We start from the raw sequence: 113,525 nt of genomic DNA, 5'->3' as shown, positions 1-113,525 counted from the left end.
CTCATGGGCCGCGCGGCACTCGGGCGGCTCGATGCTGATGCGCGGCAGGATGCGGCCGAGCCAGCGGGGCAGCCACCAGTTGGCGCCGCCGAGCAGGTGCATCAGGGCCGGGACCAGCAACGTACGCAGGATGAACGCGTCCACGGCGACGGCGACCGCGAGCGCGATGCCGAACATCGCGATCACCCGGTCCCCGCTGAGCACGAAGGCCAGGAAGACCGAGATCATGATCACGGCGGCCGAGTTGATCACGCGGCTGGTCTCGGCGAGCCCGACCCGCACGGCCCGCCGGTTGTCGCCGGTCTCCAGCCACTCCTCGTACATCCGGCTGACCAGGAACACCTGGTAGTCCATGGAGAGCCCGAAGAGGACGGAGACCATGATCACGGGGAGGAAGGGTTCGATGGGCCCGGACGCCCCGAGCCCCATGAGCTCGCTCCCCCAGCCCCACTGGAAGATCGCGACGACGACGCCGAAGGCCGCGGCCACCGCCGCGATGTTCATCGCGGCGGCCTTCAGCGGGATGCCGAGCGAGCGGAAGGCCAGGAGCAGCAGGAGGCAGCCGAGTCCGACGACGGCGCCCACGAACAGCGGCAGCTTGCCGACGATGACCTCGGCGAAGTCGTCGTAGCTCGCGGTGACACCGCCGACCTGGGCGTCGAGGCCGGACGCGGGGACGACGTCCGTCCGCAGCCGGTCGACGAGGTCGCTGGTCCGCTGCGACTGGGGCGCGGACGTCGGCGCGACGGAGAGGTACGCGGCCGAGTCGTCGCCGTTGTACGTGATCGGGGAGACGGCGGCGACCCCGTCGGTGGTCCGCAGGTCGCTCGCGAGGTGCTGGAGGGCGGCCTTGTCCTGGGCGCCGTCGACCTGGGTGACGAGGGTGAGCGGGCCGTTCACGCCGGGCCCGAAGCCGTCGGCGAGCAGGTCGTACGCCTGCCGGGTCGTGCTCGTCCTCGGGTTGTTGCCCTGGTCGGAGGTGCCGAGGTGGAGGGAGAGGGTGGGCAGCGCGAGGACCGTGATCACGGCGAGCGCGATGCCGCCGAGCAGCTTGGGGTGGCGCTCGACGAACGCGGCCCAGCGCGCGGCGAGCCCGGTGGGCAGCTCCGGTTCGGGCCCGTGCTCGGCGAGCCGGCGCCGCTCGCGCCGGGACAGGGCGCGCATGCCGAGGTACGAGAGCAGCGACGGCAGCAGCGTCACGGACGCGGCGACGGTGAGCAGCACGGTGACGGAGGCGGCGATGGCGACGCCGTTCAGGAAGCTCAGGTTCAGGAGCAGCATGCCGAGCAGGGCGATGCAGACGGTCGCGCCGGCGAAGACGACGGCCCGCCCGGTGGTGGCGACGGCCCGCTCGGCGGCGACCGCGACCGGAAGTCCCCGCTTCAGGCCCTTCCGGTGCCGGGTGACGATGAACAGCGCGTAGTCGATCCCGACGCCGAGCCCGACGAGCATGCCGAGCATGGGCGCGAAGTCCGCCACGGTCATCGCGTGGCCGAGCAGCACGATGCCCGCGTACGCCGTCCCGACGCTGACCAGTGCGGTGGCGATGGGCAGTGCGGCGGCCGCGAGCGACCCGAAGGCGAGGAAGAGGACCACGGCCGCGACGACGACGCCGATGACCTCCGACAGGTGTGCCGAGGTCGACTCGGTGAGCGCGACGGCGCTGCCGCCCAGCTCGACGTCGAGGCCGTTCGGCCCATGGCTCTCGGCGTCCTCGGCCGTGTCGACGACGGCCCGCGCCCGGTCGGCCGGGATGTCGTCGGCCTGCTCGTCGAAGGTGACGGTGGCGTACGCGGTGTGCCCGTCGGCGCTGATCTGGCCCGCGCCCCGGGCGTCGTACGGGGAGCCGACGGACGAGACGCCGGGCAGCGCGGCGATCTCCTCCAGCGTGTTGCTCATCGTCTTCTCGACGTCGGCGGCCCGGACGGTGGAGCCGTCGATGTGCCAGACGACGGTGTCGCTGTCGCCGCCGAGCCCGGCGAAGTTCTCGTCGAGGAGCAAGGTGGCGCGGCCCGATTCGGTGCCGGGCGCCTCGTAGTCGTTCGAGTACGCGGAACCGGCGACCGCGGCGGCCGCACTCGTCCCGCCGAGCGCGAGCAGCCACAGCAGGACGACGACGAGCCGGTGCCGGACGCACCAGCGGGCGAGGGTGGCCACAGGCGTGCTCCCTGGACGTTCATGGATCTTTGACAGGGAGCAATCGCATATAAGGGACGAGCCCGCAAAGAACACGTGAGCAGTGGCCAGTCACTCTTACAGGCAAACGTGATCGTTTGTCGCTTTCGTGTCGTTCCTCACAGCGCGTCGTCCGGCTTCACAGCCCTTTCTCAGCCGAGGAGTTGGAGCCCCGCCCACAGCGCCGCGGTCGACGCGACGAGCGTCGCGGGCACGGTCAGCAGTCCGAGCCGGGTGAAGTCGCCGAGCTCGGGTTCGGTGCCGTGCGCGTGCACGATGCGCCGCCACAGCAGGGTCGCGAGCGAGCCGACGTACGTGAGGTTCGGGCCGACGTTGACGCCGATGAGGGCGGCGAGGACCGGACCCGGACCGGCCGGGGCGACCACCGGCAGCAGGGCGAGGGTCGCGGGCAGGTTGTTGATCAGGTTCGCGAGCAGCGCCGCGACGGCGGTGACGGCGAGCAGCGCGGGCAGCGAGGAGCCGTCGGGCAGGACGTGTCCGATGACGTCGCCGAGCCCGTTGTCGACGACCGCCTTGACGACGATGCCGAGCGCGAGGACGAACAGGCAGAACGGCAGGTTCGCCGACTTCAGCAGTTCGCCCGGCGTGGACTCGCGCCGGGCGAGGGCCCGCGCGCCGAGCACGATCGCCCCGGCGAGCGCCGCCCACACCGGCTCGATCCCGGCGAACGAGGCGACGGCGAACCCGGCCAGGGTCAGGGCGAGCACGGTCAGGGTGAACACCGGGACACCGGTCGGCTCCGCCTCGTCCGGGGCGTGCGCGGGGGCGGCCAGGTCCGTGGCGAAGTACCGCCGGAACACCGCGTACTCGATGCCGATGGCCACCAGCCACGGCAGCGCCATCAGCCCCGCGAAGCGGGTGAAGCTCAGGCCGCTCGCGGCGAAGGCCAGCAGGTTGGTGAGGTTGGAGACCGGCAGCAGCAGGGACGCCGAGTTGGCCAGGTGGGCGCTCGCGTAGACGTGCGGGCGCGGCCGCGCGCCGATCCGGGCGGCCGTGGCGAAGACGACCGGGGTGAGCAGGACGACGGTGGCGTCCAGGCTCAGGACGGCGGTGATGCCCGCGGCGACCGCGAAGACCCCGCCGAGCATCCGGGTCGGGCTGCCGTGACAGGCCCGCGCCACGGCGTCGCCCGCGGCCTTGAACAGGCCCTCGTCGGCGCAGAGTTGGGCGAGCAGCAGGATCGCGGCGAGGAAGCCGACGACCGGGAGCAGCTCCTTGGTCTCGGCCCAGGCGTGGTCGGGGCTGACGGCGCCGACGGCCACCACGAGGGCGGCGGCGGGCACGGCGGCGACCGCCTCCGGCAGATTGCGGGGGCGCAGGACCGCGAAGGCGAGGGTGACCAGGAGAAGGGCCAGAGCCAGGATTTCGGCCGAGGTGGTACTCAGAGTGCTGCTCCGTTCCACGGGGCTCCGCCCCGGACCCCCGCTCCTCACACGACGGAGGGGCCGGATGTCTCCAGCCCCTCCGCACCACAACAGTGTTCAGCCTTCGCTGACGCCCAGCTTCTCCAGGATCAGTTCCTTGACGCGGGCCGCGTCGGCCTGGCCCCGGGTCGCCTTCATGACGGCGCCCACCAGGGCTCCGGCGGCGGCGACCTTGCCGGACTGGATCTTGGCGACGATCCCGGCGTTGCCGGCGATGGCCTCGTCGACGGCGGTGTTCAGCGCGCCCTCGTCCGAGACGACCTTCAGGCCGCGCTTGTCGACGACCTCGTCCGGCGTGCCCTCACCCTTGAGCACGCCGTCGATGACCTGACGGGCCAGCTTGTCGTTGAGGTCACCCTTGGCGACCAGCTCCGACACCCGCGCCACCTGCTCCGGCGTGATGGGCAGCGCACCGAGCTCGACCTGCTGCTCGTTCGCGGAGCGGGCCAGCTCGCCCATCCACCACTTGCGCGCGGAGGTCGAGTCGGCGCCGGCGTTGATCGTGGCGACGATCGGGCCGATGGCACCGGCGTTGCGGATCGACTGCATGTCGTGGGCGCTGATGTCCCACTCCTCGATCAGCCGGTTGCGCTGGGCGAGCGGCAGCTCGGGGAGTTCGGCACGCAGCGCCTCGACCCACTCGCGGGCCGGGGCGACGGGCACCAGGTCGGGCTCCGGGAAGTACCGGTAGTCCTCGGCGTTGTCCTTGATGCGGCCCGACGTGGTGGAGCCGTCCTCCTCGTGGAAGTGACGGGTCTCCTGCACGATGGTGCCGCCGGAGTTCAGGACGGCCGCGTGCCGCTGGATCTCGAAGCGGGCGGCGCGCTCGACGGAACGCAGCGAGTTCACGTTCTTCGTCTCGGAGCGCGTGCCGAACTTCTCGGTCCCGTTGGGACGCAGGGAGAGGTTCACGTCGCAGCGCATCTGGCCCTTGTCCATCCGGGCCTCGGAGACGCCCAGGGACTTGATGACCTCGCGCAGCTCGGCGACGTACGCCTTGGCGACCTCGGGAGCACGCTCCCCGGCCCCCTCGATCGGCTTGGTGACGATCTCGATGAGCGGGATGCCGGCGCGGTTGTAGTCGAGCAGCGAGTGCGAGGCGCCGTGGATGCGACCCGTGGCACCGCCGACGTGCGTCGACTTGCCGGTGTCCTCCTCCATGTGGGCGCGCTCGATCTCCACGCGGAAGACCTCGCCGTCCTCCAGCTGCACGTCGAGGTAACCGTCGAAGGCGATCGGCTCGTCGTACTGGGAGGTCTGGAAGTTCTTCGGCATGTCCGGATAGAAGTAGTTCTTCCGGGCGAAGCGGCACCACTCGGCGATCTCGCAGTGCAGCGCGAGGCCGATCTTGATGGCCGACTCGACGCCGATCTCGTTCACCACCGGCAGCGCGCCGGGCAGGCCGAGACAGGTCGGGCAGGTCTGGCTGTTGGCATCCTGCTTGAGCTCGGTGGAGCAGCCGCAGAACATCTTGGTCCTGGTGCCGAGCTCGACATGGACCTCGAGGCCCATGACGGGGTCGTACGTCGCGAGGGCTTCCTCGTACGACACCAGGTCAGTCGTGGCAGTCACGGTGAAACTTTCCCTCTCAGCCCAGCAGGACGTCGTCGTCGCCCAGGCGCTTGAGCTCCCGGTAGAGGATCGCCAGTCCGGTGACGATGGCGGCGGCGGACACGGCGGCGTCGATCAGCCGCAGGGTGTCGTTGTCGTTGCGGGCCATCTTCGCCTGCTTCGCGACACTGATCGCGCCGAAGGCGGTGCTGGCGGCCGACACGTACACGCCGGTCTTGGACTTCTTGAAGTTCTTGGCCTTCTTTGCCATGGCACTCACAGCGACGGAGCCTCCTCAAGCAGCGGGTGCCCCCACTTTTCCACGAAGGCGGCCTCGACGGCAGCGCCGACCTTGTAAAGGCGGTCGTCCTTCATGGCGGGGGCGATGATCTGCAGGCCGACGGGCAGGCCGTCCTCCGGCGCGAGGCCGCAGGGCAGCGACATGGCGGCGTTGCCGGCCAGGTTGGTCGGGATGGTGCACAGGTCCGCGAGGTACATCGCCATCGGGTCGTCGGCGCGCTCGCCGATCGGGAAGGCGGTGGTCGGCGTCGTCGGCGAGACGATCACGTCCACGCTCTCGAAGGCGGCCTCGAACTCGCGGGTGATGAGCGTGCGGACCTTCTGGGCACTGCCGTAGTACGCGTCGTAGTAGCCGGAGCTCAGCGCGTACGTGCCCAGGATGATGCGGCGCTTGACCTCGTCGCCGAAGCCCGCCTCGCGGGTCAGCGCGGTGACGTCCTCGGCGGACTTCGTGCCGTCGTCGCCGACGCGCAGGCCGTAGCGCATGGCGTCGAACCGGGCGAGGTTCGAGGAGCACTCGGACGGCGCGATCAGGTAGTACGCCGAGAGGGCCAGGTCGAAGCTCGGGCAGTCCAGCTCGACGATCTCGGCGCCCAGCGACTTCAGCAGCTCGACGGACTCGTCGAAGCGCTGCACGACGCCGGCCTGGTAGCCCTCGCCGCGGAACTGCTTGACGACGCCGACGCGCATGCCCTGCACCGAGCCGTTGCGTGCGGCCTCGACGACCGCCGGGACCGGGGCGTCGATGGACGTGGAGTCCAGCGGGTCGTGCCCGGCGATGGCCTCGTGCAGCAGGGCCGCGTCCAGGACCGTACGGGCGCAGGGCCCACCCTGGTCGAGGCTGGAGCTGAAGGCCACCATGCCGTAGCGGGAGACGCCGCCGTACGTGGGCTTGACGCCGACGGTGCCGGTGACGGCGGCGGGCTGGCGGATGGAACCGCCGGTGTCCGTGCCGATGGCGAGCGGCGCCTGGTAGGCGGCGAGCGCGGCGGACGAGCCACCGCCGGAGCCGCCGGGGATGCGGGTCAGGTCCCACGGGTTGCCCGTCGGCCCGTACGCGCTGTTCTCCGTCGACGACCCCATGGCGAACTCGTCCATGTTGGTCTTGCCGAGGATGACGACGTCGGCGGCCTTGAGGTTCTTGACCAGCGTCGCGTCGTACGGCGGGATCCAGCCCTCGAGGATCTTGGAGCCGACCGTGGTCGGGATCCCCTCGGTGGTGAAGATGTCCTTCAGCGCGAGCGGGACACCGGCCAGCGGGCCGAGCTTCTCGCCCGCGGCGCGCTTGGCGTCGACGGCGGCGGCCTGCTTCAGGGCGCCCTCGCGGTCGACGTGCAGGAAGGCGTGCACCTTCTCGTCGACGGCCTCGATACGCGCCAGGTGGGCCTCGGTGACCTCGACGGCCGTGAGCTCGCCGGACGCGATCTTCGCCGCGATCTCGGCGGCGGTGAGCTTGATGATGTTGACGTTGATGTCCGTCATGACTGTTAGTCCTCCCCCAGGATCTGCGGCACCTTGAAACGCTGCTGCTCCTGGGCCGGGGCGCCGGAGAGCGCCTGCTCGGGGGTGAGCGACGGACGGACCTCGTCCGCGCGCATGACGTTCGTCAGCGGCAGCGGGTGGGAGGTCGGCGGTACGTCTTGGTCGGCGACCTCGCTGACGCGGGCGACCGCGCCGATGATGTCGTCGAGCTGGCCTGCGAAGTGGTCGAGCTCTTCGGGCTTCAGCTCCAGACGCGCCAGCCGGGCGAGGTGGGCGACCTCCTCGCGCGTGATGCCAGGCATGCAGCGATCCTCTGGGGTGAGTGAGTGTGGTTTGGCCTCAATCCTATGGGGCGCGAGGCCGTGCCCGGTAAACGGTCAAGGGGGCGGGGTGGGAGTGCGGGTCCCCTGGGCGAGCGGAGCTCGCTCCGGGGGCGCGCGGAACTGCGCGAGAAGCCCCACCGGCCCGCAGCCGCCCACACAGCAGGAACCCGCAACGGCGATCAGGCACGACCCCGCGACATCAGGCCTCGTCGGCCGCCGGCAGCGCCGCAGGCTTCCGCTGCCACCCACGCGATCCCCGCGCCCGCAGCCACGCCGTGGCCTCGTCCGGCGGCATCGCGGCGGCGACGAGCCACCCCTGCACCGCGTCACAGCCCAGATCCCGCAGCCGCTCCCACGTCTCGTCGTCCTCCACGCCCTCGGCGACGACGAGCAGCCCGAGCGAGTGCGCGAGGTCGACCGTGCAGCGGACGATCTCCGCGTCCTCGTTGTCCACCGCGAGGCGGGCGACGAACGACCGGTCGATCTTCAGCTCGCTGACCGGGAGCCGTCGCAGGTGGACCAGCGACGAGTACCCGGTCCCGAAGTCGTCGAGCGACATCTTCACGCCGTGCCCGGTGAGCCCGGCCAGCGTGTCCGCGGCCCGCTGCGGATCCTCGAGCAGCACGTGCTCGGTGATCTCCAGTTGCAGCGACCCGGCCGGGACTCCGTGCCGCGCCAGCCGCGCCGCGACCGCGCCCGCGAATCCGGGCGTGTGCACGTCCCGCGGCGACACGTTGACCGCGACCGGTACGTACAGGCCCTGCGCACGCCACCGCGCGACCTGGGCGAGCGCCGTCTCCAGCACGTACTCGGTCAGGTGCGGCATGAGGCCGGAGGATTCGGCGATGGCGATGAACTCGTCAGGCGGAACCTTCCCTCTCTCGGGATGCACCCACCGCACGAGCGCTTCGAGACCCGCCACCTGTCCGTCGAAGCGCACCTTCGGCTGGTAGTGCAGCTCCACGTCCCCGGCGTCGAGGGCGCGTCGCAGATCACCCAACAGGCCGAGCCGGTCGGGGGTGTTGGAGTCCCGCTTGGACTCGTACACCTCCACGCCCGTACGGTCCCGCTTGGCCTGGTACATCGCGACGTCGGCCCGGCGCAGCAGGCCCTCCGCGTCGAGCGCGTGGTCGGGGAAGACCGCGAGTCCGGCGCTCGCCTCGAGCACCAGCGTCAGTCCGTCGAGGTCGAGCGGTGAGCCGAGCGCGGCCACCAGGTTCCGGGCCACCCGGCTCGCGGACGTCGTGGAGTCGGCGACCGGGAGCAGCACGGCGAACTCGTCGCCCCCGAGCCGCGCGGCCTCCGCACCGCGCGGCAGCGCGGCTCTGAGTCTGTCCGCGATCTGCAACAGGAGCCGGTCACCGGCGAGGTGGCCGAGCGTGTCGTTGACGGAACGGAACCGGTCGAGGTCGATCAGCACGAGCGCGCTGCGCGCCCCGATCCGCTCGGCGTCGTCGAGCGCGGTCCAGGTGCGCTCAAGGAGCCACTGCCGGTTGGGCAGTCCGGTCAGCGGGTCGCGCAGCTGCTCCTCGGCGCGGGCCCGCGCGATCCACAGCGTCGAGTCGAGCGCGATCAGCGGGATCGCGAACAGCGGCAGCAGGACGGGCAGGGCGATCGCGACGACACAGATCAGCGGCGCGATGCCGAGCAGCGCGACACCGACCAGGCCCTGCCGGACCAGCGCCGTGCGGGCGACGGTGGGCAGGCCGGAGCTGCGCGGCGCGTGCACGTACCAGAGGAGCATGCGGGTGACCAGCAGGTAGGCGGCCGCCACGAGGAGGACCTCGGGCGCCGTGTAGGCGTCCCAGGTCTCCGGTTTCCAGGGTGACTCGACGGACGGTACGCGGCCGAACGCGGCCAGCACGAGGGCGCCCGCCCCGATGCCGAGGATGTCGATGGCGCCGTGCAGCACGCCCTGGCGCCAGCGGTGCCTGCGGGCGGCGCCGACGAGCACGACGACGGTGAGGCTGACCATTCCGGCGGGCACCCAGCCGTACAGGAGCAGCACGGCGAGGGTGAGGGCCGCGCCGGAGCCGGTGCCGCCCCACCAGCGGTCGCGGCCGAGCGCGACGAGATGGCCGACGATGATGCCGGCCAGGACCGCGAGGGACCAGCCGACGACGCCGGACGGGAAGAGCGCGTGGTCGCCGCTGAACGCCCGCTGGAATCCGGCGCCCAGGACCACCGCGGCGAGCGCGACGACGGCGCCGGGCAGCAGCGGGAGCGCCGCGGCCCGCGTGGTGTCGGCCGCTCCGCTCTGCTCGTTGCGCGCGGGCGTCGCCACGCCGACGTGGCCGCTGCCGGGCAGGCCGTTCGGCGGGACGGCCGGGCCCGTGGTCACCCCGGTGAGGGCACCCGGGTGGAACACCGGGCCGCCGCCCGTGGCCCGGCTGCCGGCGGTGTGCCGCTCGCCGGGTGCGACGGCCGCGCCGCCCGTGGGGTCGAGGTCGGTGGGGTCGGGGTGTGCGCCGCCGCGCTCCGCGCCGCCGGGGCCCGCGGGTTCCCGTCCCGCCGCCCGGGCGCCCTGAACGTCCTGGCCGCGCCGGTCACTTCGGGCTCCTCGCGCGCGCTCCGCCGTCCCGGACGGATCGCCCGCGGGGCCCGCGGTGCCGAAGGCCCCCTGGGCCCGATCCGGGCCGATGCGGGTGAAACCCAGCCCGCTCTCGCGCCACCAATTGCGCCAGTTCACCACACCACCGCGCTCGTTCTCCCCGTGACCGCTGCCGTTGTCGCCGCTCGCGGCGCCCCCGCCGAATCGTCGGTCCCTGCCGCGCCGAAGGCGTCGACGCGGGCGCAGACGTGAGTCCGGGGCGGCGCTCTCGGTCGGTTCCATTCCCGTCCCTCTCACAGCCGGCGGTGCCCACGTCCGCTGCCCGGGCCCCTGGCTTCTGTGGAGCAGGGGTTGCCCCGTCCGCAGCAGGACACGGCAGGCGCACACCTCAACAGTAGGCCGCAGAAGGCTTCCACGGGCACCAGACGGACGCGCCCGACCACGGTTGCCCGAATGCGGCCCGGCCACCCGTATGCATCTGGTATGCGCCGAACGGGTGGCCTTCAACCGCTACTGCTCGGTCGGCTCTTCCGCGGGAAGTGCCACTTCGGCGGCGGCTTCGGGTCCTTGTTCGAGCAGAACGGCGAATCCGTCTTCGTCCAGAACCGGAACCTTCACCTGCATGGCCTTGTCGTACTTGGATCCCGGGTTCTCGCCGACGACCACGAAGGACGTCTTCTTGGAAACGGAACCGGTCACCTTGGCGCCTCTGGTCTGCAGTGCTTCTTTGGCGCCGTCCCGCGTGAAGTTCTCGAGCGTGCCGGTGACGACGACGGTGAGTCCTTCGAGCGGCCGCGGCCCCTCGTCCTCACCGGACCCTTCCTCCTCCATCCTCACACCGGCATCACGCCACTTCCGCAGGATCTCCCGATGCCAGTCCTCGGCGAACCACTGCTTCACGGAGGTGGCGATGATGCCGCCGACGCCGTCGGTGGCGGCGAGCTCCTCCTCGGTGGCCTGGTCGATGCGCTCGATGGAGCGGAACTCGCGGGCGAGCGCCTCGGCGGCGACCGGTCCCACATGACGGATGGACAGGCCGTTGATGACGCGGGCGAGCGGCCGGGTCCTGGCGGCCGCGATGTGCTCCAGCATCGCCACGGCGTTCTTCTTCGGCTCGCCCTTCTGGTTGGCGAAGACCGTGACGACCTTGTCCTCGCCGGTCTTCGGGTCCCGCTTGGGCAAGCCGCTGTCGGCGTCGAGGACGTACGCCTTGATGGGCAGGAGCTGCTCGATGGTGAGGTCGAAGAGGTCGCCCTCGTCGGTCAGCGGCGGCTCGGCGGGCTCCAGCGGCGCCGTGAGCGCGGCGGCGGCGACGGCCCCGAAGTTCTCGATGTCCAGACACTGGCGGCCACCCAGGTAGAACAGCCGCTCCCGCAACTGGGCGGGGCACGTGCGGGCGTTGGGACACCGCAGATCGATGTCGCCCTCCTTCATGGCCCGCAGCGGGGTGCCGCACTCGGGACATTCGGTGGGCATCACGAACTCGTACTCGCTGCCGTCGCGCAGGTCGACGACGGGCCCGAGGATCTCGGGAATGACGTCGCCGGCCTTGCGGATGACGACGGTGTCCCCGATGAACACGCCCTTCTTCTTGACGATCTCCTGGTTGTGCAGCGTCGCGAACTCGACCTCGGAACCCGCCACCGTCACCGGCTCCACCTGCGCGTACGGGGTGACGCGGCCCGTGCGGCCCACGCCCACGCGGATGTTGACCAGCTTGGTGTTGACCTCTTCGGGCGGGAACTTCCAGGCGATGGCCCAGCGCGGAGCGCGGGCGGTGGAGCCGAGCCGGCCCTGGAGGGGGATCTCGTCGAGCTTGATGACCGCGCCGTCGATCTCGTGCTCCACGGAGTGCCGGTTCTCTCCGTAGTAGGCGATGAACGCCCGTACGCCGTCGAGGTCCCCGACGACCTTGTTGTGCTTGGCGGTCGGCAGGCCCCACTCGCGCAGCAGCTCGTACGCCTCCGACAGGCGCGTGATGTCGAAGCCCTCGCGGGCGCCGATGCCGTGCACGACCATGTGCAGCGGGCGGGTCGCGGTGACGCGCGGGTCCTTCTGGCGGAGTGAACCCGCCGCCGCGTTGCGCGGGTTGGCGAAGGGCTTGTCGCCGGCCTCCACCAGGCGGGCGTTCAGCTCCTCGAACTTCTCCATCGGGAAGAAGACCTCGCCGCGGATCTCCACGAGCTCGGGGATGCGCTCGCCCTTGAGGCGGTCGGGGATCTCGGCGATCGTGCGGACGTTGGGCGTGATGTCCTCGCCGACGCGGCCGTCGCCACGCGTGGCCGCGCGCGTCAAACGCCCGTTCTCGTACGTCAGGTTGACCGCGAGGCCGTCGACCTTCAGCTCGCACAGGAAGTGGTACGCGGACGAGCCGACGTCCTTGTGGACGCGCTCGGCCCAGGCCGCCAACTCCAGGTCGTCGAAGGCGTTGTCGAGCGAGAGCATGCGCTCGCGGTGCTCCACGGAGGTGAACTCCGTGGCGTAGTTCCCCGCGACCTTCTGGGTCGGCGAGTCGGGGGTGCGCAGCTCGGGGTACTTCTCCTCGAGGGCTTCGAGGGAACGCAGCAGCTTGTCGAACTCGGCGTCGGAGACGACCGGCGCGTCCTTCACGTAGTACCGGAAGCGGTGCTCTTCGATCTGCTCGGCCAGCTGGGCGTGCTCGTCCCGCGCCTTCGCGGGCACGGAGGTCTGCGCCTGCGTGCTCTCCAACGGTTCTCCAGCGCTTGCGGCAGCCACCTTCTCGTCCTCCCGTTCACCTTCGTCCCCGGTCACTCAGGGTTGTCCGCGAGTGATCTCGCCGCCCGGGCGCAGTGGGCGAGTGCCGTGCGGGCGTACGCGGGTGAGGCACCCGCGAGTCCGCACGACGGCGTGATGACCACCGACTCCGCGAGAGACCCCGGATTCAGCCCCAGCCTGCGCCACAGCGTCCTGACACCCATGACGCTACCGGCAGGGTCTGACAATGGGCCGTCCACGCCGGGCACGACACCGGCGAAGAGCGTGACGCCTCCTTCGACGGCCTCACCGATCGCGTCGTCGTCACGCTCGGTGAGCAGCGAGAAGTCGAAGGAGATCGCGTCGGCACCGGCCCGGCGCAGCAGCGCGAACGGGACGTCGGGGGCGCAGGAGTGGACGACGGTGGGCCCGCCCGTCACGTCGGCGGCGACGCCGAGGACGTCGCGCAGGGCGCCCTCCACCACCTGCCGGTCGACGGAGCGGTGCGTGCGGTACTCGCTCGCGGTCTTGACCTGTCCGCGCAGGACGGCGATGAGGGAGGGCTCGTCGAGCTGGAGGACGACCTGCGCGCCGGGGACGCGGCGCCGCACGTCGGCGAGGTGCGCGCGCAGTCCCTCGGCGAGCGACCCCGCGAGATCGCGGCAGGCGCCCGGGTCGGAGAGCGCGGCCTCGCCGTTCCTCAGCTCCAGCGCGGCGGCGAGCGTCCACGGCCCGACGGCCTGCACCTTCAGCGGGCCCTCGTACCCCTGCGTGAACTCCTCGAGCGCGTCGAGGTCCTCGCCGAGCCACGACCTGGCGCGCTTGGTGTCGCGCCCCGGCCGGTCCCCGATCCGCCACCCGCTGGGCTCCACGCGCGCGTACAGGTCGACGAGCAGCCCGGCGGTCCGGCCGATCATGTCGGCGCCGGGTCCGCGCGCGGGCAGCTCGGCGAGAAACGGGATGCCCGTCTCGGGGCCCTCGAAAGACCCGACGACGGTCTTGGCGGCCTCCCGGGCGTCACCACCGGGCATCGAACCGACGCCGGTCGCCGGTCCCCATTTGAAGTCGCTCTTTTCGCTCACCCAGGAAGAGTACGTAACCCCGGTGGTGGCCCCGACGGTCAGCGTCCCGGGCGCACCGTCAGATCGTTGACCTCGGCGTCGCGCGGCAGGTCGAGGGCCATGAGGATCGACGTGGCGACCGACTCGGGGTCGATCCAGCGCGCCGCGTCGTACTCCTTGCCCTCCTGCTGGTGCACCTTGGCCTGCATGGGGCTGGCGGTGCGGCCGGGGTAGACGGAGGTGACGCGTACGCCGTTGCCGTGCTCCTCGTGGCGCAGCGAGTCGGCGAGCGCCTTCAGACCGTGCTTGGAAGCGGCGTACGCGGACCACTGGGGGCTCGCGCTCAGCCCGGCACCGGAGTTCACGAAGACGACGTGCCCCTGGGCGACGCGGAGTTGGGGCAGGAAGTGGCGGGTCAGCTCGGCCGGGGAGATGAGGTTGACGTTGAGCTGGTGCCGCCACGCCTTCGGGGTGAGCTCGCCCACCGGGCCCAGGTCGACGACGCCGGCGATGTGCAGCAGCGAGTCGATCCGGTCCGGCAGCGACTGGTGCGAGAACGCCCACGACAGCTTGTCGGGGTCGGCGAGGTCACCGACGAGCGTCCGGGCGCCCGGGAACCGGGCGGCGAGTTCCTTGGCGCGGCCGGCGTCGCGCGCGTGCAGGAAGATCTCGTCCCCGCGCGCGTGCAGACGACGGGCGACGGCCGCCCCGATGCCCGAACCGGCGCCGGTGATCACATGAGTGGCAGTGCTGGCTGTGCTGGTCATGGCGCCATGCTCGCACTACTCGATGCCGCGCGACTCCTCCAGGTAGGCGAGGGCTCCGACCGGCTCCTCGGCGAAGAACACCAGGTCGGTGAGGGGGATCGGCAAGAAGCCCTCGTCCTCCATCCGCCGGAACTGCTCCTTGAGCCCGTCGTAGAACCCGGCGGAGTTGAGCAGCACGACGGGCTTGTCGGTCTTCCCGTGCTTCTTCAGTTCGAGGATCTCGGTGGCCTCGTCCAGCGTCCCCGTGCCGCCCACCATGATCACGACGGCGTCGGCCTTCTCCATGAGCAGCCGCTTGCGCTCGGCGAGGTCGGCGGCGATGACCATCTCGTCCGGCGCGGACACGGCACGGGCCTTGGCCGCGAGGAACTCCACGGACACCCCGATCAGCCCCCCACCGGTCTCGTGCACCCCGTCGGCGACGACCTTCATCAGCCCGCTCTCGCTGCCGCCCCACACGAGCGTGTGCCCGCCCTTGCCGAGGAGCTCGGCGAATTCGCGGGCGGGGCGGGTGTAGCGGTCGTCGAGGTCGGCGGCGGAAAGGAAGACGCAGATGTTCATGAGGCCTACGGTACGGGCCACACCGGCGGCCGGGCGCGCGGCGGTCACCGGCCTCCGAGGGGCACCCGGCGCGCGCCGACCTTCCGGTGGGCGATCCGCCATCCGTCGTCCCCGCGCACCACGGTGTCCTCGTAGGTGACGCTGCCGCTGGTGCCGTCCGCGTTGATGCCGATGCCCTTGGACAAGGCGTGGACGCGGCCTTCGGCGAGTTCGGTGAGAACGACGTTCGTGATGTGGTGGGCGACCGGGTTGCCCGCGCCGAGGGCGAGAGCGGCGTCCCGGATGGCGGCCGGCCCGTGGAGGGGCGGCTGCCCGAAGTCCGTGATGTCGTAGACGACGTCCGGGGTGAAGAGCTCCCCCAATCGGTCCAGCTCACCGGCGTCGGTCAAGTGGCCGTGCAGAGCGAGCAGTTCGGTGACGGCCGTCCGGTCCTCGGGGTCGAGTGCCATGGCGCTCCTCTCGTCGGCCTTGATCCTTGCAACAGTGCGGCCGCGCCGGGAAGAACCCGCCCTCTGTGAGCGCTGACACAGTCATGGCTGAAGGACACACGATCACGATCGAGCAGGGTTCGCAGGGCGTCCGCGTCGTGCACGGCGGACAGGTGCTGGCCGAGAGCGGGCGGGCACTGGTGCTGCGGGAGACGGGTTGTCCCGTTCGGTACTACATCCCTCCGGAGGACGTTCGGACCGAGCTGCTGACGCCCTCGGACACGACGACGTACTGCCCCTTCAAGGGCGACGCGTCCTACTGGTCACTGGCCGACGCGCAGGATCTGGTGTGGGAGTACCAGGAGCCGAAGGCCGAGGTGGCCGCCATCAAGGGCCACTTCTGCTTCTACGAGACACAGGTCGACGGCGCATAGTCTGCGGAGGTACACAGCGCACGGCGGAGGGTGAGCGAGCATGTCTCACGGGCACGAACACGGGCAGCGGGACGTTCCGACGGACGGATTCGGCTCCGCCCCGCCACCGTTCGCACCGGAACCGCCCGCTCATCCCCCGGCGTTCCCGCCGCCGCCCGCTCATCCGCCGGCGTTCGCCCCGGTGGCGGGTCACGGTCCCGAGTTCGTGGCCGCCGATCAGTACAACGGCCTGGTCGTCGATGCCGAGGGCGTCCACTTCGAGCAGGGGCCGCACGCCATCGACCTCCCGTGGGCGCACGTGCGCACCGTCCATGCGCAGCCGCTGCCGGAAGGGCTGTCCGTGACCGCGGTGATGGCGGACGGCCCGGTCTACGAATGCCGGGTCAGGGCCCGGCGCCGGGCCCAGGCGACGCAGTGGAGCACCGATCTGGCGGGGGTGCTGCACCACTACCTTCAGGGGCGCGGCTAGGCCACCGCGGTGGCGCGGGCGGTGGTCGCGATCGTCGCCGAGCCCACCACCCGGGTCCCGTCGTAGAGCACGATGGCCTGCCCGGGGGCGACCCCGCGCACCGGCTCCGTGAAGGACACCCGGAGCTCGTCGTCGACGAGCTCCGCCGTCACCTCGGTCTCGCCGCCGTGGGCGCGCAGCTGGGCCGTGTACGTGCCGGGGCCCGAGGGGGCCGTGCCGCACCAGCGGGGCTTGATCGCCGTCAGGGCGGTCACGTCCAGGGCGGCCGCGGGGCCCACCGTCACCGTGTTGTCCACCGGGGAGATGTCCAGGACGTAGCGGGGCTTGCCGTCGGCGGCGGGGGTGCCGATGCGCAGGCCCTTGCGCTGGCCGATGGTGTAGCCGTAGGCGCCTTCGTGGGTGCCGAGCTTGGCGCCCGACTCGTCGACGATGTCGCCCTCGGACTTGCCGAGGCGGGCGGCCAGGAAGCCCTGGGTGTCGCCGTCGGCGATGAAGCAGATGTCGTGGGAGTCGGGCTTCTTGGCGACGGCGAGGCCGCGCCGCTCCGCCTCCGCGCGGATCTCGTCCTTCGTCGTCTCCGTGTCGCCGAGCGGGAACATCGCGTGGGCGAGCTGACGGTCGTCGAGGACGCCCAGGACGTAGCTCTGGTCCTTGGCCATGTCGGTCGCGCGGTGCAGCTCGCGGTCGCCGTTCCCGTCCACGACGACCTGCGCGTAGTGGCCCGTGCAGACGGCGTCGAAGCCGAGGGCGAGGGCCTTGTCGAGGAGCGCGGCGAACTTGATCTTCTCGTTGCAGCGCAGGCAGGGGTTGGGCGTGCGGCCGGCCTCGTACTCCGCGACGAAGTCCTCCACCACGTCCTCGCGGAAGCGGTCGGCCAGGTCCCAGACGTAGAACGGGATGCCGATGACGTCCGCCGCGCGGCGGGCGTCGCGGGAGTCCTCGATGGTGCAACAGCCGCGGGCGCCCGTGCGGAAGGATTGCGGGTTCGCCGAGAGGGCGAGGTGGACGCCCGTCACGTCGTGGCCGGCTTCCGCGGCGCGGGCCGCCGCTACGGCGGAGTCGACGCCGCCGGACATGGCGGCGAGCACGCGGAGGGGGCGGTCCTGGGTGGGGCGCTGCGCGGTCTGCGAGGTCTGCGAAGTCATAGCCCTAACAGAGTACGGGGGCGCGGGAACCGAATCTCTCCGATATGCGTTGTGGGTCTTGAACGGGGACGGGGTCGGGGCAGGCAGGCGGGGGCGTCGCGTGGGTGCGCAGGGGGCAGGCAAGGACCGGGACCGGGGCATCAGCCGGCGGACCTTGATCGTGGGCGGGGTGGTGTCGGCCGTCGGGGTCGGCCTGCTTGCGCGCGGTGATCTCGCCCGGATGTGGTGGCAGGTGCCCGGCGTCGACAAGCCGCGCACGGCCGGTGCGGTGGACTTCAAGGGCGCGGAGTGGGTGGCCGCGGCGGCGGCGAACTGGCGGCGGGCGGACCGGCCCGCCGACTACCCGATCGACCGGGTCGTCATCCATGTCACGCAGGGCAGCTACAGCACCACCTTGCGCGTGTTCAAGGACCCCTGGCACGGGGCCGCCGCGCACTATGTCGTCCGCAAGGACGGGCACATCGCGCAGATGATCCGGGAGCTGGACGTCGCCTTCCACGCGGGGAACAAGGACTACAACCAGCGCAGCATCGGCATCGAGCACGAGGGGTTCGTGGACCGGCCGCAGGATTTCACCGCGGCCATGTACGAGGCGTCGGCGAAGCTGACCGCCGGGATCTGCAGACGGTACGGGATACCTGTCGACCGGAAGCACATCATCGGGCACGTGGAGGTGCCGGGGACGGATCACACCGACCCCGGACCGCATTGGGACTGGGACCGGTACATGCGGCTCGTGCGGGCGGCCCACCGGCGGGCGGGCTCGACGAAGGCCTGACCTTCCCGGGCCCGGCCTGCGCGCGTCAGCTCAGGCCCGCCGACCGTGCCCGCTCCACCGCCGGGCCGATCGCCTGGGCCACCGCGTCCACGTCCGCCTTCGTCGACGTGTGGCCGAGGGAGAAGCGGAGCGTGCCGCGGGCCAGGGCGGGATCGGTTCCGGTGGCGAGGAGGACGTGGCTGGGCTGGGCGATGCCCGCCGTGCAGGCCGAGCCGGTGGAGCACTCGATGCCCTGGGCGTCCAGGAGGAGGAGCAGCGAGTCGCCCTCGCAGCCGGGGAAGGTGAAGTGGGCGTTGGCGGGGAGGCGTCCGTCCGGTGCCGGGTCGCCGCCCAGGATCGCCTCGGGGACGGCCGAGCGGACCGCTGTGACCAGGTCGTCCCGGAGCGCGCCGATCTCGTGGGCGAACCGGTCGCGCCGCTCGTGCGCGAGGCGGCCCGCCGTGGCGAACGAGGCGATGGCGGGGACGTCGAGGGTGCCGGAGCGGACGTGGCGTTCCTGGCCGCCGCCGTGCAGCACCGGGACCGGGGTGTACTCGCGGCCGAGCAGGAGGGCGCCGATGCCGTAGGGCCCGCCGATCTTGTGGCCGGAGACCGTCATCGCCGCGAGGCCCGAGGCGGCGAAGTCGAGCGGGATCTGGCCGTAGGCCTGAACCGCGTCGGCGTGCAGCGGGATGTCGAACTCCCCCGCCACGTCGGCCAGTTCGCGCACCGGCTGGATCGTGCCGATCTCGTTGTTGGCCCACATGACCGTGGCGAGGGCGACATCGTCGGGGTTGCGCCCGATCGCGTCGCGGAGCGCTTCGGCGTGCACGCGGCCGTGCGCGTCGACCGGCAGGTACTCGACCGTGGCACCCTCGTGCTCGGCGAGCCAGTGCACGGCGTCGAGGACCGCATGGTGCTCCACGGGGCTGGCGAGGACGCGGGTGCGGGCCGGATCCGCGGCGCGGCGGGCCCAGTACAGGCCCTTGACCGCGAGGTTGTCGGCTTCGGTGCCGCCGGAGGTGAACACGACCTCGCTGGGGCGGGCGCCGAGCGACTCGGCGAGGGTCTCGCGGGACTCCTCCACCGTGCGGCGGGCGCGGCGTCCCGCGGCGTGCAGGGACGAGGCGTTGCCGGTGACGGCGAGCTGGGCGGTCAGCACCTCGACCGCCTCCGGGAGCATCGGGGTGGTCGCGGCGTGGTCGAGGTAAGCCATGGTGGGCTCGATTCTACGAGTCCGCCGGAGCCGCTCCGCCGCCGCGTGGGGTCCCGTCCCACGCGGAGCCCGTCGGGCCTCAGCCCGTGATGCTCCAGGAGAAGGTGTTGTCGGCCGCGATGAGCGCGCCGAGCACGACGAGATCGGCGACTCCGAGGCCGAGGCCCAGCAGGGCGCGGCCGCGTCGCGCGGTGCCGCGCCACAGGGCGAGGCTCGCGAGAACGATCGCGATGGGGCCGAGGAAGACGTTCAGGACGAGCAGACCGACGAGGCCGAGGACGAACGAGGCGACGGCCATGCCGTCGGTGTCGCGCCGTCCGACCGGGCGCCGGGCCTGAGCCTGGTTCCGGGTCTCGGCCTCGACGTCGGCCTCGACCTGCGGTGCGGCCGCTTCGGTCACGATTGCCTTCTCCTGTGTCGTCTCTTGTGTCGTCGCTTCTGACGTCTCTTCTGCCTTCGTTTCGCGCTCTTCGATGAGTTGCACGGTGTTACCCCCTTGATGGCACAGCTCGGTCGGACGGGTCAGCTCTGGTGACGGCGGGCGTGGCGCTCGCGGGCCGCGAAGACGGCCAGCCAGACGCCGATGACGGCGGCCGCGACCAGGGTGAAGGTCAGCGGGGCGTGGGCCACGGTGCCGAGGGCGAAGCCCAGGAGCAGGAGGGCCGCTACGAGGAACAGCACGGGAAACCTCTCGAAGTCGAGTTCCGAAGTTGGGTTACAACTGTTCACTGACTGACGAGTCTAGACCCGGACAGCGGTTTCCCCACACGGAGAACAGTTGTTAACTGGATGACATGAGTCACACCCGGCAGGCACAGAAGCAGAAGACCCGGCAGGCGCTGCTCGACGCGGCGCTGGAGCTGCTCGAGGAGCAGAGCCTCAGCAGCCTGGGGCTGCGCGAGGTCACCCGGGCCGTAGGGGTCACGCCGACCGCGTTCTACCGGCACTTCGACTCCATCCCCGACCTCGGCGCCGCCCTGGTCGAGGAGGCGCTCGGCAGCCTGCACACGGTCGTCTCCGAACTGCTGACGGCGACCTGGAACAGTGACGAACGCATCGCGCGCACCGTGGAGTTGATCTCCGCGCACGTGCGCACCCACCCGGCCCACGTGCGGTTCATCGCGCGCGAACGGCACGGCGGGGTGCAGCGGGTGCGCGAGGCGATCGGCGCGCAGCTCGACCAGTTCGCCGAGGAGGTGCGCACCGCCCTGCGCCGCGACCCCGAGTCGGCCGGCTGGAGCGAGGAGGACCTGCTGATGCTGGCCGGGCTGTACGTCGACCACATGGTCATGACGGCGTCACTGCTGCTCACGGCCGGTCCGGGCGATCTCCCCCGGGTGACGGGCCTCGCCGAGCGGCAGCTGAGGCTGGTGAGCCTCGGGCGCAGACACTGGCTGGATGCGTCATGACCAATTAGCCTTACGGTCATGACAGTCGCCGACTGGAACCTCGACCGCAGTTACAGCAGCTCGTCCGGTGAAGTCCGCTGGGCCGGGCTCGGCCCCGCGGACGCGCCGCCCGTCGTGCTCGTCCACGGCACCCCGTTCTCGTCGTACGTCTGGCGGGCCCCCGCGCGGGCGCTCGCCTCCCGACACCGCGTGTACGTATGGGACTTGCCGGGGTACGGCGTCTCCGAGATGCGCCCGGGGCAGCCCGTCGACCTCGACAGCCAGGCCCGCGTCCTCACCGAACTCCTCGACCACTGGGGACTGGCCGGTGCGGGCACGGGGCCCGCCGTCGTCGCCCACGACTTCGGCGGCGCCGTCGCGTTGCGCGCGCGCCTGCTGCACGGCGCGGCGTACTCCCGCCTCGCGCTCGTCGACCCGGTGGCGATCGCGCCGTGGGGCTCGCCCACGTACCGGCTGCTCGCCGAACACGCCGACACCTTCGGGCAGTTGCCGAGCGAACTGCACGAGGCGCTCGTGCACCGCTACATCAGCTCGTGCAGCCACCCGGGGCTCCACCCGGACACCCACGCGCGGCTCACAGCACCCTGGCTGAGCGAGATGGGCCAGGACGCCTTCTACCGGCAGATCGAGCAGAACGACCAGCGGTTCACCGACGACATCCAGGGCCGTTACGGGGAGTTGGAGCTCCCCGTGCTCATCTGCTGGGGCGCCGAGGACACCTGGATCCCGGTCGTACGCGGCCACGAGCTCGCCCAGCTGATCCCCGGCGCCGAGCTGCGGGTCATCGAGGGTGCCGGGCACCTCGTACAGGAGGACGCGCCCGCCGAACTCACGGACGCGCTCGGGGAGTTCCTGCGTAGAGGCTGACGACCTCGGCCGCGCCGCGTGCCAGCTCCGCGCGCACCTCCGGGGGTTCGAGCACCTCCAGATGCTCGGCGAAGGGCAGGAGCATGCGCGCGGCGCCCAGGACGCCGTAACCGAGCCGGACCGTGATCCACTCACTGTCACCGTCGTCCCGCGGGTGCTCGATCAGGGAGTTTCCGCACATCCGCAGGAACAGGTCGTAGCGGCTGCGGTGGACCCGCGCGGTGACCGCGATGCCGCCCGGACGCTTCTCGACCTGCCGCTTCAACACCGCCCAGACGTCCGCGAGTTCGATGCCCGGGCGGCGCTCGACCGGCGCGTCGGTGACGACCACCGACTGGGTCCGGTCGGCGCGGAAGAGCCGGGGCACCGCCCGGCGGTCGGCGATCAGGTACCAGACGCCCGCCTTGGAGACGAGGCCGTACGGGTCGACGGTGTACGTACGGGGCTTGCCCGCGCCACTGTGGCGGTAGCGGATGCGCAGGCGGCGGTCGGTGAAGACCGCGTCCTGGAGGGCGCTGACGTCGACCTCGCGCGGCGGCGGGCCCATCCAGCGGGACGATTCGACCAGGATCCGACGGCTCGTCAACTCCGCCGCCGGGCGGTGCGGTTCGGGCAGCGCGGCCATCACCTTGCGCAGCGCGGAACCCAGGGCCTCGTCCAGGCCGAGGGCGGCGTGGGCGCCCTGGGCCGCGAGGATGAACAGGGCGCGGGACTCGTCGGCGGTCAGGCCGGTGACGTCGGTGCGGTAGCCGGGGACGAGCGCGATGCCGCCGTGCCGGCCGCGTTCGGTGTAGACGGGGACGCCGGACGCGGACAGCGCCTCGACGTCCCGGTAGATCGTGCGGACCGAGACCTCCAGGCGGGTGGCCAGTTCGTGGGCCGGGACGCGGCCGCGGGTCTGGAGGAGCAGGAGGATGGAGAGCAGGCGGTCGGACTTCACCTGCGTCAGCGTGCCGCAGTTCGGCGGGAAATGCTGACCGGGGTTGTCAGGTATGCCGGGGATATTGGCGGTGCGTTGTCGGGCGCGGGTCCGGTGAGGGCTTCTCGCGCAGTTCCCCGCACCCCTGGACCGAGCTCCGCTCGCCCAGGGAGAAGGCCCACCGAAGCCGCACCATTGCCACCGCACGACACAGGAGCCGCAATGACCGCCCCAGCCGCCCCGGATCCCCGCCCCCTCTTCGAGCGGGCCACCGCGCAAGTCGCCGGGCTCGTCGCCTCCGTGCGGCCGGAACAGTACGAACGGGCCACGCCCTGCGCCGAGTTCGACGTACGCCGACTGATCTCGCACCTGATCGGCGGAGGCCGCCGCGTCGTGGTCGTCGGCGAGGGCGGCGACGGGCTCTCCGTGGCGTCGTTCGCCGACGGCATCGCCGACGCGGCACTGACCGAGGCGTACGAGGAGGTGCGCGTCGGCGCGCTCAAGGCCTGGCAGGACGAGGCCGCGCTCGACCGGCAGGTCACCGTCCCGTGGGGCAGCGTGCCGGGGCGGGCGGCGCTGTCCGGTTTCGTGCTGGAGTCCGTGGCCCACTCCTGGGACCTGTGGGAGGCGCTGGGCCGACCGGGCACGCTCGACCCGGAGCTGGCGGGCTTCGCGCTCACCGTCGCCCGGCAGGCGCTGCCCGCCGAGCGGCGCGGCCCCGAGGTGCCGTTCGGGGAGATCGTGGCCACGCCCGAAGGGGCCGACGCCTACGGGGAGTTGGCGGCCTGGCTGGGCCGCCGCCCCCTGGGTGAAGACGGGAGTGTGAAGACAGGCCCTAGCCGAGCCTGACCCGCGCCAGCTGACGGGACTGGGCGACCATCCGGTCCTGCGCGTCCCAGACCTCGGCGTCCTCCTCCAGGAAGCCGCCCGCGAGGTTGCGCGTGGTGATGGAGACCCGCAGCGGGCCGGGGGCCGGGCGGCAGCGGACGTGGACGGTCAGCTCGACGGTCGGCACCCAGCCCTTGAGGCCCATCTCGAAGGCGGTCGGCGGCAGCGCGTCGACCGTGAGCAGGAGCGAGAGCGGGTCGGCGTCGCGGCCGTCGGCCAGGCCGAACCAGGCCCGCATCTCGCCCTTGCCGGACGGCGCGCCGAGCGCCCAGCCGAGGGTGGCCGGGTCGAGCCGGACGTCGAGCCGGTCGGTGATGGCGGAGCTGCCCGGGATGCGCGGGGCGTCCTCGGGCGCGTCACCGGCGCCGAAGCACTGCTCGACGGGCGGGATCGCGGGCGGCTTGGCGGTGGTGCGCACGTCGTCGGGGAGCGCGTCCAGGTCTCCGTACGAGGCGAGGACGCGGATCCGCTCGACCTCGGTGCCGTCCTCCGCGTACTGGAACAGGGACGCCTGGCCGGTGGAGAGGGTGCGGCCGGTGCGCACCACGTCGGTGCGGATCACGGCGGGCCCGGGCGCGGAGGCCGTCAGGTAGTGCGCCGAGATCGTGAACGGGTCGGTGTGCGGCAGGGCGTCCGCGAGGGCGCGGCCGAGCACGGCGAGGAGGTAGCCGCCGTTGACGGCGTTGATGATCGTCCACCCGGCGGAGAGGTCGATGTCGTAGACACCGGGCTCCCGGCGCGTGACCTCGGTGTCGCGGTCGAACTCGCTGTCGCCGATGCGGCCCTGCTCGCGACTCTGTACGGATGCTGCGTCTGCCATACAGGAAACGTACAACAGGAAATTACTAAGCGGTAGCTTGCGACTGTGAAGCCCTCGTCAAGCCCTGGTCGAGCCAGGGCACCTCCGGGTCACGGGGTCTCCTCCACCACCTCCACCGCCGCCGACCTCCGGTTCCACGCGCGGGGCGCCCGCCAGTGGTAGCGCATCGCGAGCAGCCGCAGCACGAAGGCGGTGACGACGGCGATCCCGCTGGTGATGCCGTCGAGGGCGTCGAAGCGGATGCAGAGCACGACGATGGCGGCGCCGACGATCGCGGGGACGGCGTACAGGTCGCGGTCCCAGCGCACCAGGGACGGCACCTCGTTGGCGATGATGTCGCGCAGCACACCGCCGCCGACGGCGGTGGCGAGGCCGAGTGCGGCGGACGCGGTGAGGCCGAGCCCGTAGTCGTACGCCTTGGTCGTGCCGGTGACGCAGAACAGGCCGAGGCCCGCCGCGTCGAAGACGTTCACCATGGTCTGGGTGCGCTCGACCTCGGGGTGCAGGAAGAAGACGAGCGCGGCGGCGACCAGCGGGGTGAGGAAGTAGCCGAGATCGGTGAAGGCGGCCGGGGGCACGGCCCCGATCACCAGGTCGCGGAACACCCCTCCGCCCAGCGCGGTGACCTCGGCGAGGGCGGCGATACCGAACACGTCCCAGTTCTTGCGGACGGCCATCAGCGCGCCGGAGATGGCGAACACGAAGATGCCGACGAGGTCGAGCCAATGCTGGACGGAGGGGGTGAACAGTTCCTGGATCACCCGATATTTTTACCTGCCGGGCGCGGGCCTACAGCGTCGGCTTGCCCGTCGTGAACAGCCACGTGTCGAAGAGGTCGTCCAACTGCTGCCCCGAGACCCGCTCGGCGAGGGCGACGAAGTCGGACGTCTCGGCGTTCCCGTACCGGTGGAGCCTGGTCCACAGCGGCAGCAGCTCGAAGAACGCCTTGTCGCCGATCCGCTCGCGCAGCACCTGCAGCGTCATCGCGCCGCGCTGGTAGACGGCGGAGGCGAACATCGTGTCGCGCTGCGGGTCGCCGGGCGCGACCTGCCAGAACGTGGAGTCGGCGGGGCGGGAGTCGTAGCCCGCCCGGAACGAGTCGTGGGCGGAGCGGATGCCCTTGTGCTCGGACCAGAGCCATTGGGCGTAGGTGGCGAAGCCCTCGTTGAGCCAGATGTTCTTCCACTGCTCGACCGAGACGGAGTCGCCGAACCACTGGTGGGCCAGCTCGTGCACGATCGTCGACTCGGAGCGGACGGCGGAGTAGATCGGCTTGGACTGGGTCTCCAGGGAGAAGCCGGCCTGCGGCATGTCGTCGACGATGGCACCCGTCTCCTCGAACGGGTACGGGCCGAAGACGGTCTCCCAGTAGTCGGTGGCCTCGGCCGTGACCGCGTACACGTCGACGCTGTTGCCGTTCGCCAGGACCGGGTCGATGGCCACGTAGATGGGAGTGCCGGCCGGGGTCCGACCGCTCTTCACGTCGAACGTGCCGATCGTCGCGGTCGCGAGGTAGGTCGCCATGGGCTTCGTCTCGCGCCAGTGGTGGACGGTCTGCCGGCCCTTGTCGGTGTCGTACGTGGCGACGAGGCGGCCGTTCGAGACGCCGGTCAGGCCCTTGGGGGCCTTGATGCGGATGTCGTAGGTGGCCTTGTCGGAGGGGTGGTCGCTGGACGGGAACCAGGTGGAGGCGGCGTTCGGCTCGCAGGCGACGAAGACGCCGTCCGCCGTCTTCATCCAGCCGTAGTCGGAGCCGAAGACGATGGGGCCCGTGAGGGGTTCGGGGACGCCGTCGTAGGTGACGGTGGTGGTGAAGGTGTCGCCCTTGTGGATCGACCGGTGGGGCGTGACGACGATCTCGTCGCCGGTGCGCGTGAACTGGGCGCGTCTGCCGTTCACTTCGACGCCGGCGACCGTCAGCTTCTGCAGGTCCAGATCGAAGGAGCTCAGGCTCTGGGTGGCGCGCGCGGTGAGGGTCGTACGGCCGTCGAGGCGGTCGGTGCCGGGATCGTACGCGACGTCGAGGGCGTAGTGGCGGGCGTCGTAGCCGCCGTTGCCCAGCTGGGGGAAGTACGGGTCGCCGACGCCGTCGGAGCCGGGGGTGGGGCCGGGGGCGGCGGCGATCAGGGTGAAGGAGGCGGCAGCGACGGTGAGCGCGGCGAGTTTTGCCGAACGGGAGAGCATGGGCGTCCCTTCGAGCGTGTTCCGTGTGATGGACACGGGAACTCTGCCGCTCGGGGATGGTCGTGTACATGCCCCTTATGGGCTATGCGCTCCCGCGCCGCAGCGGGCCCTCCATGAACGCTCACCCCGCGCCGGGGTGCCGCCTTGCCCACCCTGCCGCCCCAGGCGGCAGACTGCCCAAGGCGGCGGGCCACCGGCTACTTCTCTTCCGGGGCCTCCGGGGCTGCCTCCGGCGACGGCTCCTCGGTGACCACGTCCGCCGGCGCCGGCACCGTCACCACGTCGATCGCCTCCTTGGCCACCGAGAGGAGCTTGGTGTCCTCGGGTGCCTGGTCGGCGGCGTTCTCCGGGTGGTGGCAGGCGACCTGGTGCCCCGTGTCCAGCTGAATCAGCGGGGGCTCCTTCGTCGCGCAGAGCTCCGTCGCCTTCCAGCAGCGCGTGTGGAAGCGGCAGCCCTTGGGCGGGTCGATCGGGGACGGCACGTCGCCCCGCAGCAGGATGCGCTCGCTCTTGACGCCCCGGCGCTTGGGGTCCGGCACCGGCACGGCGGACAGCAGCGCCTTGGTGTACGGGTGCATCGGCCGCGCGTACAGGTCGTCGCGGTCGGCGAGTTCGACGATCTTGCCGAGGTACATCACCGCGATCCGGTCCGAGACGTGCCGGATGACCGAGAGGTCGTGGGCGATGATCACGTACGTGAGGCCGAGCTCGTCCTGGAGGTCGTCCAGGAGGTTCACGACCTGCGCCTGGATCGAGACGTCGAGGGCCGAGACCGGCTCGTCCGCCACCACCAGCTTCGGCTTGAGCGCCAGGGCCCGCGCGATGCCGATGCGCTGGCGCTGACCGCCGGAGAACTCGTGCGGGTAGCGGTTGTAGTGCTCGGGGTTGAGGCCGACCTTCTCCAGGAGTTCCTGGACCGCCCGCTTCACGCCGCCCTCGGGCTTGACGCCCTGCAGCCGGAACGGGGCACCGACGATGGTGCCGATGTTGTGGCGCGGGTTCAGCGACGAGTAAGGGTCCTGGAAGATCATCTGCACGTCGCGGCGCAGCGGACGCATGCCGCCGGTGCTCAGGTGCGTGATGTCCTGGCCCTCGAACTCGACCCGGCCCGCGGTCGGTTCGAGCAGCCGCGTGATGAGCCGGCCCATGGTCGACTTGCCGCAGCCGGACTCGCCGACGACGCCGAGGGTCTCGCCCGCGCGGACGTCGAAGGACAGGCCGTCGACCGCCTGCACCGCGGCGACCTGCCGCTTGAGCAGGCCCTTCTTGATCGGGAAGTGCTTGACCAGGTTCTCGACCTTGAGCAGCGGCTCGCCCTTGGCCGGGTTCGGCGAGGTGGCGGGCGAGTCGGTGGCCTGCTGGGGGATCGAAGAGGGCGTCATCTCGGTCTCGGGTCCTTTGGCGTCCGTCACAGCTTCGGCGCAATCTCTTCGGTCCAGATCCGCTCCCGCTCCTCGGCCGACATGTGGCAGGCGGAGAAGTGACCGGAGCCGACCTCGCGCAGTTCGGGGCGCTCGGTACGGGTGATGTTGTCCTTGGGGATGTCCGCGTACGGGCAGCGCGGGTTGAAGGCGCAGCCGTTCGGCAGGTTGATCAGGCTGGGCGGGGAGCCCTTGACCGGGATGAGCCGCTCGGTCTGGTCCCGGTCGATGCGCGGCATCGAACCCAGCAGGCCCCAGGTGTACGGGTGCTGGGGCTCGGTGAAGACCTCCGTGGCGGTGCCGCGCTCGACGCACCGGCCGCCGTACATGACGAGGAGTTCGTCGGCCATCTCCGCGACGACGCCCAGGTCGTGCGTGATCATGATGACGGCCGAGCCGAACTCCTTCTGGAGGTCCCGGATCAGGTCGAGGATCTGGGCCTGCACGGTCACGTCGAGGGCCGTGGTCGGCTCGTCGGCGATCAGCAGCTCGGGGTTGTTCACCAGCGCCATGGCGATCATCGCGCGCTGGCGCATACCGCCGGAGAACTCGTGCGGGTAGGCGTCGACCCGCTTGTCGGGCTGGGGGATGCCGACCCGGTCGAGCATCTCGATCGCGCGCCTGCGGGCGGTCTTCTTGTCGACGTCGTGGTGGACCCGGTAGGCCTCCACGATCTGCTTGCCGATCGAGTAGTACGGGTGCAGCGCGGACAGCGGGTCCTGGAAGATCATCGCCATGTCGCGGCCGCGGAGCTTGCGCACCTTGTCCTGGTCGCCGGAGAGCAGCTCCGTGCCCTCGAGCCAGATCTCGCCGCTGATCTGCGCCTTGCGGCGGCCGTACTGGCCCGCGGTGTGCAGGCCCATGATGCCGAGCGACGTGACGGACTTGCCCGATCCGGACTCGCCGACGATGCCGAGGGTGCGCCCCTTCTCCAGGGTGAAGGAGAGCCCGTCGACGGACTTGACCAGGCCGTCGTCGGTCGGGAAGTGCACCTTGAGGTCACGGACCTCGAGGAAGGCGCTGGGGGCGCCGGAAGCGGCGACGGGTTCGCCGACCGCCGCTCCGGTCTTGTGCAATTGGGTCATCCCAGCCTCACTCGCGGGTCGATGACGGCGTACAGAAGGTCCACGACGAGGTTGGCGACGGCGATCGCGAGAGCCGCGAAGAGCGTCACGCCGAGGATCACGGGCAGGTCCTTGTTGCTGATGGCCTGCACGGCTTCGAGGCCGAGCCCCGGCAGGTTGAACGTGGACTCGGTGAGCACGGCGCCGCCGAGCAGCACGCCGAGGTCGAGTCCGAAGACGGTGAGGATCGGTGTCATCGCGGAGCGCAGCGCGTGCCGGGTGATGACGGCGGACTCGCCGAGCCCCTTGGCGCGCGCCGTGCGGATGTAGTCCTCGCCGAGGATCTCCAGCATGGTGGCGCGGGTGAGTCTCGCGTACATCGCGGCGTTGAGGAAGGCGAGCACGATCCACGGCAGGATCAGCGTCTGCAGCCACGTACCGATCGAGTCGTCCGTGGACAGCGAGTCGGCGATGTGCACCCAGCCCAGGGTGTGCACGAAGATGCCCATCGCGACCATGCCGGTGAAGAAGACGGGGAGCGAGACGCCGCCGAGGGCGGTGGTCATCGCGGCGCGGTCCCAGAAGGTGCCGCGCTTGAGGGCGGAGGTGACGCCGGTGGCGACACCGCCGACGAGCCACAGGACGCAGGCGCCGAGCGCCAGGGCGCCGGTGATGGGCGCGTCCTGCTTGAGCGTGTTCCACACGGGCTCCTCCGTGCGGAAGGAGTACCCGAAGCAGGGGGCGGGACAGTGGGTGACATCGGCGCCGTTGGCGTAGTCGCGGCCCAGCGGGATGCCCTTGACGAAGTCCCAGAACTGCACGAGCAGCGGGTCGTTGAGGCCCAGCTTGACCCGGATGCCGTCCAGCGCCTCGGGGCTGGTGGCCTTGCCGGCGAAGAGGACGGCGACGTCCTGCCCCGCCCATTTGGGCAGCATGAAGAAGATGGTGAAGGTCGCGAACAACACGATCAGCACCATGATGACGACGGCGAACAGGCGCCGGATGAGATAAGCAAGCACTGTGCGCGGCCCGGCGGCGGGGACCCGTTCGGGGTCCCCGCCGCCGAGGCCATCACCTGCCCTTCGGACTGGCGGGGTTTCGACGGTATGAGCGGGATCGGCTCATCGACCGGAAGGACCGTGATGGACGACTACTTGTTGACACCCAGCGTCACGTAGTCGTAGCGACCGCTGTACGCCGCGGACGAGTACACGTTGGTCAGGCGGGTGCTGCGCCACGAGATGTTCTTCTCGTAGATGAAGGGCATCCAGTACGCCTGGTCCAGGATCTCGTGGTCCAGGTCGGTGTAGAGCTGCTTCGCCTTGGCCAGATCGGTGGTGCCGATCGCGTCGTCGAAGAGCTGGTCGACCTTCTTGTCCTTGATCTGCGACTCGTTGTAGTTACCGGTCGGGAAGATGAAGCGGCTGTCGAACAGCGGCTGCGCGTAACCCTGGCCGGAGTTGAAGTCGGGGCCCCAGCCGCTCATCGTCATGCCGTAGCCACGGGACTTGACGACCTTCGGCGAGCCGGTGATCGAGGACGACTGGGCGCCGTCGATCGAGTCGATCGTCAGCTTGATGCCGACCTTGCCGAGCGACGCCTGCAGCGCCTCGGCGGCGTCGACCTCACCCGGGTTGTTGCTGCGGGCCGAGATCTTGGTGGAGAAGCCGTTCGGCTTGCCGCACTTCTTCAGCGCGTCCTTGGCCTTGGCCGCGTCCGGCTTGCCCTTGCGGGCGAGGATGCCGTACGGGTCGTAGTCGCTGTAGCCCGGGATGGACGTCGGGAAGGTGGAGTTGGCGATCTCGCCACCGGCCACCTTGCCGCCGCGCGACTGCTGGAGGCTGGCGAAGTCGGTGCCGTAGAAGACGGCCTTGCGGCACTCGACGTTGTCCAGCGGCTTGGCGGCGGTGACCAGGGCCACGTAACGCACGAAGGACGTCTGGACGTTGTCGACGTTGTCCTTGTGGTCCTGGACGGCCGAGACGCGGCCCGACTGGGTCATGCCCGTGCCGTTGACGTCGACGTCGTAGTCGCCGGCCATCAGGCGCTTGTCGTTCTCCTCCAGGTTGGAGGAGATGGTGACCGTGATCTTGTTCGGCAGGGCCGGGCGGATCGGGTCGGACGACTTCTTCCAGGCCGTGTTGCGCACCAGCGTCAGGCTCTTGCCCGCGTTGTAGCTCTGGATCTTGTACGGGCCGGACGACATCGGCTTCTGCGTGTACTTCGCGGCGGTGTCGGCCTTCTGCGGCACCGGGGCGCCGGTCGGCATGGCGAGCATCTGCTCGAAGTCGCCGTTCGCCTTGGGCAGGTGGAAGACGATGGTCTGGTCGTCGGGCGTCTCGATCGCCTTCAGGCCCAGCTTGTCCTTCGACTTGTCCTTGTACGGGCCCTTGTACGCGCCCTTGGGGTCGAGGGTGGAGCGCAGGTAGCCGGGGCCGCCGGTGATGACGTCGGTGGCCCAGATGCGCTCGATGCCGTACTTGACGTCCTTGGAGGTCAGCTTGGAGCCGTCCTCCCAGGTCAGGCCGTCACGCAGCTTGTACGTGTAGGTCTTGCCGTCGTCCGAGACGGTGGCGGGCGCGGTGGCCAGGTCGCCGACCAGCTTGTTGGAGCCGTTGCCCGGCTTGGTGTCGTAGGTGACCAGGGTGCGGGTGTAGTACCGCATGAAGTCCCAGGTCATGCCGTAGTACGAGCGCTGCGGGTCCAGGGAGTCGAAGTCCTGCTTGCCGACGAACTTCAGCGTCCCGCCCTTCTTGGCGGACGCGTTGACGACCTTGGTCAGCGCGGCGTTGAAACCGGCCGCCTTGGCGCCGTCCTTGCTGTCGCTGTCGCCGCCACCGCACGCCGTAGTGGCCGCCAGCGCCCCGACGACGAGGGCCGCGCACGCGGCGAGCCGTCGCTTGGGAATACCTGTGGGCATTTTCTCGTATCCTCCGAGATCGCGGTCCGGGCAAGTCGCCGAGGAACCAGTGAGGTGCGCCGCCTGACGTTGCGACAGGGGCCTTTGGAAAAAGGGCTGTTGAGGACCTAGCGGGTGCCCTTGGGGTCGAGCGCGTCGCGCAGCCCGTCCCCGAAGAGGTTGAACGCGAGGACGGTCACGAAGATCGTGACGCCGGGGAAGACCATGAACATCGGGTCGTGCTCGTACGTCGCCAGCGCGTCGCGGAGCATGCCGCCCCAGGACGCGGTCGGCGGGCGCACACCCGCGCCGAGGAAGCTGAGGGCGGCCTCGGTGAGGATGTTGGTGGGGATCATCAGCGTCATGTAGACGACGATCGGGGCCACCAGGTTGGGCAGCAGCTCGCGCAGCAGGATGTACCGGCTGCCGCCGCCGAGCGAGCGGGCCGCCTCCACGTACTCGCGCTCGCGCAGCGAGAGGGTCTGGCCCCGGACGATACGGCCGACGTAGGGCCAGCCGAAGAAGCCGATGACCAGGACCAGGATGGCGACGCGGACGCCGGTGCCGGTCAGGCCGAGCAGGTCGTCGGGGAGGACCGAGACCAGCGAGATGATGAAGAGCAGCTGCGGGAAGGCGAGCAGCACGTCCATGACCCGGCTGATGACCGAGTCGATCCAGCCGCCGAAGTAACCCGCGACGACGCCGAAGATCGTGCCGAGCACGACGGCGACGATCGCCGCGAGGAAGGCGACGAGCAGCGAGATGCGGGCGCCGTAGACGACACGGCTGAAGACGTCGCGGCCCTTGTTCGGTTCGACGCCGAAGAGGTAGTCGCTGCTGACGCCGCCGAACGAGCCGGTGGGCAGGTTCGTCAGCGGGTCCAGCTTGTCCTGGTGGAAGTCGTTGGGCGGATGGCCCAGCAGGCCGACGATGAGCGGGGCGAAGACCGCGACCAGGATCAGCAGGACGACAACGATGCCACCGCCCAGGGCGACCTTGTCCCGCTTCAGGCGGCTCCAGGCGATCTGCTTCAGCGACCGGCCCTCGACCTTGCGGCCCGGCTCACTCGCGGCAGCTTCGACCGGAGCGGTCGGTTCCGCTTCCGTGGTCGTGTCGTGCAATGGTGCCGTCATCGTGGCAAGGACCCCTCTCAACCGGCGGTGACCGGCCCGCACTTGCCGCTGTAGCGGCGGTTCAGTCCGTCGTACACAGAGGCGATGCCCCTTGGAGCGGGAGTCTTCAACCTGCGTGTGACCAGGGGCCAGACTTGACGGCGAAAGGAAACCTAAACGTGATGCTGTCTGGGGGGTTCCGTTATCCGGACGGTCGTGAACGGGGGTCGGACAGTGGGCAGTTGGGGTCGAAGCGGCTCCGGACCGGACATTGCCGGGCACAAGCGTCTTTCCTGCCCCCAACCGGCCTCTTCCCGAAATGACCGCCGAGCAACCGGGGTTGAGGGGGATCCGAGGTTCGGCGGGCCGTCCGGCGATTCAGGACAAAGGCGGTCAGTACGACGCACCGTGGGGCGGCGGGTAGCCGTACCCGCCACCGGCCTGCCCCGCGGGAGCGACGTGCGCCTCGCGGTCGTAGAACGGCCGGGCGTTGGCCCGCAGCCACATCGCCACCGGGTCGTACTCGTCCGACATGGCGACGGTCGAGACCGGCAGGCCGTCCGGCACCGCCGCGATGGACTGCTGCATCATCGCGCGCACCGAGTCCACCGACGCGGGCGACGTGTCGTACACGTCGAGGCCGATGGCGAGGTACGGGGCGCCGAGCGCGGGCTGCACCCAGGCGCGGCGCAGCGAGCGGACCGCGGTCGTGCGGTGGGCGTTCTGCGCCAGCAACGCGTAGAACTGGGAGATCTCGATGGCCGGCTCGGAGAGGCGGAGCGGGCCCGCGGGCTGGCGGTCCAGGCCGCCCGCGATCCGGCGCAGGTCGAGCCAGGGGACGCCGACGCCGCCGCCGGGCGCGTGCGGGTTCAGCCAGAGGCCGTAGTGGTCGGGGTAGAGCGTGCGGGCCGCGTCGACACCACCGACCACCTCGTACGCGCGCGACCAGCCGGACGCGGAGAGTTCCTGGGCGGAGGTGACACAGGGGGCGTAGGAGAAACCATCCACCTCCATGTTCCCGTACTGGGCGTCCGGGGAGCCGGCCTGGCCGTGCCAGAGCAGCATCCAGACCTGGCCCGCCGCCGGGTCGGCGAGGGCCTTCAGGAGCGACTCGTACGCGTCGTAGCGCCCGGGAGTCACCTGGCGCAGCATGTGCTCGACCTGTCCGGCCGCGGCCGTGCCCGACGCGCTCACCCGTAACCGCCCCTTCGTGAACATCCGTGTCCGCCCGTGACCGGGGGCGCGACGCCGCCCGGTCAGGTCATGAAACCAGCTTAAGCGGCGTTACTGACACCGACTTGACGGACCGTGTCATCGCTCTCGCGCATAGAACGGACGTACGTGCGCCCGCAGCCAGTCGGCGACCGGGTCCTGGGTGACGTCGAGGAACACGAGGTTCACCGGCCACGCGACCGGTGCGCGGCCCAGCGCACGGCCGAGCGCGTCCAGCGGAACGTCCCGCGCCGGGCCCTCCCACGCGATCAGCTCCACGCCGATGAACAGCGACGGTGCGCCGTCCTCGACGACGGCGAGACAGCGGCGGGCGCTCAGCACGGTGCCGGCCGCGTCGAACTCCTCGCGCACCGCCGCCAGGAAGTCCACCGGGTCGTCCTGCCAGTCCGGCTCGGACAGCACGACACGGCCGCCGCCCGCCGGGCCGTCCAGCGGGGTGCGGCCGCCGCGGGCCAGCTGGGCGACGGCGGGCGGGGGCAGCGGGACGCCGATCGCGCCGTCCGGGTTCACGGCGAGGCCCACCTGCGGCGGCAGGCCGCGGGCGAACTCGACGGCCGGGGCCACCGTGCAGTCCATCCGGCCGCCCGTGACCTGCATGAACTGCTGCTCGGAGCTGAAGACGGGGACGTAGGCCTGGCCGTCGAGCTCCAGGGTCGGCAGGTCGAGGTCCCGGCTGGCGTTGCCGCCGCCCCTGGGCAGCGGGATCCAGAGGTGGCTGCGGCCCAGCACCTCGACGATGCGGCCGCCCGCCTCGGGGCGGCCGAGCGCGGCGGAGAGGACCTCCTCCAGCTCGTTCGCCGGCCAGCCGTGCTCCGGCCGCGGGTGGGCGTGCGCGCCGCCCTCGTGTCCTTGCGGGTGGTGCTCGTGTCCCTGCTCCGGGACGCCCGGCGTCTCCATGCTGCCTTCAACCTCTGCTGCTCTGCCCGTGCGCGGCCGCTGCCGGCACGCGCCCGACCCTAACCCGTACGCCCCCGCCGACGGGCCGCCTCAGCCCTCCTGGAACGTGATCCCGCCCAGCACGTCCGTCGCCGCCCGGTCGAGCAGCACCGCCGACTCGATCCCGACCGGCAGATCTCCGCGCTCCGTCGACGTGACGAGCGCGGTGACCGCTCTGCGGTGCCGCGCGAAGGCGTACCGCGAGACGCCGCGGCCCCGGTCGCGCTGGCCCTCCAGGGCCAGGTCCGGCGGCACGTCGAGCAGCAGCAGGTGGACGGCGGCGCCGCGGCGCCGGGCCGTGCGCGTCACCCAGCGGCGTACCCAGGCCTGGGTACCGCAGTCGTGCACGACGACGCTGGCGCCCGAGCGCATCGCCCGGCGCAGGCCCGCGTAGTGCGCGAGCCGGACGAGCGGGCGGTACAGCGCGTACGGCACGAGGCGCGGCATGCGCTCCGCCCAGCGCTCGCGCGTGTCCTGGGAGTCGATGCGCACGACGGTGACCGCCCGCCGCATCAGGGTCGACTTGCCGCTGCCGGGCAGGCCCGAGAGAACGACGAGGTCGCCCGCCGCGAAGCCGATCCGGCGCGGTGTGCGGCCGTCACGCCCGCGCAGGTCCCGCACCGAGCGCTGTCGGGGGAACCTCACCCCGGCCGCCCCCGCCACGGCTCCGGTTGCGTACGCCCCCGCGACTGCTTTGTGCACCGTGATCGTCCTCCCCGTTCCGGTCACGCCACTCTTGCCCGCCAAGTGTAAAGAGTAGGTAATGCCCTACAAGCTGTTTCCCCGTTCCCCGGGCATGCAATGATGTGCGCGCCAAGCGCGTCTTGGTGCGCACACAACCGCATACCGGCCGCTTGAATCCGCGCGGGAGAGTTCCGGGTACCCCGATCGGGGTCCGGACGCCGAAGGAGCAAGTCCCTCCCTTGAATCTCTCAGGCCCCGTACCGCGCGGGCGAGGCACATCTGAAAAGCGGGCTGTCCGTCTCGTACGCCAGCCCCACCCAAGGTGCAAGCCCCTCGGGGCGAACCTCTCAGGTTCCGATGACAGATGGGGAGGATCTCCGCCACGGAGAGATCCCGCCTTCGCCGTCATGCCCTGGAGCACCAGCAATGACCCGTACGCCTTCTCGTTCGACAGCCCTTGACGCCCTGCACCGCTCGCTCGGCGCCACGATGACCGACTTCGCGGGCTGGGACATGCCGCTGCGCTACGGCAGCGAGCGCGACGAGCACAACGCCGTGCGCACCGCCGCGGGCCTCTTCGACCTCTCCCACATGGGCGAGATCACCGTGTCCGGGCCGCGCGCCGTCGACCTGCTGAACTTCGCGCTCGTCGGCAACATCGGCTCCGTCGGCGTCGGCCGCGCCCGCTACACGATGATCTGCCGCGAGGACGGCGGCATCCTCGACGACCTGATCGTGTACCGGCTCGAAGAGAGCACGTACATGGTCGTCGCCAACGCCGGCAACGCCCAGATCGTCCTCGACGCCCTCACCGAGCGCGCCGCCGGCTTCGACGCCGAGGTGCGCGACGACCGGGACGCGTACGCGCTGATCGCCGTGCAGGGCCCGCACTCCCCCGCCATCGTCAAGTCCGTCACCGACGCCGACCTCGACGGGCTCAAGTACTACGCGGGCCTGCCGGGCACGGTGGCCGGCGTCGAGGCGCTCATCGCCCGCACCGGCTACACCGGCGAGGACGGCTTCGAGCTGTTCGTCGCCCCGGCCGACGCCGAGAAGCTGTGGCAGGCACTGACCGAGGCGGGCGCCGCGTACGGCCTGGTCCCCTGCGGTCTGTCCTGCCGGGACACGCTGCGCCTGGAGGCGGGCATGCCGCTGTACGGGCACGAGCTGACCACCGCGCTCACCCCCTTCGACGCCGGGCTCGGCCGGGTCGTCAAGTTCGAGAAGACGTCCCCCGACGAGCACAGTGACGACTTCGTGGGCCGCGAGGCTCTGCTGGCCGCCGCCGGGCGCGCCGAGACCGCCCCGCCCCGCAGGCTCGTCGGGCTGATCGCCGAGGGCCGCCGGGTGCCCCGCGCCGGCATGTCGGTCGTCGCCGCCGGACAGGTGATCGGCGAGGTCACCTCCGGCGCACCCTCCCCGACCCTGGGCAAGCCGCTGGCCATCGCGTACGTGGACGCCGCGCACGCCGAGCCGGGCACGGCGGGCGTGGGGGTCGACATCCGTGGTACGCACGAGCCGTACGAGGTCGTGGCCCTGCCGTTCTACAAGCGCCAGAAGTAGCCCCCGCCGTTCCCGGTCGCCCTGCCGTCACCAGCACCTTCCCCCGTACAGGAGAATTCGCATCATGAGCAACCCCCAGCACCTGCGTTACAGCAAGGAGCACGAGTGGCTGTCGGCCGTCGAGGACGGCGTGGCGACGGTCGGCATCACCGAGCACGCGGCCAACGCGCTCGGCGACATCGTGTTCGTCCAGCTTCCCGAGGTCGGCGACACCATCACGGCGGGCGAGACCTGCGGTGAGCTGGAGTCCACCAAGTCGGTCTCCGACCTGTACTCCCCCGTGACCGGCGAGGTCGTCGAGGCCAACCAGGACGTCGTCGACGACCCGGCGCTCGTCAACTCGGCCCCCTTCGAGGGCGGCTGGCTGTTCAAGGTCCGCGTCGCCGATGAGCCGCAGGACCTCCTCTCCGCCGACGAGTACACCGAGTTCTCCGGGAGCTGACCCCCCTCATGACCGACAAGTCCGTACTGAACGAGTCGCTGCACGCCCTCGACCCCGAGGTCGCCGTCGCGGTCGACGCCGAGCTCAAGCGCCAGCAGTCCACCCTGGAAATGATCGCGTCGGAGAACTTCGCCCCGGTCGCCGTCATGGAGGCACAGGGCTCGGTCCTGACCAACAAGTACGCGGAGGGCTACCCCGGCCGCCGCTACTACGGCGGCTGCGAGCACGTCGACGTCACCGAGCAGATCGCGATCGACCGCGTGAAGGCCCTGTTCGGCGCCGAGTACGCCAACGTGCAGCCGCACTCGGGCGCCTCCGCGAACCAGGCCGCCCTGTTCGCGCTCGCCAAGCCCGGCGACACGATCCTCGGCCTGGACCTGGCGCACGGCGGCCACCTCACGCACGGCATGCGCCTGAACTTCTCCGGCAAGCAGTTCGACGTGGTCCCGTACCACGTCGACGACGCCGGCCTGGTCGACATGGCCGAGGTCGAGCGCCTGGCGAAGGAGCACCGCCCGAAGGTGATCATCGCCGGCTGGTCGGCGTACCCGCGCCAGCTGGACTTCGCCGAGTTCCGTCGCATCGCCGACGAGGTCGAGGCGTACCTGTGGGTCGACATGGCGCACTTCGCCGGCCTGGTGGCCGCGGGCCTGCACCCCAACCCGGTCCCGTACGCGGACGTCGTCACGTCCACGACGCACAAGACCCTCGGCGGTCCGCGCGGCGGCATCATCCTCGCCCGCAACAAGGACTTCGCGAAGAAGCTGAACTCGGCGGTCTTCCCGGGCTTCCAGGGCGGCCCCCTGGAGCACGTGATCGCGGCCAAGGCCGTCTCCTTCAAGGTCGCCGCCTCGGAGGGCTTCAAGGAGCGCCAGCAGCGCACGATCGAGGGCGCCCAGATCCTCGCCGCGCGCCTGACCTCGGAGGACTCCCGCGCCCACGGCGTGAACGTGCTCTCCGGCGGCACGGACGTGCACCTGGTCCTCGTCGACCTGCGTGACTCCGAGCTCGACGGGCAGCAGGCCGAGGACCGCCTCCACGAGGTCGGCATCACGGTCAACCGCAACGCCGTCCCGAACGACCCGCGCCCGCCGATGGTCACCTCGGGGCTGCGCATCGGCACGCCGGCGCTCGCCACCCGCGGTTTCGACGCCGACGACTTCCGCGAGGTGTCCGACGTGATCGCCGAGGCGCTGAAGCCGTCCTACGACGCCGAGGCGCTGAAGGCCCGGGTGACCGCTCTGGCGGAGAAGCACCCGCTGTACCCCGGCCTGTAGCAATTACGTACGCTTTGCGGCGTACGAACTTTCGGGGCACCCCGCACACTGGGAAGTGAGCAGGGTGCCCCGTGCCACGCCCGCCCCCTTCTCGCCCCGCTTGTCCCGGCAGACAACGGCGTCTACCACCACCATTGGAGTCCCACCGTGGCCATCTCGGTCTTCGACCTGTTCTCGATCGGCATCGGCCCGTCCAGCTCCCACACGGTCGGCCCCATGCGCGCCGCGCGGATGTTCGCCCGGCGTCTGAAGAACGAGGGCCTGCTGGCCCACACCGCCTCCATACGCGCCGAGCTCTACGGCTCCCTGGGCGCGACCGGCCACGGGCACGGCACCCCGAAGGCGGTGCTGCTCGGCCTGGAGGGCGAGTCCCCGCGCACGGTCGACGTGGAGCACGCCGACGAGCGCGTGGAGGCCATCAAGGCCTCCGGGCGGATCAGCCTCCTCGGCATGCACGAGATCGGCTTCGCCTACGACGACGACCTGATCCTGCACCGCCGCAAGGCGCTGCCGTACCACGCGAACGGCATGAGCCTGTGGGCGTATGCCGACGAAAAGGGGGCGGGACAGGAGCTGCTCACCAAGACGTACTACTCGGTGGGCGGCGGTTTCGTCGTCGACGAGGACGCCGTGGCCGGGGAGAACCCGATCGTCCCGGACGACACGCTCCTGAAGTACCCCTTCCGCACCGGCGACGAGCTGCTCCGCCTCACCCACGAGACCGGCCTGTCCATCCCCGCGCTGATGCTGGAGAACGAGAAGGCGTGGCGCACCGAGGACGAGATCCGCTCGGGGCTCCTCGACATCTGGCGCGTCATGCAGGCGTGCACCACCCGCGGCATGTCCCGCGAGGGCATCCTGCCCGGCGGCCTCAAGGTCCGCCGCAGGGCCGCGAGCTCGGCCCGCAAGCTGCGCGCCGAGGGTGACCCGCTGGCCCACGCCATGGAGTGGATCACCCTGTACGCGATGGCGGTGAACGAGGAGAACGCGGCGGGCGGCCGCGTCGTCACGGCGCCCACGAACGGCGCCGCCGGCATCATCCCGGCCGTCCTGCACTACTACATGAACTTCGTGCCCGGCGCCGACGAGGAGGGCGTGGTCCGCTTCCTGCTCTCCGCGGGCGCCATCGGCATGCTCTTCAAGGAGAACGCCTCGATCTCCGGCGCCGAGGTCGGCTGCCAGGGCGAGGTCGGCTCGGCCTGCTCGATGGCGGCGGGCGCGCTCGCCGAGGTCCTCGGCGGCTCCCCCGAGCAGGTGGAGAACGCGGCGGAGATCGGCATGGAGCACAACCTCGGCCTGACCTGCGACCCGGTCGGCGGCCTGGTCCAGATCCCGTGCATCGAGCGCAACGGCATGGCGGCCGTGAAGGCCGTGACCGCCGCGAAGATGGCGATGCGCGGCGACGGCTCCCACAAGGTGTCCCTGGACAAGGTCATCAAGACGATGCGGGACACCGGCGCGGACATGTCGGTCAAGTACAAGGAGACGGCGCGCGGCGGGCTGGCCGTCAACATCATCGAGTGCTAGCCAGATGGGCCCTGACCAGCGCTTTTTTAATCTTTCAGCACTGTCGGGGCCTTCCCTGCTTACGCGGCGGAAAGTCCCTGGAGGCTCCCTGTGGCAGACGTGAAAGTCCCTGACAAGTCCCTGGGAAGTCCCTGAGGAAGGGGCTCTTGACCTGCAGGTTTGCGGTACGCGATCAACACCGGATGCGCCGCTCACCCACCACGGGATGTATCAAATCGATCCCTCAGGACCACATGAGGGGTACCATTTGATACATGGATGCTGCGGAAAACTCGCGCCTGGAACAGCGGCTGGCCGGCCTATCCCCCACATTCACCACGGCGCAGGCACGTCAGGCCCTGCTCTCCCCTCGCGATCTGGCGCACTTGGTCACAGAAGCGGAGATAGACGAACTGTCCCGTGGGGTGTACCGGCGTGCAGACGCCCCGGAGACCGCGCACGCGGATCTGCTGGCCGTGTGCGCACGGGCTTCTCACGCCGTCGTGTGCGGTGAATCCGCCCTGGCCCTGCATGAGCTGATCGATGACATCCCCGCAGCAGTACACATCGCCGTGCCGCGCGGTACACGCCGCCCGACGATTTCCTACCCGCCGACCGTGGTGGCGCAGTACGCCGCGAAGACCTTCGACCTCGGTATCGAACGGTTCGAAGCAGCCCCGGGAGAGGCCATCCCCATGTACAACGCGGCCCGCAGCGTCGTTGACGCTATGCGCCACCGCAGCCGCCTCGGCGAGACCCTCGCCCTGTCCGCGCTCGGCCGCTACCTGCGCCGGAGCGGGCGCGGCGGAGTCGGCGAACTTCAGAACGTCGCACGCGAGTTGGACGCTCTCTCTGTCGTCCGCCCCGCCGTAGAGGCGGTGCTCGCCTGATGGCCAACCCCACCCGCGACACCATCGCTGGCCGCGTCTACAACGACCTGCGCAACCTGGCACGCCGCAACAGCCGGTCCACGGACGAGATCATGGTCGAGTACGTCCTCGAACGGTTCCTCTACCGACTGGCCTCATCGCCCCTGGGCCGGGAGCACTTCGTTCTCAAGGGTGGCCTGCTGCTCGCCCAGTTCGGCGCGCGTCGAATGACCCGCGACATCGACATCCTCGGCCGCTCGTTTCCAGGGACAGAAACCGAGATCATCCACAGAATCGCGGCCATCGCCTCCACCGAGAGCGACGACGGAGTCGTGTTCGATCCCACGGCGCTCAAGACGGTTCCCATCCGCGAGGAGGACGAATACCACGGCCTACGCCTGTCCATGGCCGCCTCCATCGCCCGAGCGCGACTCAAACTCCAACTGGACGTCAGCTTCGGCGACCCTGTCACGCCCGGCCCCCGGCTCATCGACTACCCACAACAGCTCACGGAGGAAAGCTTCCAGATCTTCGGTTACCCACTGGCCACCGTCATCGCCGAGAAACTTTCCACCGCCGTCTCACTCGGTGACCTCAACACCCGCGACCGCGACTACGGCGACCTCTACCGCTTGCTCACCCTCAACGATCTGGACGGCCAGGAACTCACCACAGCACTGACCGCCACCGCCACACACCGCGGCATCACCCTGAAACCCCTCAGCACCACCATCACCGACCTCAGCGAGCGCCGCCAGACCTCTTACACCGCCTGGCGCCGCCGACAGGGACCTTCCTCGACCAGCTATCCGAATCTTTTCACCGACGTGGTCGACCTAGTCATCGCATTCGCAGACCCACTGCTCGCAGGCGCTGCTGCCACACGTAGTTGGAACAGCTCAGCCAGTACGTGGACGTGATCCGGCTCCCTCACAAACCGCAAGAGATGCCCCACACACCCCGAAGCGTCAGTGACATCCCGTCACTGACTTTCAGAGGTGCGCCCGACACACGGAGTGGTGGATGCCCGATCTTTCGTGACGCCAGGGAGTGCGGGAACTTCCCATACGTAGGCCCACGTTACGAGCCGGGGTTACATGGGTTTAGGGCAACGTGCCCGGCGGCCAAGGCAAGGAGGCTGCGGGCGCGAGCAGGAAGCAAGCAGTACCCCTTCAGCCCGGCGGTCAAGTCGGCCCGCCCACCCACAACTTTTCAATCAGACGCAGCAGGACATCGTATGTCTCTCCACGGCGGTATTTGATCACGGGGGAATCCCTGCCATGCCGGTCCGCCGAGTACGGAGTCAGATAGACGACCCGTTCGGTTGCGATGATCCGGCCGACGTGTGGAACGCCATAACCACGTGCTTCGAGGTGTCCCTCCACCGTGAGTGGAGCAAGGTAGTCGTAGGTCGCCGCGATCTGGCGGCGCAGCAGACCGGCGCCGAAAGCGGAGTCGAAGACCTGGATCTCCTCCTCCCGGTCGGTGATCCAGTCCGGCTCTCCTGCGCGAACATCAAGTTTCGGCAGCAGTATGCGGCAGCGGGAGCGGCGAGCCCGACAGCGAAGGAACAGATCTTCGAACAACTCGCGCTGCAGTTCAGAACCGCGGCCGGTCAGAACGGACACTTCCCTCGCCCGACCAAGTTCCCGCTTGATGTCGTGTGCCGCATCTCGACTGTTAGCGAAGACCTCTTCCACATCCAGGTGCAGTAGGTGGGCGGCAAGGCCACGTATAAGGCGGCGGGCAGTCTTGGAGAATGCCCATACCAGCACCAAGAAGAGAGCGCTGGCAAGCAGTGACGTTCCGATATCGCGTAGAAATTCCATTCCTCATCCCCGTTGCCACCATTCGTTCCACCCCGGTCGGCATTTCAAGCCGATCAGCTCTCGCGCACCGCAAGTAGATCCCTGAGGCGTTCCACAGCTTTCTCATCGGGACGGGCGTGTTCCAGTGCCGCGAGCAGGGCGAGCCGGGCCTCCTGGCCGCCCTCGCCGTAGGCATATCCGGCAATCGCTCGCAGATGATCACGCGCCATGTTGTGGTCCGCGATGGGCAGGAGTCGGTCCGCATTCATGAGCAGCTGCATGTCCCGCACGATCCCCACACGGAATTCATGGCTGCCCATGTCCTGGAAGGCTTCCAGCACTTCGACGAGTCGGGCTTCGACGAGCATGGACTCAGACGAGGCGGCGCCCCCGGCCAGGAGGGCGACGACCTCATCAAGGTCGACTGGAGTCCACGTCGCCGCAAGGCAGTTGGCCCGTGCCGACACCAGCGCGGCTCGCAGGTTCAAGCGCGCGGGAAAATCGGCTGCCAGCGCCTTCAGCTGGTCGACCGCTTCCGGAGCAGGCGAGCAGCAGCCTGAGCCCACGCACGTCTTTGTTCTTCAGGTAACGCTTCAGGTAGGAGGGAAGATGGCGACAGATCTCGCTCTCGTCGGCCTGGTCGATCACCATCGTCAGGTTCCCGCCAGGCGACGGCCCCTGGCCCACTGCCACGCTCGGTAGCCCTCTGAGGTGACTCCCCAAGACCTCGTCCCAGGTGGCGGCTGTCAGATCGGGGCCGTCGACCCACACGCAACGATCCGCCCCATCGGGGACGAAGGGGTCGTCCCACATCGGTAGCCCTTGCACCAGTAACTTGAACACCGAGGTCTTTCCGGCACCCGGCTCACCCAGCAACACGGTTGCCCCCTCACGGGCGACATCACCGGGGGCAACGAGCAGACCCGCAGCCGCCTCGGACCCAGGCGGCGCCACAATGTGCTCGCTGCCCAGGAATCCGTCGTCGTCCAACGGGAAGAAGTCCTCGTCGGGAGAGCTGTCCGCACGTACGCGGCACAAACGCGGGGCCTGTACGGTGAAAACCTCATTCATCATGACATCAACCGGCTCAGCCCTTCGAGAGCCCCGTCGTCGGGACGAGCATGCTCAAGAGCGGCGTAGAGAGCCCTGCGTGCGGCAGGAGGATCCCGGTAGGCGTTCATCCGGCGGACGATCTCCCGCACATGATCACGCGCCATCGATGATTCCGTCGCCATAAAGGCACGCGGCAGGCCGAGTATGCGCCCCATGTCGGTGAGAAGGCTATGCCGGAAATCCCCTCTGCTTATGTCGTCGAAGGCCATCAGGGCCCTCACCCACTCGACCTCCGTTGCTGACGCCTCGCCAATGGCTCCCGTGGAGCGTACGGCGAGGCTCGATCCGCCGGACCCAGCCGTCTCCGGCAGCAACTCACACGCGACGGCGGCCGCCGCGGCGGCGGCGTGTGCGGACGCCCGATGCTGCGAACCCGACGCATCGGCTTCGCTTTTGTTGGCATCGGCGTGGTCGCTGATGCCTCGAAGGGTGAGGATCCGCAGGTCCTCCGACAGGTCAGCGACACGGGCAACGCCAGCAGACTCCATCTCGATGGCCAGGGCGTCACCGTAGTGGAACGTGATCTGGTCACGCAGAGGAGTGACCGGAGAATTCAGGACGACCTCACCAGCGATGATGGGCTGGAAGTGAACGTGCGGACCGTCTTCCTGCCAGGTCGCTCGCATCTCACGAGGAACCCACTTGCGCCAGCTTTCCGAGCACAAGGCGATTCCTGCCGCCTGCTCCAACCTGTGCGCCACAGCGCCTGGCACCGGTCGGGCGTGGAAGCCTTCGGGTGCCTACTTGCCCGGATGCAGGTGGTAAACCTTCGTCGACACCACGACGTCTCCGAGTCGGGCGTCCGGCTTCAGTCCACCCGCAACTCCGACGAACAGCAACGCCTGCGGGCGCAGCCACTGGCGGACGCGCTCAGCAATGGCAGCAGACGTCAGATTGCCGGCTCCGATTCGTGCGACGGCAACGGTCCCCCCAAGTCCGGGAAGCTTCCCCTTCACGAGGCTCGTGCCTTGCGGATGAACGAGCGTCGACTGATCGTGCAACAAGTGCGACACGGCCCGGAACTCAACTGGTAGTGCGGTGAGAACTACTACGTCTGCACTCGGCTCCACGTACCCTGCCCTTGGCCTCAGCCGACAATCTCACGCAACACTAGCGCGCACGGGGCATGTGCTGTGGGCCGAACGCCCGTGAAACATAAGGGGCCGACGTGTACACCTGCCAGTGCACCACCGTTCGCGTTGGTCCTCGCATGCCGGAAGTAGCAGTACGTACTCCCATCACCGGTTCGTACCAGTAGTGGGAGACCCACCGGCGCCCCACCAACCCGCTCACCGGCACGTACTCCGGATATCGTTGTGGGCAACTGTCGGCATGAACGTCCCTGAAAAGTCCCTGCCGTGACGCCAGTCGGACCTGCCTATGCCAAACTCGCAGGTCACACCCTTAGCCAAATGCGGCCCACATGTCGGTGAAGTACAAGGAGACGGCGAGGGGCGGGCTCGCCGTCAACATCATCGAGTGCTGATCACAGGGTCGCGGTCGTCCCCTCGCCCGACCCGCTCCCCTGGAGCCACTGGTCCCAGCTCAGGTTGAAGGCCGCGTAGCCGTTGTCGGCCGGGGCCTTCGCGCGGGGCGAGCCGGTGATGGTCACCGGGTCGCCCTGCTTGACCTGCTGGTAGAACCACTTGGCGTCGGACATCGACAGGTGGACGCAGCCGTGCGAGCCGCGGGCGCTGCCGCTGCCCGGGTTCGGGTCGCCGGTCGAGTAGTGCACGTACGTGCCGGACTGGGTGAGGTGGACGTCCCAGGGCAGCGTCAGGTCGTAGTAGTTCGCGCTGCCCTTGTCGCAGCTGATGCCGACGCTGCAGGAGGTCATGTGGACCTCCTTCTGCTTGTCGATGACGGCCATCGTGCCGTTCCAGGTCGGGTACTCGGAGCTGCCCGCGTTGATCGACAGGGTGCGCAGCGTCGACCCGTTCTTGGTGACCTTCATGGTGTGACCCGACACGGAGACGTCCGCGCGGACGTCGTCGCCGACGGTGAAGTCGTGCGTGTAACTGTGCGTGCCGTAACGGCCGTTGCCGTTGCTCACGCCCTCCATGTCGGCGACGACCTTCACCTTCGTCCCCGAGGGCCAGTACTCCTTCGGCCGCCAGTCGGCGCGCTTGTCGCCGAACCAGTGCCAGGCGCCCTCCACCGGATTCGAGGCGCTGACCTTCATGTGCTTCTCGACGGAGGCGCGCGCCTTCGCGGCGACCGGGTCGGTGAACACCACCGAGATGGGCATGGCCACGCCGACCTTGGTCCCGGACTGCGGCATGATCGTCTCGAGCAGCATCGGCGGGCCCTTGGGCTTGGTCGGCGAGGGCGAGGCGCTCGCACTCGGCTTCCCCGACGCCTTCCCGTCGCTCGTCCCGCCCGCCTGATCACTGCCGCTCCCGCTGCAGGCGCTCACGCCCACCAGCATCGCGACCGTCACGAGCGCGATCCCTATACCGCCGCCCTTGCGCCGTCCCACGACCGTCCCCACTCTCCTTCGATCCGAGCCCTCCGAAGTTCGGGGCCCGACCCTGTGTCAGACCCCGTTCTTGGTGGGCACAGTTGCACCTGCCCACGTAAAGCGTGTTCCAAGACTGTTCGGGCTCACACCGCGATCCGCAGGGCGAGCGCGAGGACGGCGAGCCCGAAGCAGAACGCCCACGGCCCGTAGCGCCGGTCGCCCGCCCGGACATGGGCCCCGAGCGCCCCGACGAAGTACAGGACGAGCCCGGTCCCGGCGGCCACCCCGAGGCCCGGTACCGCGAACCCGGCGAGCAGCCCGAGCGCGCCCGCCGCGAGGGCCGTCCCGAGCAGCGGCATCCAGGAGCGGGGCACGCCCAGCCGGTCGGCCTCGGCCTTCGGGTAGGCGTGCCCGACGAAATTGGCGAGGGCCGCCGATCCGTGGACGGCAGCGGCGAGGGCGGTGACGGCAGCGTAGAGCGCGTACATGGCGATCTCCTTCTTCGCGGGCCTCGCGGGCCTCGCGGGCCTCGCGGGCCTCGCGGAATCCGCCGGCTTCGCGGGGCTTTCACCACAGCGACGGACCGCTGTCCGCAAAGGTGACCTCAGAACGCTCGGGATCGGGGACGATGAACGTTCGACCTCGTCGCCCCACCGACCTGGAGGCCCGCATGATCCGCGGCATCGATGTCAGCTCGTACCAGACGACGTTCGACACGGACGGTCTGGCGTTCGCCTTCATCAAGGCGACGGAGGGCCGCTCGTACGTGAACCCGCGCCTGGCCGCGCAGACGAGACTGGCCCGCGACGGCGGCTGCGTCGTGGGCTTCTACCACTTCCTGTGGCCGGGGAACATCACGGCGCAGGCGGAGTACTTCCTGAGCAAGGCGCCGGAGAAGGCGGGCGATCTGCTGGCGGTGGACTGGGAGACGACCGGGGAGGGCTCGTACGCGAGCAACGCGGAGAAGGACCGGTTCATCAAGGAGGTGAAGCGGCTGCGGCCGCATCACCGGGTCCTGTTGTACTGCAACCGCGACTACTGGCTGACGCGGGATACGACGTCCTACGCCGGCGACGGCCTCTGGATCGCCGACTACGTGACGGCCGGCAAGCCGCGCATCAAGGCCGACTGGACGATCCACCAGTACACGGACCGGCCCCTCGACAAGAACGTGGCCGATTTCGCGAGCGAGAGCGCGCTGCGCGAATGGGCCACGTCCTGACGGGAGTTGAGCGTACGGATCCTCAGGCGCGCCACTCCGCGGTGCGGTCGGGGGACGCCGCGTCCAGCGCCTTGCGAACAGCCGCGGCGTCGGCGGCGAGGCCGTAGACCGGGGTGCCGGGCTGCTGGCGCCACGACTCGTCCTGGCCGCCCGCGTCGACGGCGTCGAAGCCGATCTCGTCGAGGAGCGCCGCGACCGTCTGCTTCGCCGCCGCGTCGTCGCCGGCGATCGGCAGGGCGACGCGGGCCGGGTCGCCGGCGGGGCGGGCCTTGTCGACGATGTCGGCCGCGTACGTGCCGTTGAAGACCTTCACCACCTCGTGGCCGATCTGGCGCTCCGTCCAGCGGCTCTCGGTCAGGCCCTCGTCCTCGATCCCGGCGATCTTCCCGTCGCGCTGCTGCGGGTAGTAGTTGCCGGTGTCGATGACGGCGACGTCGGGCGCGGCCGTGCCCAGGAGGCCCTTGGGCAGGTTCGGGACCGCCTTCAGCGGGATGGTCACGACCACGACCTGTGCGTCCCTGACCGCGTCCTCGATGGTGGCGGGGGTGGCCCCCGTCTCCTCCGCGAGGGCGGTGAGGGTGTGCGGGCCGCGCGAGTTCGCGACGTGGACGTCGTGGCCGACGGCGGTGAGGCGCCGGGTGAGGTTGCCACCGATGTTGCCCGCGCCGATGATGCCGATCTTCATGTCTCGCCCTTCCGGAGATTCATGCATGTGCATCGAGTGCGAACCTCGGCCGGGCGCGGGCTATTCCTGGGTGCCGCTCAAAGAGTGACGACGATCTTTCCGGTGTGCGCGTTGGACTCCATGAGGCGGTGGGCGTCCTGGATGCGGTCGAGGCCGTCGAAGACCTCGGCGACCAGGGGGCGGAAGCCGCCGTCGCGCAGCCCCGCGTTCAGGAAGGCGGTGGAGCGGCGGAAGCCGTCGGGCGTCGTGGTGAGGGCCATGTTCGCGTAGGTGTGGATGGTCTGCGGCCAGTTCATCGGGAAGCCGATCCGTCCGTTCAGCCAGCCGTAGACGACGATCGTGCCGTGGGTGCGCAAGGCGGCCGCGTGGTGCGGGAGTTCGGGCCCGCCGATCGCGTCGAAGAGGATGTCGGCGCCCGCGCCGCCGGTGACCCGGCGGGTCTCCTTCGCCACGTCCTCGGCACCGGCCACGATGACGTGCTCCGCCCCCAGGTCGAGCAGCGCCTGCTTCTTGGACGCGGCGCGGGTCGTCGCGACCGGCACCGCGCCGATGCGGCGGGCCACCTGGATCGCGGCGGTGCCGACGCCGCTGGAGGCGCCGGTGATCAGGACGTGGTCGCCGGGGCGCATCCCGGCCGTCTCGATCAGTCCGCCGTACGCGGTCGTGTACGTGAGCCAGGCCGCGGCCCCGGTGATCGCGTCGACGGCGGCGGGGCGTGGCACGAGGGCCGACTCGGGCAGCACGACGCGGTCGCCGTAGACGCCCTGTGTGCCCATCTCGATGCCGGGTCCCGTCATCACGAGGTCGCCGGGGGCGAAGCCGGTGACGTCCGCGCCGGCCGCCTCGACGACGCCGGACGCCTCGTAGCCGAGCCGCGACCCGGGGAGCGTCGGCAGGTAGTAGTACTCGCCCGCGCGGAAGAGTGCTTCGGCGCGGTTGAGGCCCAACGCCTCGACGCGGATGAGGAGTTCGGTGGGTCCGGGGGCCTTCAGCTGTACGTTCTCGATGTGCAGGACGTCGGGGCCGCCGAGGGAGTCGAAGAGGACGGCGCGGGCGGCGGGTGCCTGTGCGGTGTTCGTCATGCCGTCGACGCTATGAGGCAGCCACGAGACGGACCATGCCTGCCGGTCTCCCTTTCCTGTCCGTACGTCTCATGGGTGCGGGAGTCGCGCGCTACCGTGGCCGCCATGGACGTACTCAGCGACGCCGTCGCCGCCATGCGCCTGGGCCGCCCGCACTCGGCGCTGCGCGACAAGTTCGCCCCGTGGGGCTTCCGGTTCGACGCGCACGACGGCGCCGGGTTCCATGTGGTGCTGCGCGGTTCCGCCTGGCTGCTGCCGGAGGGCGACGAGGCGCGGTCCTTCGCCCTCGGACCCGGTGACGTGGTGTTCCTCGCGCACGGCCGCGGTCACACGCTGGTGAGTGAACTCGGCGTCCCCGTGGAGGAGTTCAGGATCCGCCCCGACGGCACCTGGCCCGCTCCCCCGCCCCGGCCCGCCGTCGGCCCGGCGCCGGACACGGTGATGCTGTGCGGCGCCTACCTCCTGGACCGGGCCCGCGCCCATCCGCTGCTCGGCGAACTGCCGGACGTGGTGCACCTGCCCGCGCGGGTGGGCGCCCACCGCTCGCTGCGTACGGCGGTCGAGCTGCTCGGCGCGGAGCTGGACGCGCCCCGCCCCGGTTCGGACACGATCGTCTCGGCGCTCCTGGACACGCTGCTGCTGTACATCCTGCGGGCCTGGTGGCTGGAGCGGGGCGAGGGGTGGGACGGCTCGCACCCCTCGGGCTGGTCCGCCGCGCTGACCGAACCGCCGTTGGCCGCCGCGCTGACGGCGATGCACGCCGACCCGGCGCACCCGTGGACGGTGGCGGAGCTCGCCGGGCTCGGCGGTCTGTCGCGGGCGGCGTTCGCGCGGCGGTTCGCGGCGGCGGTGGGGATGCCGCCGCTCGCGTATCTGACGTGGTGGCGGATGACGACGGCCGGGCGGCTGCTGCGCAAGGAGAACGCTCCGCTGCGCGTGGTGGCCGGACGGACGGGCTACACCTCGGAGTTCGCGTTCGCCAAGGCGTTCAAGCGGGAGTTCGGGGTGGCGCCGGGGCAGTACCGCAGGACTGCCTGACAACCACCCCGCCCCCTGGAACTTCAGCTCAACTTCCCCTGCATCGATTCGAGTTCGGCCCGCGCCACCCGCCCGGCCGCCTCCGCGTCGCCCGCCACGACCGCCTCCACCAGGTCCGCGTGCGCGGCGTCCCCGTGGTCGCGCTCCGCCCGCGGTACGTCGACGAGGCCGAGCAGATCGATCAGGGCCTGCCGCAGCGCCGGCGCGAACTCGGCGAACAGATCGGCCAGTACGGGGTTGTGCGCGGCGGCGACGACGGTGGCGTGCAGCGCGATGTCGGCGTCCACGAACGCGTCACCGGGGCCGTCCGCGGCCGCCCTGCGCACCTCCAGCGCCGCCCGCATCGCCGCGACGTCCTCGTCCGTGCGCCGCTCGGCCGCGAGCCGCGCCGCCTGGATCTCCAGCAACGTACGGACCTCGTAGACGTCCGCGACGGCCGCCCTGCGCAGCCGGGCCGGGAAGTCCTCGACCGGGCGCGCCGCCGTCACGAAGACGCCGGCGCCCTGCCGCGGCCGCACCATCCCGGCTCCGGCGAGCGCGCGCAGCGCCTCGCGGACCGTGGAGCGGCCGACGCCGAGCTCCTTGGCGAGGGTCGTCTCGCCGGGCAGCCGGGCGCCGACGGGCCAGACGCCGTCGGCGATCTGGGCGCGCAGCCGCTCGGCGGCCTGTTCGACGAGGGGGCTGGGGCGGAGCGGACCGACGGACGACACCCGATTCACCAACTTGTCTGAGGAGTACTTGTCTGAGGACCTGAGGTGTGGCTAGTCTACGGGCATGATCCGCGGACTCCTCCTTCTCGGCAGCCGCGGCGGGGCCTGACGCGACCGGCACCCCGCCGCGGGATGCCGTGCTGCCGGTCGTCACTCGCCGACCGATCCGCAGGAGCCAGATCCATGTACCGCTGGAATCCGCAAGCGCCCTCCCCCATGCCGTTCCACCGCTACCGCCCGTACCACGAACGCGTCAACGTCCCTGTCCAGGAGCGGAGTTGGCCGGGCCGGCAGCTCACCGAGGCTCCGCTGTGGGTCCCTGTCGACCTGCGCGACGGGAACCAGGCGCTGGCCGAGCCGATGGACACCGGGCGCAAGCGCCGGCTGTTCGACCTGCTGGTGCGCATGGGGTTCAAGGAGATCGAGGTCGGCTATCCGTCGGCCAGCCGGACGGACTTCGACTTCGTACGCCACCTCGTCACCGACGTCGAGCTGCCCGACGACGTGACGCCGGTCGTCTTCACCCCCGCCAAACCGGATCTGATCGAGCGCACCTTCGACTCCGTCGCGGGGCTGTCGCGCGCCGTCGTCCACCTCTACATCCCGACGTCGCGGGTGTGGCGGGACGTGGTCCTGGGCAGGTCCCGCGCCGAGATCCGGGAGACCGTGCGGGAGGCCGCCACGCACATGGCCCGCCTCGCCGACGCCCGCCCGGACGCGCACATCCGCTTCCAGTTCGCGCCGGAGACGTTCAATCTGACGGAGCCGGACTTCGTGCTGGAGCTCTGTGACGACCTGACCGAGCTGTGGGACGCGAGCCCGGACCGCCCCGTCACCCACAACCTGCCGTCGACGGTGGAGATCTCGACGCCCAACGTCTACGCGGACCAGATCGAGTACATGCACCGCCACCTGGCCCGCCGGGACTCGGTCATCCTCTCCGTGCACCCGCACAACGACCGCGGCACCGGCGTCGCCTGCGCCGAACTGGCCGTCCTCGCGGGCGCGCAGCGCGTGGAGGGCTGCCTGTTCGGCAACGGTGAGCGCACCGGCAACGTCGACCTGGTGACCCTGGCGATGAACCTGTACGCGCAGGGCGTCGACCCGAAGATCGACTTCTCGGACATCGACGCGGTCCGCGAGACGGTCGAGCACTGCAACCGGCTGCCGGTCCATCCCCGCCACCCCTACGGCGGCGACCTGGTGTACACGGCCTTCTCGGGTACGCACCAGGACGCGATCAGCAAGGGCCTCGCCCACCGGGCCGCGCACCCGGACGGGCCGTGGGAGGTGCCGTACCTGCCGATCGACCCGGTCGACGTGGGCCGGACGTACGAGGCGGTCATCCGCGTCAACTCCCAGTCGGGCAAGGGCGGAATGGCGTACCTGCTGAAGGAGCACCACGGGGTCGACCTGCCGCGGGACATGCGGCCCGAGTACGCGAAGGTGGTGCAGGAGGCGACCGACGACAGCGGCCGCGAGGCGAGCCCGGACGAGCTGTACGAGCTGTTCCGCGGGACCTATCTGGAACCTGCGAACCCCGCCGTGGTGCTGACCGGCTGGTCGGCGACGGTCGACGGGGACGTGCACCGATTCGCCTGCACGGTTCGGATCGACGGCGACGCACGGGAGATCGAGGGCAAGGGGAACGGGCCGCTGGCCGCGTTCGCCGACGCGCTGGGCGCGGCGGGGGTGAGCGTCGACATCCTCGACTTCACCCAGCACGCGCTGGCGGAGGGGCAGGGCAGCGAGGCCGTCGCCTGTGTCCGCTGCCGGGTCGACGGCACCGAGGTGTGGGGCGCGGGCCGTGACACGTCCGTGCTGACCGCTTCGGTGCGTGCCGTGCTCTCGGCGGTGAACCGGGCCTGACACGCCTGTGGAGCGCCTGCTGGTGAGGCAGGCGCTCCACAGTCGACGTACGTCACTTGTTCAGGTTCGCCCAGAACTCGTCGAAGGACAGCACCTTGTCCCCGTTGGCGTCCTGCCGGGCGATGAGGACCTCGGCCACCGACTCGGTGACGTTGAAGTCGCCCATCTGCGCCATGGCGCTCTTGTACTCGGCCGCCGTGATGAAGCCGTCGCCGTCCGCGTCGAACCGCTCGAACGCCTTGCGTGCTTCCTCGATGTCCGCCACCGGGACCACCCCTCGTATACGTACTGCTCGTACTGCCGTGTTGACGGTGGCCAGATTAACCGGCCGGGTGGGCGCGCAGTGCAGCCAGTACCCAGGCGAACTCCGGACGGTGCGCGGGCTGTGCCGGCGCTCCCTTCAGGACGGTCAGCAGCTCCCGGTAGCGGGCGACCTTGTGGTCCATGGTCGTGAGCAGCCGGTCCAGGACGGCGGCGCGGTCGGCGTCCGGGCCGAGCAGCTCGCGCAGCGCGGCGTCGGCCTCGGGCGAGGCCGGGTCGACGCCCGCGCGGACGGCGTCCCCGGCGACGACGACCAGCTTCTTCAGGAACTGCATGGAGGCGCCGGCCCGGTCCTCGGGGGTGCGGTCGGCCGCGTTGTACTCGGCGGCCTGCCGCATCCGCCGCTTGAACTCGGGGTCCTGGAGCAGTTCGGCGAGCTCCACCCAGGCGTCGACCTGCTCGGGCGTCGGGTCGTCCGGCAGCCCGGCGCTCATGCCGCGCATCCGCTCCTGGATCGCCGGGTCGACGCTGTCGAGGCCGTGCAGCATCTCCTCCGCGAACTCGTCCATGATCCGCTTGCGTTCGGTGGCGCTCAGCCGTGCGAGCTTGTTCATCAGGGCCATCTCCTCCGTGCTCGACTTCCGCTTGGCGACCGTCGACAGCACCGCGCGGTTGAGCCGCAGCACCCGGATCTGCGCGTCCAGGGCCGCCACGTGGGCGGCGGCCACCGCCGCGACGTCCCGCTCCCCGGCCAGGACCTTGCGTACGTCGTCCAGGCCGAGGCCCAGTTCGCGCAGGGTGCGGATCAGTTCGAGGCGGGCCACGGACTCGGCGTCGTAGAGCCGGTAGCCTCCGTCGCTGCGGGTCACCGGGTGCAGGACGCCCTCGTCGGACCAGTACCGGATGGTGCGCACCGTGAGTCCGGTGCGGCGGGCCAGCTGCCCGATCGTGAGCAGCTGCGGGCTGTCGTCGATCATGTCGTGGAGTCTGGGCCTTCCAGTGGGTGGAGACTCAAGCGAAAGGGCGCGCATGGGTACGAGGGTTCTGAAGGACATTCTCGACGCGGTGGCCGAGGGGGTCTTCCCCGCGCCGGACGGCACGCTGACGGTCGTGCCGCAGACGGACGCGCGGGACGCGGGGATCCTCGCGTTCACGGCGCACACGGTGGTCGTCACCGACGAGCCGGAGGAGTGGGTCAGGCAGACGTTGGCGGCGGTGGACTGCGATCGGTTCGCGGCGCCCATGAACGCCCGGTTCCTGACGGCGTTCATGGACCGTACGGGGCGCACGCACGAGACGATCGACCTGGTGACCGTCGCTCCCGCCCTCCCCGGGCCGCCGCCGGTGGCGCTCCGCGAGATCCGGGACCGTGCGCATCCCCGGGTAGCGCGGGCGCTCGCGCACCGGGACGACGTGCGGGTGTGGGAGGCGGACGGTGGGGTGCTGACGCTGGGGCGGGGGCTCGGCGGGCGCCTCGAGGCCTCGGTCGAGGTGGACGAGGAGGTACGCCACCGGGGGCTCGGCCGGCAACTGGCGCTCTCCGCGCGGCACTTGGCGCCGGAGGGGTATGTCTGGGCCCAGCAGTCGCCGGGGAACGCGCGGAGTGTGCGGGTCTTCCAGGCGGCGGGGTATCGAGCGGTGGGCTCGGAGGCGCTGATGCTGGCGCTGTAGCGGGGCCCGGCCGGAGCGCTCGCCCCGCGCCGGGGTGCCGCCTCGCCCACCCTGCCGCCCGAGGCGGCGGACTGCCCGAGGCGGCGGGTGACCGGCCCTACCGGAAGATCCCCGTGTGCCCGAGCGAGTAGCGGCCCGGCTGCGGGTACACCGCGAGGCCGTGCGGGCCGTTGCCGACGGGGATGCGGGCCACCTGGACGCCGGTGCGGGTGTCGATCGCGTAGACCTCGGAGTCGTAACGGCCGGACAGCCACAGGGTGTTGCCGTCCGCCGAGACGCCGCCCATGTCGGGGCTGCCGCCCTGCGGGAGCTTCCACTTCTTCGTGAGCTTGTTCTGCGGGAAGTCGAAGACCGAGATCGTGCCCTCGCCGCGGTTGGAGACGTACATCTCCCTGGAGTCGCGGCTGACGTAGAGGCCGTGCGTGCCCTTGCCGGTGGGGAGCAGCTTGGGGGTGGTGAACTTGTCGCCGTCCAGGACCCACATGCCGTCGGCCATCATGTCGGCGACGTAGAACTTCTTGCCGTCGGGCGAGACCTTCACGTCCTGCGGCATGGCCCCGTCGAAGGGCAGCTTCTGCTGGCCGATGACCTTCATCTTCGCCGTGTCGACCTTCAGCAGTTCACCGCTGAACTCGCAGCTGACGATGAAGTAGCGGCCGTCGCGGGAGAAGTCGGCGTGGTTGACGCCGTAGCAGCTGACCGGCTCGGTGTGCTTGATCTTCATGGTGTGCGGGTCGCGGAAGACCAGCTGGCGGTCGAGCGAGGCCATCACGACGGCGTACTTGCCGTCGGGCGTGAAGTAGAGGTTGTACGGGTCGTGCACGTCGACCGGCTTGCCCGCCTTCCCCGTCTTCGGGTCGATGGGGGTGAGCGTGTGGCCGCGGTTGTTGTTGACCCACAGGGTCTTCATGTCCCAGGACGGGACGACGTGCTGGGGCTGGCGGCCGACCGGGATCGTCTCGGTCACCTCGAACGTCTTCGGGTCGATGACGGTGACCGTGTCCGACTCGGTGTTGGGGACGTAGACGCGGGAGGGGAAGTCCTTGACCACCGGGGAGAGCTTGTTCGGGCGGTCGGCGGCGTAGACGTCCTTCGGGTTCAGGACGGGCGGCATGCCGGGCAGCCCGGACACCGCCTGCTTCGGCACGGCGGGCTTGACCGGGTTGATCGCGCCCTGGGCGGGGCGGTCCGTCGGGGACTCGGTGCCGCAGCCGGCCAGGGCGGCGAGCAGCGCGGCGGCCAGGAGGAGGCCGGTTTTCGGGGTGCGGGTCACATTCACGAGAGCAGCTCCGTGCAGGTCACCGCGGACAGGCCGCGGCCGGCGAGGTGGTCGAGGAGGGGCGGCAGCGCGGCGACCGTGTCCGCGTACCCGAAGTGCAGGCTGACGATCGAGCCGGGGCGCAGGTCCGCGGCGACGTTGTCGACGACCGTCGCCGGGCCCGGCGAGGTGAAGTCGAGCGAGTCGACGTCGTACGAGAGGACGTGCGGGTATCCGGCGCGCTGCGCGAGGCGGGCGACGAGCGGGGTCGCGGTCTGGGTGCGGGAGGGCCGGAACCAGGTGCCGACGGAGCCGGTGAGGCGGCGGATGCGGGTGGCGCAGCCGGTGATCTCGGCGTAGGCGTCGGCCTCGGACAGGGCGTTGATGTCGATGTGGTGGAGGGTGTGGTTGCCCAGGTCGTGGCCGCCGTCGAGGATGCGGCGGGCGAGGTCCGGGTGCGCGTCGAGCCAGGTGCCGACGGCGAGGACGGTGACGTGGGCGCTGGCCCGCTCGGCCTCCTCGAGGAGCGCCCGCGCGATGGCCGGGTCGCCCTGGCCGTGGAAGGTGAGGGCGACGCGGTCGCGGGTGCGGGGGCCGTGGTCGATCTGGGCGGGCTGCCCGGGGAAGCGGCGCGGGGCGGGGGCGGCGCGGGCCGGCCGGGCGGTGCCGGGCGTCCTGTGCGCCTTCGGGGCGGGGGCGGTGGTGGCGGCCGGCTCGGGGGCGGCGCAGCCGGTGGCGAGGGCGGCGGTGAGTCCGGCGCCGGCGCGCAGGGCCGAGCGGCGTCGGATCGGTTCTGCCTGGGTCACCCGCACCATTTAAGGACGATCGGGGAGAAAAGCGGCCTACCGACCCGAGGGCCTTAAAGATTGCTGAAAGGCACCTACACATCTCCTTCATTTACTAGGCCCATGACCCATGTCACCAATGATTCATTTGGCCGTTCCTGGTGCCGTCTGCCATGATCGGTGCCACGACCCCCATTGACCCGGGCCAGGTCGTCTCCAGACGCCGCGGAATACACCCCCACGTCCGCGGCGCACCACACGGAAGCCCCCGCGGCGCCGCACGACGGCGAGAACGGGGGCTTCCGTGCGTGTGCACAAAGGCCGGGGACCGGCTCTAGCGGTCGGCGACCCGCATCTCGAACCAGGTCGTCTTGCCGCGCGGCAGCAGATCCACGCCCCAGCGGTCGGAGAGCTTGTCGACGAGGAAGAGGCCGCGCCCGGAGATGTCGAGTTCGTGCACGGGCATCAGACAGGGCAGGCCGCGCGAGGGGTCGCGGACCTCGACCCGGATCCAGCCGCGGCGGCGCAGCATGCGCAGGCCGAAGATGCGGGCCCCCGTGTGCCGCACGGCGTTGCCGACGAGCTCGGAGACGAGCAGCACGGCGTCCTCGGTCATCTTCGGGGAGAGGCCCCAGTGACGCAGGACGACGACCTGGGCGAGCCGGCGGGCGGTCGCGGCCGACTCGGGGCGCGACGGCAGCGGTACCTCCGCCTCGGTCGGATTCCCGAACAACTCCAGCGCCCGCAGCGCGTGTTCGTCCTCCACCGCCGGAGACCAGCGCGCCGCGGTCGCACCGCCGTGCCTCCGCGGCTGTTCGACACCCTCAAGCCCCGCCATGCCCTCCATGATGGCTGCACGGCGGGGCTCTTGGGGCCGTTCCGGCTGAATAAGCCCCCCGGAACGCCTCATTCCGGAGGGCCCTTCCGGCATATGCCGCTGGCAGATAAGAGCTCAGGAAAGCCCCTCTGGCCTGCGACGACCCATCGCGCGCGACCGGTCATTGATCGTCACGGGCCGGGATTGTTTAAGGTTGCCTTAAGGCCCGGATAATGCGCTCCAATGGGGGACGTGATCAACTCGACTTGCCTGTAAGGGAGTTGACGCACCCTCCGGACGGACCGTCAGGCGAACTTCGCCTTGCCCGGACCATCCTCCACAAAGCTGCGCATACCGGTCTCCCGGTCCTCGGTCGCGAACAGGCCCGCGAACCAGTTCCGTTCGATGGCGAGGCCGGTCTCCAGGTCCGTCTCCAGACCCGCGTCGATCGACTCCTTCGCGGCGCGCAGCGCGATCGCCGGGCCCTGCGCGAGCTTCGCCGCCCAGGCGTGCGCGGCGGTGAACACCTCGTCCGCCGGGACGACCCGGTCGACCAGGCCGATGGTGAGGGCCTCGTCCGCCTTCACATGGCGGCCGGTGAAGATGAGGTCCTTCGCCTTGGACGGGCCGACCAGGCGGGCCAGGCGCTGGGTGCCGCCCGCGCCGGGGATCAGACCGAGCAGGATCTCCGGCTGGCCGAGCTTGGCGTTCTCCGCGGCGATCCGGTAGTCGGCGCACAGGGCCAGCTCGCAGCCGCCGCCCAGGGCGTATCCGGTGATCGCGGCGACCACCGGCTTCGGGATGCGGGCCACCGCGGAGAACGAGTCCTGGAGCGCGCGGGACCGTACGACCATGGCCGCGTGGTCCATGGCCTGCATCTCCTTGATGTCCGCGCCGGCCGCGAAGACCTTCTCGCTGCCGCGCACGACCACGGCCCGCACGTCGGTGCGGGCCGTGGCTTCTTCCGCGAGCTGCTTGATGCGGTCCTGGGTGGCGATGTCCAGGGCGTTCATCGGGGGGCGGTCGAGGGTGATCGTGCCTACGCCTTCGGCTACTTCCAGAGTTGCGGTCATGCTCCGCAGGTTAGCGGGCGTTCACCCCGGGCTGCCCGGTGCGGTTCGTCACGTGGTCGTCCCCCGCCGTGGGACTACTTCTTCCAGTCCGCCCAGGACATGTTCCACCCGTTGTACCCGTTGTCCGGGGCCACCGTCTTGTCGTGGGAGTTCTTCACGATCACCACGTCGCCGGTCATCGACCGGTCGAAGAACCACGCCGCGGCGACCTTGCCGTCGTAGCCGCCACGCACGTCGCGCAGGCCGATGCAGCCGTGGCTGGCGTTGTAGTTGCCGAAGGCGTCGCCGCCCCAGTAGTTGCCGTGGATGAACGTGCCGGAGTTGGTGAGGCGCTGGGCGTGCGGGACGTCCTTGATGTCGTACTCGCCGCCGTAGCCGACCGTCTCGCCGTTCATGCGGGTCACCTTGAGGCGCTCGCTGATGACCATCTGGCCGTTCCAGGTGTCGTAGCCGGGCTTGCCGGTGGTCACCGGGATCTTCTTGATGGTCTTGCCGTCCCGCTTGACCGTCATCGTCTTCGTCTTCACGTCGACCGTGGAGACCTGGCTGCGGCCGACGGTGAACTTCACCGTGCGGACCTGCTTGCCGTAGACGCCGGGGCGGCCCTCGACGCCGTCCAGGTTGAGCTTGACGGTGACCTTCGTGCCGGCCGCCCAGTACTTCTCGGGCCGGAAGTCGAGGCGGTCGTTGCCGAACCAGTGGCCCTCGACGTCGACGGCGGGCTCCGTCTTGACGGAGATGGCCTTCTCGACGTCGTCGGGGTGCGTGATGCCCCGCGTGAAGCGGACCGAGAACGGCATGCCCACGCCGACCTTCGAACCGTCCTCCGGGGTGAACGTACCGATGAAGGTGTTCTTCGGGGTCAGCGTGGTGAAGCTGGTGTCCTTGGCCGACTCCCGACCGTCCTTGTCCTTCGCCACCGCGTGGACCTTGTACTTCGTGGAGGCGGCGAGGTGCGCGTCGGGCGTCCAGGTGGTGCCCGCGCCCGTGATCCTGCCGTCGACCGCCTTGCCCTTGTTGTCGGCGACCTTCACCTCGGTCAATTTGCCCTTGGCGGACGTGACTTTGAGCGCGCCGCTGGTGGCCACGCCGTCCGCGCCGTCCTTGGGCGCCACCGTCACGACGGCGACCGACGCCTTCGTGTCCTCGCCCGCCTTGTCGGATGTCCCCTTGCCGTCGCTCCCCGTGTCCGAACCGCCCCCGCCACCGCACGCGGTGACCAGAAGCAGTCCGGCGCCCAGCAGAGCAGCCGATATCGGCCGTCGCCCGTTCAAGATGTTCGTCTCCCCTCGCCGGGCCCCGGTCCAGGGCCCGCACCCCAGCGCGTCCGCGCGCGCACTGCGAAAGATAACCACACGACCTGGGAAAACGGAGCCCCGAACTATGTCACCGTTTAGTCCCAACCGCCGGTGCCCCACCCCCCTTTCGGACCGCCGAACGACTGCGGTCGGGGCACCGGCACCGCCGCTTTTCGGCTAAGAACGTGCCGCGCCCCCGGCCTTCCAGGCCTCCCAGTCCATGTTCCAGCCGCCGAGGCCGTTGTCAGGAGCCACTTTCTTGTCAGCGCTGTTCTTCACCTCGACGACGTCCCCGATGAGGGTGCGGTCGAAGAACCATCCGGCGGGGGTCTGCGAGCTGCCGCCCTTGACGTCACGCAGGCCGACGCAGCCGTGGCTCACGTTCGTGGAGCCGAAGGCGCCGCCCGACCAGTAACTGCCGTGCAGGAAGGTGCCGGAGTCGGTGAGCCGCATGGCGTGCGGCACGTCCGGGATGTCGTACTCGCCGCCGAAGCCGACGGTGCGGCTGTTCATGCGGGTGACCTCGTGCATCTCGGTCACCACCATCTTCCCGTTGTACGTGGTCGAACGCGGCGCCCCCGCCGTGATCGGCAGGGTGTCCACCAGCTCGCCGTCCCGGACGACCTCCATGGTGTGCGCGGCCGCGTCGACGGTGGAGACCTGGCTGCGGCCGACGGTGAAGGTGAACGTCTTGTACTGCTGGCCGTAGACGCCGGGCGTGCCCTCCACGTCACGCAGCTTCAGGTCGACGGTGACCTTGGTGCCGGGCTTCCAGTACTTCTTGGGCCGGAGGTCGAGGCGCTCCTTGCCGAACCAGTGCGGGGCGACCTCGACCGGCGGGTTCGCCGTGACGCGGACGGCGCGCTCGACCGCGGCCCGGTTCTCGATCTCCCGGTTGAACGCCACCTTCACGATCATGCCGGTGCCGACCGTGGCGCGGTTCTCGGGCGTCACGTAGCCGATGAAGCGCTCGTCGGGGACGGCGGTGCTGAAGGTCGTGTGGCGGGCCATGCGGCGGCCGTCGTCGTCGACCGCGACCGCGTCGACCGTGTACTGCGCGGCGAGCGCGAGACGGTCGGCGCCCGCGCCGGTGGGCTGCCACCGCGTGCCGTCGTCGGCCAGGCGGCCCGGCACGGCCTCCTCCTGCGCGTCCTGGATCCGTACGACCTTGACGGACTCCAGCCGGCCCTCGGGGACCTCGACCCGGAGTCTGCCGTCGGCCGTCACGTCCTTGCTCGCGTCGTCCGGTGTCACCCGGATCATGTCCTCGGGCGACCGCGGCTTGCCGAGCGACTCGGTCGCGTCGCAGCCGGCGAGCGCGCCGACCAGTCCTGCCCATGTCAGTACGGCGGCCAGTGTCGCCCCTGCGCGCCGCGCGCGCCTCACAGCTGTTCTCACGCCAGGCCAACGACGGGCACCCCGCTGGGGAAACGTGAGTGCGACCCAAGCTCTGGGCAGAACAGTGGGGAAGGCCAGAGGGGAGCGCGGCCGGGACGCCGTGCGCCCTTCTCGCGTTCATCAGTCGTGGAGCCGCGGGAGGCTGACAGGTGTCGAGCGCACCCGAGCAGGAGGCCGTGCAGTCCGGCACGGAGACAGGCGGGCCGGGCGGCAGGGCGGGCCAGGGACGGCCGGTGCCGTCCGCGCTGGTCAGGCGTGGCCCGGACCGGGAGCGCACGCCCCCGGTGGAACCGGTGTGGCCGGGGGCGCCGATGCCGCTCGGCGCCCGCTTCCGGGTCGGCCCCGACGGGGTCGCGGGCACCAACTTCGCGCTGTGGGCGGGCGGCGCCGAATCCGTCGACCTGTGCCTGTTCGACGAGGAGGGCCGTGAACGCCGTTCGCCGCTCGCCGAGTTGACGCACGAGATCTGGCACGGATTCGTGCCCGGAGTGCGCCCGGGGCAGCGGTACGGCTTCCGGGTGCACGGCCGCTGGGACCCGTGGACGGGCGCCCGCTGGAACCCGGCGAAGCTGCTCCTCGATCCGTACGCGCGCGCGGTGGACGGGGAGTTCCGGCTGCCGCCGGAGGTCTACGGCCACGTACGGGACTGGCCCGAGCAGCACGTCGCGGACACCGTGCGCGACGACCGGGACTCGGCGCCGTACGTCCCCAAGGGTGTGGTGGTGCACGACGACGTGCCCGACGACGAGTGGGCGGACGACCGGCGGCCGAAGACGCCGTGGGCGGACTCGGTGATCTACGAGCTGCACGTGCGCGGCTTCACGGCTCAACACCCGGGGATTCCGGCGAAGTTGAGGGGGACGTACGCGGGCCTGGCGCATCCGGCGGCGATCGAGCACCTCGTGCGGCTCGGGGTGACGGCGGTCGAACTCCTTCCGGTGCACCAGTTCGCCCACGAGGACCACCTGCTGCGGCGCGGACTGAAGAACTACTGGGGCTACAACTCCATCGGCTACTTCGCCCCGCACGCGGCGTACGCGGCCTCCGGCACGGGCGGGCGGCAGGTCGGCGAGTTCAAGCGGATGGTGCGCGCGCTGCACGACGCGGGCATCGAGGTCATCCTCGACGTCGTCTACAACCACACGGCGGAGGCCGGCGAGTTGGGCCCGATGCTGTCGCTGAAGGGGATCGACAACCGCGGCTACTACCGCCTCCAGGGCGACGCGCGGCGGTACGCGGACTACACGGGCTGCGGCAACACGCTGCACGTGGTGCAGCCGCACGTGCTGCGGCTCATCACCGACTCGCTGCGGTACTGGGTGACGGAGATGGGGGTGGACGGCTTCCGCTTCGACCTGGCGGCGGCGCTCGCGCGCTCGATGCACGACGTCGACATGCTGTCGCCGTTCCTCGCGGTCATCGCGCAGGACCCGGTCCTGCGCAGGGTGAAGCTGATCGCGGAGCCGTGGGACGTCGGGTCCGGCGGCTACCAGGTGGGCGCCTTCCCGCCCCTGTGGACGGAGTGGAACGACCGGTACCGCAACGCCGTACGGGACTTCTGGCGCGGCGCGCTCCCGGACGTACGGGATCTCGGCTACCGCCTCTCGGGGTCGAGCGACCTGTACGCGTGGGGCGGGCGCAGGCCGTACGCGTCGGTCAACTTCATCACCGCGCACGACGGCTTCACGCTGCGCGACATGGTCAGTTACGAGCGCAAGCACAACGAGGCGAACGGGGAGGGCAACCGGGACGGCTCGAACGACAACCGCTCCTGGAACTGCGGTGTCGAGGGCGAGTCGACGGATTCCTCCGTACTCGCCCTGCGCAGGCGGCAGTTGAAGAACCTGCTGACGACCCTGCTGCTGTCGACGGGCGTGCCGATGCTGGTCGCGGGCGACGAGTTCGGGCGCACCCAGCGCGGCAACAACAACGCGTACTGCCAGGACAACGAGATCAGCTGGGTGGACTGGGGGCTGCTCGACGAGCCCGGCTGGCGCTCGCTGTTCGACCTCACCTCGCGCCTGATCGCGCTGCGGCACGCACACCCGGTGCTGCGCCGCCGCGCCTTCTTCTCGGGCCGCGCGCACTCGGCGGACGGGCTCCGGGACCTGGCCTGGTTCACGTCGCGCGGCACGGAGATGACGGAGCGGGACTGGTACGCGCCCGCGGCGACGCTCGGCATGTACCTCTCGGGGCGCGACATCCCGGGCCGGGACGCGCGCGGCGAGACCGTCGAGGACGACAGCTTCCTCGCGGTGCTGCACGCGGGCGACCGCGGGGAGAGCTTCGTGCTGCCGGGCGAGCCCTGGGCGCGGGAGTACGAGGTCGTGGTGGACACCGGGGCGGAGGAACAGGGCGCCGCGCCGGGGACGGTGCATCCGGCGGGCGGCGTGATCACGGTGGGGGCGCGGAGCGTGCTGCTGCTGCGGGTGAGGGGATAGCGAGGGTGAGCGGCGGGGCCCGACCCGATGTGCACGCTGGGGGCTGCGCTCGCGCCCCGAGGACCTGTACGGGTCCGAGGAGCGGGTGCACGGCGGCCACTGGGCGGACTGGGGCGGCTCCTCGGACGCGGTCCGCGACTTCCTGGCCCGGGTGACGCTTCAGGGCCGCGGCTCGCCCCGGTACGTGCCGAAGGACCATTTGTTGCCCTCCGGGTCCGCGGCGGTGAACTCGCGGCTGCCGTACGGCTGGTCCTCGATCTCGCGGAGGATCTTCACGCCGGCGTCGACGAGGCGCGCGTACAGCTCGTCGACCCGGTCCGTGACGACGTAGGCGCCGAACGTGCCGGGGGTCTGGCACCACGTGCCCGGGTCGGCGTCGGGTTTGTGCGAGCCGAGCATGATGCCGCCACCCTCGGGCCAGTCGAGCTGGGCGTGGGCGACGAGGCCGCCGTCCTCGTAGACCGCCGTGCGCAGGAAGCCGACGGTGTCGACGAGGAAGTCGATCAGGGCGGGGGCGTCGGTGGCCTGGAGGCTGGGCCAGACCATGGGCTCCCGTTGCCGAGTGTTCTCTGTCGTGTTCATGGGTTCGAGTCTTCGCCGTTGACGTGTCCCCCGGCTTGGATGTTCCGGCACTCTTCGGCGAGCCAGCCGGTCGGGCTCAGGCCGGTGTACTGCCGGAAGTCGCGCACCAGGTGGGAGTGGTCGCAGTAGCCGTGCTCGGCCGCGATCCGGGACAGGTCGCGCGGGGCGCCCGTGGCGACGGAGCGTACGACCGCCGCCTTCGCGTGCTGGAAGCGCATGAGGCGGGCGGCCTGCTTGGGGCTCAGGCCCGTCTCGGCGCGGAAGAGGGCCGTGAGGCGGCGCTCGCTGAGGGCGACGTGCCGGGCCAGGCCGCGCAGGGTGCCGGCGCCGCGGTGCCGGGCGAGCCAGGTCCATGCCTCCAGGACCTCGGGGCGCACGCCCGCGAACGGGTCGGTGCCGACGTCGCGCATCAGGTAGCCGGAGAGGTGCGTGAAGCGGTCGTTCCAGTCGGCCGACTCCTCGATGCGGGAACGGACCCGGTCCGCACCGCCGCCCAGGACGTCCGCTCCCGGCGTGACGAGTCGCCCGGTGAGCTCGGCGGCCGGGACGCCGAGGACCGCGCGGGACGCGAGCGGGTGCACGGCGAGCTGGATGCCGCTCTCGTGCTCGGGCTGCCTGATGTACGCCGGGCTCTGGTGCAGGCCGCCCAGGACGATGTCGGTGCGGTCCGCGTCCGCGCCGGTGGCCTGTTCCGGGGTGGCGCCGGTGGCGATGGGGCCGTCGAGGGAGAAGATCACCGTGAGGTACGGGGAGGGCAGGCCGCGGTGGAGCGCGGGGCGCAGGCCCTGGGTGCGGTAGCCGACCGCCGAGACGACCGGGCCGCCGGGCCTGGGGTTGGCGCGCACGAATTCGCGCGAGCCGGGGCTCATGGTTCAAGTATGCGGCGCGGGCGCCTCCCCCGCAGGGTCGATTACCCTGGCCCGCCGTGACCCCCGTAGACAAGATCGCCGCCGAGCTGGAGCACTGGCCGCGGGCGCAGGCCATGGCCCTCGCCCGGGTCGTCGCGGCACACGAGGACCAGGGCGCGTACGCGACGTTCGACGCCGACAACACCACGTACCGGGGTGACCTGGAGGAGTCGCTGCTGCCCTTCCTGGAGATGAGGGGCGTGCTGACGCGGGACACGGTGGCCGCGTCCCTCGAGGTCGTCCCCTTCGCCGACACGGCGGGCCGCAGGGAGACCCTCACCGCGTACTACGACCGGCTGTGCGCGATCGACGACCAGATCGGCTATCCGTGGGCCGTGCAGGTCTTCTCCGGCTTCACGCTGCGCGAACTCAAGTCGTACGTCGACGAGTTGATGGCGTACGAGGGTGAACTGCCGGGCGGCGCACGGCCCCCGCGCGTGTCGAGGGGGATGCGGGAGCTGTACCGCATGCTGCGCGCGCACGGCATCGAGGTGTACGTGGTGAGCGCCGCGAGCGAGGATCTCGTACGGATGGTGCTGTCTGATCCGCGGTACGGGTACGGCGTGCGGGCGGAGAACGTCATCGGGGTCTCGGCCCTGCTGAAGGACCGCGCGACCGGCGCCGTGACGACGTCGCGCCGGGAGATCGCGGCCGGGACCTTCGACCAGGAGGCGCTGGCCGAGCGGGAGTTGACGCCTACCCTGTGCGCGCCGCTGACCTGGTACGAGGGCAAGCCCGCCGCCGTCCGTACGTACATCGACGCCTGGCGCGGGCCGGTGCTCGCCGCCGGGGACACGCCCCGCAGCGACGGGCCGATGCTGTTCCGGTCGGTCGATGTCGCGCGCGGGGGTGTGCGGTTGTGGGTCGATCGCGGGGACGGCCACCGGGCGGAGCTGGAGGCGATGAAGGCGGACGCGGTGGCGCGGCAGAAGGAGCTGGGGCAGGAGGTCACGGCCGACCGGGGGTGGGTGAGCGTGACGCCCGAGCAGATCGCCTGAGGCCGCGGGCCCGGAGGCGACCTAGCCGAGGATCTTCCGGTCGTACGCCACCGCGACCGCCGCCGCGCGGTCCTTGACGCCCAACTTGCCGTAGATGTGCGTGAGATGGGTCTTGACCGTGGCCTCGCTGATGAACAGCTCGCGCGCGATCTCCTTGTTCGAGGTGCCCCGGGCGACGAGGACGAGGACCTCGCGCTCGCGGGCGGAGAGCGTCTCGTCGGCGGGCGCGGCGGGCGTGCGGACCGCCGTGACCAGGCGGGAGGCGACCGCCGGGGAGAGCACGGTGCGGCCATCGGCCGCCGCCCGGACCGCCGCGAACAGTTCCTCGCGCGGGGCGTCCTTGAGGAGGTAGCCCGTCGCGCCGGCCTCGATCGCGGGGAGCGTGTCGGAGTCCGTGTCGTACGTGGTGAGGACCAGGACGCGGGCGCGGGCGCCGCGCCGGGTGAGCTCCTTGATGGCGTCGACCCCTCCGCCGCCCGGCATCCGCAGGTCCATCAGCACGACGTCCGGGTCGAGTTCGGCGACGCGGGTGACGCCCTCCACGCCGTCGGCCGCCTCGCCGAGGACCGTGAAGCCCGCGGCGGACTCGAACATGCCGCGGAGTCCGTCGCGCACGACGGGATGGTCGTCGACGATCAGCAGGCTGATGGTGTGGTCAGTGCTCATGGGGCACCAAAGGTACGCGAGCGGAGATCGCCGTGCCGCCGCCCGGCTCGGATTCGATCGTGACGTCGCCCGCGAGGCGCTCGGCGCGGGCCCGCATGCCGTCGAGGCCGAAGCCGGCGGTGCCGGTGCGGGCGGGCAGCGCGAGGGGGTCGAAGCCGCGGCCGTCGTCGCGGACGTCGAGGGTGACCTCGCCGGCCATGAAGGAGAGGGTGACGCCGAGGCGGGTGGCGTGGGCGTGCCGGGCGGCGTTCGAGAGGGCCTCCTCCGTGATGCGCAGCAGCGTCGCCTCGATCTCGTCGTGCAGCGGCTGGGCGGTGCCGGTCAGGGTGAAGTCCGCGCGGACGCCGGTGCGCCCGGACCACTCCGTCACCGTCTTCTTCAGCGCCTCCGCGAGCGTGGCGTCGGCCAGGGCCGCGGGGATGAGGTTGTGCACGGAGCGGCGGGCCTCGCCGAGGCTGTGCCGGGCGAGGGCGTCGGCCCGGTCGAGGTGTTCGCGGGCGGTCTCCAGGGTGGGGGCGTTCTTGACGACCTGGAGCTGGGCGATGATCCCGGTCAGGCCCTGCGCGATGGTGTCGTGGATCTCGGCGGCGAGGCGGCGGCGTTCGTCGGCGACGCCCGCTTCCCTCGCCTGGACGAGGAGTTGGGCGTGCAGGGCGGCGTTCTCGTCCATGGCGACCCGGAGGGCCTCGTTGGTCTCCGCGAGTTCCTGGATCGTGCGGACCTGGAGCCGGGCCCGCTCCTGCTCCTTCTCCTGGAGGTGCCCGGTGATGACGACGAACGCCATGTTGGCGACGACGAGCGCGCCGAAGACGGCCCAGCCGAGCGCGCTGTCCGGCCAGAGTCCGCCGGCCTGGGCACCCGCCACGATGATCACCGAGGCGAGGATGCCGGGCCGCTGCTGCCAGCGCGGCAGCATCCGGTCGGCGTCGTAGTAGCCGGCGGCGGCGAAGAACGCGAAGAACGGGTTGATCAGCGCGACGACGAAGCCGATCGCCCAGCGCGCCCAGTAGACGAGCGCGCTGGCGGCGGAGGGGCGCATCGGGGTCGGCTCCGCCCGGAGCCACCACAGCTGGAGCACGCACGCGAGGGCGGACAGGCTCGCGACGACGTACCACTGCGTGTGGCTCATGCCGATCACGTCGGACGTGGCGGCGACCAGCACGACACCGACGGCGAGCAGCACGAACGCGCCGTAGCGGTGGACGACGCGCCAGGGGTCCTCGGCGGTGGCGACGGCGTCGGCGAGTTCGGTCGCGGCCGCCGAGCGCTCGCGTGCGGGTCCGTGGATCATGCCTTCAGTCTGCCCGGCACTGCCTGCCCCGGTCACGGTCATGCTCACTCCCAGCGGAACCAGCGCGCCGCGGCACCCGACAGGCCCACGGCCCACACGGCGAGCACCAGCAGGTGCGACCAGGAGGGCCAGTCCCCCGCCATGGCCTGGCTCATGGCTTGGGCGGAGGCGCCGAACGGGGTCAGTTCGACGATGTGCGCCAGTGCGTCCGGCATCGCCTGCACCGGCAGCCACATCCCCGCGCAGAACATCGCGGGGAAGAAGACGACGGTGCCGATCGCGTTGGAGATCTTCGTCGTACGGGCCCGGGAGGCGATCAGCGCGCCCAGCGACAGGGCGACGACGACGGACAGGGCCAGGGCGAGCAGGTATCCGGCGAGCTGCCGGGGCAGGGCCACGTCGAAGGCGAGGCGGCCGACGGCCAGGCACACGGCGACGGACAGCAGGATCGCGCCGCCGTGGATGCCCATCTGCGCGCTGAGCAGCGCGGACGGGCGTACCGGAGTCGTCGACATGCGGCGCAGGACGCCGCGCTCGCGGTAGCCGGTGATGATCGGCGGCATCGACTGGACGCCGCCCGCGATCATGGCGAGGAGCACGGTGACGGGGACGTACGCGTCGACCAGGCGGATGCCGCCGAGCCCGGCGTCGGCCTCCCGGAACGACGGGATGGACCCGAGGATCACCAGCAGGGCGACCGGGAAGAGCAGGATCCCGATCAGGCTGCCGGCCTCGCGGCGGAAGAGCGTGAACTCGGCCTTCAGAACTGCCTTGTTGGGGGTGCTTGCGGCAACGGCGGTGCTCATGACTGGCCGACTCCCGTCAGGTCGAGGAACGCGTCGTCCAACGTCGCGTCGGAGACACGCAGTTGGTGGGCGGTGATGTGGTGCCGGGCGAGCAGCGTGATGACGGCGTTGACCGTCTCGTCGCTGCCGGTGAGGGTGATCCGGCCGTCGCGGTGGTCGGTGGAGGCGAGCCCTGGCAGGGCGGCGAGGTCCCGCTCGTCCAGCGGCGCGGAGGGTGTGAAGGAGATGACGGTGGCGCCCGCGGCCTGCCGGATCAGCCCGGCCGGGGTGTCGAGCGCGGCGACCCGGCCCTTGTCGATGACGGCGATGCGGTCGCAGAGCCGCTGCGCCTCCTCCATGAAGTGGGTGACGAGCAGGACGGTGACACCGCTGTCCCGTACGTCCTCGATGAGCTCCCAGGTGTCGCGGCGGGCGCGCGGGTCGAGGCCGGTGGTCAGCTCGTCGAGGACGACGACGCGCGGGTTGCCGACGAGGGCGAGGGCGATGAACAGCCGCTGCTTCTGGCCGCCGCTGAGCTTGCCGAACCGGGTGCCGAGCTTCTCGGTGAGCCGCAGCCGCTCGGCGAGCGGCCGCCAGTCGAGGGGGTCCGGGTAGATCGCCGCGTACAGCTCCAGGGCCTCCTTGACCGTGAGCTTCGGCTGGATCTCGCTCTCCTGGAGCTGGGCGCCGAGGATCCCGGTGACGGCGGCGTGATCCCGCACCGGGTCGAGCCCGGCGACCCTGATCCGCCCCTCATCAGGCGTCCGCAGACCTTCCACGCACTCGACGGTGGTGGTCTTGCCGGCCCCGTTGGGCCCGAGGATCCCGAAGATCTCCCCTTCGTCGACGGAGAACGACACCCCGTCGACGACGGCCCGGCCGTCGTAGGCCTTGCGCAGCCCGCTCACCTCGATGAGCGGTGCCGTGGCGGTGGTACTGGTCCCTGTCGTCATGCTTCAAGACTCCCGGCCGGGGCGGGGGCCGGGCATCGCCCATCACGCTCGAAGGCCCATCAACCGATCGGTTGATGGGCCGGTACGACTCGGAGCGGCGCGCGGTGACTAGCCGACGGTGACGGAGTCCCCCGAGGAGGTGCTGACACCGGTGGTGGAGTTCCCGTATGGGGTTTGCCCTGAAATGTGGACATCTCTTGAAGGTCGGATCGTGGGATCCGACGAGGAGGTGTCCAGGTGGCTGTCACCCGGTATTCGGAAGAGTTCAAGCGGGACGCGGTCGGGCTGGTCGAGTCCAGTGGCCGGTCGGTCAACTCGGTGGCCAAGGAGCTCGGGATCAACACCGAGTCGTTGCGCAAGTGGGTCCTGCGGGCCCGGGGCAGTGCGGGCGGCGGGGACGGTGAAGCGGTGAGGCCTGCCGAGCGCGAGGAGCTGAAGCGGCTGCGGAAGCAGGTCCGCGAGCTGGAGCTGGAGAAGGAAATCCTTCGCAAGGCGGCCCAGTATTTTGCGAAGGAGATGAGTCGATGACCAGCCGCTGGCGGTTCATCTCCGACCACCACATGGAGTACGGCATACAGCGGCTGTGCAGGATTTTCCGGGTCTCGCGGTCGGGTGGACGTTCCCCGACGGCACGTACACGGGCCCGTCCAGCAAGCAGACCGGCAACGTCGACTGCTCCGGTTACGTGCGGATGGTGTACGGCCATCACCTGGGCGTGCCGATGGCCGCGGGCGCGGACGCCTCCGGCACCCGGCTCCCCCGCAAGTCGAGGGACATGGCCGAACACGCGCCGGGCGTCCATGTCGACCGCACCGACGGCACCGCCCCACCGGCCGCGGCGCTGTTGCAACCGGGCGACCTGGTGCTGTTCAACGCCGACTCCGGCGACGACACCGTCTCGGCCACGGTCGACCACGTCGGCATCCACCTCGGCGTGGACGCGGCGGGGGCGCGGCGCTTCCTGTCCAGCCGTAAGACGGGTGACGGTCCCACCATGGCGGATCTGGGCGGCGCCTCGCTGTTGGACGGCACCGGCGTCTACGCACGGAGCCTGCACACCGTGCACCGCCTGTGACCGTCGCGATCGAGGCCGAAACCCGGTGTGCGATGTCAGTGGCAAACCGTAGTCTCACCACTGATGACGACTACAGATGCACCGACCACGGATCCTGACCGGAGCGGCGGACCACCTCAATCAGCGGCGCCCGTACGGCAGTCGGCCGTCCGGACCCTGGCACGGCTGTGGCCGTACGTACGGCCCGTGCGGGCCCGCTGGGCGGGTGCCGCCGCGGTCGCGGTGATCGCGTCGTGCCTCGCGCTGGTGTTCCCGCTCGTGCTGAAGTGGATCGTCGACGGTCCGGTGACCGACCAGGACCCGGGCGGTGTGTGGCTCGGGGCCGGGGTGCTGCTCGCGCTCGGCGTCGCGGAGGCGCTGCTGTTCGGGCTGCGGCGATGGCTGGTGGCGCGACCGCTCGCCGGGGTCGAGGCGGCGATGCGGGCCGATCTGTACGGGCAGTTGCAGCGGATGCCGGTCGCGTTCCACGACAAGTGGGCTTCGGGCCAGCTGTTGTCACGTGCCACGACCGATCTCATGGTCGTGCGGATGTTCCTCGCGTTCCCGCTGACGTTCCTCATCGTCAACAGCGTCACGATCGTGGCGGGGCTCGCGGTGCTCGTCGTGCAGGACTGGGGCCTCGGGCTCGTGCTGCTCGCGCCCGCCGTGCCGCTGATGGCGGTCTGCTACCGCTTCGAGCACGGGTACGCGGAGGCGTCGCGGCGAGCACAGGACCAGGTCGGTGACCTGACCACCGTCGTCGAGGAGTCCGTGCTCGGCATCCGGATCATCAAGGGGTTCGGGCGGCACCGCAGTCAGGCCCGCGCGTTCCGTGAGCTGTCGCGGACCGTGCGCGGCACCGAGCTGACCAAGGCGCGGCTGCTCGCCGGGATCCTCGGCGTGATCACGCTGCTTCCGGAGCTGGCGCTCGGCACGGCGCTCGTGCTCGGCACCGTGGAGGTCGCGGACGGCGATCTGTCGGCGGGGACGCTGGTCGCGTTCCTGTCGACGGCGCTGGCGCTGCGCTGGCCCATCGAGTCCATCGGGTTCCTGCTCGCGATGAGCCAGGAGGCGGCCACGGCCACCCGCAGGTACTTCGAGGTGATGGACGAGGCCCAGGAGGATCCGCGGGTCCGGCCGACGGCGGGCGAACACGGCGGGAGCGGGCTGCGGTTCGAGGGCGTCGTGTTCCGCTACCCGGACGCCGCCCCCGACTCCGTGCCGACCCTGAGCCGCATAGACCTGCACATACGGTCCGGCGAGACGATGGCGCTGGTCGGCGCGACCGGCTGCGGCAAGACGACGCTGACCGCGCTCGTGCCGCGCCTGTACGACGTGACGGCCGGGCGCATCACGCTCGACGGGCGGGACATCACCGCGATGCCGCGCGAGGAACTGCGCACGCTGGTGTCGATGGCGTTCGAGGAGCCGACCCTGTTCTCCGCGTCCGTCGCGGAGAACGTGCGGATGGGCGCCCCCGAGGCCGGGGACGACGCGGTGCAGCGGGCGCTCGGGGTCGCGCAGGCCGACTTCGTGGAGCGGCTGCCGGACGGCGCCGACACGGAGGTCGGCGAGCAGGGGCTGAGCCTGTCGGGCGGACAGCGACAACGGCTCGCGCTGGCCCGTACCGTCGTGGGTGAGCCCCGGTTCCTCGTGCTGGACGACCCGTTGTCCGCGCTCGACGTGCACACGGAGGCCGCGGTGGAGGCGGCGCTGCGGCGCGTCCTCGCGGACAGTACGGCCCTGGTGGTCGCGCACCGGCCGTCCACGGTGCTGCTCGCGGACCGGGTGGCGCTGCTCTCGGAAGGGCGGATCACGGCGGTCGGCACGCATCAGGAGCTGCTGCGGACCAGCGCCGAGTACCGGTATCTGATGTCGGGGGACGACGAGGCCGCCGAGGCGGAGGAGGCTGCGCACGCATGACGACGACGGCGAACACTCCGAAGGCACGGGCCGGCGAGGAACCCGAAGCGGGTGAGGAGCCGCGACTCCCCTCCCCCGGCGCCCCCGGCGACCCGTTCGACCAGGACGACCTGCCGACGCCGCAGGGCGCGACGGGCTCCCTGCTGCGCTCGCTCCTCGCGCCCCATCGGCGTACGGCACTGCTGACGGTGCTCGCCCTGCTGCTCCAGCAGGGCGCCGTGCAGTCCGGCCCGCTGATCGTCGCGTACGCGATCGACAGCGCGGTGCCGGCGTTCCGCGACCACTCCTACGGGCCACTGGTCGCGGTCGGTGTCGGCTTCCTGCTGACCGCCGTCGCGTCGGCCCTCTTCCAGTACCTGTACGTGCGGTTGTCGGCCCGTGTCAGTCAGAACGTGCTGCTCGATCTGCGCGGCCGCATCTTCCGGCACGCGCAGGCGCTCAGCGTCGACTTCCACGACCGGTACACGTCGGGGCGGGTCATCTCGCGGGCGACGACGGACGTGGAGTCGCTGCGCGAGCTGCTGAGCGAAGGCCTGCAGGAGCTCGTCAACGTCATCCTCGCCTCCCTCTACATCACCGCGATGCTGCTCTGGCTCGACCTCGGGATCGGGGCGGTGGCCGCGGCGTCGTTCGTGCCGCTGTACGTGCTGATCCGCACCTACCGGCGGCGGGCCGCGCGGGCGTACGGGGAACGCTCGTCGGCGATCGCCGCGGTCATCGTCAAGTTCGTGGAGACGATGAACGGGATCCGGCCGGTGCGGGCGTTCCGCCGCGAAGCCGCCAACGACACGCACTTCGCCCGGCTCAACCGGCGGCACGAGCGGTCCAACGGCACCGCGATGCTGGAGATGGCCCGCTACGTCGTCGGATCGCGGCTCATCGCCAACGTGGCGGTGGCGGGAATGGTGCTGTGGGGCGCGTACCGGGTGGCCGGCGGCACGCTCGAACTCGGTGTCCTGGCCGCGGCGGTGCTGTTCATCCGCCGTCTGTACGACCCCATCGACCGGCTCGCGATGTTCCTCAACTCGTACGAGAGTGCCGCCGCGTCCCTGAAGAAGATCGCGGGGCTGCTCGCGCAGACGCCGTCCGTGCCGGAGCCGGTCGCGCCGCGCGAGCTGCCCGCGGCGGCGGACGGGCAGCCGGGCCGCGAGGTCGTCTTCGACGACGTGTCGTTCGGCTACCGGACCGGCGGCGAGGTGCTGCCGCGCTTCGACCTGACGCTGCCCGCCGGGCAGACGGTGGCGGTCGTCGGGTCGACGGGCGCGGGCAAGTCGACGCTGGCGAAGCTCCTTTCGCGCTTCTACGACCCGTCGCACGGGCGGGTGCTGCTCGACGGCGTCGACGTGCGGGAGCTGTCCAACGCCGAGCTGCGGCGCGGGGTGGTCATGGTGACGCAGGAGGCGTTCCTGTTCTCCGGGACCGTCGCCGAGAACATCGCGATCGGGCGGCCGGAGGCGAGCCGGGAGGAGATCGAGCGGGCCGCGAAGGCGATCGGGGCGCACGACTTCATCTCCGCGCTGCCCGACGGGTACGACACCGATGTGCGCAAGCGGGGCGGGCGGATCTCGGCGGGGCAGCGGCAGTTGGTCGCGTTCGCGCGGGCGCTGCTCGCCGACCCGGCGGTGCTGATCCTCGACGAGGCGACGAGTTCGCTGGACATTCCCGGGGAGCGGGCGGTGCAGCGGGCGATGCGGACGGTGCTGCGCGGGCGGACCGCCGTGGTGATCGCGCACCGGCTCTCCACGGTGGAGATCGCGGACCGGGTCCTGGTGATGGAGTACGGGCGCGTCGTGGAGGACGGGACGCCGGGTGAACTCATCGGGGGCAGCGGGGTGTTCGCGGGGTTGCACCGGGCCTGGCGGGAGAGTCTGGTGGCTTCGGCGTCGAGTCCGTCTCCGCGTTCGTGAAGCCCAGCTCGCCACCTCCCGGGGCGCTCATGTGATCCCATGACGGGATGGAGCAGATGATCGTCCCCGCCCTGTACCAGGGCTATGAGGGCATCGCCTTCGGTGGATACGTCGCCGGGCGGCTCGCCGAGGCGTTGGACGCCAAGACCGTACGCGTCGACTTCCGCGGGCCCGTGCCCGTGGAGACGGAGCTGGTCCGGGCCGGACTGCCGGACGGCGGCGTCGAGTTGCGGGGCGGCGACGGGCGCGTCCTCGCCGTGGCGGCACCGGCGCCCGGTCTCGACGACGCCGCGCCGCCCGCGCCGCCCGCGCCGCCCGCGCCGCCCACGCTCGCGGAGGCGGCCCGCGCCGCCGAGGAGCTCCGGGGCGTGTGGCGGCACGACGAGGGGCACGACTGTTTCGGGTGCGGGATGGGCCGGACCTCGCGCACGGGGCTGCGGACGCACTGCGGGCGGGTCCCCGGCCGGGCGGACGTCGTGGCCTGCGACTGGACGCCCGACCCGGTGCACGCGGACCCGGACGGGACCCTGCCGCCGCACATCGTGTGGGGCGCCCTGGACTGCCCGGGGAACTGGGCGGGCCGGTTGCTCGGTTCGCAGCGGGCCGGTGCCATGACCGCTTCGCTCACGGCGTCGTCGCCGCGCCCCGTGCGGGCCGGGGCACCCCACATCACGTACGCGTGGGTGCGCGAGGAGTCCGGGCGCAAGCACCGTTACGGGATGGCCGTCGCCGACGCGCACGGTGAACTGTGCGCCGTGGGCGAGGCGTTGTGGGTGGATCCCCGGGACTGACCGGACGGCGCGACCGCGCTCACTCGCCCGTCACCGGGATCAGTCCCGCCGCCTCGATCCCGGCGACCGCGGCCCGTTCGTCGTTGAGCGACGTGTCGCCCGTGGCGCCGACCGCGCCGAGCAGCCGCCCCTCCGCGTCCCGGACGAACACGCCGCCGGGCACGTCCAGGATCCGGCCCCCGGCGAGCGCGGTCACGGAGGCGAAGAACGCCGGGGCGGCCGTGGCCCGTCGGGCGATCTCCCGGTTGTCGATGCCGAGCCCGAGCACGCCCCAGGCCTTGGCGACCGCGACGTCGGGGCGCAGCAGGCCCGAGCCGTCCTGCCGGGCGAGCGCGACGAGGGTGCCGCCCGGGTCGAGGACGGCGAGGGTCAGCGGCGCGAACTTCTCGTCACGGGCGAAGGCGAGCCCGGCCCGCACGATCGTGTCCGCCTGGTCGAGGGTGATGGTCATGGAGTGCCCTTTCGTGCGTACGGGTTGATGGGCGAGCGGGGGCGTGTACGTAGCCCAGGGCGGCCAGGATCACGGCCGTCCCGGCGGCTTGCGGCCAGGTGAGGGAGTCGGCGCCGACCGCGGCGGCGAAGAGCGCGGCGGCCGGCGGCACGGCGAACATCCAGAGCATCACCGCGGCCGAGCCCGCCCGCCGCACGGCCCGGTACCAGAGGACGAGTCCGGCCACGGTGACGAGCAGCACCGAGTAGGCGAGCGAGAACCACGAGAGGGCGTCCGGGGCCGTGCCGCGCACGGTGAAGGACGTGAGCGCGGCGAGCGGCAGCAGGACGGCCGCGCCCACCGTGGACGTCCAGGCCGTGATCCGCAGTGCGGAGTGCCCGGTGAGCAACGGCCGGGTGACCACCGGATACCAGCCCCACAGCGCCGCCGCCGTCACCGCGAGGGCGTCGCCCTGCCAGGACGCGGCGCCGCCCCCGCCCCGGCCGAGGACCACGAGGGTCACCCCGGCGAACGCGAGCAGTCCGCCGCGCAGGAAGCGTCCCGCGGGCACGGTCGACCGCTCCCCCGCCCACCGTCCGAACACCGCGGCGAAGAAGGGTGAGAGGGCGACGAGGATCGCGGCGGTGGCCGGGGCGGTGAGCCGGACCGCCGCCGAGAACGCCAGCTGGTAGCCGACGATGCCGACCGCGGACGACAGGAGCAGCCGCGGCCACCGTTCCCGGGGCACCCGCAGCCCGCCCTCCGCGATCCGCGCCACCGCGAGCAGCAGCGGCGCGGCGAGCAGGAAGCGGGCCGCGTTGAACCCGACGACCGTGAACTCCCTCAATCCCCAGGCGTTCACCGTGTAGTTGGCGCCCCAGACGAGCGCCACGACGGGCGGCGCCCACCGGGCCACGCCGGCCGCTGCGGCCGCTCCCCTCGCACCGGCCACGCCCGCTCCCGCTCCCGCTCCCGCCTCAGCCGACCCGCGCACCGGCCCGCTCGAGAACGGCCCGCACCGCGTGCAGCGCCGACTCCAGCGCGCCCTGGATCCAGGCGTGCGCCACCGACAGCTGCTCGCCCGCGAAGAAGACGCGGGGCGCGGGCGCCGGGTGCGCGGCGCCGAGGGCTCCCAGGTAGCGGCCGTGCTGGCCCGGCGCGAGATAGGCGAACGCGCCGCCGCCGAGCTGGGCGTCCCAGCTCCAGTGGACGACGTCGTCGACGGTGTCGCTGATCCCGGGGTGCAGTTCCTCCAGGGACTGCAGGACCCGGGCGGTGCGTTCGGCCTCCGGCAGCAGGGCGAACCGGCGGGCGCTGGACTCCCACTGGTAGGCGCCGGTGAGCACGGCGGGCGCGGCCGAGCGGTCCGGATCGCGGGCGTCGGCGTTGTCGGACGGGTACCAGACCTGCTGCACCGGAAGGTCGGTGAAGCTGCCGCCGCCGAAGACGCCGTCGCGCTGCTCCCACAGCCGCCGCTCCACGTGGACGAGGGTCTTGCTGCTGGAGGCGTAGTGGATGCCGCGGATGGCGGCCTGCTGGGCGGCGGGCAGCGCGGGCTCGAAGCGGACCCGGTCCAGGGCGGGCGCGGGCAGTGCGCACACCACCCAGTCGTACGGCTTCTCGAACCGTTCGCCGAACCGCTGTCCCAGGATCCGTACGCCGTCCCGCTCGGTGCGGACCCGGTCCACGGTGGTGCCGAGCCGCAGTGTGCCCGGCGGCAGCCGCCGCACGAACGCGGACACCAACTGGTCCGTGCCGCCGACGAGTTCGAGCTGTGCGACGTGGAACAGGCCGAAGTAGTCGACCAGGACCTCCAGCAGGCAGGCGTGCTCGTACTGGGCGAGTCCGCTGGCCTGGCCGACGAGTTCCCAGGCCGCCGGGGTGAGCCGCTGCCGCGCGTGCTGCCACAGCGAGCGCGCCATCAGCTCCTCCAGGACGGGGTCGCCGTCCACGTCCCCGCGGAGCACGGCCCGGTGCTGCTCGGGCGTGAGGGTGTCCCAGATGTCGTGCAGAAGGGAGTCGAGCAGGACGCGCGGGTCGCGGTCCTCCGCTCCCTGAAGTCCGTAGAGGGCCGGGGCCCGGTCGGCGTCGCTGGCGCGCAGGCGGGTGCCGCGCAGGTGCAGCAGCGTGTCGGGCGAGGCGTTCACGAACGGCCGCGTGGGCAGGGCGAACTCACGTACGTAGTGGAGGGTGGTGTGGTGGTTGGCGGGCAGCCGCATCGCGCCGAGTTCGCCGTGGGTGCCGTCCCAGAAGCGGTGGGTGCGGACCCGGCCGCCGGGCCGGTCGGCACGCTCGTACACGGTCACGTCCAGGCCGCGCCGCGTCAGTTCGTAGGCACACGCGAGGCCGCTGACGCCGCCGCCGATCACGGCGACCGTGCCGCGCGCACCGAGGTGGGCGCGGTCCAGGTCGGCGGGGAAGCGGTAGTGCGTGTCGAAGGGTGTGTCGCGTTCCTGAGTGGGGGCGTCCGGCGTGACCGTCATGGAAGAGACGGTAGGAGTACGTCAACTGCCGTAGGTGGAGGGCGTGTTGCAACCTCATGAAGCCACTCACGCGGTCGAATCCGGCCATGCCCGAGGACAGCGCCTGCGATGCCCCACGCACCGAAGTCCGCCGCGATCGCGAAGGGCCCGAGCCCCGACAGGGGCGCGGGGAACTGCGCGACCAGCCACACCCGACCCGCAGCCGCACGCGCCGGAGCGGCAGGCAGACGTGTCCGCGCAGCTGAAAAGGCCCGCGCCCGAGAGCATCCGGATCGCAAATCACCGCCCCCCACCGCCTCCGCATAACGAACGCGCCCACCCGCACAGCGAACCATTTCCGGCCAACCTCCTGACGCGCTCCTGACAGGCAACGCTTCCTGCTGCCACTCTTCCCCTCGACCGCCGCACAACTGCCCCACAGCAACGGGGCACCCGGCCGTGTCACGCACTCCACCCGCACCGCTCGCACTGCGTTCTGCCCGGACGGCCACCCGCCGCCCGTACCCCACTGGCCGCGCAACCCGCGGCCATGCAGAAGGAGTTCAGCGTTGAGATCGACTCCCACCTCCCACAGACGCCGCGCCACGGCAGCAGCCGCCGTCGGAGCCGTCACCGCTCTCCTGGCCGTCGCCTTCCAGTCGGCCCCCGCGTCCGCCGACCGAGGCGGTGACCTGAGCGCGGCCGCGTCCCAGGTCACCGCGAACGCGGCGCGCGGCGCCGACCCCGGCGCCCTGCCCGTGAAACTCTCCCCCGCCAAGCGCGCCGAGCTGCTGCGCGAGGCGAACGCGGGCAAGGCCGGCACCGCCAAGGACCTGGGCCTCGGCAGCAAGGAGAAGCTCGTCGTCCGTGACGTGCTTCAGGACAAGGACGGGACGACCCACACCCGGTACGAGCGGACGTACGACGGGCTCCCGGTCCTCGGCGGCGACCTGATCGTCGACACCGCGAAGTCCGGTGCCGAGCAAGGCGTCACGAAGGCGTCGAAGGCGCAGCTCAAGAGCGTGGAGACGACGGCGGGCGTGAAGGCGGCCACCGCCGAGACACAGGCGCTGAAGCTCGCGAAGGCCGACGGTTCGAAGAAGACCGAGGCCGACCGGGCGCCGCGCAAGGTGGTCTGGCTGGGCCAGGGCGCGACGAAGGGGCAGCCGACCCTCGCGTACGAGACGGTGGTCGGCGGACTCCAGCACGACGGCACCCCGAACGAGCTGCACGTCATCACCGACGCGGCCACCGGCAAGAAGCTGCACGAGTGGCAGGCGATCGAGACCGGTACGGGCAACACCCAGTACAGCGGCACGGTCACCCTCGGCACGTCCCAGTCCGGGTCGACGTACACCCTCAACGACACGACCCGCGGCGGCCACAAGACGTACAACCTCAACCGCGGCACGTCCGGCACCGGCACCCTGTACTCCGGGACCGACGACGTGTGGGGCAACGGCGCCGCCTCCAACACCGAGACGGCCGCCGCCGACGCGCACTACGGCGCGGCGCTGACCTGGGACTACTACAAGAACGTCCAGGGCCGCACGGGTATCCGCGGCGACGGCGTCGGCGCGTACAGCCGGGTCCACTACGGCAACGCGTACGTCAACGCGTTCTGGGACGACAGTTGCTTCTGCATGACGTACGGCGACGGCAGCGGCAACACCAAGCCGCTCACGTCCATCGACGTGGCCGCGCACGAGATGACGCACGGCGTCACCTCCAACACCGCGGGCCTGAACTACTCCGGCGAGTCGGGCGGCCTGAACGAGGCGACCTCCGACATCTTCGCGGCGGCCGTCGAGTTCTACGCGGGCAACGCCAACGACGTGGGCGACTACCTCGTCGGCGAGAAGATCAACATCAACGGCAACGGCACCCCGCTGCGCTACATGGACAAGCCGAGCCAGGACGGCGCGTCCAAGGACGCGTGGTACTCCGGCATCGGCTCGGTCGACGTGCACTACTCGTCGGGCCCGGCGAACCACTTCTTCTACCTGCTCAGCGAGGGCAGCGGCACCAAGACCATCAACGGTGTCACCTACAACTCGCCGACCTCCGACGGCCTTCCGGTCACCGGCATCGGCCGCGACAAGGCCGCGCTGATCTGGTTCAAGGCGCTGACCACGAAGTTCACGTCGACGACCAACTACGCGGGTGCCCGCACCGGCGCGCTGGCGGCGGCCGGTGAGCTGTACGGGACGACGTCCACCGAGTACAAGGCGGTGCAGGACGCGTTCGCCGCGATCAACGTGGGCGCCCGCTCCGGCGGCACCGACCCGGGCACCGGCAAGACGTTCACGAACGACGCCAACGTGAACATCCCCGACTCCCCCGGCGCGGCCGTGACCTCGTCGCTGGCCGTCACCGGCATCAGCGGAAACGCGCCGTCGACGCTGAAGGTCGGCGTCGACATCGTGCACACCTGGAGCGGTGACCTCCAGGTCGACCTGGTCGGCCCGAGCGGGAAGACGTACCGGCTGCACTCGTCGGTCTACGACCCGACCCCGAACATCCAGACCACGTACACGGTCAACGCCTCCACCGAGACCGCCAACGGCACCTGGAAGCTCAAGGTCCAGGACCTCGGCGCGCAGGACACGGGCTACATCAACAGCTTCAAGCTGACGTTCCCGTAGGCCCCACCGCTCCCGACTGGGCGCGCCGCACCGGTGGTTCAACTCCCCGGTGCGGCGCGCCTGTTCACGTTCCCGCAATGACGCAACCCGTTCGCAATACGTGCGTCAGTCATCGCTCAACGGACGAATTCCGGCCAACCTGCAATCGCGTACATGACAGGTCCGTGGTTCAACTGCCACAGTTTTCCCGCACGACCCGCACGGCAAAGCTCGCCCCCCACATCACTCAAGGAGCTTTCTTCGTGACTCCCCACATATCCCGTCGCACCACCCTGTCCATCGCCACCGCCGTCGCCGCCGGCGCCCTGCTGACCGGCGCCCTGACCACGACGGGCGCCGCCGCCCAGCCGTCCGCCCCCGGAGCCACCCCACTGGCTCTGAGCGCCTCGGCCCGCGCCGGTCTCATCAAGGACGCGAGCGCCGAAACGGCGGACACGGCACGCGAGTTGAAGCTGGACGCCAAGGAGAAGCTGATCGTCCGTGACGTCGTGAAGGACCGCGACGGCACCACGCACACCCGCTACGAGCGCACCTACGACGGCCTGCCCGTCCTCGGCGGCGACCTGGTCGTCCACGAGTCGAAGTCCGGCAAGCGCGAGGGCGTGACCAAGGCGACGTCGAAGTCGATCGACGTCGCGACCACCGGCGCCTCGCTCACGGCGGCCCCGTCCGGCGCCCTCAAGATCGTCTGGGCGGCCACCGGCACGCCGAGACTCGCGTACGAGAAGGTCGTGAAGTCCACCAAGAAGGACGGCACGCCGAGCCGGCTGCACGTCGTCACGGACGCCGCGACCGGCAAGAAGATCACCCAGTTCGACGAGATCAAGACCGGCACCGGCGAGTCCGAGTACAGCGGCAGCGTCGAGATCGGCACGACCCAGTCGGGCTCGTCGTACTCGCTGACCGACGGCACCCGCGGCGGCCACTCCACGTACGACCTGAAGAACGGCTCGTCCGGCAAGGGCACGCTGTTCACCGACGCCGACGACAAGTGGGGCGACGGCACGGTCAACGACCCCGCGACCGCCGGTGTCGACGCCGCCTACGGCGCCCAGGAGACCTGGGACTTCTACAAGGAGGTCTTCGGCCGCAGCGGCATCAACGGCGACGGCAAGGGCGCCTACTCCCGCGTCCACTACGGCAACGCGTACGTCAACGCGTTCTGGGACGACAGCTGCTTCTGCATGACGTACGGCGACGGCGAGGGCAACAAGAACCCGCTCACCGCCCTCGACGTGGCCGCCCACGAGATGAGCCACGGCGTCACGGCGGCGACCGCGGGCCTGATCTACAGCGGCGAGTCCGGCGGCCTGAACGAGGCCACGTCCGACATCTTCGGCACCTCGGTCGAGTTCTACGCGAACAACAGCGAGGACGCCGGTGACTACCTCATCGGCGAGAAGATCGACATCAACGGCGACGGCTCCCCGCTGCGCTACATGGACAAGCCGAGCAAGGACGGCGCCTCGCTCGACGCCTGGAAGACCGGCGCGGGCAACGTCGACGTGCACTACTCGTCCGGCATCGCGAACCACTTCTTCTACCTGCTCAGCGAGGGCAGCGGCAAGAAGACGATCAACGGCGTCGACTACGACTCCCCGACCTCCGACGGCTCGACGGTCACCGGTATCGGCCGCGACAAGGCGGAGCAGATCTGGTTCAAGGCCCTGACGACGTACTTCACGTCGAGCACCAACTACGCGGCGGCGCGCACCGGCACGCTGAGCGCGGCGAAGGACCTGTACGGAGCCGACTCGGCGGAGTACAAGGCGGTCGACGCCGCCTGGGCGGGCGTGAACGTCAAGTAAGCGGTACGAGGACGTAGTTCTCGCAGTCGAGGGGCGGCGCCGACCGGTGCCGCCCCTCACTCATGGCGTCAGCGCATCAGCACCCCCGCGCCCTCGCCGACGGCCTCCGACGGCACGGTCACCAGGCCCGTCTCGGCCGGGGACGCGAGGAGGCGGTGCGTGGGCAGGATGCGGACCGTGTAGCCGTACGGGCCCGTGCGGTCGAGGGGGAGCGGGCCCTCGTAGGACCAGCGGCCCTCCTCGTCGGGGCCCGAGACCGGTTTCAGCGGGACCGTCGTCGCCTCGGCGATGCTGTCCTCGGCGTCGACGCGGCCCGCGACCGCCTGCACCTCGACGTCCTCGGGTCCCAACTCGCCTAGGGCGACGCGGACATGGAGGGCGAGGGTGGCGCCCAGTTCGGCCGCCGCCGTGGAGGCCTCCACGTGGTCGACGGCGACCCGCGGCCAGGCGGCGCGGACCCGGGACTTCCAGCCGGCCAGCTCCCTCGCCGCGTCCGGGGTGAGGGAACGGTCGGCGTGGGCGGCGGGCGTGTACAGCTTCTCCACGTACTCGCGGACCATGCGGCCCGCCAGGACCTTGGGGCCGAGGTGGGTCAGGGTCTGGCGGACCATCTCGATCCAGCGGTCGGGCAGTCCTTCGGGGCCGCGCTCGTAGAAGCGCGGCGCCACGCGGTTCTCCAGGAGTTCGTAGAGCGCGGCCGCCTCCAGGTCGTCGCGGCGGTCCTCGTCGGTGGCCGTGCCGTCGGCGGTGGGGATCGCCCAGCCGAAGTCCGGCTCGAACCACTCGTCCCACCAGCCGTCCAGGACCGAGAGGTTGAGGCAGCCGTTGAGCGCCGCCTTCATGCCGGACGTGCCGCAGGCCTCCAGGGGCCGCAGCGGATTGTTGAGCCAGATGTCGCAGCCGGGGTAGAGCTTCTGCGCCATCGCCATGCCGTAGTCGGGCAGGAAGACGATGCGGTGGCGCACGCGCGGGTCGTCGGTGAAGCGGACCAGTTCCTGGACGAGGCGTTTGCCGCCGTCGTCGGCCGGGTGCGCCTTGCCCGCGACGACGATCTGGACCGGGCGTTCCTCGTCGAGGAGCAGCCGCATCAGACGGTCGGGGTCGCGCAGCATGAGGGTGAGGCGCTTGTAGGACGGGACGCGGCGCGCGAAGCCGATGGTCAGGACGTCCGGGTCCAACACCCCGTCGATCCAGCCCAGTTCGGCGGACCCGGCGCCGCGCTGACGCCAGGACGCGGTGAGCCGCCGGCGCACCTCGTCGACCAGCTGGGCCCGCAGCGACCTGCGCAGTTCCCAGATGTCGCCGTCCGGGATGTCGCCGACGGCGTCCCAGCGGTCCGAGCCGCCGACGGAGAGGGCGTCCTCGGTGCGCCGCTCGCCGATCTGGCGCGCGCCGAGCCGGAAGACCTCGGGGGCGACCCAGGTGGGCGCGTGCACGCCGTTGGTCACCGAGGTGATCGGGACCTCCTCGGGGTCGAACCCCGGCCACAGGCCGGAGAACATCTCGCGGCTGACCGAGCCGTGCAGGGTGGAGACGCCGTTGGCGCGGCCCGCGAGGCGCAGGCCCATGACCGCCATGTTGAAGACGTTCGGGTCGCCGCCCGGGTACGTCTCCATGCCGAGGCCGAGGATGCGCTCCACGTCCACGGCCGGGAGTTCGGCCTGTGCGCCGAAGTGCCGGGCGACGAGTTCGCGGTCGAAGCGGTCGATGCCGGCCGGGACGGGGGTGTGCGTGGTGAAGACGGTGCCGGCCCGCACGGCCTCGGTCGCGGAGTCGAAGTCGATTCCCTGGTCGGCGAGTTCGGCGATGCGCTCGACGCCGAGGAAGCCGGCGTGGCCCTCGTTGGTGTGGAAGACCTCGGGCGGCGCGTGCCCGGTGATCCGGCAGTACGTGCGCACGGCGCGCACCCCGCCGATGCCGAGCAGCATCTCCTGGAGGAGGCGGTGCTCGCTGCCGCCGCCGTAGAGCCGGTCGGTCACCTCGCGTTCGTGGACGTCGTTCTGCTCGACGTCGGAGTCCAGCAGGAGCAGCGGCACGCGGCCGACCTGGGCCCGCCAGATCCGGGCGAGCAGGCTGCGGCCGCCGGGGAGGGCCAGCGATATGTGCGCCGGGGTGCCGTCGGGCTCGCGCAACAGGGTCAGCGGCAGCTCGTTCGGGTCGGTGACCGGGTACGTCTCCTGCTGCCAGCCGTCCCGGGACAGCGACTGCCGGAAGTAGCCGTGCCGGTAGAGCAGCCCGACGCCGACGAGCGGGACGCCGAGGTCGCTGGCGGCCTTGAGGTGGTCACCGGCGAGGATGCCGAGGCCGCCGGAGTACTGCGGCAGGGCGGCGGTGATGCCGAACTCGGGCGAGAAGTAGGCGATGGAGGCGGGAAGCCGGGCCTGGCCCGCGCTCTGGTTCTGGTACCAGCGGTCGTCCTGGAGGTAGCCGCGCAGGTCGTCGGCGACCTCGCTGAGGCGGGCCAGGAAGGCTTCGTCGGCGGCGAGTTCGGCGAGCCGGGAGGGCGGGACGCCGCCGAGCAGGTGCATGGGGTCGCCGTCGGACGCGGCCCAGCGGACCGGGTCGACGAGCGCGAACAGATCGCGGGTTCCGGGATGCCAGGACCAGCGCAGGTTGCGCGCCAACTCGTGCAGGGGCGCCAGGGGTTCGGGCAGTACCGGACGAACGGTGAATCGACGGATGGCCTTCACGTGCTCACCTCGACGCATACGCAGGGGACACAGCGGGCGGCCGGGCCTGCGCACGTCGTCGTGCGGCCCGAAGTCACTGAAGCAAGGTAGTGCGCTGTCATGCTCCGGGCCACGGCGCATGGCAGGGCGCGCGGATCAGGCGCGCCCCGACCACGTGGAAGGCGGCCGAAAACGTTGGTGCGGGAGAGGACTTGAGATACGGCGGGTGCGTCTCACGGCGTCAGGCGACGGCCGCGCCGGTCCCCCGCGCCCCGCCGATGTAGTCGGTGAGTCCCGCGTCGTCGTAGACGGAGAGGTCGACCGCGGCGCCCTCGGGGATGTCGAAGTCCTTGGTCACGTGGTCCATGACGGCGTCGGTGCCGGGCGCCGCGTACGTGCCGAGGTCGTGGGTGGTGCCGCCCGACGTGTACGAGATCCGCACGTAGAAGGTGTCGTCGTCGTTCTTCGTGTCGTAGACCCACAGCTTCTCGTCGTTCGGGTGGAACTCCACCTTCCCGACGAACGAACCGCTCTGGTTCAGCTCCAGCTTGACGGCGTAGCCGCCCGGGTCGTACGCGAAGTACGTGTTGTCGAACGGGTCGGTGAGCGTGCCGCCGCTGCACGGGCAGGTGCCGGTGTCCCGGTAGTACGTGCCGACCGTGGGGTTGGGACTGTAGGCCTGGGCGGGCGCGACGGTGGCGGCCAGCGCGCCGGCCGTGGACAGGAGCGCGGCGGCGGCGATGCCGATCCGCCGTCGCCACCCGGCCGTCGTCCTCGGGCGCCCGTCGACTCCTCGGGTCGTCCTTGCTCGCATCCGTCCAGTCACCCTTGCTTCTCCCCCACTCGGCGTCACAGTCCGTCGACCGACGGTGACCGCCGTCGACGCTGCCACGATGTCAGACCCGGCCGCCCCGGTGAAATCCGACATCCCGCCAAGCTTTCCGGGCCCCTCGCGTCACGCGCCGCCGCGGCACGAGGGAGTCAGTCACCTCGCACGACAGCGAAGACGCCGCGCACCCGGCTCCCGTCGCCCAGGGCCCACTCGGCGGTGACCCCACTGGTGGCGGTGGAGCCCGGCTCCAGTACGCGCACGATCTCGGGCCGCCCCTCGGCGCCCGCCACGGTGGCGTGCACGGTCGGGTCGAGTTCGCCGTCGATGCTCTGCGCGTGCGCGGGCACCTCGCCCTTGAGGAGCGCCGCCAACTCGCCGATGAGCAGCGGGTCCTGTGCGCCGTCGTACACCCATCGCTCGCCGAGGACGCCGTGCACGAGGGTTCCGACGAGCGCGTCGTCGGCGTCCGGCAGCGGGGCGCCGCGGTAGGTCATCGGCACGTGGTACGTCACCGGCTCGGGGCCCGAGGTGTCGGTGGTGGCGAGGAACTCGATGCCGACCTGCCCGGCGGGGTCGTCGAGCCGGAAGCCGCCTGCCTTGGTGAGTTCCGGGGTGCCCGCGCCCTCGTACCAGGACTGCTTCGGCAGCCAGGAGGTGAGGAGTTCGAGCTTGGTGGGCTTCAGAGTGGTGCGGTGAAGGATCGCCATGGCGCCATCCTGCCGCAGCCGCACCGCTCACCTCATTCTCATATTCGGGCCACACACTCTCGGCATGAGTGTCAGGGGGACGCGCCATGGAGTGCGGCGGTTGAGCGGCCGGATGCGGAGCCTGTCGCTGCGGGCCCGGCTCGGGCTCCTCGCGGCGGTCGCGGTCGCCGTCGCCGTGAGCGCCGCGTCGGTGGCGGCGTGGGCGTTCACGGGCCAGCAGCTGGGCCGGCAGCTGGACTCCAACCTGCGGAGCGTGTCGGCCCCTCCGGGGTTCGTGGAGGGGCTGCTCGCCTCCTGCGGCGTCAGCCCCGCGCTGCCCGACGGCCGGGACCAGGCGCCGTCGCCGTACACGATCCAGGTCATCACCGGAGACGGCACGGTCTGCGCGCAGCCGGGCACCACCCCCATCAAGGTCACCGCCGGGGATCTCGCGGTCGCCCGGGGGCTGCGGCCGGGGGCGCTGCACGACGCGGCCGACGAGGACGGCAGGGCCATGCGGGTCGCCACGTCCCCGGCCCGCATGATGCCGCGCGGATACGCCGTCTCCATCGCCCAGCCCCGCGACACCGTCGACGCACCCTTGCGCAACCTCGCGTTCCTGCTGCTCGGCGTCGCCGGGCTCGGTGTCCTGGCCGCCGCCACCGCGGGGTTCGGCATCGCGCGGGCCGGGCTGCGCCCCGTCGAGCGGCTCACGGCGACGGCGGAACACATCGCCCGCACCGAGGACCTCACCGTCCGCATCCCGGCCCACGGGCACGACGAGATCGCCCGCCTGTCCCAGTCGTTCAACGCCATGACGGAGGCCCTGTCCAGCTCGCGCGACCGCCAGCAGCGGCTGATCGCCGACGCCGGGCACGAGCTGCGCACCCCGCTCACCTCGCTACGGACCAACATCGAACTGCTGGCCCGCAGTGAGCGCACCGGCCGCGCCATCCCGGCCGCGGCCAAGAAGGACCTCATCGACTCGGTCACCGCCCAGATCGGGGAACTCGCCGGGCTCATCGGCGACCTTCAGGAACTGTCCCGGCCCGACCGCACCGCGGCCGACGCACCCCTCCAGGTCGTCGCGTTCCACGAGGTGGTGGGCCGCGCCCTGGAACGCGCCCGGCGCCGCGGCACCGGCCTGGACTTCACCACGGAACTCGACGCGTGGTACGTCCTCTCCGACCCCGCCGCACTGGAGCGGGCCGTGCTGAACCTGCTCGACAACGCCGTGAAGTTCTCCCCCGCCGACGGCACGGTCCGGGTCCGTCTCGACTCCGGTGAGCTCACCGTGCGCGACGAGGGCCCCGGCATCCCGGCGGACGAACTCCCGCACGTCTTCGACCGGTTCTGGCGCTCACCCGCGGCCCGCGCGCTGCCGGGCAGCGGTCTCGGCCTCTCCATCGTGGCGCAGACCGTGCAGCGCTCGGGCGGTTCCGTCGCCCTGCGCCCCGCCGACCCGGCCGGGACCGAGGCCGCGCTGCGCCTGCCGGGCGCGGCGGCCCCGCCGCCCTGATCCGGCCGGTTTTCGCCGCAACCCTCACGGCACCTCCACGGGCGATATGGCCGATTCCGCCCCCTCGTACGACCTTGTGGCGCTTCACACCACACGAGAGGCTGCCAACTGGCGTGCTACTGCGCCGAGTTGAGGAGGGGAACTCACTTATGGCAGTGACCGTGCCAGTGACGCGGACGAGGCAGTCCCGGTGGGTCGGTGGACTCACCGTGCTCGCCACGGCCGCAGCGCTTTCGGCCATCACGCTGCCTGCGCAGGCCGCCCCCGCACAGGGGCGGATACTCGGCGCCGGGGAGCCCGGCGCCGTGGCGGGCAGCTACATCGTCACTCTGAAGGGCGGGGAGGGGGGAACCGAGGCCCCGTCCAGGGCGGGCAAGGACCTCGCCGAGAAATACGGGGCGAAAATACGCCACACCTACAGCGAAGCGCTCAACGGGTACGCGGTGAAGGTCGACGAGGCACAGGCCGAGCGGCTCGCGGCCGACCCGGAGGTGTCCTCCGTCGTGCAGGACACCGAGGTCACCTTCGATCACACCCAGAAGAACCCGCCGTCCTGGGGCCTGGACCGCGTCGACCAGAACGGCCTTCCGCTCGACAAGTCCTACACCTGGCCGGAGTCGGCGGGCGCGGGCGTGACCGTGTACGTCATCGACACGGGCATCCGCACCACGCACCAGGACTTCGGCGGGCGGGCCCGTTCCGGCTGGGACTTCGTCGACAACGACGCGGTCGCCCAGGACGGCAACGGTCACGGCACCCACGTGGCCGGAACCGTCGCGGGCGAGCGGTACGGCGTCGCCAAACGTGCGAATGTGGTCGCCGTGCGGGTCCTCGACGACACGGGCTCCGGCACCACGGCCCAGGTCATCGCGGGCATCGACTGGGTGACCAAGCACGCCGCGAAGCCGGCCGTCGCCAACATGAGCCTGGGCGGCTACGCCAATGCCCAACTCGACGCCGCCGTACGCAACTCCATCGCGTCCGGGGTGACGTACACGATCGCGGCGGGCAACGACGGAATGCCCGCCGAGCTGTACTCCCCCGCCCGCGTCAAGCAGGCGATCACGGTCGGCGCGACCGACCAGAAAGACGCACGTGCGAGTTTCTCGAACTGGGGTACCCGACTCGACCTGTTCGCCCCCGGCGTCGGCATCACTTCGGCGTCGTACGCGAGCGACACCGGGAAAGCCACGTTCTCCGGTACGTCCATGGCGTCGCCGCACGCCGCGGGCGCGGCCGCGCTGTATCTCGCCGATCATGCGTGGGCCACGCCCGCGGACGTCGGCAAGGCACTCGCCGACCGGGCCGTGCCGGGGAAGGTGACCGGCGCGGGACTCGGCTCACCGAACAAACTGCTTCAGGTCAACAACCCTTAACCGAAAGGTGAATTCATGGACCGGTCCCGCTGCGCCTGGCGGGACCGGCCTTGTGTGTGCCCTTACGCGCGAGTAGTTAACAAAGCACCGGATTGCCCGCCCTGCGACCGTGGAAGGCTCCTCCGGTACCCCGCACGACCCTCTCCCCGAAGTGTGTCTCCGCAACCCCCCGAATCCTCCGCGGACAGGAGCGGTCATGCCCGCCAAACGCACGCCCCCTCAGAAGAAGATCGCGCCCGCTGCGGCCAACGGCCCAGCGGCGCGGCCTGATGGGGCCCAGACCCCCGAACCGATACCCGACGCGACCAGCACCGCCCCGGGCCCGGCCGAGCAGCCGGCCGGGCCCGAGAAGAAGGCATCCACCGGGACCACGGCAGCCGCCACGAGGAAAGCCGTCACCAGCAAGACGGCCGCGACCAAGAAGGCGGTCACAGCGAGAAGGGCCGGTGCGACGAAGAAGGCCGACACAGCGAAGAAGGCCGTCGCGGCAAAGGAGCCCGCCACAGCGAAGAAGACGGTGGCGGCGAAGAAGCCGACGCCGGCCAAGACCCGGCCCACTCCCCGAAAGGCCCCGTCCCCGATTCAGGTCACCACCGGACGTATCCCGGTCCGCGACGTCCGGCCCCGGATCGCCGACGGCACCCTTCCCGCCAAGTCCGTGGTCGGCGAGACCTTCTGGGTCACGGCCACCGTCTTCCGCGAGGGCCATGACGCGGTCGCCGCCGATGTCGTGCTGCGCGGCCCCGACGGCCAGGAGGGCGCCTGGGCGCCGATGCGTGAACTCGCCCCCGGCACCGACCGCTGGGGCGCCCGGGTCACGGCGGACGCGCCCGGCACCTGGACGTTCTGGGTGGAGGCGTGGGGCGACCCGGTGACGACCTGGCGGCACACGGCCCAGATCAAGGTCCCGGCGGGCATCGACACCGAACTCGTGCTGGAGGAGGGCGTGTTGCTGTACGAGCGCGCCGCCGAGGGCGTACCCGAGCGGCAGCGCCCCCCGGTCCTCGCGGCCGCCGACGCGCTGCGCGACACCGCCCGCCCGGCCGCGGCCCGGCTGGCCGCCGCCCTCACCCCGGACGTGGACGAGATCCTCGCCCGGTACCCGCTGCGCGAACTGGTCACATCCGGCGCGCGGTTGCCGCTCCTCGTGGAGCGCGAGCGGGCGCTGTACGGCTCCTGGTACGAGTTCTTCCCGCGCTCCGAGGGCGCGGTCGTCGAACCGGGCAAGCCGCCCGTGAGCGGCACCTTCGCCACGGCCGCGCTCCGCCTCCCGGCCGTCGCGGACATGGGCTTCGACGTCGTGTACCTGCCGCCGATCCACCCCATCGGCACCACGTACCGCAAGGGCCCCAACAACTCCCTCTCCCCAGGCCCTGACGATGTGGGCGTCCCGTGGGCGATCGGCTCCCCCGAGGGCGGCCACGACGCGATCCACCCGGACCTGGGCACGCTGGAGGACTTCCGCGCGTTCGTGGACCGCGCACGGGAGTTGAACCTGGAGGTGGCTCTCGACTTCGCGCTCCAGTGCTCCCCCGACCACCCCTGGGTGGACAAGTACCCGGAGTGGTTCCACCACCGGCCCGACGGCACGATCGCGTACGCCGAGAACCCGCCGAAGAAGTACCAGGACATCTATCCGATCGCCTTCGACGCGGACCTGCCCGGTCTGATCGCGGAGACGACACGCGTCCTACGCCACTGGATGGATCAGGGCGTACGCATTTTCCGGGTGGACAATCCGCACACCAAACCGGTCGCCTTCTGGGAACACGTCATCGCGGACATCAACCGGAGCGACCCCGATGTCATCTTCCTGGCGGAGGCGTTCACCCGCCCGGCGATGATGCACGCCCTCGCGCAGACCGGCTTCCAGCAGTCGTACACGTACTTCACCTGGCGCAACACGAAGCAGGAACTCACCGAGTACGTCGAGGAGTTGGCGGGTGAGTCGGCATCCTTCATGCGGCCGAACTTCTTCGCCAACACCCCCGACATCCTGCACGAGTTCCTCCAGCACGGCGGCCGCCCCGCGTTCGAGCTGCGCGCGGTGCTCGCCGCGACCCTCGCTCCGTCCTGGGGCGTCTACAGCGGATACGAGCTGTGCGAAAACACTCCGCTACGTCCCGGTAGCGAGGAGTATCTGGACTCGGAGAAGTACCAACTACGGCCCCGGGACTGGGAGTCGGCGGCGCGCGAAGGGCGGACGATCGCTCCGCTCCTCACCGCGCTCAACGACATCCGGCGCCGCAGCCCCGCGCTGCGGCAGCTGCGCGACGTGCACTTCCACCACGCCGACAAGGACGAGGTGATCGTGTACTCGAAGACCGCGGAGGACCCGTCCGGATCGAACACGGTTCTGGTGGTCGTGAACCTCGACCCGCACCACACCCAGGAGGCGACGGTCTCGTTGGACATGCCACAACTGGGCCTCGGCTGGCACGAGTCCCTGTCGGTACGCGACGAGCTCGCCGGCGACACCTATCACTGGGGCAGGACGAACTACGTGCGCCTAGAGCCGGGCCGTTCGCCCGCGCACATCCTCACCGTCCTGCGACCGTCCACGCCGCGATGAATTCTCTGGAAGAGGAATTCGGAGGGTCACCCACACCATGATCATGAATGAGCCCGTCCCGGACACTTTCGAGGACACCCCGCAGAAGGACCGGGACCCGGATTGGTTCAAGCGCGCCGTCTTCTACGAGGTCCTGGTCCGCTCCTTCCAGGACAGCAACGGCGACGGCGTCGGAGACCTCAAGGGCATCACGGCGAAACTGGACTACCTCCAGTGGCTGGGAGTGGACTGCCTCTGGCTGCCACCCTTCTTCAAGTCACCTCTCCGGGACGGCGGTTACGACGTCTCGGACTACACGTCGGTCCTCCCGGAGTTCGGCGACCTGGCCGACTTCGTCGAGTTCGTCGACGCCGCACACCAGCGCGGCATGCGCGTGATCATCGACTTCGTCATGAACCACACGAGCGACCAGCACGAGTGGTTCCAGCAGTCCCGCTCCGACCCCGAGGGACCGTACGGCGACTACTACGTCTGGGCCGACGACGACAAGCAGTACCAGGACGCCCGGATCATCTTCGTGGACACCGAAGCCTCCAACTGGACCTTCGACCCGGTCCGCAAGCAGTACTTCTGGCACCGCTTCTTCTCCCACCAGCCGGACCTCAACTACGAGAACCCGGCGGTCCAGGAGGAGATCCTCGCGGCCCTGCGCTTCTGGCTCGACCTGGGCATCGACGGCTTCCGCCTCGACGCGGTGCCCTACCTGTACGCCGAGGAGGGCACCAACTGCGAAAACCTTCCGGCGACGCACGAGTTCCTCAAGCGGGTCCGCAAGGAGATCGACGCCCAGTACCCCGACGTGGTGATCCTCGCCGAGGCCAACCAGTGGCCGGAGGACGTCGTCGACTACTTCGGCGACTTCCGCACCGGCGGCGACGAGTGCCACATGGCGTTCCACTTCCCGGTGATGCCACGCATCTTCATGGCGGTCCGCAGGGAGTCCCGCTACCCGGTCTCCGAGATCCTGGCCAAGACCCCGGCCATCCCCTCGGGCTGCCAGTGGGGCATCTTCCTGCGCAACCACGACGAGCTGACGCTCGAGATGGTCACGGACGAGGAACGCGACTACATGTACGCGGAGTACGCAAAGGACCCGCGCATGCGGGCCAACATCGGCATCCGCCGGCGTCTGGCCCCGCTCCTGGACAACGACCGCAACCAGATCGAGCTCTTCACGGCGTTGCTCCTGTCCCTCCCCGGCTCGCCGATCCTCTACTACGGCGACGAGATCGGGATGGGCGACAACATCTGGCTCGGCGACCGCGACGCGGTCCGCACCCCGATGCAGTGGACGCCGGACCGCAACGCCGGCTTCTCCTCCAGCGATCCGGGCCGTCTGTTCCTGCCCACGATCATGGACCCCGTCTACGGGTACCAGGTCACGAACGTCGAAGCCTCGATGTCCTCCCCGTCGTCCCTGCTCCACTGGACGCGCCGGATGATCGAGATCCGTAAGCAGAACCCGGCGTTCGGCCTCGGCTCGTACACGGAACTCTCGTCCTCGAACCCCGCGGTGATCGCGTTCCTCCGCGAGTACAAGGACGACCTGGTCCTGTGCGTCCACAACTTCTCGCGCTTCGCCCAGCCGACCGAGCTGGACCTGCAGATGTTCAACGGACGCCATCCGGTGGAGCTGATCGGCGGGGTGCGGTTCCCGGCGATCGGGGAACTGCCCTACCTGCTCACCCTGGCGGGGCACGGGTTCTACTGGTTCCGGCTGCGCAAGAGCGAAGGCTCGTAGGAGCAGCGGGGCTCAGGGCCGGCCGGGGCGTAGAGCACGGGCGGGCCGGCGCCGGGACGTCCGTTCCGGTGCCGGTGCGCCGTCCGGCCGGCGAAGAGCCAAGAACACGCCAATCCCGGTTTCCGTCCCCTCCCCTTGGGCACTCTCCCCCAATACCGTGCGGGACCGGCGCCGCCGCGCACCGTCCCGACCCGCGCCACGGATCGCGCACCATTGCTCACGCACACTCGGCACGTCCCCCTCTGGTCAGCTCAGGACAGCATCTCGGCACCCGGGACCGCGTACACCGTCGTCGAGCGTTCCCGGCCCGGGGAAAGGACGCGACGCCATGTCGGAAGCCGCAGCCCGGCCCGCCGCTGCCGCCAGCACCTCCGCCGTCGGCGCGGAGGACCGATTCGAACTGCTCCTGTCCCTGGAGCCGCTGCTGCGCGAATGGCTGCCGCGCCAGCGCTGGTTCGCGGGCAAGGGCCGGCCCGTCACCGGCTTCACTCTCGACTCCGTCACCGAACTCCTGCCCCGCGCGGCCCTGTTGCACCTGCTGCTGCGCGCGCACCAGCCGCCCGCCGACGAGGAGGGTCCGGGCGAGTGCTACCAACTCCTCATCGGAACCGCGGAGTTGCTGCCGGGGTACATCGGCTCCGCCGCGATCGGCCCGATCACCCGCGGCCCACTGGCCGGCCGCACCGCCTACGAGGCGCTCCAGGACCCGCGTCAGGCGTCGGTCCTGCTCGAACGGCTCCGGATACCCGGCGCCCTCGGCGCCCTCCGATTCCACCGCGGCCCGCACGGCCATGTCCCGCGGGGCCTGATCCCGCGTCCGCTGCGGGCCGAACAGTCCAACTCCTCGGTCGTGTACGGCGACCGGCTGATCGCGAAGTTCTTCCGCCGGGTCGTCCCCGGCACCAACCCCGACCTCGAACTCCCCCTCGCGCTGGCCCGCGAGGGCAGTGAGCGGGTGCCGGCGCCGGTCGCCTGGTTCGAGACGGGCCACACCGACAACGGCACCGAGACCACCACCCTCGGCGTGCTCCAGCCGTACCTCAAGGGCGCGGCCGACGGCTGGGACCTGGCCCTCGATCACCTCGGCAAACGGGAGGAATTCGCCGCGGAGGCACGGGAGTTGGGGCGGGCCACGGCCGAGGTGCACCGCGCCCTCGCGCACGCCCTGCCGACGGTCACGTACACCCGCGCCCAGACGGAGCAGCTGACCGCGGCGATGACGCGCCGCCTGGAGACCACGGCCCAGCAGGTCCCGGCCCTGCTCCCGTACGTCCCCGCGCTGCGCACCTCGTTCGACGCGCTGCGCGACCTGGCCGCCGACGGGCACACCTGGCAGGCCCAGCGCGTCCACGGTGACCTGCACCTCGGCCAGTGCCTGCGCGAGCCGGACGGCACCTGGCAGCTGATCGACTTCGAGGGCGAACCGTCCCGCCCCCTCGCCGAGCGCCGCCTGCCGCACCCCCCGCACCGGGACATCGCGGGCATGCTCCGTTCCTTCGACTACGCGGCCCGCTCGCACCGCCCCTGGAGGCCGGACTGGTCGATGTCCTGCCGGGCCGCGTACTGCACGGGCTACGCGGAGGTGACGGGCCGCGACCCGCGCGCCGACCCGGTCCTGCTGCGCGCGTACGAGACGGACAAGGCGATCTACGAGGCCCTGTACGAGGCCCGCCACCGCCCCGACTGGCTCCCGGTCCCGATGGCGGCCCTGTCCGGGCTCGCGGAGGAGGCGCACCGCTAGGGGCGCGGGGAACGGCGCCAGCAACCGGACCCGACCCGCACCCGCCCACGAAGCGGCGACCCGGCAGACGAGAAGGCGAAGAGGGGCGCGAGGAACCGCGCGACCAGCCACGACGAGACCCGCACCCGCCACCGACACCGCAACCCGGAAGAAGAAAAGGCCCCAAGGAGGCGCCCCCCGTGACCCGCCGCCCCACCGAAGCTCCGTCATCGGCCCCGGTCCCCCCGGACGACAGGAACCGCCTCCGTGCCGGCACCCACCACAACCCCCACGGAGTGCTCGGCGCCCACCCCACCCACGGCGGCATCGCGTTCCGCGCCTGGCGGCCCTACGCCCGGAAGGTCGCCGTCCGCACCCCGCAGGGCCTGCACGCCGAGCTCCACGACGACGGCGACGGGTTCTTCTCGGCCCTGTTCCAGCTCCGCGAGGTCCCGCCCGAGTACGAGCTGGAGATCACGTACGGCGACACGGTCCAGACGGTCGCGGACGCGTACTCCCTGCTGCCCGCCCTCGGCGACCTCGACCTGCACCTGTTCGCCGAGGGCCGCCACGAGCAGCTGTGGACCGCGCTGGGCGCCCGCCCCATGACCCACCAGGGGATCGAGGGCACCCGCTTCACGGTCTGGGCCCCGAACGCGCGCGGCGTCCGCGTCGTCGGCTCCTTCAACTACTGGGACGGCGCGGCCCACACCCTGCGTTCGCTGGGCTCGTCCGGCATCTGGGAGCTGTTCGTCCCGGGCATCGGCGAGGGCGAGCTGTACAAGTTCGAGATCACCCGGCCGGACGGCAGCAAGACGATGCGGGCCGATCCGCTGGCCACCCGCACGGAGACGCCCCCGGCCAACTCCTCCGTCATCCACGCCTCGCACCACACCTGGCACGACGAGGAGTGGCTGGAGAACCGCGGCGCACACCCCGCGCACGAGGCCCCCTTCTCGGTCTACGAGCTCCACCTCGCGTCCTGGCGCCCCGGCCTCACCTACCGCCAGCTGGCCGAGCAACTCCCCGAGTACGTCACGGAGATGGGCTTCACGCACGTAGAGCTGCTGCCCGTGGCCGAACATCCCTTCGGCGGCTCCTGGGGCTACCAGGTCACCGGCTTCTACGCCCCCACGGCCCGCCTCGGCACCCCCGACGACTTCAAGTACCTGATCGACGCGCTCCATCAGGCGGGCGTCGGGGTGCTGATGGACTGGGTTCCGGCCCATTTCCCGCGCGACGACTGGGCGTTGGCGGAGTTCGACGGCCGTCCGCTGTACGAGCACGAGGACCCGCTGCGCTCCGCGCACCCCGACTGGGGCACGCTGGAGTTCGACTACGGCCGCAAGGAGGTCCGCAACTTCCTGGTGGCGAACGCCCTTTACTGGTGCGAGGAGTTCCACATCGACGGGCTGCGGGTCGACGCCGTCGCCTCCATGCTCTACCTCGACTACTCGCGCGAGGAGGGGCAGTGGACGCCGAACCAGTTCGGCGGCCGCGAGAACCTCGACGCCGTCGACTTCCTCCAGGAGATGAACGCCACCCTGTACCGCCGTGTCCCCGGCGTCGTCACCATCGCCGAGGAGTCGACCGCCTGGGACGGCGTCACCCGCGCCACCCACCACATCGGACCGGGCGGCTTCGGCGGCCTCGGCTTCGGGCTGAAGTGGAACATGGGCTGGATGCACGACTCGCTGGAGTACGTGCAGCACGAGCCGGTCCACCGCAAGTACCACCACAACGACATGACGTTCTCGATGGTGTACGCGTACAGCGAGAACTACGTCCTGCCCATCTCCCACGACGAGGTGGTGCACGGCAAGCGGTCCCTCGTCTCCAAGATGCCCGGCGACTGGTGGCAGCAGCGCGCCACGCACCGCGCCTACCTGGGCTTCATGTGGGCCCACCCGGGCAAGCAACTCCTCTTCATGGGGCAGGAGTTCGCCCAGGGTGCCGAGTGGTCCGAGGCGCACGGCCCGGACTGGTGGCTGCTGGACCCGGCGTACGGGGCCGAGGCCGACCATCGCGGAGTGCGTGATCTCGTACGGGATCTGAACCACGTCTACCGCGAGGCGCCCGCGCTGTGGGAGCGGGACACCGACCCGGCGGGGTTCGCGTGGGTGGCCGGTGACGCGGCGGAGGACAACGTCTTCGCCTTCCTGCGGCACGCCGCCGACGGCTCCCCGCTGCTCGCGGTGTCCCACTTCTCGCCGGTGGTGCGGCACGACTACCGGCTCGGGGTGCCCGACGACGCACCGGCCTGGCACGAGGTGCTCAACACCGACAGCGCGCGGTACGGCGGCAGCGACGTCACGAACCCGGGGCCGGTGAAGCCGGACGACGTCCCGGCCCACGGCCGCCCGGCGAGCCTGCGCCTGACCCTGCCGCCGCTCGCGACGGTGTGGCTGCGCCCGGCCTGAACCACGCGCGGCTTCATGTGCGGCCTATATTGCCGCACATGAAGTCGTCCGGCAGACCCGTCATACCCTCCGTCGCCGCTCTGCTGTGCGCGGTGGCCGTGCTGCTCCTCGGCGCCTGCGGCACCCAGAAGGCGGGCACCGGTCCCAACTCGACGGCCACTCCCCTCCGCTGGACCCTCGCCGGCCCCATCGGTGTCACCGCCGCCCGTCTCGCCGACGACCGGCGCACGCTGAGCCTCGACGCCGAGGTGCCCGACGGCCCGCGTCCGTGCGTACGCGATCTCAGGGCGGCGGTCACCAGCACGTCGGAGCGGACCGTGTGGGTACAGGTCAGCTACAACTCGCCCTCCGGCGACCGCAGTTCCGGCTGCACGAGGACGAAGACGGTCACCGTGAAGGTGCGGCTGCCCGAGCCTCTGGGGCACCGGGTCCTCAACGTCGACAACTTCACGGACTTCACCGCCGACGGCGCCGAGGCCCCCGACCTGCGCCCGTGCGGCGAACTCGGCTGCCACCCGGCCCCCACCGGCTGCACCCCCGCCTCCTACGACCAGGCGGTGGCCGCGCTCGACGTGCCGAACCACACCTCCCGCGGCACCGAGCACTGCGACGGGAAGTGGCTGGTGTTCGACGTCTCCTCGCGCATGGGCCCGGCCTGCCCGGAAGGCGCGGGACCGGGCTGCGGGGCGAGCCTCGGCGACCGCTGGTTCTTCCGTGCCGAGAAGTCGGGCTGGGACCCGGTCGCGCGCGGAACGAAGGCGGGCTGTACCGACGTGCACCGCGTCGAGCCCGCCTTCCCGGACGCCCTGTGCGCCGACCTGCCCGCGCTGCGGCGCTCCAACTGAGCGCCGCTCGGGGCCTGTTGGGCTAGACGACCCGCGGCGCCCCGTGCCGGACCCCGGCCTCCAGGGCCGCTTCGAGCACCGCGGGGTCGCCGAGGCGGTCGGCGCGCACCACGACGTCCGCCCCGGCCGGCGTCACCAGGGACCGGCTGAAGACGATCACCGCCCACGCGTCGTCCGGCCCTGTCTCGCGCACCTCCCACCGGCTCGACAGCGCCGCGAGCACGCCGCGCCCCCGCCACCGGTAGACGGTCCCCGGCTGCTCGGTGAGGCGGGTGTCGACGCCCCGGATGTGGCGCCGGCGCCCGCTCCTGGTCCGGTAGCCGACGTCGTCGCTCATCCGCTGCGCGCCCGGACCGCCGCCCGGCAGGGGACGGTAGGTGAAGGTCGCGTCGGTGCGCCGGTCGCCCTGCCACATGGGGAACGAGGAGCAGACGATGTGCCAGGTGCCGGCCAGCCGGTCGGGTGTGACATCGAGGTGTTCCATGGGACGGACCCTAAGACCTAGCTCTGGTCGAGCGCCTCCGGGAGGTCACCGGTGTGCAGGATGCCGAGGTGCTGGGTGGCCCGGGTCAGCGCCACGTACAGGTCGCTGGTCCCGTACCGTCCCGGCTCGACCACGAGCACGGAGTCGAACTCCAGGCCCTTGGCCTGGCGCGGGTCGAGGAGCACGACGGTGTGCGTCAGGTCGGGTTCGGCGCCCGCCGTCACCCCGTCGAGCCGCTCCGCGAGCGCGGCGTGCAGCTCGCGCGGCGCGATGACGGCCAACCGGCCTTCCGCTGGGGCGAGTTCGTCCACCGCGTCGGCGACGGACCCGGGCAGGTCGTCGGTGGCGCGCACCCAGGGACGTACGCCCGTGGACCGCACCGACGACGGCGGCTCGAAGTCCGGGTGGTCGGCGCGGACGACGGCCGCCGCGAGGTCCATGATCTCGGACGGCGTACGGTAGTTGACGCCGAGCCGGGTGTGCTCGAAGCGGTCCTCGACGTACGGTGCGAGGATGCCCGACCACGATCCGACGCCGCCCTCCGTCGACGTCTGCGCGGGGTCGCCGACCAGCGTCATCGACCGGGTCGGCGAGCGCCGCATCAGCAACCGCCAGGCCATCGGCGACAGTTCCTGCGCCTCGTCGACGATGATGTGCCCGAACGCCCAGGTCCGGTCGGCGGCGGCGCGCTCGGCGGCGCTGCGGTGGTCGTCCTCCTCGTACCAGTCGGCGACCCGGTCCGCGTCGACGATGTCGTGCGCGGCGAGCACCTCCGACTCGTCCTCGTCCTCGAACTCGTACGACTCGGATCCCTTGGACAGGTCCAGCACGCCCTGCGCGTAGGCGATCCGCTCCTGGCGCGCGGCCTCGGCGGCGGCCCGCTCGGCGGAGTCGTCGTACCCGAGCAGCTCGGCGGCCTCGTCGAGCAGCGGCACGTCACCGGACGTCCAGTCGGCGGGCCCGGTCACGTCACGCCGGATGGCCGCGGCCTCTTCGTCGCTTACGTGGACGGGCTCGGCCAGGAAGTCCGCGACGACGTCCTCCGGGGTGAGCCGGGGCCACAACTCCTCGATGGCGGCGTGCACTTCGCGGCTGGTGGCGACGGCCTTGCCGAGCTGGGCGAGGTCGTCGGGGCCGAGGAAGTTCGGGCCGCCGTAGGGGTCGGCGCCGATCCGCTCGGCGATCTGCGCGGTCAGCGCGTCGATGATCTGGAAGGAGAAGTGCGGGCGGGCCAGGTTGTGCGGGAGCAGGGTGGCGCGGGCGGCCTCGCGGGCCTCACCGGCGATCGTCCAGTCGAGGATCAGGTCGCCGTCGTCGTGCGGGACGATGATCGGGGCGCCGGGTTCGGGGGTCTGCTGCCGGTCGCGTACGGCGAGCGCGAGCGCCTCGGCCATCGCGGCGGAGCCCTTCACGGCGGCCGCCGCGGGAGTGTCCTTGGCGGTCGCCCTGATCCCCGGGTACAGCTCGCCCACCGTCGCGAGCAGCACACCGGTCTCACCGAGGGCGGGCAGCACCTCGGAGATGTAGGAGAGGAACGCCGGGTTCGGCCCGACGATCAGCACGGCCCGCTTGGCGAGCAGCTCCCGGTGCTCGTAGAGCAGGAAGGCGGCGCGGTGCAGGGCGACGGCGGTCTTGCCGGTGCCGGGGCCGCCCTCGACCACGAGCACACCCCGGTGGTCGTGGCGGATGATCCGGTCCTGCTCGGCCTGGATGGTCTGCACGATGTCGCCCATGCGGCCGGTGCGCGCGGAGTTGAGCGCGGCGAGCAGCACGGCGTCGCCGGCCGGGTCCTCGAAGCCGGTGCGCTCGTCGTCGCCGAGATCGAGGATCTCGTCGTGGAGTTCGGTGACGGTCCGCCCCTCGGTGGTGAGGTGCCGGCGCCGGCGCAGCCCCATCGGCATATGGCCGGTGGCGAGATAGAAGGGGCGCGCGACCGGCGCGCGCCAGTCGATCAGAATCGGGGTGTGCTCGGTGTCGTCGTCACGAATTCCGATACGCCCGATGTGATGCGTCACGCCGTCGGTGAGATCGATCCGGCCGAAGCAGAGCGAACCGTCGACCGCGTTCAGCGCGGCCAGCAGTCCGGACCGCTCGACGACCAGCAGATCCCGCTCCAGGCGGGCCTGCTGACCGGTGCCGACCGGCGTCAGGGCATCCGTGACCGACTCCGCGGCCGTGCCGCGCAGCGCGTCGACGCGCGCGTAGAGCCGGTCGATGAATTCCTGTTCCTTTTGCAATTCTTTCTGCGAAGCGGCGGATTCCCGGCTTGACAAAACTGCTCCCTGCCCGGTACGGTGTGTTTAGTTGGCCCCCGGTGAGGGGCCTTTTCTGTGGGCACACAGAAACACCGAATATACCCCGGGCAGGGTTTCTTTCCAAGCCGCCGATTCCGGATTACCCGACTTACAGGGCCTCGGCCAATTCCTCCAGCAGGCGCCGCTTCGGCCGGGCGCCCACCCTGGACCACACCGGCTCCCCGTCCTTGAAGACCATCAGCGTCGGCATGGACAGCACGCCGTACTTCACGGCGGTGTCCGGATTGGCGTCGACGTCGATGGCCACGACGTCGAGCCGGTCGCGCTCCTCCTCCGCGACGGCTTTCAGCACCGGGGCCAGCTGCTTGCACGGCCCGCACCACGCGGCGGTGAACTCCACGAGCACCGGTCGGCCGGCCTTGACGACCTGCTCGTCGAAGTCCGCGTCGGTCACGTCTCGAAACGCCACCTGGATCACTCCCTCAGTTCGCAGCGCGGCGCGAAGTCGTCCTCCGCGGCCAGCGCGTCCATGGCCTGCTCGGCACGCGTGAGCTGCGCACCGACCTTCTCCCGTACGGCGCTCAACTCACCGATGAGTGAGTCGAGTTCGGCGAGCTTGTTGCGGTACACGGCGAGCGACGCCGGACACGAGTCGCCCTCCGGGTGCCCGGCGCGCAGGCACTCCACGAACGGCCGGGTCTCCTCCAGGTCGAATCCGAAGTCCTGCAGCGTGCGGATCTGCCGCAGGGCCCGCAGGTCGGCCTCGTCGTAGGTCCGGTAGCCGTTGCCTCCGCGCCGCGCGGGCAGCAGCCCGCGCGACTCGTAGTACCTGAGCGTCCGCGTGCTCACCCCGGCACGGTCCGCGAGCTCTCCGATGCGCATGCCTACGACGGTAAACGTTGCCCCCGACGTCAAGGCCAGCCCCGCCCCGCCGCCTTGGGCAATCTGCCGCCAAGGGCGGCAGGGTGGGCAAGGCGGCACCCCGGCGCCCGGCAGGCGCCCCGACCGGCCCGCGCCACGACCCCGCCCGAGGACCCGGCGGAATACCGGCTCCGGCAACCGACTTGACCGCAGTACCCAGTCACGACCCGGCCCAGCACCCATGCCGGCACCCACCCCGCAACCAACTCCGCACCCGACGTACAGGAGCGCACCCCGTGCCCACACTCACCGTCCGCTACATCGGCGGCCCCACCGCAGTCCTGGAACTCGCCGGCCTCCGCCTGCTCACGGACCCCACGTTCGACGCCCCCGGCGCGTACCCGATCGGCGCGCGGGCGTTGGTGAAGACGGTGGGCCCGGCCCTGACCGCCGAGGCGACAGGCCCGGTCGACGTGGTGCTCCTCTCCCACGACCAGCACCCGGACAACCTGGACCGCGCGGGCCGCACACTGCTGGCCGACGCCCCGCTGATCCTCACCACGACCGCGGCGACGGACCGCCTCGACCACCCCGACGCCCGGGCACTGCCGAACTGGCGCCACATCGACCTGCCCCGCCCCGACGGCGGCCGCCTCCGCATCACGGGCGTCCCGGCGCTGCACGGCCCCGAGGGCAGCGAACCCCTGGTCGGCGAGGTCACGGGCTTCGTGCTGTCCGGCGACGACCTGCCGACGGTCTACGTCTCCGGGGACAACGCCTCCCTGGACCGCGTCCGGCAGATCGCCGACCGCTTCCCCACGATCGACGTGGCCCTCCTCTTCGCGGGCGCGGCCCGCACCCCGATCGTCCCCGACGCCCCGCTCACCCTGACGAGCGCGGACGCGGCCGAGGCGACCCGCATCCTGAACGCCCGGCACATCGTCCCGCTGCACTTCGAGCACTGGGGCCACTTCACGCAGGACGGCACGACCCTGACCAAGGCGTTCGCGGAGGCGGGCCTGAGCGAGCGGCTGCACCTGCTGAGTCCGGGTGCGACCGTGACCTTCTGACGAACCGTCACGCACCTTCGTCCGTGGGCCAGTCACCGCGCCCGGCGACATGCAGCACGAGCGCGGCGATGTTCCACGCGTCGTCCTCACCCCGGTGATGCCGCCCTTCCAGGGGCAGCCCGGCCACCGTCAACGCCTGGGCCATGCCCGGCCGTTTACGCAGACCATGGCTCTCGGTGAAGACGGCCTTGGCGTTGATGTGCACGGCGCCGAAGGGATACGAGGCACGGGCGGCACCGGACGCCTCGCACTGCCGCCGGAACTGATGCCGGTCGTAGTCGCCCCAGCTCGCCCACTGGTGATGCTGCGCCGCGAACCGCTCCCGCAGGGTCCGGCAGGCGTCGGCGAAGGGGACCCCCCGGTCGACCTCGGCCTGGGTGAGACCGGTGAGTTCGGTGCAGAAGGCGCTGACCGAGGAGCGGGAGGGGCGGACGAGGATGCGGTGCCTGCCCAGGCGGCGCCGCGCGTCGAGATCGACCACGGTGAGCCCGACCTCGATGATCTCGCTCACCGACCCGGGCGGCGGCTGCCCGTCCCAGCAGGTGGCTTCGACATCGACGACATTGAGGAGGCGGGCGGTCATGCCCGGGAGCGTACGGAGCCGGGCGCACCGGCCGCGAACGGTTTACGGCCAGTCGATCATCCCCATGAACACCAGGTACGTGAGCCCCACCGCGAACGGCGCCGCCACCGCGAAGCCGATCCGCCGCGCGACGAACCGTTCCTGCCACGGCAGCAGCCACGCCGTCACGAGCAGAAGGAGCGACACGGCGAGGCCCCAGCCGAACACGGTGTACGCCCGGTCGAAGCTCGGGTCGAACCGCGCCGCTTCGGCCTCGGTGCACGAGTCGCAGGCCATCGGCATGAGGCTCGCGAACACGTACGCGAAGAACGCCGCAGGTAGCGTGACCAGGCTGGAGATCACCGGGGCGACCCAGTGACGGGCGTGGCGCGCGGGGCGGCTCACCGCGGAATCGGCTCCGAGTTCGAAGGTCATGGCTCCATCAAAGCGCCCCCTGGCCGACCCCACCTGAGTCCTCGTACTCACCCGACGTACTCAAGCGACGTACTCAACGACGACAAGGAAAAGCATGACCGCCGACCAGCACGAAACGAACGACACGACCGAGGCGATCGGCACGACCGACGCGACCGACGCGCCCCGCACCGTCGACGCCTCGGCCTCCGGCACCTGGCTCCTCGGCGACCTCCCCGTGCGCCGCGTCGGCTTCGGGGCGATGCGGCTCCCGGGACGTGTCGCCTTCGACAACACGTCCGTCTCCGACCGCGCCCAGGCGATCCGCGTCCTGCGCCGCGCCGTCGAACTCGGCGTGAACCACGTCGACACGGCCGCCTTCTACTTCTCCGCCCTCCGCTCGGCCAACGAGATCATCAACGCCGCGCTGGCCCCGTACCCCGACGACCTGGTCATCGCCACCAAGGTCGGACCGCGCCGGGACCGGGCCGGTGACTGGGCGACGTGGGCCCGCCCCGACGAACTGCGCGGCGACGTCGAGGAGAACCTGCGCCAGCTCGGCCGCGACCACCTGGACGTCGTCAACATGCGGGTGAACGAGCGCAGTTCACCGCGGATCGCCGAGTACGTGGGCGTGCTCGCGGAGTTGCGCGCGGCGGGCCTGATCCGGCACATCGGGGTGTCCGGCGTGGACGCGGCGGCCCTCGCCGCGGCGCAGAAGGAGGCGCCGATCGTGTGCGTGCAGAACCCGTTCGGCCTGGGCGGGGTCCGCGCGGGCGACGCCGAACTGCTGCGCTCCTGTGCCGAGCAGGGCATCGCGTTCGTCCCGTTCTTCGCGATCGCGGGCAGCGGCGGCCACGCGGGCGCCGTCGACACGACGTCCTCGGCCGTCGACGCGATCGCCGCGGCGCACGGCGCCTCCCCCGCCCAGATCCGCCTCGCCTGGACCCTCCACCAGGGCCCCAACGTCCTGGCCATCCCCGGCACCGGCGACCCCGACCACGTGGCGCAGAACGTGGCGGCGGGCGCGCTGCGGCTCACTCCGGAGGAGGTACGGGCCCTGGGGACCGTCTGACAGCGGCGGGAACGGCGGGAACGGCACGGACGCGGCCCCCGGCCACGAGGTCGTACGGCAGCTGACGGACCGCGGCGTGGAGATCCTGGCGGCCTGATCCGCGTACGGGACGGCTTCCGCACCCGACCCGATCGGGCACAGGATGTCGGGCCCGGCACCGCGCCCCGCTCCTAGCGTGGTGATCACTCAATCAGGCACGAGAAGCCAGGCACGAGAAGCCAGACGTGAGAAGTCAGGCGTGAGAAGTCAGACGTGGGAAGTCAGGCACGAGGAAGGAAACCGGGGTGCTGGACCGGCTCAATCAGGCCATGGACCGCATCGAGCAGCAGCTCGCCACGGACGCGGCGGACCTCGACGTGGCCGAGCTCGCACGGATCGCGGCGACGTCGGAGTACCACCTGCGACGCATGTTCTCGGCGCTCGCCGGGATACCGCTGTCGGAGTACGTGCGTCGGCGCCGGCTCACCGTCGCGGGCGCCGAGGTGCTCGCGGGCCGGGAGCCGTTGCTGACGATCGCGGTGCGCTACGGGTACGGGTCGGGCGAGGCGTTCGCCCGCGCGTTCCGCGCCCTGCACGGGATCGGTCCCGGCGAGGCACGGCGCACCGGCGCCGCGCTGGTCTCGCAGCCCCGGCTCACCTTCCGCCTGACCGTCGAAGGGAGCAGCAGTATGCGCTATCGAGTGGTGGACCGGGACGGATTCACGGTCGTCGGGCCCAAGGCCCGGGTGCCGCTGGTGTATTCGGGGCCGAACGAGGCGATCGAGACGTTCGTCCGCGGCCTGGACCGCGGGGTCATGGAGGAACTGAAGCAGCTGGCGGAGAAGGCGGGCGAGCAGCCGCAGGGCGTCCTCTCGGTCTGCGACGACCTGGACCCCGGCCGCGCCGAGGGCAGTGAACTCGACTACTACCAGGGCGTGGTCGTGCCGCCGTCCACGCCCGTACCCGAGGGCGTGGCCCACCTGCCGGTCCCGGCCGGCACCTGGGCGGTGTTCACGACGTCGGGCCCGGCACCGGAGGCCATCCAGCAGTTGTGGGCCGACGTGTACACGGAGTGGTTCCCGTCGAACCCGTACCGCACCCGGCCGGGCCCCGAACTCCTGCGCACCCGCGTGACACCGTCCCCCGAGGGCACGAAGGCGGAGGCGGAGCTGTGGCTTCCGGTGGAACGGGAGCAGGAGCGGACACAGACCTGAGCCAGGCGCCGGTGAATGCGGCCATTCCTCCGGGATTGGCCGTGTTCCCCGGGCCGCCCCGCCCGCAGACTCACTCACCCCCGGTGGCATCCGGCCACGTACGGCATCACGGAGGTGAGGCGCATGGGCCCCCGCCCGAAGATCGCGCTCATGGACGTCGGCATCGGACTGCTGCCCACCGCGGCGGCGGTGCGCGGACTGCGGCCCGACGCGGACCTCGTCCTGTCGTCGGACCCCGACGGCATGCCGTGGGGGCCGAGAACGCCGCGGGACATCACGGCCCGCGCCCTGGCCGTCGCGGAAGCGGCCGTCGCGCACCGGCCGGACGTCCTGATCGTGGCCTGCAACACCGCGTCCGTGCTCGCGCTGCCCACGCTGCGGGCGCGCTTCGAGCCCGCCCTGCCGGTCGTCGGCACCGTTCCGGCGGTCAAACCGGCCGCGGCGGGCGGCGCCCCGATCGCCGTCTGGGCGACGCCCGCCACCACCGGCAGCCCGTACCAGCGGCGGCTCATCGAGGAGTACGCGGCCGAGGTCGCCGTCACCGAGGTCGCGTGCCCGGGGCTCTCCGACGCCGTCGAACGCGCGGACCCGGCCGCCGTCGACCGTGCCGTCGCCGCGGCGGCCGCCCGCACCCCGGCCGACGTGCGCGCCGTCGTCCTCGGCTGCACCCACTACGAACTCGTCGCCGCCCGCATCCGCGCGGCCCTGCCCGCGCCGGTCGCCCTGCACGGCAAGGCCGACGCGGTCGCCGCACGGGCGCTGTCCAGGATCGGGGTACAGCCGACGCCCGGAGCACCGGCCGACGGAACCCTGACCGTGCTGCACAGCGGGCGCCCGGCGACACTTCCCGCGGCCGCGTACGCGTACGCGGAAGGGCGATCGCCCGTGAGCTCGGCGGTGAGCTTGTCAGTGGGCGCCGCTACCTTGGGCTCATGACCCACGACGTACGAGCTCCTCTGCCCGGCGCGCGGTATCTCGACTGCCTCGCCGCCGACTTCGACCGCCTGCGGTCGGTCGCCTCGGACGCCGATCCGGCCGCCGCGGTGCCGAGCTGCCCCGGCTGGACCGTCGCCGATCTGGTACGGCATGTCGGCCAGGTCTACGTGGACAAGACGCACGCGATACGCGAGGGCGTCGAGTCGGAGTGGCCCCCGAAGGGCACGGCCGACGCCGAGCCGTTCGCCCTGCTCGAGCGCGCCTACGGCGACCTGCGCGGGGAGTTGACCACCCGCGCCCCCGAGGACCCGGCGGGCGGCTGGTACGAGCCGGACCGTACCGTCGGCTTCTGGATCCGCCGCATGGCGCAGGAGACGGTGATCCACCGGATCGACGCCGAGCTGGGCGCGGGGCACGAGGTCGCCCCCGTCCCGGAGGACCTCGCCGTCGACGGCGTCGACGAACTCCTGAAGGTGTTCGTGGCGTACGCCGTCTCCGGCTGGACCGAGTACTTCGCCGAGACGCTGGACGTGTCCCCGGGCCGGACCTTCGATATCCGCGCCGTCGGCACGAAGGCCGCGGCCTGGCGCATCCGCACGGGACCGGCCCGCTTCACCGTGGAGGACGGGACCGGGGACGGCACTGCGGCCGACGCCACCGTCACCGGCCCACCGGCCGCGCTCCTGCGCGACCTGTGGAACCGCCAGGGCCCCGACGAAGCACCACAGGTCACGATCACCGGCCCCCCGGACGCGGTGACGGAACTACGCGCCTGCATCAGGATCGCGACGCAGTAGCGCCCGAAGGGGAGCGCTCCTAGGTCGTGTCCGCAAAGACCCTCCGTCCGCCCGGAGGGCGGGCCCGGCGGCGTCGATGGGGTCTCCCCTGCTCGAACGGAGTTGAGAGCTTGGGGAAGCGTGCTCTCGGCGTGCCGGGTGCAAGACACCCACGAGGGACCGGACGTACTTGGCCTTGTGCCCGGTGCGGCGAATGGGGTCTTCCCTGCTCGGAGCTTGTCGGAGAGCTTGGGGAAGCGTGCCAGGCGTCGCGGGGCAGGAGGGACTTTGCGGACACGACCTAGCGGGGTGTGGGGCCGAGACCTGTGCGGCTCCGCCGCGTGGGCGCGCGCAACCACCCACGCACCCGACCACAGCAGGCAGATCCTCAGGCGCTCACGGTGGAGGAGGCCGGCTCAGCCTCGGAGCCGGCCTCACCCTCACCCCCGCCCGCGGAGCGCCCCCGCGGCAGCAACCCCGCCACCACCACGGTCCCGACTCCCAGAATCACGGCCCCCACCACACTCGTGTGCGCCACCGCGTTCGAGAACGAGGCCCCCACCGCATCGGCCATCTGCCGTGCCCCGTCGGCGAGTTGACCGGCCTGCGCCTTCAACTGCGCGGCCTGCTGCGGATCGGAGGCGGCGGCCGCCTGCTCGGCGGCCTTGTGGGCCTGCGCCCCGATCCGCTGCGCGACGGCGTATCCGGCGCCGACCGAGTCCTGGGCGGTCGTCAGCGCGTTCCCGGGCAGCTTCGTCCCACCGGCCGCATCGGCGAGGTGCGACGAGTACGAACCGGCGAGCACCGACCCGAGGATGGCGATGCCCAGCGAACCACCCAGCTCCAGCGAGGTGTCGTTCACAGCGCCGCCGACACCCAGCTCACTCTCCGGGAACGCCCCCATGATCGCGTCCGTGCAGGGCGAAAGCGCCAGGCCGATGGCGAGCCCGAGGACGACGAGCGGCAGGACGAAGTCCCCGTACGTCGACGAGGCGTCGACCCGGGTGAGCAGCGCGAGCGCCACCGTGCCCCCGACCATCCCCGCCGTCACCGTGACCCGCATGCCGATCCGCGGTGTCAGGAACCCGGTGAGCGCGGACCCCACGAACACGGCGCCGGCGAGCGGCAGCATCCGCACGCCGGTCTCCCACGCGTCGTACCCGAGCACGAACTGCAGGTGCTGGGTCAGGTAGTAGAAGGCCCCGAAGACGGCCAGGAAGAAGAGCGCGACGGCGAGATTCGACCCCGCGAACCTCCGGTCGGTGAACCGCCGCACGTCCAGCACCGGCCGCGGATGCCGCAGCTCCCACACCACGAACGCCACCAGCGCCGCACCGGCCACCACGGCGGCGGTCACGGCCTTGGCGCCCCAGCCGAAGTGCGGCCCCTCGATGATCATGTAGACGAGCGCCCCGACCCACACCACGGACAGCACACCGCCCACGTAGTCGATCCGCCCGTGCCGCGCGGCCTTCGACGGCGGTACGAGGACGAGCGCGCCGACGAACGCGACGGCGGCGACCGGCACATTGATCAGGAACGTGGACGCCCACCCGTGGTCGCGCAGCAGCGCCCCCGCCACCAACGGTCCGGCGGCGATGGCGAGTCCGGCCGTCGCCGTCCACAGCACGATCGCCTTGGCCCGTTCGGCCCGCGGGAACGTGGCGGCGAGCAGCGACAGCGTCGCCGGCATGATCATGGCGGCGCCGACCCCCATCACGGCGCGCGCGGCGATGACCCCGGTGGAGCTGTCGACGAGCGACCCGGCGACGGCCCCGCCCGCGAACACGAGGAGCCCGAGCAGCAGCGCACCCCGCCGGCTGTACTTGTCGCCGATGGCGCCGAGGAGCAGCATCAGCGCCGCGTACGGCACGGTGTACCCGTCGATGACCCACTGCAGATCGGCGCTGGAGAGCCCCAGATCCTGGGTCATGTCGGGCGCCGCCACCGTGAGCGCCGTATTGGCCATCACGATGATCAAGAGGCTCAGGCAGAGCACGAGCAGCGCCCACCAGCGGCGGGCGTACGGCCGGTCCATGTTCTCGACCGGCTCGTTCATGACGAGGCGCATGACGGGGAAACCCTCCAGAAGAACAGCACTTGCACAGGCATGTGCAACTACACACTGGTGCGCAATTTACGGCGTTGCACAGCCATGTGCAAAATGGCTCTTCGGGCGGGTTCTGGAATGAGCGGCGGATGTCCGGCGCTGCGGGAGGGCAGGCACAATGAACGGCGTGACTCCCGCTTCCGTACGAGCCGACGCCAACCGCCGCCGCATCCTCGATCTGGCGCTGGCCGAGCTGCTGCGTGATCCCGACGCGTCGATGGATCAGATCGCCCGTGCCGCGGGTGTCGTCCGCCGCACGGTCTACGGGCACTTCCCGAGCCGTGACGCGTTGATCGAGGCGCTGGTCGACGACGCGGCGCAGGCGGTGGCCGACACCCATCGGGCGGGCCGTGAGGGCATCGACGATCCGGCGGAAGCGGTGGCCCGCTCGATCCTGGCGATCTGGCCGATCGCCGACCGCTACCGCCTCCTGGTGCATCTCGCCCAGCGCAGCGTCACGATGGAGGGCATCAGGGCGCGCCTCACCCCGGTCCGCGAGGTGTGCGTCCAGCTCATTCAACAGGCCCTGGACAAGGGCGAGTTCACGTCCCCGCTGTCGGCCGAGGCGTTGGCCTACGTGCACGAGCAGGTGCTGTTCGGTCTGATGGAGGCGGTCAACGACGGCGTGCTCCCGGCGGCGGAGGCGGGGCGCGCGGCGGTCGTCGCGGTGCTGTCGTCGGCCGGCTGTCCGCCCGAGGAGGCGGAGCGCCTGGCGGCGTCCGCCTGACGGGTCAGCTCTCCCGGCGGCGCACCATCTCGGAGATCCAGGCGGGCGCGTACGGGGAGGTGCAGCCCGTAGGTGTCGGGTAGTCCTTGAGCACGCCCAGCCGCTCACCGATGCCGAGCGCTCGCTCCCGGTACGCGGGGTGCTCGATCCCGATCTGGGCGAGACAGTGGTTCATCGCCCATTGAAGGCGGTCCGGGGCGTCCTTCATCTCCTTCTCGATGACGTCGAGGAGTCCTGCAAGGTCGAGCCCGTCGGGCTTCTTCGCCACGCGCTCGGTGGTCAGCGCCCAGCCGGCGCTCGCGACCACCGAATCCGTGTCACCGGTCCAGACCACCCGGAGTTCCTCGGCGTGCGGGCTCTTCTTCACCACGTAGTTCACGAGCCAGTCGTGCACTTTGGGGGTACGTGCGTCGCGGATCATGGCGTCGAGTTCGTCGCGCTCGAACGCCTTGGGGCGGCAGATGAGGAGCGCCAGCAGCCGTGCCGCGGTGTCGCCGGTTTTCCAGAGCCCGCGGGCAAGTTCCTGCTGTGTCTTCAGCCGCTTGGCGAGCGCCCGGAGCTTGCCGAGGTTCACACCGTGATCGTCACCGTGCCTCTCGTTCACCGCGCGCGCCTTGGGGTCTTCCAGTGCGGCCAACTCGGCCATCACCTCGGCCACCGTCACCTCAGCCATGCCAGCCTCCTCAAACGCAAAAAAGCCGTGACCCTCAGGCTAATGCCTGGGGGTCACGGCTTTTATCAAAATTTGTTCGGCGGCGTCCTACTCTCCCACAGGGTCCCCCCTGCAGTACCATCGGCGCTGTAAGGCTTAGCTTCCGGGTTCGGAATGTAACCGGGCGTTTCCCTCACGCTATGACCACCGAAACACTATGAAACTGTCAACCGGAGTCGTGGCCCATGACTACGACGGTTGTTCGTGGTTTCAGAACCAACACAGTGGACGCGAGCAACTGAGGACAAGCCCTCGGCCTATTAGTACCGGTCACCTCCACACCTTACGGTGCTTCCAGATCCGG

The 113,525-nt window shown here is 71.1% G+C and carries 103 protein-coding genes, 1 rRNA gene, 1 pseudogene and 1 riboswitch (1 of these 106 running past the window's edge); of the genes and pseudogenes, 38 read left to right on the top strand and 67 right to left on the bottom strand.

The genetic code is table 11. The annotated features are described in order from the left end of the window. The 12 genes from B072_RS0117660 to B072_RS0117605 form a co-directional block, all read right to left on the bottom strand. A protein-coding gene (locus B072_RS0117660) for an MMPL family transporter (RefSeq protein WP_018531287.1) crosses the window boundary here: on the bottom strand, positions 1 to 2,157 show its 5' portion. Its footprint begins 66 nt before the window's first position; 2,157 of the gene's 2,223 nt are visible here — the first part of the coding sequence; the start codon lies at positions 2,155 to 2,157; its stop codon lies beyond the left edge, outside the window. Positions 2,158 to 2,327: 170 nt separating this feature from the next. Further along, positions 2,328 to 3,581 (bottom strand): SLC13 family permease, encoded by a 1,254-nt coding sequence (locus B072_RS0117655; RefSeq protein WP_043244185.1) that lies wholly within the window; start codon positions 3,579 to 3,581, stop codon positions 2,328 to 2,330. A 96-nt stretch (positions 3,582 to 3,677) separates the two neighbouring features. After that, entirely contained in the window at positions 3,678 to 5,192 is a 1,515-nt protein-coding gene (gene gatB / locus B072_RS0117650; protein WP_026245964.1) for an Asp-tRNA(Asn)/Glu-tRNA(Gln) amidotransferase subunit GatB, read from the bottom strand. 16 nt (positions 5,193 to 5,208) lie between these two features. Continuing rightward, positions 5,209 to 5,442, bottom strand: coding sequence for a hypothetical protein (locus tag B072_RS0117645; RefSeq protein WP_018531284.1), 234 nt, complete (start codon positions 5,440 to 5,442; stop codon positions 5,209 to 5,211). A gap of 5 nt (positions 5,443 to 5,447) precedes the next feature. After that, positions 5,448 to 6,953 (bottom strand): Asp-tRNA(Asn)/Glu-tRNA(Gln) amidotransferase subunit GatA, encoded by a 1,506-nt coding sequence (gene gatA, locus B072_RS0117640; RefSeq protein ID WP_018531283.1) that lies wholly within the window; start codon positions 6,951 to 6,953, stop codon positions 5,448 to 5,450. A gap of 5 nt (positions 6,954 to 6,958) precedes the next feature. Continuing rightward, positions 6,959 to 7,255 carry an Asp-tRNA(Asn)/Glu-tRNA(Gln) amidotransferase subunit GatC gene (gatC, locus tag B072_RS0117635; protein ID WP_018531282.1) on the bottom strand — a complete coding sequence of 99 codons (297 nt, stop codon included), beginning with the start codon at positions 7,253 to 7,255 and terminating at the stop codon, positions 6,959 to 6,961. A gap of 220 nt (positions 7,256 to 7,475) precedes the next feature. Further along, positions 7,476 to 9,968: a bifunctional diguanylate cyclase/phosphodiesterase gene (locus tag B072_RS0117630; protein WP_018531281.1), complete on the bottom strand. Its 2,493-nt coding sequence runs from the start codon at positions 9,966 to 9,968 to the stop codon at positions 7,476 to 7,478. 369 nt (positions 9,969 to 10,337) lie between these two features. Beyond that, positions 10,338 to 12,536 carry an NAD-dependent DNA ligase LigA gene (gene ligA / locus B072_RS0117625; protein WP_018531280.1) on the bottom strand — a complete coding sequence of 733 codons (2,199 nt, stop codon included), beginning with the start codon at positions 12,534 to 12,536 and terminating at the stop codon, positions 10,338 to 10,340. A gap of 59 nt (positions 12,537 to 12,595) precedes the next feature. Continuing rightward, on the bottom strand, positions 12,596 to 13,624 hold the full coding sequence (locus B072_RS0117620) for a methionine synthase (protein ID WP_026245961.1): 1,029 nt from the start codon (positions 13,622 to 13,624) through the stop codon (positions 12,596 to 12,598). A gap of 38 nt (positions 13,625 to 13,662) precedes the next feature. Further along, entirely contained in the window at positions 13,663 to 14,370 is a 708-nt protein-coding gene (locus B072_RS0117615; RefSeq protein WP_078506469.1) for an SDR family oxidoreductase, read from the bottom strand. Positions 14,371 to 14,385: 15 nt separating this feature from the next. Continuing rightward, positions 14,386 to 14,931, bottom strand: a complete 546-nt coding sequence (locus tag B072_RS0117610; RefSeq protein ID WP_026245960.1) for a TIGR00730 family Rossman fold protein — start codon at positions 14,929 to 14,931, stop codon at positions 14,386 to 14,388. Positions 14,932 to 14,975: 44 nt separating this feature from the next. Next, a complete protein-coding gene (locus tag B072_RS0117605) occupies positions 14,976 to 15,380 on the bottom strand; it encodes a nuclear transport factor 2 family protein (RefSeq protein ID WP_018531276.1) in 405 nt (134 codons plus the stop codon). An 83-nt stretch (positions 15,381 to 15,463) separates the two neighbouring features. Between B072_RS0117605 and B072_RS0117600 the strand changes: the two genes are divergently transcribed. Next, a complete protein-coding gene (locus B072_RS0117600; RefSeq protein ID WP_018531275.1) occupies positions 15,464 to 15,793 on the top strand; it encodes a DUF427 domain-containing protein in 330 nt (109 codons plus the stop codon). Positions 15,794 to 15,833: 40 nt separating this feature from the next. Then, entirely contained in the window at positions 15,834 to 16,262 is a 429-nt protein-coding gene (locus tag B072_RS43370; RefSeq protein ID WP_018531274.1) for a hypothetical protein, read from the top strand. Here the strand turns inward: B072_RS43370 and mnmA are convergent. Next, positions 16,259 to 17,407, bottom strand: a complete 1,149-nt coding sequence (gene mnmA / locus B072_RS0117590) for a tRNA 2-thiouridine(34) synthase MnmA (RefSeq protein WP_018531273.1) — start codon at positions 17,405 to 17,407, stop codon at positions 16,259 to 16,261. The two genes, B072_RS43370 and mnmA, sit on opposite strands and share 4 nt — an antisense overlap. Before the next feature lie 100 nt (positions 17,408 to 17,507). Between mnmA and B072_RS0117585 the strand changes: the two genes are divergently transcribed. After that, positions 17,508 to 18,185, top strand: coding sequence for an N-acetylmuramoyl-L-alanine amidase (locus B072_RS0117585; RefSeq protein WP_026245959.1), 678 nt, complete (start codon positions 17,508 to 17,510; stop codon positions 18,183 to 18,185). Between the two features lie 25 nt (positions 18,186 to 18,210). Here B072_RS0117585 and B072_RS0117580 read toward each other — a convergent pair whose 3' ends face one another. The 3 genes from B072_RS0117580 to B072_RS48690 all read right to left on the bottom strand — a co-directional run bounded on the left by B072_RS0117580 (position 18,211) and on the right by B072_RS48690 (position 20,061). Next, positions 18,211 to 19,380 carry a cysteine desulfurase family protein gene (locus B072_RS0117580; RefSeq protein WP_018531271.1) on the bottom strand — a complete coding sequence of 390 codons (1,170 nt, stop codon included), beginning with the start codon at positions 19,378 to 19,380 and terminating at the stop codon, positions 18,211 to 18,213. A gap of 79 nt (positions 19,381 to 19,459) precedes the next feature. Continuing rightward, positions 19,460 to 19,678, bottom strand: coding sequence for a hypothetical protein (locus B072_RS0117575; protein WP_051127215.1), 219 nt, complete (start codon positions 19,676 to 19,678; stop codon positions 19,460 to 19,462). Between the two features lie 224 nt (positions 19,679 to 19,902). Further along, positions 19,903 to 20,061 (bottom strand): hypothetical protein, encoded by a 159-nt coding sequence (locus B072_RS48690; RefSeq protein ID WP_018531269.1) that lies wholly within the window; start codon positions 20,059 to 20,061, stop codon positions 19,903 to 19,905. A 113-nt stretch (positions 20,062 to 20,174) separates the two neighbouring features. Between B072_RS48690 and B072_RS0117565 the strand changes: the two genes are divergently transcribed. Together B072_RS0117565 and B072_RS0117560 are read left to right on the top strand one after the other, a co-directional pair. Then, positions 20,175 to 20,789: a TetR family transcriptional regulator gene (locus tag B072_RS0117565; protein ID WP_018531268.1), complete on the top strand. Its 615-nt coding sequence runs from the start codon at positions 20,175 to 20,177 to the stop codon at positions 20,787 to 20,789. Between the two features lie 18 nt (positions 20,790 to 20,807). Continuing rightward, a complete protein-coding gene (locus B072_RS0117560; protein ID WP_018531267.1) occupies positions 20,808 to 21,656 on the top strand; it encodes an alpha/beta fold hydrolase in 849 nt (282 codons plus the stop codon). On the opposite strand, the gene B072_RS0117555 is transcribed toward B072_RS0117560, so the two are convergent. Next, positions 21,619 to 22,596, bottom strand: coding sequence for a helix-turn-helix transcriptional regulator (locus B072_RS0117555; RefSeq protein WP_018531266.1), 978 nt, complete (start codon positions 22,594 to 22,596; stop codon positions 21,619 to 21,621). The genes B072_RS0117560 and B072_RS0117555 overlap by 38 nt on opposite strands. Positions 22,597 to 22,797: 201 nt before the next feature. Between B072_RS0117555 and B072_RS0117550 the strand changes: the two genes are divergently transcribed. After that, on the top strand, positions 22,798 to 23,424 hold the full coding sequence (locus tag B072_RS0117550) for a TIGR03086 family metal-binding protein (protein WP_018531265.1): 627 nt from the start codon (positions 22,798 to 22,800) through the stop codon (positions 23,422 to 23,424). Here B072_RS0117550 and B072_RS0117545 read toward each other — a convergent pair. From B072_RS0117545 to B072_RS0117495, 11 genes are all read right to left on the bottom strand, one after another. After that, positions 23,411 to 24,283 (bottom strand): thioesterase family protein, encoded by an 873-nt coding sequence (locus B072_RS0117545; protein WP_018531264.1) that lies wholly within the window; start codon positions 24,281 to 24,283, stop codon positions 23,411 to 23,413. The genes B072_RS0117550 and B072_RS0117545 overlap by 14 nt on opposite strands. An 89-nt stretch (positions 24,284 to 24,372) precedes the next feature. Further along, positions 24,373 to 25,044 carry a trimeric intracellular cation channel family protein gene (locus B072_RS0117540; protein ID WP_018531263.1) on the bottom strand — a complete coding sequence of 224 codons (672 nt, stop codon included), beginning with the start codon at positions 25,042 to 25,044 and terminating at the stop codon, positions 24,373 to 24,375. Positions 25,045 to 25,072: 28 nt separating this feature from the next. Further along, positions 25,073 to 26,467, bottom strand: coding sequence for a M1 family metallopeptidase (locus B072_RS0117535; RefSeq protein WP_018531262.1), 1,395 nt, complete (start codon positions 26,465 to 26,467; stop codon positions 25,073 to 25,075). 197 nt (positions 26,468 to 26,664) lie between these two features. Continuing rightward, complete coding sequence (locus B072_RS0117530) at positions 26,665 to 27,849, bottom strand: ABC transporter ATP-binding protein (RefSeq protein ID WP_043244180.1); 1,185 nt, start codon at positions 27,847 to 27,849, stop codon at positions 26,665 to 26,667. 26 nt (positions 27,850 to 27,875) lie between these two features. Continuing rightward, positions 27,876 to 28,973 (bottom strand): ABC transporter ATP-binding protein, encoded by a 1,098-nt coding sequence (locus B072_RS0117525; RefSeq protein WP_018531260.1) that lies wholly within the window; start codon positions 28,971 to 28,973, stop codon positions 27,876 to 27,878. Then, complete coding sequence (locus tag B072_RS0117520) at positions 28,970 to 29,971, bottom strand: ABC transporter permease (RefSeq protein WP_018531259.1); 1,002 nt, start codon at positions 29,969 to 29,971, stop codon at positions 28,970 to 28,972. The genes B072_RS0117525 and B072_RS0117520 overlap by 4 nt, the downstream gene beginning before the upstream one ends. A 131-nt stretch (positions 29,972 to 30,102) precedes the next feature. Beyond that, the gene (locus B072_RS0117515; protein WP_018531258.1) at positions 30,103 to 31,872 is read right to left on the bottom strand and encodes an ABC transporter substrate-binding protein; all 1,770 of its coding nucleotides are present in this window, start codon (positions 31,870 to 31,872) and stop codon (positions 30,103 to 30,105) included. A gap of 107 nt (positions 31,873 to 31,979) precedes the next feature. Continuing rightward, positions 31,980 to 32,984 carry an ABC transporter permease gene (locus tag B072_RS0117510; protein ID WP_026245958.1) on the bottom strand — a complete coding sequence of 335 codons (1,005 nt, stop codon included), beginning with the start codon at positions 32,982 to 32,984 and terminating at the stop codon, positions 31,980 to 31,982. A gap of 372 nt (positions 32,985 to 33,356) precedes the next feature. Further along, on the bottom strand, positions 33,357 to 34,157 hold the full coding sequence (locus tag B072_RS0117505; protein WP_018531256.1) for an enhanced serine sensitivity protein SseB C-terminal domain-containing protein: 801 nt from the start codon (positions 34,155 to 34,157) through the stop codon (positions 33,357 to 33,359). A 117-nt stretch (positions 34,158 to 34,274) separates the two neighbouring features. Beyond that, on the bottom strand, positions 34,275 to 35,093 hold the full coding sequence (locus B072_RS0117500) for an enhanced serine sensitivity protein SseB (RefSeq protein WP_018531255.1): 819 nt from the start codon (positions 35,091 to 35,093) through the stop codon (positions 34,275 to 34,277). 90 nt (positions 35,094 to 35,183) lie between these two features. Continuing rightward, positions 35,184 to 35,834: an AAA family ATPase gene (locus B072_RS0117495; RefSeq protein ID WP_026245957.1), complete on the bottom strand. Its 651-nt coding sequence runs from the start codon at positions 35,832 to 35,834 to the stop codon at positions 35,184 to 35,186. A gap of 153 nt (positions 35,835 to 35,987) precedes the next feature. Continuing rightward, positions 35,988 to 36,089, top strand: a riboswitch (glycine riboswitch). A gap of 153 nt (positions 36,090 to 36,242) precedes the next feature. Between B072_RS0117495 and gcvT the strand changes: the two genes are divergently transcribed. The 6 genes from gcvT to B072_RS0117465 all read left to right on the top strand — a co-directional run bounded on the left by gcvT (position 36,243) and on the right by B072_RS0117465 (position 42,393). Then, on the top strand, positions 36,243 to 37,379 hold the full coding sequence (gene gcvT, locus B072_RS0117490; protein ID WP_026245956.1) for a glycine cleavage system aminomethyltransferase GcvT: 1,137 nt from the start codon (positions 36,243 to 36,245) through the stop codon (positions 37,377 to 37,379). A gap of 64 nt (positions 37,380 to 37,443) precedes the next feature. Beyond that, complete coding sequence (gene gcvH, locus B072_RS0117485; protein WP_018531252.1) at positions 37,444 to 37,821, top strand: glycine cleavage system protein GcvH; 378 nt, start codon at positions 37,444 to 37,446, stop codon at positions 37,819 to 37,821. An 8-nt stretch (positions 37,822 to 37,829) separates the two neighbouring features. Continuing rightward, positions 37,830 to 39,098, top strand: a complete 1,269-nt coding sequence (glyA, locus tag B072_RS0117480) for a serine hydroxymethyltransferase (protein ID WP_018531251.1) — start codon at positions 37,830 to 37,832, stop codon at positions 39,096 to 39,098. Between the two features lie 147 nt (positions 39,099 to 39,245). Further along, on the top strand, positions 39,246 to 40,625 hold the full coding sequence (locus B072_RS0117475; protein WP_018531250.1) for an L-serine ammonia-lyase: 1,380 nt from the start codon (positions 39,246 to 39,248) through the stop codon (positions 40,623 to 40,625). 254 nt (positions 40,626 to 40,879) lie between these two features. After that, a complete protein-coding gene (locus B072_RS0117470; protein ID WP_018531249.1) occupies positions 40,880 to 41,494 on the top strand; it encodes a type IV toxin-antitoxin system AbiEi family antitoxin domain-containing protein in 615 nt (204 codons plus the stop codon). Beyond that, on the top strand, positions 41,494 to 42,393 hold the full coding sequence (locus tag B072_RS0117465) for a nucleotidyl transferase AbiEii/AbiGii toxin family protein (protein ID WP_018531248.1): 900 nt from the start codon (positions 41,494 to 41,496) through the stop codon (positions 42,391 to 42,393). Before B072_RS0117470 ends, B072_RS0117465 begins: the two co-directional genes overlap by 1 nt. Positions 42,394 to 42,657: 264 nt before the next feature. Here the strand turns inward: B072_RS0117465 and B072_RS48205 are convergent, their stop codons facing one another. From B072_RS48205 to B072_RS0117440, 7 genes and pseudogenes are all read right to left on the bottom strand, one after another. Further along, positions 42,658 to 43,302 carry a hypothetical protein gene (locus tag B072_RS48205; RefSeq protein WP_158689203.1) on the bottom strand — a complete coding sequence of 215 codons (645 nt, stop codon included), beginning with the start codon at positions 43,300 to 43,302 and terminating at the stop codon, positions 42,658 to 42,660. Between the two features lie 53 nt (positions 43,303 to 43,355). Next, positions 43,356 to 43,649: a hypothetical protein gene (locus tag B072_RS0117455; protein ID WP_158689202.1), complete on the bottom strand. Its 294-nt coding sequence runs from the start codon at positions 43,647 to 43,649 to the stop codon at positions 43,356 to 43,358. Between the two features lie 46 nt (positions 43,650 to 43,695). Further along, positions 43,696 to 44,355 (bottom strand): hypothetical protein, encoded by a 660-nt coding sequence (locus B072_RS48200; protein WP_158689201.1) that lies wholly within the window; start codon positions 44,353 to 44,355, stop codon positions 43,696 to 43,698. Next, complete coding sequence (locus B072_RS49200) at positions 44,352 to 44,603, bottom strand: effector-associated domain 2-containing protein (RefSeq protein ID WP_234018875.1); 252 nt, start codon at positions 44,601 to 44,603, stop codon at positions 44,352 to 44,354. Before B072_RS49200 ends, B072_RS48200 begins: the two co-directional genes overlap by 4 nt. A 114-nt stretch (positions 44,604 to 44,717) precedes the next feature. Then, positions 44,718 to 45,464 (bottom strand): annotated as a pseudogene (locus B072_RS49195) (nucleosidase); the annotation flags it as partial. Positions 45,465 to 45,880: 416 nt separating this feature from the next. Further along, complete coding sequence (locus B072_RS0117445) at positions 45,881 to 46,873, bottom strand: Ig-like domain-containing protein (RefSeq protein ID WP_018531244.1); 993 nt, start codon at positions 46,871 to 46,873, stop codon at positions 45,881 to 45,883. 125 nt (positions 46,874 to 46,998) lie between these two features. Then, positions 46,999 to 47,343 carry a DoxX family protein gene (locus B072_RS0117440; protein ID WP_018531243.1) on the bottom strand — a complete coding sequence of 115 codons (345 nt, stop codon included), beginning with the start codon at positions 47,341 to 47,343 and terminating at the stop codon, positions 46,999 to 47,001. A gap of 182 nt (positions 47,344 to 47,525) precedes the next feature. Here B072_RS0117440 and B072_RS0117435 point away from each other — a divergent pair, with 182 nt between their 5' ends. Then, positions 47,526 to 48,077: a GH25 family lysozyme gene (locus tag B072_RS0117435; RefSeq protein WP_018531242.1), complete on the top strand. Its 552-nt coding sequence runs from the start codon at positions 47,526 to 47,528 to the stop codon at positions 48,075 to 48,077. A gap of 22 nt (positions 48,078 to 48,099) precedes the next feature. On the opposite strand, the gene B072_RS0117430 is transcribed toward B072_RS0117435, so the two are convergent. Both B072_RS0117430 and B072_RS0117425 read right to left on the bottom strand, forming a co-directional pair. Then, the gene (locus B072_RS0117430) at positions 48,100 to 48,789 is read right to left on the bottom strand and encodes an NADPH-dependent F420 reductase (RefSeq protein WP_078506474.1); all 690 of its coding nucleotides are present in this window, start codon (positions 48,787 to 48,789) and stop codon (positions 48,100 to 48,102) included. Positions 48,790 to 48,839: 50 nt separating this feature from the next. Continuing rightward, on the bottom strand, positions 48,840 to 49,844 hold the full coding sequence (locus tag B072_RS0117425) for a zinc-dependent alcohol dehydrogenase family protein (protein ID WP_018531240.1): 1,005 nt from the start codon (positions 49,842 to 49,844) through the stop codon (positions 48,840 to 48,842). A 105-nt stretch (positions 49,845 to 49,949) separates the two neighbouring features. Between B072_RS0117425 and B072_RS0117420 the strand changes: the two genes are divergently transcribed. Next, positions 49,950 to 50,882: an AraC family transcriptional regulator gene (locus B072_RS0117420; protein ID WP_026245954.1), complete on the top strand. Its 933-nt coding sequence runs from the start codon at positions 49,950 to 49,952 to the stop codon at positions 50,880 to 50,882. A 23-nt stretch (positions 50,883 to 50,905) separates the two neighbouring features. Here B072_RS0117420 and B072_RS0117415 read toward each other — a convergent pair whose 3' ends face one another. Beyond that, positions 50,906 to 51,592 (bottom strand): FCD domain-containing protein, encoded by a 687-nt coding sequence (locus tag B072_RS0117415; RefSeq protein ID WP_018531238.1) that lies wholly within the window; start codon positions 51,590 to 51,592, stop codon positions 50,906 to 50,908. Positions 51,593 to 51,775: 183 nt separating this feature from the next. On the opposite strand from B072_RS0117415, the gene leuA reads away from it, so the two are divergent. Further along, positions 51,776 to 53,461, top strand: coding sequence for a 2-isopropylmalate synthase (leuA, locus tag B072_RS0117410; RefSeq protein ID WP_018531237.1), 1,686 nt, complete (start codon positions 51,776 to 51,778; stop codon positions 53,459 to 53,461). A 52-nt stretch (positions 53,462 to 53,513) separates the two neighbouring features. On the opposite strand, the gene B072_RS0117405 is transcribed toward leuA, so the two are convergent. Together B072_RS0117405 and B072_RS0117400 are read right to left on the bottom strand one after the other, a co-directional pair. Further along, positions 53,514 to 53,726 carry an EF-hand domain-containing protein gene (locus B072_RS0117405; protein WP_026245953.1) on the bottom strand — a complete coding sequence of 71 codons (213 nt, stop codon included), beginning with the start codon at positions 53,724 to 53,726 and terminating at the stop codon, positions 53,514 to 53,516. 55 nt (positions 53,727 to 53,781) lie between these two features. After that, positions 53,782 to 54,699 carry a MerR family transcriptional regulator gene (locus tag B072_RS0117400; RefSeq protein ID WP_018531235.1) on the bottom strand — a complete coding sequence of 306 codons (918 nt, stop codon included), beginning with the start codon at positions 54,697 to 54,699 and terminating at the stop codon, positions 53,782 to 53,784. 52 nt (positions 54,700 to 54,751) lie between these two features. Here B072_RS0117400 and B072_RS0117395 point away from each other — a divergent pair, with 52 nt between their 5' ends. Beyond that, positions 54,752 to 55,393: a GNAT family N-acetyltransferase gene (locus B072_RS0117395; protein WP_018531234.1), complete on the top strand. Its 642-nt coding sequence runs from the start codon at positions 54,752 to 54,754 to the stop codon at positions 55,391 to 55,393. A gap of 97 nt (positions 55,394 to 55,490) precedes the next feature. Here the strand turns inward: B072_RS0117395 and B072_RS0117390 are convergent, their stop codons facing one another. From B072_RS0117390 to B072_RS0117365, 6 genes are all read right to left on the bottom strand, one after another. Next, positions 55,491 to 56,672 (bottom strand): YncE family protein, encoded by a 1,182-nt coding sequence (locus tag B072_RS0117390; RefSeq protein WP_018531233.1) that lies wholly within the window; start codon positions 56,670 to 56,672, stop codon positions 55,491 to 55,493. Continuing rightward, complete coding sequence (locus tag B072_RS0117385) at positions 56,669 to 57,466, bottom strand: polysaccharide deacetylase family protein (protein ID WP_018531232.1); 798 nt, start codon at positions 57,464 to 57,466, stop codon at positions 56,669 to 56,671. The genes B072_RS0117390 and B072_RS0117385 overlap by 4 nt, the downstream gene beginning before the upstream one ends. Positions 57,467 to 57,770: 304 nt before the next feature. Next, complete coding sequence (locus B072_RS0117380) at positions 57,771 to 58,274, bottom strand: ATP-binding protein (RefSeq protein ID WP_018531231.1); 504 nt, start codon at positions 58,272 to 58,274, stop codon at positions 57,771 to 57,773. Positions 58,275 to 58,558: 284 nt separating this feature from the next. Next, positions 58,559 to 59,326: an enoyl-CoA hydratase/isomerase family protein gene (locus B072_RS0117375; RefSeq protein ID WP_026245952.1), complete on the bottom strand. Its 768-nt coding sequence runs from the start codon at positions 59,324 to 59,326 to the stop codon at positions 58,559 to 58,561. Between the two features lie 74 nt (positions 59,327 to 59,400). Beyond that, positions 59,401 to 60,600, bottom strand: coding sequence for a L,D-transpeptidase (locus B072_RS0117370; protein ID WP_018531229.1), 1,200 nt, complete (start codon positions 60,598 to 60,600; stop codon positions 59,401 to 59,403). 201 nt (positions 60,601 to 60,801) lie between these two features. After that, entirely contained in the window at positions 60,802 to 62,010 is a 1,209-nt protein-coding gene (locus B072_RS0117365) for an Ig-like domain-containing protein (RefSeq protein WP_018531228.1), read from the bottom strand. Positions 62,011 to 62,171: 161 nt separating this feature from the next. On the opposite strand from B072_RS0117365, the gene glgX reads away from it, so the two are divergent. After that, positions 62,172 to 64,463 (top strand): glycogen debranching protein GlgX, encoded by a 2,292-nt coding sequence (gene glgX / locus B072_RS0117360; protein ID WP_018531227.1) that lies wholly within the window; start codon positions 62,172 to 62,174, stop codon positions 64,461 to 64,463. A gap of 159 nt (positions 64,464 to 64,622) precedes the next feature. Here glgX and B072_RS0117355 read toward each other — a convergent pair whose 3' ends face one another. Beyond that, positions 64,623 to 65,045, bottom strand: coding sequence for a VOC family protein (locus B072_RS0117355; protein WP_026245949.1), 423 nt, complete (start codon positions 65,043 to 65,045; stop codon positions 64,623 to 64,625). Beyond that, positions 65,042 to 65,914, bottom strand: coding sequence for an AraC family transcriptional regulator (locus B072_RS0117350; RefSeq protein WP_018531225.1), 873 nt, complete (start codon positions 65,912 to 65,914; stop codon positions 65,042 to 65,044). Before B072_RS0117350 ends, B072_RS0117355 begins: the two co-directional genes overlap by 4 nt. A gap of 56 nt (positions 65,915 to 65,970) precedes the next feature. On the opposite strand from B072_RS0117350, the gene B072_RS0117345 reads away from it, so the two are divergent. Next, entirely contained in the window at positions 65,971 to 66,951 is a 981-nt protein-coding gene (locus B072_RS0117345; RefSeq protein WP_018531224.1) for a haloacid dehalogenase-like hydrolase, read from the top strand. 21 nt (positions 66,952 to 66,972) lie between these two features. Here the strand turns inward: B072_RS0117345 and B072_RS0117340 are convergent, their stop codons facing one another. Genes B072_RS0117340 through B072_RS0117325 form a run of 4 tightly spaced genes read right to left on the bottom strand, consistent with a single transcriptional unit; the run spans position 66,973 to position 70,646 of the window. After that, on the bottom strand, positions 66,973 to 67,617 hold the full coding sequence (locus B072_RS0117340; RefSeq protein WP_018531223.1) for a response regulator: 645 nt from the start codon (positions 67,615 to 67,617) through the stop codon (positions 66,973 to 66,975). Further along, on the bottom strand, positions 67,607 to 68,908 hold the full coding sequence (locus B072_RS0117335; protein WP_018531222.1) for a sensor histidine kinase: 1,302 nt from the start codon (positions 68,906 to 68,908) through the stop codon (positions 67,607 to 67,609). Before B072_RS0117335 ends, B072_RS0117340 begins: the two co-directional genes overlap by 11 nt. Before the next feature lie 44 nt (positions 68,909 to 68,952). Continuing rightward, positions 68,953 to 69,714, bottom strand: coding sequence for an ABC transporter permease (locus B072_RS0117330; RefSeq protein WP_018531221.1), 762 nt, complete (start codon positions 69,712 to 69,714; stop codon positions 68,953 to 68,955). Beyond that, positions 69,711 to 70,646 carry an ABC transporter ATP-binding protein gene (locus B072_RS0117325; protein WP_018531220.1) on the bottom strand — a complete coding sequence of 312 codons (936 nt, stop codon included), beginning with the start codon at positions 70,644 to 70,646 and terminating at the stop codon, positions 69,711 to 69,713. The genes B072_RS0117330 and B072_RS0117325 overlap by 4 nt, the downstream gene beginning before the upstream one ends. Before the next feature lie 237 nt (positions 70,647 to 70,883). Here B072_RS0117325 and B072_RS0117320 point away from each other — a divergent pair, with 237 nt between their 5' ends. The 5 genes from B072_RS0117320 to B072_RS0117300 all read left to right on the top strand — a co-directional run bounded on the left by B072_RS0117320 (position 70,884) and on the right by B072_RS0117300 (position 76,321). Next, complete coding sequence (locus B072_RS0117320) at positions 70,884 to 71,174, top strand: transposase (protein ID WP_018531219.1); 291 nt, start codon at positions 70,884 to 70,886, stop codon at positions 71,172 to 71,174. A 55-nt stretch (positions 71,175 to 71,229) separates the two neighbouring features. Then, the gene (locus B072_RS43360; protein WP_018531218.1) at positions 71,230 to 71,721 is read left to right on the top strand and encodes an NlpC/P60 family protein; all 492 of its coding nucleotides are present in this window, start codon (positions 71,230 to 71,232) and stop codon (positions 71,719 to 71,721) included. Positions 71,722 to 71,784: 63 nt separating this feature from the next. Beyond that, positions 71,785 to 73,623, top strand: coding sequence for an ABC transporter ATP-binding protein (locus tag B072_RS0117310; protein WP_043244155.1), 1,839 nt, complete (start codon positions 71,785 to 71,787; stop codon positions 73,621 to 73,623). After that, positions 73,620 to 75,530 carry an ABC transporter ATP-binding protein gene (locus B072_RS0117305; protein ID WP_018531216.1) on the top strand — a complete coding sequence of 637 codons (1,911 nt, stop codon included), beginning with the start codon at positions 73,620 to 73,622 and terminating at the stop codon, positions 75,528 to 75,530. Before B072_RS0117310 ends, B072_RS0117305 begins: the two co-directional genes overlap by 4 nt. A gap of 47 nt (positions 75,531 to 75,577) precedes the next feature. After that, positions 75,578 to 76,321, top strand: a complete 744-nt coding sequence (locus B072_RS0117300) for a hotdog fold domain-containing protein (RefSeq protein WP_018531215.1) — start codon at positions 75,578 to 75,580, stop codon at positions 76,319 to 76,321. 19 nt (positions 76,322 to 76,340) lie between these two features. Here B072_RS0117300 and B072_RS0117295 read toward each other — a convergent pair whose 3' ends face one another. The 3 genes from B072_RS0117295 to B072_RS0117285 are packed head-to-tail and all read right to left on the bottom strand — an operon-like array spanning position 76,341 to position 79,234. Then, on the bottom strand, positions 76,341 to 76,772 hold the full coding sequence (locus B072_RS0117295; RefSeq protein WP_018531214.1) for a GlcG/HbpS family heme-binding protein: 432 nt from the start codon (positions 76,770 to 76,772) through the stop codon (positions 76,341 to 76,343). Further along, on the bottom strand, positions 76,711 to 77,703 hold the full coding sequence (locus B072_RS0117290; RefSeq protein ID WP_158689199.1) for a DMT family transporter: 993 nt from the start codon (positions 77,701 to 77,703) through the stop codon (positions 76,711 to 76,713). The genes B072_RS0117295 and B072_RS0117290 overlap by 62 nt, the downstream gene beginning before the upstream one ends. A gap of 25 nt (positions 77,704 to 77,728) precedes the next feature. Continuing rightward, complete coding sequence (locus B072_RS0117285; RefSeq protein ID WP_018531212.1) at positions 77,729 to 79,234, bottom strand: flavin monoamine oxidase family protein; 1,506 nt, start codon at positions 79,232 to 79,234, stop codon at positions 77,729 to 77,731. A 548-nt stretch (positions 79,235 to 79,782) separates the two neighbouring features. Between B072_RS0117285 and B072_RS0117280 the strand changes: the two genes are divergently transcribed. After that, complete coding sequence (locus tag B072_RS0117280) at positions 79,783 to 81,858, top strand: M4 family metallopeptidase (protein ID WP_018531211.1); 2,076 nt, start codon at positions 79,783 to 79,785, stop codon at positions 81,856 to 81,858. Between the two features lie 242 nt (positions 81,859 to 82,100). Continuing rightward, entirely contained in the window at positions 82,101 to 83,666 is a 1,566-nt protein-coding gene (locus tag B072_RS0117275) for a M4 family metallopeptidase (RefSeq protein WP_018531210.1), read from the top strand. 68 nt (positions 83,667 to 83,734) lie between these two features. Here B072_RS0117275 and glgP read toward each other — a convergent pair whose 3' ends face one another. From glgP to B072_RS0117260, 3 genes are all read right to left on the bottom strand, one after another. Continuing rightward, entirely contained in the window at positions 83,735 to 86,356 is a 2,622-nt protein-coding gene (glgP, locus tag B072_RS0117270) for an alpha-glucan family phosphorylase (protein ID WP_018531209.1), read from the bottom strand. Between the two features lie 220 nt (positions 86,357 to 86,576). Continuing rightward, positions 86,577 to 87,149 (bottom strand): hypothetical protein, encoded by a 573-nt coding sequence (locus tag B072_RS0117265; protein WP_018531208.1) that lies wholly within the window; start codon positions 87,147 to 87,149, stop codon positions 86,577 to 86,579. A 167-nt stretch (positions 87,150 to 87,316) separates the two neighbouring features. Next, a complete protein-coding gene (locus B072_RS0117260) occupies positions 87,317 to 87,874 on the bottom strand; it encodes a maltokinase N-terminal cap-like domain-containing protein (protein ID WP_026245947.1) in 558 nt (185 codons plus the stop codon). A 64-nt stretch (positions 87,875 to 87,938) separates the two neighbouring features. Between B072_RS0117260 and B072_RS0117255 the strand changes: the two genes are divergently transcribed. From B072_RS0117255 to B072_RS0117220, 7 genes are all read left to right on the top strand, one after another. Beyond that, positions 87,939 to 89,372 carry a sensor histidine kinase gene (locus B072_RS0117255; protein ID WP_051127214.1) on the top strand — a complete coding sequence of 478 codons (1,434 nt, stop codon included), beginning with the start codon at positions 87,939 to 87,941 and terminating at the stop codon, positions 89,370 to 89,372. A gap of 149 nt (positions 89,373 to 89,521) precedes the next feature. Next, positions 89,522 to 90,748: a S8 family peptidase gene (locus tag B072_RS0117250; RefSeq protein ID WP_043244153.1), complete on the top strand. Its 1,227-nt coding sequence runs from the start codon at positions 89,522 to 89,524 to the stop codon at positions 90,746 to 90,748. A 196-nt stretch (positions 90,749 to 90,944) separates the two neighbouring features. Further along, entirely contained in the window at positions 90,945 to 93,320 is a 2,376-nt protein-coding gene (locus B072_RS43355; protein ID WP_234018872.1) for a maltotransferase domain-containing protein, read from the top strand. A 37-nt stretch (positions 93,321 to 93,357) separates the two neighbouring features. Beyond that, on the top strand, positions 93,358 to 95,061 hold the full coding sequence (treS, locus tag B072_RS0117235; protein ID WP_018531202.1) for a maltose alpha-D-glucosyltransferase: 1,704 nt from the start codon (positions 93,358 to 93,360) through the stop codon (positions 95,059 to 95,061). A 328-nt stretch (positions 95,062 to 95,389) separates the two neighbouring features. Then, on the top strand, positions 95,390 to 96,802 hold the full coding sequence (locus tag B072_RS0117230) for a maltokinase N-terminal cap-like domain-containing protein (protein WP_018531201.1): 1,413 nt from the start codon (positions 95,390 to 95,392) through the stop codon (positions 96,800 to 96,802). Between the two features lie 179 nt (positions 96,803 to 96,981). After that, a complete protein-coding gene (gene glgB, locus B072_RS0117225) occupies positions 96,982 to 99,201 on the top strand; it encodes a 1,4-alpha-glucan branching enzyme (RefSeq protein WP_018531200.1) in 2,220 nt (739 codons plus the stop codon). A gap of 38 nt (positions 99,202 to 99,239) precedes the next feature. After that, the gene (locus tag B072_RS0117220) at positions 99,240 to 100,046 is read left to right on the top strand and encodes a hypothetical protein (protein WP_018531199.1); all 807 of its coding nucleotides are present in this window, start codon (positions 99,240 to 99,242) and stop codon (positions 100,044 to 100,046) included. Between the two features lie 22 nt (positions 100,047 to 100,068). On the opposite strand, the gene B072_RS43350 is transcribed toward B072_RS0117220, so the two are convergent. The 4 genes from B072_RS43350 to B072_RS0117200 all read right to left on the bottom strand — a co-directional run bounded on the left by B072_RS43350 (position 100,069) and on the right by B072_RS0117200 (position 103,667). Beyond that, complete coding sequence (locus B072_RS43350) at positions 100,069 to 100,530, bottom strand: hypothetical protein (protein ID WP_018531198.1); 462 nt, start codon at positions 100,528 to 100,530, stop codon at positions 100,069 to 100,071. A 17-nt stretch (positions 100,531 to 100,547) separates the two neighbouring features. Further along, complete coding sequence (locus tag B072_RS0117210; protein WP_018531197.1) at positions 100,548 to 102,767, bottom strand: HelD family protein; 2,220 nt, start codon at positions 102,765 to 102,767, stop codon at positions 100,548 to 100,550. Between the two features lie 166 nt (positions 102,768 to 102,933). Beyond that, complete coding sequence (trxA, locus tag B072_RS0117205; RefSeq protein WP_026245945.1) at positions 102,934 to 103,263, bottom strand: thioredoxin; 330 nt, start codon at positions 103,261 to 103,263, stop codon at positions 102,934 to 102,936. Further along, on the bottom strand, positions 103,260 to 103,667 hold the full coding sequence (locus B072_RS0117200) for a MerR family transcriptional regulator (RefSeq protein WP_018531195.1): 408 nt from the start codon (positions 103,665 to 103,667) through the stop codon (positions 103,260 to 103,262). The genes trxA and B072_RS0117200 overlap by 4 nt, the downstream gene beginning before the upstream one ends. A gap of 275 nt (positions 103,668 to 103,942) precedes the next feature. Between B072_RS0117200 and B072_RS0117195 the strand changes: the two genes are divergently transcribed. Beyond that, complete coding sequence (locus B072_RS0117195; RefSeq protein WP_018531194.1) at positions 103,943 to 104,716, top strand: MBL fold metallo-hydrolase; 774 nt, start codon at positions 103,943 to 103,945, stop codon at positions 104,714 to 104,716. Between the two features lie 7 nt (positions 104,717 to 104,723). Here B072_RS0117195 and B072_RS0117190 read toward each other — a convergent pair whose 3' ends face one another. Both B072_RS0117190 and B072_RS0117185 read right to left on the bottom strand, forming a co-directional pair. Continuing rightward, positions 104,724 to 105,299: a 3'-5' exonuclease gene (locus B072_RS0117190; protein WP_018531193.1), complete on the bottom strand. Its 576-nt coding sequence runs from the start codon at positions 105,297 to 105,299 to the stop codon at positions 104,724 to 104,726. A 42-nt stretch (positions 105,300 to 105,341) separates the two neighbouring features. After that, the gene (locus B072_RS0117185; protein ID WP_018531192.1) at positions 105,342 to 105,713 is read right to left on the bottom strand and encodes a hypothetical protein; all 372 of its coding nucleotides are present in this window, start codon (positions 105,711 to 105,713) and stop codon (positions 105,342 to 105,344) included. A 94-nt stretch (positions 105,714 to 105,807) separates the two neighbouring features. Here B072_RS0117185 and B072_RS0117180 point away from each other — a divergent pair, with 94 nt between their 5' ends. From B072_RS0117180 to B072_RS0117165, 4 genes are all read left to right on the top strand, one after another. Continuing rightward, complete coding sequence (locus B072_RS0117180) at positions 105,808 to 106,767, top strand: aldo/keto reductase (protein ID WP_018531191.1); 960 nt, start codon at positions 105,808 to 105,810, stop codon at positions 106,765 to 106,767. Positions 106,768 to 107,051: 284 nt separating this feature from the next. Beyond that, positions 107,052 to 107,960: an AraC family transcriptional regulator gene (locus B072_RS0117175; protein ID WP_018531190.1), complete on the top strand. Its 909-nt coding sequence runs from the start codon at positions 107,052 to 107,054 to the stop codon at positions 107,958 to 107,960. A gap of 123 nt (positions 107,961 to 108,083) precedes the next feature. Beyond that, positions 108,084 to 108,896 (top strand): glutamate racemase, encoded by an 813-nt coding sequence (locus B072_RS0117170; protein WP_018531189.1) that lies wholly within the window; start codon positions 108,084 to 108,086, stop codon positions 108,894 to 108,896. After that, complete coding sequence (locus B072_RS0117165; protein ID WP_018531188.1) at positions 108,893 to 109,693, top strand: maleylpyruvate isomerase family mycothiol-dependent enzyme; 801 nt, start codon at positions 108,893 to 108,895, stop codon at positions 109,691 to 109,693. The genes B072_RS0117170 and B072_RS0117165 overlap by 4 nt, the downstream gene beginning before the upstream one ends. A 367-nt stretch (positions 109,694 to 110,060) precedes the next feature. On the opposite strand, the gene B072_RS0117160 is transcribed toward B072_RS0117165, so the two are convergent. Then, complete coding sequence (locus B072_RS0117160; protein ID WP_018531187.1) at positions 110,061 to 111,743, bottom strand: MFS transporter; 1,683 nt, start codon at positions 111,741 to 111,743, stop codon at positions 110,061 to 110,063. 157 nt (positions 111,744 to 111,900) lie between these two features. Here B072_RS0117160 and B072_RS0117155 point away from each other — a divergent pair, with 157 nt between their 5' ends. Further along, positions 111,901 to 112,509 (top strand): TetR family transcriptional regulator, encoded by a 609-nt coding sequence (locus B072_RS0117155; protein ID WP_018531186.1) that lies wholly within the window; start codon positions 111,901 to 111,903, stop codon positions 112,507 to 112,509. 4 nt (positions 112,510 to 112,513) lie between these two features. Here the strand turns inward: B072_RS0117155 and B072_RS0117150 are convergent, their stop codons facing one another. Next, positions 112,514 to 113,182 (bottom strand): DNA alkylation repair protein, encoded by a 669-nt coding sequence (locus tag B072_RS0117150; protein WP_018531185.1) that lies wholly within the window; start codon positions 113,180 to 113,182, stop codon positions 112,514 to 112,516. Positions 113,183 to 113,256: 74 nt separating this feature from the next. Next, positions 113,257 to 113,373: ribosomal RNA gene (rrf, locus tag B072_RS0117145) — 5S ribosomal RNA — on the bottom strand. Between the last annotated feature and the right edge of the window lie 152 nt (positions 113,374 to 113,525).

Origin of the sequence: Streptomyces sp. HmicA12 (assembly GCF_000373565.1) — a bacterium.
Taxonomy (GTDB): Bacteria; Actinomycetota; Actinomycetes; order Streptomycetales; family Streptomycetaceae; genus Streptomyces.
The sequence above is the reverse complement of the archived record's forward strand: the minus strand, read 5'-3'. Positions and strand labels throughout refer to the sequence as shown.

Coding starts and splice junctions, on each gene's coding strand:
- B072_RS0117645 (WP_018531284.1), bottom strand. CDS start 5,442: ATGGCAAAGAAGGCCAAGAACTTCAAGAAGTCCAAGACCGGCGTGTAC.
- gatA (WP_018531283.1), bottom strand. CDS start 6,953: ATGACGGACATCAACGTCAACATCATCAAGCTCACCGCCGCCGAGATC.
- gatC (WP_018531282.1), bottom strand. CDS start 7,255: ATGCCTGGCATCACGCGCGAGGAGGTCGCCCACCTCGCCCGGCTGGCG.
- B072_RS0117615 (WP_078506469.1), bottom strand. CDS start 14,370: ATGACCAGCACAGCCAGCACTGCCACTCATGTGATCACCGGCGCCGGT.
- B072_RS0117610 (WP_026245960.1), bottom strand. CDS start 14,931: ATGAACATCTGCGTCTTCCTTTCCGCCGCCGACCTCGACGACCGCTAC.
- B072_RS0117605 (WP_018531276.1), bottom strand. CDS start 15,380: ATGGCACTCGACCCCGAGGACCGGACGGCCGTCACCGAACTGCTCGCT.
- B072_RS0117600 (WP_018531275.1), top strand. CDS start 15,464: ATGGCTGAAGGACACACGATCACGATCGAGCAGGGTTCGCAGGGCGTC.
- B072_RS43370 (WP_018531274.1), top strand. CDS start 15,834: ATGTCTCACGGGCACGAACACGGGCAGCGGGACGTTCCGACGGACGGA.
- mnmA (WP_018531273.1), bottom strand. CDS start 17,407: ATGACTTCGCAGACCTCGCAGACCGCGCAGCGCCCCACCCAGGACCGC.
- B072_RS0117580 (WP_018531271.1), bottom strand. CDS start 19,380: ATGGCTTACCTCGACCACGCCGCGACCACCCCGATGCTCCCGGAGGCG.
- B072_RS0117575 (WP_051127215.1), bottom strand. CDS start 19,678: ATGGCCGTCGCCTCGTTCGTCCTCGGCCTCGTCGGTCTGCTCGTCCTG.
- B072_RS0117565 (WP_018531268.1), top strand. CDS start 20,175: ATGAGTCACACCCGGCAGGCACAGAAGCAGAAGACCCGGCAGGCGCTG.
- B072_RS0117560 (WP_018531267.1), top strand. CDS start 20,808: ATGACAGTCGCCGACTGGAACCTCGACCGCAGTTACAGCAGCTCGTCC.
- B072_RS0117550 (WP_018531265.1), top strand. CDS start 22,798: ATGACCGCCCCAGCCGCCCCGGATCCCCGCCCCCTCTTCGAGCGGGCC.
- B072_RS0117545 (WP_018531264.1), bottom strand. CDS start 24,283: ATGGCAGACGCAGCATCCGTACAGAGTCGCGAGCAGGGCCGCATCGGC.
- B072_RS0117535 (WP_018531262.1), bottom strand. CDS start 26,467: ATGCTCTCCCGTTCGGCAAAACTCGCCGCGCTCACCGTCGCTGCCGCC.
- B072_RS0117530 (WP_043244180.1), bottom strand. CDS start 27,849: ATGACGCCCTCTTCGATCCCCCAGCAGGCCACCGACTCGCCCGCCACC.
- B072_RS0117525 (WP_018531260.1), bottom strand. CDS start 28,973: ATGACCCAATTGCACAAGACCGGAGCGGCGGTCGGCGAACCCGTCGCC.
- B072_RS0117515 (WP_018531258.1), bottom strand. CDS start 31,872: ATGCCCACAGGTATTCCCAAGCGACGGCTCGCCGCGTGCGCGGCCCTC.
- B072_RS0117510 (WP_026245958.1), bottom strand. CDS start 32,984: ATGACGGCACCATTGCACGACACGACCACGGAAGCGGAACCGACCGCT.
- B072_RS0117500 (WP_018531255.1), bottom strand. CDS start 35,093: ATGGAGACGCCGGGCGTCCCGGAGCAGGGACACGAGCACCACCCGCAA.
- gcvT (WP_026245956.1), top strand. CDS start 36,243: ATGACCCGTACGCCTTCTCGTTCGACAGCCCTTGACGCCCTGCACCGC.
- gcvH (WP_018531252.1), top strand. CDS start 37,444: ATGAGCAACCCCCAGCACCTGCGTTACAGCAAGGAGCACGAGTGGCTG.
- glyA (WP_018531251.1), top strand. CDS start 37,830: ATGACCGACAAGTCCGTACTGAACGAGTCGCTGCACGCCCTCGACCCC.
- B072_RS0117470 (WP_018531249.1), top strand. CDS start 40,880: ATGGATGCTGCGGAAAACTCGCGCCTGGAACAGCGGCTGGCCGGCCTA.
- B072_RS0117465 (WP_018531248.1), top strand. CDS start 41,494: ATGGCCAACCCCACCCGCGACACCATCGCTGGCCGCGTCTACAACGAC.
- B072_RS48205 (WP_158689203.1), bottom strand. CDS start 43,302: ATGGAATTTCTACGCGATATCGGAACGTCACTGCTTGCCAGCGCTCTC.
- B072_RS0117455 (WP_158689202.1), bottom strand. CDS start 43,649: ATGCTCGTCGAAGCCCGACTCGTCGAAGTGCTGGAAGCCTTCCAGGAC.
- B072_RS48200 (WP_158689201.1), bottom strand. CDS start 44,355: ATGATGAATGAGGTTTTCACCGTACAGGCCCCGCGTTTGTGCCGCGTA.
- B072_RS49200 (WP_234018875.1), bottom strand. CDS start 44,603: ATGGCCTTCGACGACATAAGCAGAGGGGATTTCCGGCATAGCCTTCTC.
- B072_RS0117440 (WP_018531243.1), bottom strand. CDS start 47,343: ATGTACGCGCTCTACGCTGCCGTCACCGCCCTCGCCGCTGCCGTCCAC.
- B072_RS0117435 (WP_018531242.1), top strand. CDS start 47,526: ATGATCCGCGGCATCGATGTCAGCTCGTACCAGACGACGTTCGACACG.
- B072_RS0117430 (WP_078506474.1), bottom strand. CDS start 48,789: ATGCATGAATCTCCGGAAGGGCGAGACATGAAGATCGGCATCATCGGC.
- B072_RS0117425 (WP_018531240.1), bottom strand. CDS start 49,844: ATGACGAACACCGCACAGGCACCCGCCGCCCGCGCCGTCCTCTTCGAC.
- B072_RS0117420 (WP_026245954.1), top strand. CDS start 49,950: ATGGACGTACTCAGCGACGCCGTCGCCGCCATGCGCCTGGGCCGCCCG.
- leuA (WP_018531237.1), top strand. CDS start 51,776: ATGTACCGCTGGAATCCGCAAGCGCCCTCCCCCATGCCGTTCCACCGC.
- B072_RS0117400 (WP_018531235.1), bottom strand. CDS start 54,699: ATGATCGACGACAGCCCGCAGCTGCTCACGATCGGGCAGCTGGCCCGC.
- B072_RS0117395 (WP_018531234.1), top strand. CDS start 54,752: ATGGGTACGAGGGTTCTGAAGGACATTCTCGACGCGGTGGCCGAGGGG.
- B072_RS0117385 (WP_018531232.1), bottom strand. CDS start 57,466: ATGGTGCGGGTGACCCAGGCAGAACCGATCCGACGCCGCTCGGCCCTG.
- B072_RS0117380 (WP_018531231.1), bottom strand. CDS start 58,274: ATGGCGGGGCTTGAGGGTGTCGAACAGCCGCGGAGGCACGGCGGTGCG.
- B072_RS0117375 (WP_026245952.1), bottom strand. CDS start 59,326: ATGACCGCAACTCTGGAAGTAGCCGAAGGCGTAGGCACGATCACCCTC.
- B072_RS0117355 (WP_026245949.1), bottom strand. CDS start 65,045: ATGAACACGACAGAGAACACTCGGCAACGGGAGCCCATGGTCTGGCCC.
- B072_RS0117350 (WP_018531225.1), bottom strand. CDS start 65,914: ATGAGCCCCGGCTCGCGCGAATTCGTGCGCGCCAACCCCAGGCCCGGC.
- B072_RS0117340 (WP_018531223.1), bottom strand. CDS start 67,617: ATGAGCACTGACCACACCATCAGCCTGCTGATCGTCGACGACCATCCC.
- B072_RS0117335 (WP_018531222.1), bottom strand. CDS start 68,908: ATGATCCACGGACCCGCACGCGAGCGCTCGGCGGCCGCGACCGAACTC.
- B072_RS0117330 (WP_018531221.1), bottom strand. CDS start 69,714: ATGAGCACCGCCGTTGCCGCAAGCACCCCCAACAAGGCAGTTCTGAAG.
- B072_RS0117325 (WP_018531220.1), bottom strand. CDS start 70,646: ATGACGACAGGGACCAGTACCACCGCCACGGCACCGCTCATCGAGGTG.
- B072_RS0117310 (WP_043244155.1), top strand. CDS start 71,785: ATGACGACTACAGATGCACCGACCACGGATCCTGACCGGAGCGGCGGA.
- B072_RS0117305 (WP_018531216.1), top strand. CDS start 73,620: ATGACGACGACGGCGAACACTCCGAAGGCACGGGCCGGCGAGGAACCC.
- B072_RS0117300 (WP_018531215.1), top strand. CDS start 75,578: ATGGAGCAGATGATCGTCCCCGCCCTGTACCAGGGCTATGAGGGCATC.
- B072_RS0117295 (WP_018531214.1), bottom strand. CDS start 76,772: ATGACCATCACCCTCGACCAGGCGGACACGATCGTGCGGGCCGGGCTC.
- B072_RS0117285 (WP_018531212.1), bottom strand. CDS start 79,234: ATGACGGTCACGCCGGACGCCCCCACTCAGGAACGCGACACACCCTTC.
- B072_RS0117265 (WP_018531208.1), bottom strand. CDS start 87,149: ATGCGAGCAAGGACGACCCGAGGAGTCGACGGGCGCCCGAGGACGACG.
- B072_RS0117260 (WP_026245947.1), bottom strand. CDS start 87,874: ATGGCGATCCTTCACCGCACCACTCTGAAGCCCACCAAGCTCGAACTC.
- B072_RS0117255 (WP_051127214.1), top strand. CDS start 87,939: ATGAGTGTCAGGGGGACGCGCCATGGAGTGCGGCGGTTGAGCGGCCGG.
- B072_RS0117250 (WP_043244153.1), top strand. CDS start 89,522: ATGGCAGTGACCGTGCCAGTGACGCGGACGAGGCAGTCCCGGTGGGTC.
- B072_RS43355 (WP_234018872.1), top strand. CDS start 90,945: ATGCCCGCCAAACGCACGCCCCCTCAGAAGAAGATCGCGCCCGCTGCG.
- treS (WP_018531202.1), top strand. CDS start 93,358: ATGATCATGAATGAGCCCGTCCCGGACACTTTCGAGGACACCCCGCAG.
- B072_RS0117230 (WP_018531201.1), top strand. CDS start 95,390: ATGTCGGAAGCCGCAGCCCGGCCCGCCGCTGCCGCCAGCACCTCCGCC.
- B072_RS0117220 (WP_018531199.1), top strand. CDS start 99,240: ATGAAGTCGTCCGGCAGACCCGTCATACCCTCCGTCGCCGCTCTGCTG.
- B072_RS43350 (WP_018531198.1), bottom strand. CDS start 100,530: ATGGAACACCTCGATGTCACACCCGACCGGCTGGCCGGCACCTGGCAC.
- B072_RS0117200 (WP_018531195.1), bottom strand. CDS start 103,667: ATGCGCATCGGAGAGCTCGCGGACCGTGCCGGGGTGAGCACGCGGACG.
- B072_RS0117190 (WP_018531193.1), bottom strand. CDS start 105,299: ATGACCGCCCGCCTCCTCAATGTCGTCGATGTCGAAGCCACCTGCTGG.
- B072_RS0117185 (WP_018531192.1), bottom strand. CDS start 105,713: ATGACCTTCGAACTCGGAGCCGATTCCGCGGTGAGCCGCCCCGCGCGC.
- B072_RS0117180 (WP_018531191.1), top strand. CDS start 105,808: ATGACCGCCGACCAGCACGAAACGAACGACACGACCGAGGCGATCGGC.
- B072_RS0117170 (WP_018531189.1), top strand. CDS start 108,084: ATGGGCCCCCGCCCGAAGATCGCGCTCATGGACGTCGGCATCGGACTG.
- B072_RS0117165 (WP_018531188.1), top strand. CDS start 108,893: ATGACCCACGACGTACGAGCTCCTCTGCCCGGCGCGCGGTATCTCGAC.
- B072_RS0117160 (WP_018531187.1), bottom strand. CDS start 111,743: ATGCGCCTCGTCATGAACGAGCCGGTCGAGAACATGGACCGGCCGTAC.
- B072_RS0117155 (WP_018531186.1), top strand. CDS start 111,901: ATGAACGGCGTGACTCCCGCTTCCGTACGAGCCGACGCCAACCGCCGC.
- B072_RS0117150 (WP_018531185.1), bottom strand. CDS start 113,182: ATGGCTGAGGTGACGGTGGCCGAGGTGATGGCCGAGTTGGCCGCACTG.